93 protein-coding genes and 18 pseudogenes (1 of these 111 only partly in view) are annotated in these 108029 nt (G+C 71.1%); 56 read left to right on the top strand and 55 right to left on the bottom strand.

Going from position 1 to position 108029, the window contains the following annotated elements; all coding sequences use genetic code 11:
• The 3 genes from ABEB13_RS40090 to ABEB13_RS40080 form a co-directional block, all read right to left on the bottom strand.
• Positions 1–190, bottom strand: a 190-nt coding sequence (locus ABEB13_RS40090; protein WP_425559943.1) for a hypothetical protein, incomplete at its 3' end; no start/stop codon positions are given.
• Between the two features lie 635 nt (positions 191–825).
• Positions 826–1407 carry a helicase associated domain-containing protein gene (locus ABEB13_RS40085; protein WP_345703678.1) on the bottom strand — a complete coding sequence of 194 codons (582 nt, stop codon included), beginning with the start codon at positions 1405–1407 and terminating at the stop codon, positions 826–828.
• The gene (locus tag ABEB13_RS40080; protein ID WP_345709480.1) at positions 1341–3161 is read right to left on the bottom strand and encodes a DEAD/DEAH box helicase; all 1821 of its coding nucleotides are present in this window, start codon (positions 3159–3161) and stop codon (positions 1341–1343) included. Before ABEB13_RS40080 ends, ABEB13_RS40085 begins: the two co-directional genes overlap by 67 nt.
• Before the next feature lie 554 nt (positions 3162–3715).
• Between ABEB13_RS40080 and ABEB13_RS40075 the strand changes: the two genes are divergently transcribed.
• The 6 genes and pseudogenes from ABEB13_RS40075 to ABEB13_RS40050 all read left to right on the top strand — a co-directional run.
• Positions 3716–4720 carry a TniQ family protein gene (locus ABEB13_RS40075; protein ID WP_345703680.1) on the top strand — a complete coding sequence of 335 codons (1005 nt, stop codon included), beginning with the start codon at positions 3716–3718 and terminating at the stop codon, positions 4718–4720.
• A 151-nt stretch (positions 4721–4871) separates the two neighbouring features.
• Positions 4872–5540, top strand: coding sequence for a TnsA-like heteromeric transposase endonuclease subunit (locus ABEB13_RS40070; RefSeq protein ID WP_345703681.1), 669 nt, complete (start codon positions 4872–4874; stop codon positions 5538–5540).
• Between the two features lie 77 nt (positions 5541–5617).
• Positions 5618–8002, top strand: a complete 2385-nt coding sequence (locus ABEB13_RS40065) for a Mu transposase C-terminal domain-containing protein (RefSeq protein WP_345703682.1) — start codon at positions 5618–5620, stop codon at positions 8000–8002.
• Positions 8003–8417: 415 nt separating this feature from the next.
• Entirely contained in the window at positions 8418–9170 is a 753-nt protein-coding gene (locus ABEB13_RS40060) for a hypothetical protein (protein ID WP_345703683.1), read from the top strand.
• A 1141-nt stretch (positions 9171–10311) separates the two neighbouring features.
• Entirely contained in the window at positions 10312–11565 is a 1254-nt protein-coding gene (locus ABEB13_RS40055) for a hypothetical protein (protein WP_345709479.1), read from the top strand.
• 336 nt (positions 11566–11901) lie between these two features.
• Positions 11902–12005, top strand: a pseudogene (locus ABEB13_RS40050) (IS5 family transposase); the annotation flags it as partial.
• 38 nt (positions 12006–12043) lie between these two features.
• Here ABEB13_RS40050 and ABEB13_RS40045 read toward each other — a convergent pair.
• Together ABEB13_RS40045 and ABEB13_RS41060 are read right to left on the bottom strand one after the other, a co-directional pair.
• Positions 12044–12688, bottom strand: coding sequence for an SMI1/KNR4 family protein (locus tag ABEB13_RS40045; protein WP_345703685.1), 645 nt, complete (start codon positions 12686–12688; stop codon positions 12044–12046).
• Positions 12646–13332, bottom strand: a complete 687-nt coding sequence (locus ABEB13_RS41060; protein ID WP_425559942.1) for a DNA/RNA non-specific endonuclease — start codon at positions 13330–13332, stop codon at positions 12646–12648. The genes ABEB13_RS40045 and ABEB13_RS41060 overlap by 43 nt, the downstream gene beginning before the upstream one ends.
• On the opposite strand from ABEB13_RS41060, the gene ABEB13_RS40040 reads away from it, so the two are divergent.
• Positions 13304–13621: a hypothetical protein gene (locus ABEB13_RS40040; protein WP_345703686.1), complete on the top strand. Its 318-nt coding sequence runs from the start codon at positions 13304–13306 to the stop codon at positions 13619–13621. The genes ABEB13_RS41060 and ABEB13_RS40040 overlap by 29 nt on opposite strands.
• Positions 13622–14166: 545 nt before the next feature.
• Positions 14167–14667 carry a hypothetical protein gene (locus ABEB13_RS40035; protein ID WP_345703687.1) on the top strand — a complete coding sequence of 167 codons (501 nt, stop codon included), beginning with the start codon at positions 14167–14169 and terminating at the stop codon, positions 14665–14667.
• Here the strand turns inward: ABEB13_RS40035 and ABEB13_RS40030 are convergent.
• A complete protein-coding gene (locus ABEB13_RS40030; RefSeq protein ID WP_345703688.1) occupies positions 14654–15979 on the bottom strand; it encodes a helix-turn-helix transcriptional regulator in 1326 nt (441 codons plus the stop codon). The genes ABEB13_RS40035 and ABEB13_RS40030 overlap by 14 nt on opposite strands.
• A gap of 154 nt (positions 15980–16133) precedes the next feature.
• On the opposite strand from ABEB13_RS40030, the gene ABEB13_RS40025 reads away from it, so the two are divergent.
• From ABEB13_RS40025 to ABEB13_RS40015, 4 genes and pseudogenes are all read left to right on the top strand, one after another.
• Positions 16134–17126 carry a Gfo/Idh/MocA family protein gene (locus ABEB13_RS40025; RefSeq protein ID WP_345703689.1) on the top strand — a complete coding sequence of 331 codons (993 nt, stop codon included), beginning with the start codon at positions 16134–16136 and terminating at the stop codon, positions 17124–17126.
• Positions 17123–17425 (top strand): annotated as a pseudogene (locus tag ABEB13_RS41055) (aminotransferase class I/II-fold pyridoxal phosphate-dependent enzyme); the annotation flags it as partial. The gene ABEB13_RS40025 and the pseudogene ABEB13_RS41055, both read left to right, overlap by 4 nt.
• Before the next feature lie 25 nt (positions 17426–17450).
• Positions 17451–18374: pseudogene (locus ABEB13_RS40020) on the top strand (DegT/DnrJ/EryC1/StrS family aminotransferase); the annotation flags it as partial.
• The gene (locus ABEB13_RS40015; RefSeq protein WP_345703691.1) at positions 18371–18799 is read left to right on the top strand and encodes an NUDIX hydrolase; all 429 of its coding nucleotides are present in this window, start codon (positions 18371–18373) and stop codon (positions 18797–18799) included. The pseudogene ABEB13_RS40020 and the gene ABEB13_RS40015, both read left to right, overlap by 4 nt.
• A 772-nt stretch (positions 18800–19571) precedes the next feature.
• Here the strand turns inward: ABEB13_RS40015 and ABEB13_RS40010 are convergent.
• The 7 genes and pseudogenes from ABEB13_RS40010 to ABEB13_RS39980 all read right to left on the bottom strand — a co-directional run bounded on the left by ABEB13_RS40010 (position 19572) and on the right by ABEB13_RS39980 (position 26629).
• The gene (locus tag ABEB13_RS40010) at positions 19572–20621 is read right to left on the bottom strand and encodes a DUF4238 domain-containing protein (RefSeq protein ID WP_345703692.1); all 1050 of its coding nucleotides are present in this window, start codon (positions 20619–20621) and stop codon (positions 19572–19574) included.
• Between the two features lie 121 nt (positions 20622–20742).
• On the bottom strand, positions 20743–21759 hold the full coding sequence (locus tag ABEB13_RS40005; protein WP_345703693.1) for a DUF4238 domain-containing protein: 1017 nt from the start codon (positions 21757–21759) through the stop codon (positions 20743–20745).
• A 49-nt stretch (positions 21760–21808) separates the two neighbouring features.
• Positions 21809–22747 (bottom strand): hypothetical protein, encoded by a 939-nt coding sequence (locus tag ABEB13_RS40000; RefSeq protein ID WP_345703694.1) that lies wholly within the window; start codon positions 22745–22747, stop codon positions 21809–21811.
• Between the two features lie 122 nt (positions 22748–22869).
• Complete coding sequence (locus ABEB13_RS39995) at positions 22870–23145, bottom strand: hypothetical protein (RefSeq protein WP_345709482.1); 276 nt, start codon at positions 23143–23145, stop codon at positions 22870–22872.
• Positions 23146–23199: 54 nt separating this feature from the next.
• Positions 23200–23493, bottom strand: a pseudogene (locus tag ABEB13_RS39990) (hypothetical protein); the annotation flags it as partial.
• Positions 23494–23620: 127 nt separating this feature from the next.
• Positions 23621–25171: a Mu transposase C-terminal domain-containing protein gene (locus tag ABEB13_RS39985; RefSeq protein ID WP_380232069.1), complete on the bottom strand. Its 1551-nt coding sequence runs from the start codon at positions 25169–25171 to the stop codon at positions 23621–23623.
• Positions 25172–25387: 216 nt separating this feature from the next.
• Entirely contained in the window at positions 25388–26629 is a 1242-nt protein-coding gene (locus tag ABEB13_RS39980) for an AAA family ATPase (protein ID WP_345709478.1), read from the bottom strand.
• A 357-nt stretch (positions 26630–26986) separates the two neighbouring features.
• On the opposite strand from ABEB13_RS39980, the gene ABEB13_RS39975 reads away from it, so the two are divergent.
• Together ABEB13_RS39975 and ABEB13_RS39970 are read left to right on the top strand one after the other, a co-directional pair.
• Positions 26987–27616: a HEAT repeat domain-containing protein gene (locus ABEB13_RS39975; RefSeq protein WP_345703697.1), complete on the top strand. Its 630-nt coding sequence runs from the start codon at positions 26987–26989 to the stop codon at positions 27614–27616.
• A gap of 45 nt (positions 27617–27661) precedes the next feature.
• A complete protein-coding gene (locus ABEB13_RS39970) occupies positions 27662–28390 on the top strand; it encodes a hypothetical protein (protein WP_345703698.1) in 729 nt (242 codons plus the stop codon).
• Positions 28391–28450: 60 nt separating this feature from the next.
• Here ABEB13_RS39970 and ABEB13_RS39965 read toward each other — a convergent pair whose 3' ends face one another.
• The 3 genes from ABEB13_RS39965 to ABEB13_RS39955 form a co-directional block, all read right to left on the bottom strand.
• The gene (locus ABEB13_RS39965) at positions 28451–28759 is read right to left on the bottom strand and encodes a DciA family protein (RefSeq protein ID WP_345703699.1); all 309 of its coding nucleotides are present in this window, start codon (positions 28757–28759) and stop codon (positions 28451–28453) included.
• A gap of 117 nt (positions 28760–28876) precedes the next feature.
• Entirely contained in the window at positions 28877–29173 is a 297-nt protein-coding gene (locus ABEB13_RS39960) for a hypothetical protein (protein ID WP_345703700.1), read from the bottom strand.
• A gap of 818 nt (positions 29174–29991) precedes the next feature.
• Positions 29992–30582: a hypothetical protein gene (locus ABEB13_RS39955; protein WP_345703701.1), complete on the bottom strand. Its 591-nt coding sequence runs from the start codon at positions 30580–30582 to the stop codon at positions 29992–29994.
• Between the two features lie 1230 nt (positions 30583–31812).
• Between ABEB13_RS39955 and ABEB13_RS39950 the strand changes: the two genes are divergently transcribed.
• The 8 genes and pseudogenes from ABEB13_RS39950 (at position 31813) to ABEB13_RS39915 (ending at position 40317) form a co-directional block, all read left to right on the top strand.
• Positions 31813–32997 (top strand): PP2C family protein-serine/threonine phosphatase, encoded by a 1185-nt coding sequence (locus ABEB13_RS39950; RefSeq protein WP_345709483.1) that lies wholly within the window; start codon positions 31813–31815, stop codon positions 32995–32997.
• A 245-nt stretch (positions 32998–33242) separates the two neighbouring features.
• Positions 33243–34852: pseudogene (locus ABEB13_RS39945) on the top strand (PP2C family protein-serine/threonine phosphatase).
• 158 nt (positions 34853–35010) lie between these two features.
• A pseudogene (locus tag ABEB13_RS39940) lies at positions 35011–36019 on the top strand (cobalamin B12-binding domain-containing protein).
• A complete protein-coding gene (locus ABEB13_RS39935; protein ID WP_345703702.1) occupies positions 36016–36426 on the top strand; it encodes an STAS domain-containing protein in 411 nt (136 codons plus the stop codon). Before ABEB13_RS39940 ends, ABEB13_RS39935 begins: the two are co-directional and overlap by 4 nt.
• 49 nt (positions 36427–36475) lie before the next feature.
• Positions 36476–36982 carry a MarR family winged helix-turn-helix transcriptional regulator gene (locus ABEB13_RS39930; RefSeq protein ID WP_345709477.1) on the top strand — a complete coding sequence of 169 codons (507 nt, stop codon included), beginning with the start codon at positions 36476–36478 and terminating at the stop codon, positions 36980–36982.
• A gap of 668 nt (positions 36983–37650) precedes the next feature.
• Positions 37651–37884, top strand: a complete 234-nt coding sequence (locus ABEB13_RS39925; protein WP_345703704.1) for a WhiB family transcriptional regulator — start codon at positions 37651–37653, stop codon at positions 37882–37884.
• 21 nt (positions 37885–37905) lie between these two features.
• On the top strand, positions 37906–38484 hold the full coding sequence (locus tag ABEB13_RS39920; RefSeq protein ID WP_345703705.1) for an NUDIX domain-containing protein: 579 nt from the start codon (positions 37906–37908) through the stop codon (positions 38482–38484).
• Between the two features lie 999 nt (positions 38485–39483).
• On the top strand, positions 39484–40317 hold the full coding sequence (locus ABEB13_RS39915) for an ABC transporter substrate-binding protein (protein WP_345703706.1): 834 nt from the start codon (positions 39484–39486) through the stop codon (positions 40315–40317).
• A 670-nt stretch (positions 40318–40987) separates the two neighbouring features.
• Here the strand turns inward: ABEB13_RS39915 and ABEB13_RS39910 are convergent.
• The 8 genes and pseudogenes from ABEB13_RS39910 to ABEB13_RS39870 all read right to left on the bottom strand — a co-directional run bounded on the left by ABEB13_RS39910 (position 40988) and on the right by ABEB13_RS39870 (position 47978).
• On the bottom strand, positions 40988–41281 hold the full coding sequence (locus ABEB13_RS39910; protein WP_345709484.1) for a hypothetical protein: 294 nt from the start codon (positions 41279–41281) through the stop codon (positions 40988–40990).
• 919 nt (positions 41282–42200) lie between these two features.
• Positions 42201–43538 carry a threonine/serine exporter family protein gene (locus ABEB13_RS39900; RefSeq protein ID WP_345709476.1) on the bottom strand — a complete coding sequence of 446 codons (1338 nt, stop codon included), beginning with the start codon at positions 43536–43538 and terminating at the stop codon, positions 42201–42203.
• 47 nt (positions 43539–43585) lie between these two features.
• Complete coding sequence (locus tag ABEB13_RS39895) at positions 43586–44242, bottom strand: MarC family protein (RefSeq protein WP_345703708.1); 657 nt, start codon at positions 44240–44242, stop codon at positions 43586–43588.
• Between the two features lie 28 nt (positions 44243–44270).
• A pseudogene (locus ABEB13_RS39890) lies at positions 44271–45526 on the bottom strand (arginine deiminase).
• A gap of 57 nt (positions 45527–45583) precedes the next feature.
• Complete coding sequence (locus ABEB13_RS39885; protein WP_345709475.1) at positions 45584–45826, bottom strand: hypothetical protein; 243 nt, start codon at positions 45824–45826, stop codon at positions 45584–45586.
• Positions 45808–46683, bottom strand: coding sequence for a baeRF2 domain-containing protein (locus ABEB13_RS39880; protein WP_345703710.1), 876 nt, complete (start codon positions 46681–46683; stop codon positions 45808–45810). The genes ABEB13_RS39885 and ABEB13_RS39880 overlap by 19 nt, the downstream gene beginning before the upstream one ends.
• 255 nt (positions 46684–46938) lie before the next feature.
• Positions 46939–47343, bottom strand: a complete 405-nt coding sequence (locus ABEB13_RS39875; RefSeq protein ID WP_345709991.1) for a TspO/MBR family protein — start codon at positions 47341–47343, stop codon at positions 46939–46941.
• Between the two features lie 227 nt (positions 47344–47570).
• A complete protein-coding gene (locus tag ABEB13_RS39870; protein ID WP_345703711.1) occupies positions 47571–47978 on the bottom strand; it encodes an ArsR/SmtB family transcription factor in 408 nt (135 codons plus the stop codon).
• A 141-nt stretch (positions 47979–48119) separates the two neighbouring features.
• Between ABEB13_RS39870 and ABEB13_RS39865 the strand changes: the two are divergent.
• From ABEB13_RS39865 to ABEB13_RS41050, 6 genes and pseudogenes are all read left to right on the top strand, one after another.
• Positions 48120–50074: pseudogene (locus tag ABEB13_RS39865) on the top strand (heavy metal translocating P-type ATPase).
• A 183-nt stretch (positions 50075–50257) separates the two neighbouring features.
• Positions 50258–50593 (top strand): hypothetical protein, encoded by a 336-nt coding sequence (locus tag ABEB13_RS39860; protein ID WP_345709474.1) that lies wholly within the window; start codon positions 50258–50260, stop codon positions 50591–50593.
• Complete coding sequence (locus ABEB13_RS39855; protein WP_345709473.1) at positions 50590–51036, top strand: MerR family transcriptional regulator; 447 nt, start codon at positions 50590–50592, stop codon at positions 51034–51036. The genes ABEB13_RS39860 and ABEB13_RS39855 overlap by 4 nt, the downstream gene beginning before the upstream one ends.
• The gene (locus ABEB13_RS39850) at positions 51017–51331 is read left to right on the top strand and encodes a hypothetical protein (protein ID WP_345709472.1); all 315 of its coding nucleotides are present in this window, start codon (positions 51017–51019) and stop codon (positions 51329–51331) included. Before ABEB13_RS39855 ends, ABEB13_RS39850 begins: the two co-directional genes overlap by 20 nt.
• 571 nt (positions 51332–51902) lie before the next feature.
• Positions 51903–52208 carry a hypothetical protein gene (locus tag ABEB13_RS39845; protein WP_345709471.1) on the top strand — a complete coding sequence of 102 codons (306 nt, stop codon included), beginning with the start codon at positions 51903–51905 and terminating at the stop codon, positions 52206–52208.
• Between the two features lie 268 nt (positions 52209–52476).
• A pseudogene (locus ABEB13_RS41050) lies at positions 52477–52613 on the top strand (transposase); the annotation flags it as partial.
• 67 nt (positions 52614–52680) lie between these two features.
• Here ABEB13_RS41050 and ABEB13_RS39840 read toward each other — a convergent pair.
• Genes ABEB13_RS39840 through ABEB13_RS39830 form a run of 3 tightly spaced genes read right to left on the bottom strand, consistent with a single transcriptional unit; the run spans position 52681 to position 54987 of the window.
• Positions 52681–53142, bottom strand: a complete 462-nt coding sequence (locus ABEB13_RS39840; RefSeq protein ID WP_345709470.1) for a hypothetical protein — start codon at positions 53140–53142, stop codon at positions 52681–52683.
• Positions 53143–53146: 4 nt separating this feature from the next.
• Positions 53147–54031: an ABC transporter permease gene (locus ABEB13_RS39835; RefSeq protein WP_345709469.1), complete on the bottom strand. Its 885-nt coding sequence runs from the start codon at positions 54029–54031 to the stop codon at positions 53147–53149.
• Positions 54028–54987, bottom strand: coding sequence for an ABC transporter ATP-binding protein (locus tag ABEB13_RS39830; protein WP_345709468.1), 960 nt, complete (start codon positions 54985–54987; stop codon positions 54028–54030). The genes ABEB13_RS39835 and ABEB13_RS39830 overlap by 4 nt, the downstream gene beginning before the upstream one ends.
• A gap of 168 nt (positions 54988–55155) precedes the next feature.
• On the opposite strand from ABEB13_RS39830, the gene ABEB13_RS39825 reads away from it, so the two are divergent.
• Positions 55156–55833 carry a response regulator transcription factor gene (locus ABEB13_RS39825; RefSeq protein ID WP_345709467.1) on the top strand — a complete coding sequence of 226 codons (678 nt, stop codon included), beginning with the start codon at positions 55156–55158 and terminating at the stop codon, positions 55831–55833.
• Positions 55834–55938: 105 nt separating this feature from the next.
• On the top strand, positions 55939–57330 hold the full coding sequence (locus ABEB13_RS39820) for a sensor histidine kinase (RefSeq protein WP_345709466.1): 1392 nt from the start codon (positions 55939–55941) through the stop codon (positions 57328–57330).
• A gap of 330 nt (positions 57331–57660) precedes the next feature.
• Here ABEB13_RS39820 and ABEB13_RS39815 read toward each other — a convergent pair whose 3' ends face one another.
• From ABEB13_RS39815 to ABEB13_RS39800, 4 genes are all read right to left on the bottom strand, one after another.
• Positions 57661–59829: an MMPL family transporter gene (locus ABEB13_RS39815; RefSeq protein ID WP_345709465.1), complete on the bottom strand. Its 2169-nt coding sequence runs from the start codon at positions 59827–59829 to the stop codon at positions 57661–57663.
• Positions 59830–59934: 105 nt separating this feature from the next.
• A complete protein-coding gene (locus ABEB13_RS39810) occupies positions 59935–60324 on the bottom strand; it encodes a DUF302 domain-containing protein (protein ID WP_345709464.1) in 390 nt (129 codons plus the stop codon).
• A 25-nt stretch (positions 60325–60349) separates the two neighbouring features.
• Entirely contained in the window at positions 60350–60688 is a 339-nt protein-coding gene (locus ABEB13_RS39805; protein ID WP_345709463.1) for a rhodanese-like domain-containing protein, read from the bottom strand.
• Positions 60689–60861: 173 nt separating this feature from the next.
• On the bottom strand, positions 60862–61128 hold the full coding sequence (locus ABEB13_RS39800; protein ID WP_380232340.1) for a metal-sensitive transcriptional regulator: 267 nt from the start codon (positions 61126–61128) through the stop codon (positions 60862–60864).
• 690 nt (positions 61129–61818) lie between these two features.
• On the opposite strand from ABEB13_RS39800, the gene trxA reads away from it, so the two are divergent.
• Complete coding sequence (trxA, locus tag ABEB13_RS39795; protein ID WP_345709990.1) at positions 61819–62181, top strand: thioredoxin; 363 nt, start codon at positions 61819–61821, stop codon at positions 62179–62181.
• A 279-nt stretch (positions 62182–62460) separates the two neighbouring features.
• Here trxA and ABEB13_RS39790 read toward each other — a convergent pair.
• Positions 62461–62623, bottom strand: a pseudogene (locus ABEB13_RS39790) (MBL fold metallo-hydrolase); the annotation flags it as partial.
• 257 nt (positions 62624–62880) lie between these two features.
• Here ABEB13_RS39790 and ABEB13_RS41045 point away from each other — a divergent pair.
• The 4 genes and pseudogenes from ABEB13_RS41045 to ABEB13_RS39775 all read left to right on the top strand — a co-directional run.
• Positions 62881–62994, top strand: a pseudogene (locus ABEB13_RS41045) (hypothetical protein); the annotation flags it as partial.
• Between the two features lie 92 nt (positions 62995–63086).
• Positions 63087–63245, top strand: a complete 159-nt coding sequence (locus ABEB13_RS41040) for a rhodanese-like domain-containing protein (protein ID WP_425559985.1) — start codon at positions 63087–63089, stop codon at positions 63243–63245.
• Positions 63242–64027 (top strand): sulfite exporter TauE/SafE family protein, encoded by a 786-nt coding sequence (locus ABEB13_RS39780; protein ID WP_345709461.1) that lies wholly within the window; start codon positions 63242–63244, stop codon positions 64025–64027. The genes ABEB13_RS41040 and ABEB13_RS39780 overlap by 4 nt, the downstream gene beginning before the upstream one ends.
• Before the next feature lie 77 nt (positions 64028–64104).
• A complete protein-coding gene (locus ABEB13_RS39775; protein WP_345709460.1) occupies positions 64105–64551 on the top strand; it encodes a rhodanese-like domain-containing protein in 447 nt (148 codons plus the stop codon).
• Between the two features lie 433 nt (positions 64552–64984).
• Here ABEB13_RS39775 and ABEB13_RS41035 read toward each other — a convergent pair.
• The 5 genes and pseudogenes from ABEB13_RS41035 to ABEB13_RS39755 form a co-directional block, all read right to left on the bottom strand.
• Positions 64985–65224: pseudogene (locus ABEB13_RS41035) on the bottom strand (IS256 family transposase); the annotation flags it as partial.
• Between the two features lie 161 nt (positions 65225–65385).
• Positions 65386–66078 carry a hemerythrin domain-containing protein gene (locus ABEB13_RS39770; RefSeq protein ID WP_345709459.1) on the bottom strand — a complete coding sequence of 231 codons (693 nt, stop codon included), beginning with the start codon at positions 66076–66078 and terminating at the stop codon, positions 65386–65388.
• A 400-nt stretch (positions 66079–66478) separates the two neighbouring features.
• Entirely contained in the window at positions 66479–66838 is a 360-nt protein-coding gene (locus ABEB13_RS39765; protein WP_345709458.1) for a PRC-barrel domain-containing protein, read from the bottom strand.
• Between the two features lie 203 nt (positions 66839–67041).
• The gene (locus ABEB13_RS39760; RefSeq protein WP_345709989.1) at positions 67042–67125 is read right to left on the bottom strand and encodes a universal stress protein; all 84 of its coding nucleotides are present in this window, start codon (positions 67123–67125) and stop codon (positions 67042–67044) included.
• A gap of 228 nt (positions 67126–67353) precedes the next feature.
• Entirely contained in the window at positions 67354–68589 is a 1236-nt protein-coding gene (locus ABEB13_RS39755) for a DnaJ C-terminal domain-containing protein (protein ID WP_345709457.1), read from the bottom strand.
• Between the two features lie 894 nt (positions 68590–69483).
• On the opposite strand from ABEB13_RS39755, the gene ABEB13_RS39750 reads away from it, so the two are divergent.
• Positions 69484–69867, top strand: a complete 384-nt coding sequence (locus ABEB13_RS39750) for a cupin domain-containing protein (RefSeq protein ID WP_345709456.1) — start codon at positions 69484–69486, stop codon at positions 69865–69867.
• Positions 69868–70475: 608 nt separating this feature from the next.
• Here the strand turns inward: ABEB13_RS39750 and ABEB13_RS39745 are convergent.
• The gene (locus ABEB13_RS39745) at positions 70476–70742 is read right to left on the bottom strand and encodes an STAS domain-containing protein (RefSeq protein ID WP_345709988.1); all 267 of its coding nucleotides are present in this window, start codon (positions 70740–70742) and stop codon (positions 70476–70478) included.
• Between the two features lie 224 nt (positions 70743–70966).
• A complete protein-coding gene (locus tag ABEB13_RS39740) occupies positions 70967–71245 on the bottom strand; it encodes a helix-turn-helix domain-containing protein (protein ID WP_345709987.1) in 279 nt (92 codons plus the stop codon).
• A gap of 969 nt (positions 71246–72214) precedes the next feature.
• On the opposite strand from ABEB13_RS39740, the gene ABEB13_RS39735 reads away from it, so the two are divergent.
• Entirely contained in the window at positions 72215–72454 is a 240-nt protein-coding gene (locus tag ABEB13_RS39735; protein WP_345709455.1) for a hypothetical protein, read from the top strand.
• Positions 72455–73078: 624 nt separating this feature from the next.
• On the opposite strand, the gene ABEB13_RS39730 is transcribed toward ABEB13_RS39735, so the two are convergent.
• The 3 genes from ABEB13_RS39730 to ABEB13_RS39720 form a co-directional block, all read right to left on the bottom strand.
• Positions 73079–73759, bottom strand: coding sequence for a GNAT family N-acetyltransferase (locus ABEB13_RS39730; RefSeq protein ID WP_345709454.1), 681 nt, complete (start codon positions 73757–73759; stop codon positions 73079–73081).
• 444 nt (positions 73760–74203) lie between these two features.
• Positions 74204–75862 (bottom strand): amidohydrolase, encoded by a 1659-nt coding sequence (locus tag ABEB13_RS39725; RefSeq protein ID WP_345709453.1) that lies wholly within the window; start codon positions 75860–75862, stop codon positions 74204–74206.
• 114 nt (positions 75863–75976) lie between these two features.
• A complete protein-coding gene (locus tag ABEB13_RS39720; protein ID WP_345709452.1) occupies positions 75977–77518 on the bottom strand; it encodes an APC family permease in 1542 nt (513 codons plus the stop codon).
• Positions 77519–77762: 244 nt separating this feature from the next.
• Between ABEB13_RS39720 and ABEB13_RS39715 the strand changes: the two genes are divergently transcribed.
• Positions 77763–78509, top strand: coding sequence for a TetR/AcrR family transcriptional regulator (locus tag ABEB13_RS39715; RefSeq protein ID WP_345709451.1), 747 nt, complete (start codon positions 77763–77765; stop codon positions 78507–78509).
• Between the two features lie 174 nt (positions 78510–78683).
• Here ABEB13_RS39715 and ABEB13_RS39710 read toward each other — a convergent pair whose 3' ends face one another.
• Entirely contained in the window at positions 78684–79259 is a 576-nt protein-coding gene (locus ABEB13_RS39710; protein ID WP_345709450.1) for a QsdR family transcriptional regulator, read from the bottom strand.
• Positions 79260–79391: 132 nt separating this feature from the next.
• Here ABEB13_RS39710 and ABEB13_RS39705 point away from each other — a divergent pair, with 132 nt between their 5' ends.
• Complete coding sequence (locus ABEB13_RS39705; RefSeq protein WP_345709449.1) at positions 79392–80765, top strand: hypothetical protein; 1374 nt, start codon at positions 79392–79394, stop codon at positions 80763–80765.
• 224 nt (positions 80766–80989) lie between these two features.
• Positions 80990–82045: an MBL fold metallo-hydrolase gene (locus ABEB13_RS39700; protein ID WP_345709448.1), complete on the top strand. Its 1056-nt coding sequence runs from the start codon at positions 80990–80992 to the stop codon at positions 82043–82045.
• On the opposite strand, the gene ABEB13_RS39695 is transcribed toward ABEB13_RS39700, so the two are convergent.
• The 3 genes and pseudogenes from ABEB13_RS39695 to ABEB13_RS39690 all read right to left on the bottom strand — a co-directional run bounded on the left by ABEB13_RS39695 (position 82026) and on the right by ABEB13_RS39690 (position 83494).
• Complete coding sequence (locus ABEB13_RS39695) at positions 82026–82367, bottom strand: TetR family transcriptional regulator C-terminal domain-containing protein (RefSeq protein ID WP_345709986.1); 342 nt, start codon at positions 82365–82367, stop codon at positions 82026–82028. The genes ABEB13_RS39700 and ABEB13_RS39695 overlap by 20 nt on opposite strands.
• Before the next feature lie 170 nt (positions 82368–82537).
• Positions 82538–82639 (bottom strand): annotated as a pseudogene (locus tag ABEB13_RS41030) (TetR/AcrR family transcriptional regulator); the annotation flags it as partial.
• A 67-nt stretch (positions 82640–82706) separates the two neighbouring features.
• Positions 82707–83494: pseudogene (locus ABEB13_RS39690) on the bottom strand (3-hydroxyacyl-CoA dehydrogenase family protein).
• 215 nt (positions 83495–83709) lie between these two features.
• Between ABEB13_RS39690 and ABEB13_RS39685 the strand changes: the two are divergent.
• The 5 genes and pseudogenes from ABEB13_RS39685 (at position 83710) to ABEB13_RS39660 (ending at position 87945) form a co-directional block, all read left to right on the top strand.
• Positions 83710–84449, top strand: a pseudogene (locus tag ABEB13_RS39685) (acetoacetate decarboxylase).
• An 89-nt stretch (positions 84450–84538) separates the two neighbouring features.
• Positions 84539–84988: pseudogene (locus tag ABEB13_RS39680) on the top strand (DUF1254 domain-containing protein); the annotation flags it as partial.
• Between the two features lie 176 nt (positions 84989–85164).
• On the top strand, positions 85165–85887 hold the full coding sequence (locus tag ABEB13_RS39675) for a DUF1214 domain-containing protein (RefSeq protein ID WP_345709447.1): 723 nt from the start codon (positions 85165–85167) through the stop codon (positions 85885–85887).
• A 78-nt stretch (positions 85888–85965) separates the two neighbouring features.
• Positions 85966–87099, top strand: coding sequence for an NsdA family TPR-like regulatory protein (locus ABEB13_RS39665; RefSeq protein ID WP_486335369.1), 1134 nt, complete (start codon positions 85966–85968; stop codon positions 87097–87099).
• 303 nt (positions 87100–87402) lie between these two features.
• Complete coding sequence (locus ABEB13_RS39660) at positions 87403–87945, top strand: DUF6368 family protein (protein ID WP_345709445.1); 543 nt, start codon at positions 87403–87405, stop codon at positions 87943–87945.
• 18 nt (positions 87946–87963) lie between these two features.
• Here the strand turns inward: ABEB13_RS39660 and ABEB13_RS41025 are convergent.
• Positions 87964–89564: pseudogene (locus tag ABEB13_RS41025) on the bottom strand (ISL3 family transposase).
• Positions 89565–90015: 451 nt separating this feature from the next.
• Here ABEB13_RS41025 and ABEB13_RS39645 point away from each other — a divergent pair.
• Positions 90016–92415, top strand: a complete 2400-nt coding sequence (locus tag ABEB13_RS39645) for an Ig-like domain-containing protein (protein ID WP_345709444.1) — start codon at positions 90016–90018, stop codon at positions 92413–92415.
• Positions 92416–92753: 338 nt separating this feature from the next.
• Positions 92754–92879: a hypothetical protein gene (locus ABEB13_RS39640; RefSeq protein ID WP_345709443.1), complete on the top strand. Its 126-nt coding sequence runs from the start codon at positions 92754–92756 to the stop codon at positions 92877–92879.
• 538 nt (positions 92880–93417) lie between these two features.
• Here ABEB13_RS39640 and ABEB13_RS39635 read toward each other — a convergent pair.
• Both ABEB13_RS39635 and ABEB13_RS39630 read right to left on the bottom strand, forming a co-directional pair.
• Positions 93418–93897: a helix-turn-helix transcriptional regulator gene (locus ABEB13_RS39635; RefSeq protein WP_345709442.1), complete on the bottom strand. Its 480-nt coding sequence runs from the start codon at positions 93895–93897 to the stop codon at positions 93418–93420.
• On the bottom strand, positions 93807–94274 hold the full coding sequence (locus ABEB13_RS39630) for a hypothetical protein (protein ID WP_345709441.1): 468 nt from the start codon (positions 94272–94274) through the stop codon (positions 93807–93809). Before ABEB13_RS39630 ends, ABEB13_RS39635 begins: the two co-directional genes overlap by 91 nt.
• 382 nt (positions 94275–94656) lie before the next feature.
• Between ABEB13_RS39630 and ABEB13_RS39625 the strand changes: the two genes are divergently transcribed.
• The 4 genes from ABEB13_RS39625 to ABEB13_RS39610 all read left to right on the top strand — a co-directional run bounded on the left by ABEB13_RS39625 (position 94657) and on the right by ABEB13_RS39610 (position 98045).
• Positions 94657–95088, top strand: coding sequence for a hypothetical protein (locus ABEB13_RS39625; RefSeq protein WP_345709440.1), 432 nt, complete (start codon positions 94657–94659; stop codon positions 95086–95088).
• Positions 95089–95482: 394 nt separating this feature from the next.
• Complete coding sequence (locus ABEB13_RS39620) at positions 95483–95923, top strand: hypothetical protein (RefSeq protein WP_345708779.1); 441 nt, start codon at positions 95483–95485, stop codon at positions 95921–95923.
• A gap of 772 nt (positions 95924–96695) precedes the next feature.
• On the top strand, positions 96696–97085 hold the full coding sequence (locus ABEB13_RS39615; RefSeq protein ID WP_345709439.1) for a hypothetical protein: 390 nt from the start codon (positions 96696–96698) through the stop codon (positions 97083–97085).
• A 138-nt stretch (positions 97086–97223) separates the two neighbouring features.
• Positions 97224–98045, top strand: coding sequence for a CHAP domain-containing protein (locus tag ABEB13_RS39610; RefSeq protein WP_345708777.1), 822 nt, complete (start codon positions 97224–97226; stop codon positions 98043–98045).
• Positions 98046–99430: 1385 nt separating this feature from the next.
• On the opposite strand, the gene ABEB13_RS39605 is transcribed toward ABEB13_RS39610, so the two are convergent.
• Positions 99431–99559, bottom strand: a complete 129-nt coding sequence (locus tag ABEB13_RS39605; RefSeq protein WP_345709438.1) for a hypothetical protein — start codon at positions 99557–99559, stop codon at positions 99431–99433.
• 287 nt (positions 99560–99846) lie between these two features.
• Positions 99847–100341 carry a hypothetical protein gene (locus tag ABEB13_RS39600; RefSeq protein ID WP_345709437.1) on the bottom strand — a complete coding sequence of 165 codons (495 nt, stop codon included), beginning with the start codon at positions 100339–100341 and terminating at the stop codon, positions 99847–99849.
• Between the two features lie 191 nt (positions 100342–100532).
• Here ABEB13_RS39600 and ftsX point away from each other — a divergent pair, with 191 nt between their 5' ends.
• Complete coding sequence (gene ftsX / locus ABEB13_RS39595) at positions 100533–101441, top strand: permease-like cell division protein FtsX (protein WP_345709436.1); 909 nt, start codon at positions 100533–100535, stop codon at positions 101439–101441.
• Between the two features lie 191 nt (positions 101442–101632).
• Here the strand turns inward: ftsX and ABEB13_RS39590 are convergent, their stop codons facing one another.
• Positions 101633–102145: a hypothetical protein gene (locus tag ABEB13_RS39590; RefSeq protein WP_345709435.1), complete on the bottom strand. Its 513-nt coding sequence runs from the start codon at positions 102143–102145 to the stop codon at positions 101633–101635.
• A 927-nt stretch (positions 102146–103072) separates the two neighbouring features.
• Here ABEB13_RS39590 and ABEB13_RS39585 point away from each other — a divergent pair.
• Positions 103073–103393, top strand: a complete 321-nt coding sequence (locus tag ABEB13_RS39585; RefSeq protein WP_345709434.1) for a DUF3159 domain-containing protein — start codon at positions 103073–103075, stop codon at positions 103391–103393.
• A gap of 5 nt (positions 103394–103398) precedes the next feature.
• The gene (locus ABEB13_RS39580) at positions 103399–103767 is read left to right on the top strand and encodes a VC0807 family protein (protein ID WP_345709433.1); all 369 of its coding nucleotides are present in this window, start codon (positions 103399–103401) and stop codon (positions 103765–103767) included.
• Between the two features lie 191 nt (positions 103768–103958).
• Here the strand turns inward: ABEB13_RS39580 and ABEB13_RS39575 are convergent, their stop codons facing one another.
• Together ABEB13_RS39575 and ABEB13_RS39570 are read right to left on the bottom strand one after the other, a co-directional pair.
• The gene (locus tag ABEB13_RS39575; RefSeq protein ID WP_345709432.1) at positions 103959–104411 is read right to left on the bottom strand and encodes a hypothetical protein; all 453 of its coding nucleotides are present in this window, start codon (positions 104409–104411) and stop codon (positions 103959–103961) included.
• 14 nt (positions 104412–104425) lie between these two features.
• A complete protein-coding gene (locus ABEB13_RS39570) occupies positions 104426–105097 on the bottom strand; it encodes a TetR/AcrR family transcriptional regulator (RefSeq protein ID WP_345709431.1) in 672 nt (223 codons plus the stop codon).
• 106 nt (positions 105098–105203) lie between these two features.
• Between ABEB13_RS39570 and ABEB13_RS39565 the strand changes: the two genes are divergently transcribed.
• Positions 105204–106043, top strand: a complete 840-nt coding sequence (locus ABEB13_RS39565; RefSeq protein WP_345709430.1) for a patatin-like phospholipase family protein — start codon at positions 105204–105206, stop codon at positions 106041–106043.
• Positions 106044–106880: 837 nt separating this feature from the next.
• Here ABEB13_RS39565 and ABEB13_RS39560 read toward each other — a convergent pair.
• A pseudogene (locus ABEB13_RS39560) lies at positions 106881–107163 on the bottom strand (NAD(P)H-dependent oxidoreductase); the annotation flags it as partial.
• Between the two features lie 317 nt (positions 107164–107480).
• Between ABEB13_RS39560 and ABEB13_RS39555 the strand changes: the two are divergent.
• Positions 107481–108029: the 5' portion of a phosphatidylinositol-specific phospholipase C gene (locus ABEB13_RS39555; protein WP_345709429.1), read on the top strand. It continues 327 nt past the right edge of the window; only the first 549 of its 876 coding nucleotides appear in the window; it begins with the start codon at positions 107481–107483; its stop codon lies off the right edge, out of view.

Genomic DNA, 108029 nt, shown 5'->3' with positions numbered 1-108029 from the left:
CGTGGTCGCTCGGTGTGATCCCCAGCTCTTTGGCCAGACTAGGGTTCAGGTCCGACATCACCGGGGCGCCGTCATCGACCGTGATGGCGTCGACCAGTTGGTGGCGCTGCGACGGAGTCAGTGCCATGAACAGTTCGCGGTCTTTCGCCGTGCCGTCCGCGCCGTTCTCGTCCCCGGCGATCTTCTCCATCCGGGCCAGTGCGGCACGAGTGTCGGTCGGCTCCGGAGCGGAGCATGGAGAGAAAGGTGTCGGCGGGAGCGACCTGGGTCGAGACCAGGCGCAGCAGCGGCATCGCTGCGCTCGAGGAGGCTGCGATGGCTTCCAGGGCATCGATCCATGAGGCGACCGAGCGCCAGAGATCCTTTCCGGCTTCGCTCAACGGGCCGGCTGCTTCGCGGTGTTTGGACTGGATCAGTTCCAGCGGGGTGTAGCTGTCAGGGTCCAGGAACTCGATGTCGTCGAGGACTTCCATCCGGACGGCGCAGGACGCGTCTTCCCAGCTACGGCGCGCGAGTTCCAGCAGAGCCAGTTCGCACTGGTAGAGGTATCCGGTCATCTGGCCTGCGGCCGAATGCGAACCAGCTTGCGCCACGTTGCCCACTACTGATCGTGCTTGCCCGAGCGGCGCGCTCCTGTGGTTCCGCTGATCACCTGCGACCGACGGTCCGGGCGGTCTGCCGCTCCCCCGTGGCGACAACATAGCACTGGTTCGGCAGCCTTCACCCAGCTCTGCCGATGAGCTGTCACATGCTCGACTGCGAGGGCAGCCACTTGTCAGGCGGTGGGCCAGGCCCTATCCAAAGACGCGCACAAACATCACACCGTCAGGCGACTTCGGGGAGCTCCGGTTCCAGGAACCGAGGCACAACTGGCAGGCCGAGCGCGTCGAGCGCTGCGGCCTGTTGGGAGGTGAGCTGGGCGGCGTCGTACCGGCGCTGGTCGATCCAAATGTCCAGTCTGACGTGGTCGGTACCGACGACCTCGACATGTCCGTCGGGAACCTGAAGGTGGCCTTCGCGTCGGAGGAACCTGCGCGCGGCGCTCAGTCCGCGCGCGAAGCTCATCGCCGGGCCGGTGGTCTGCCGAAACAGCAGCAGGGCATGGGGGTGAAGGTCCGGGTACTGGCGTGCCAGGAGAGCCAGTTGGGCGAGCTGCCCCGGCTCCAGGATGTGGTTCTGCTCGATCTGGTGGTCCAGCCACGCCCCCAGTGAGAGGTTCGTCTCGGCAGCGACCTGGTACGTGAGCCGCCAGTCGCCGGTGGCGAGGCAGCGCCGCAGCCGGGCGCAGTTGTACTGCCAGTCGATGCTCCAGGCCGGATTCCAGCAAGGGTCGGTGGAGTTCAGCGCCTCGATGCGTTCGGGGGCAGCTCGTCCTCGCGGGTCATGGCTCGCATCTGGTCGAGCCACCGGGCCAGGCCGGCGTCCACGTCGGGGGTACCGGCGTGGACTGCGAGGGTGTGGTGGGCGGTGGCGAAGTCGCGGGCCAGGGCGAGGTTGTGTTCGAAGCTGCCAGGTGGGTGGGGCCAGGAGATGCGCAGCGCGTACAGGGCGAAGGCCTGGTCGGGGTCGAGGGTGCCCTCGGCATAGCGGTTGCGCTGTTCGCCGATCCAGGAGCCGAGGTGGACGCCGGCGGAGTCCCGGTGGTCGGTGGGGACTTCGAGATGGCCGTGCTCCTCGTAGAAGCGCATGGCGGCCTCGTAGCCGCTGTTCCAGCCGTCGCCCTGGAACTGGTGGGCTCGCAGGGAGAGTACGTCGGCGATCTCGTCGGGGCGCTCGGGCTCGGTCAGGACCGGGTCCTCGGAGCGGCGGCCAGAGCCGCGGCGCAGGCGGGTGTAGAACTTGCTGTCAGCGGTGCGCAGCCCGTCCAGGATGGCCCACAGGTCGCGGAAGTCGGAGGACTCCATGGCCTCACGGGTGGTTTGTCCCGGGCGGATGTACACGGGGATGATCAGTGTGGCGATCTTGCCGCTGCCTGGCGGCTGGCGCAGGGCGCGGCCGAGGGTCTGGATGATGTCGACGACGCTGCGTTTGGGGTCGGCGAACAGCACCGCGTCGGCTTCGGGCATGTCGACGCCTTCGCCCAGGCATCTGACGCTGCTGAGAATGTGCGTGTGGGACTGTCCGGGCAGGAGGGCGGTGCGGCTCTGCCAGGAACTTCCCGCGAAACGCCAGAGCTTGGTGTTGCGCTCGGAGCGGGGCTGGCGGCTGTCGACAGCGGCAGCCCACAGTTGCATCGGCTGGCCGCCCTGGGTGAAAGCCGTGGCGGTGCGCGGCAGGGTCCGGGCGAAGGTGCGAGCGGCCGCAATCAGGCGGTGGAACGTCAGGACACGGCTGAGGCGGTAGTCCTGTATGGCGCGCAGCAGTCCCACTTGCATGGCTGCCAGGCGCAGTCCGTCCAGGTGAGGGGTGGTCTCGGCCGTGGTGAGGATGTCGTGCAGGTCCTCCGCGCTGATCACGGGGACGACGACGCGGTAGTCGGCGAGGATGCCCTGGGCGATGGCTTCGGCCAGTTCGAGGCGGAAGACGACGGGTCCGAACAGTGCGGGATTGTCCATCGATGCCAGTGGTTGCTTGTACGCGCCGGGTTTTCTGGACTTCGGGTGGCTCCAGCGGCGTGGCGTCGCCGTCATGTAGAGGCGGCGCTGCGCGGGGATCTGGGCATCATCGTGGATGTCACCCCAGCTCTTGTCGAGACTGCCGGTGGTGTGATGGGCCTCGTCAGCGACGGCGAGGGCCCACTCCGGCAAGCCGTGGCGGCGGTGAGCCTCGACGATCGCAGGCAGGGACTGGTAGGTGGAGAAGACGATGGTCGGGCCGCTGTGGTCGGCGACACGGCGGGCGGGTTCGGCCGGGCTGGTGGTGAACGGGATGCACAGGGCGCCTCGGCCGGACGGGGGCAAGGCGCAGACCGCGATGTGCTTCTCGTCCGGGCGGCCGCGGTCCCACTCGCGTGCTGTCTGCGCCACCAGATCCTGGCTGGGGGCGAGCACGAGGATGTTGCCGTGGGGGGTGTAGGTGTCGGCGCTGGCCCGGGCGATGACGGTCTTGCCGGTGCCGCAGGCCGCGACCACGGTCACTCTTGAGTGGCGCTGGAGGCCTGCGGTGATGGCGCCGACGGCGCGTTGTTGATGCGGACGTAGTCGGATGGGCTTGTGGGGCACGTGGGCGTCCTCGGCGACCGGCAGCTGGATCGGCGGGGCGATCGCCGTGCCTGCATGGCTCGTGCCCCGCTCCGGACACCAATTCGATCGGCTTTCCGGCGTTCCTTGTCAAGCAGGCTTCGAAATTCTCGTCGATTTGACTGCCAGGGTGGCGCCTTCAGGACCCTAAATGTCATTCTGATTCGTTCGGTTCGCCTTGATGCCGCCGTTCCGCGTGAATCGGCTGAGCCGCGGGCGCCGGGGAGCCACCTCGCGGCTCACCGAGCCAGTACCATCAGCCGGGTTTCAGCAGGCAGGACAGGAGCCACCCCGCCAGGCAGCCGAAGGTGACGTGTCCCGGCCCCCGCAGTACGGAGGCCAACCACTTCAGCCGCCTTCTGCGGCGGCCCCTTCGGAGCGAGGAAACGCTCCTCCTATTCGGCCGCCCGGGCGACCCTTCTCATATTCGGCAGATCACTGTCAAGAATTGGTGCGCTTTGCCGGATTCTTTTCCCTGTTCCTGCTCCTCGTGCCGCTCGGCGTGATAGCCATGGCCGCAGAGGCGAGGGAGGGTCATGGATTCGGTAGCGGCTTTGAATCGGGTACGGGCGCGTGAGCTGCCGTTGCACGTCCGGTTCATGGCAGGCGAGTCGACCGGCTCCTACGTGACCCGCCTGGCCGGCCGCAACGGGCTCGAGGTCCAGCAGTTGCTGGACGAGGTCGGGCATGGCAGCACGAGGGCCGTCGCGCCACACCTGACCGAGCTCTACCTCAACCGTCCTGCCGCCGAGCGCCTGGCCGCCCTGGCGGGCCGTCCGCTGGAGGTGATGCGGCGGGCACTCGCGAGCCTGGACGCGGCGTACCTGCTCGACGACGGTGACGGAACTCCCGCCTGGTCGTTCCCGTGGGCGGTGCGGGACGGCTATCTCGTGCGGGCCTGCGCGTTGTGCGCGGCCCGCCGCGGCATCGGTGAGCCGGCCTGGATGATGGTGGCGGACCCCTGGCACCTGTGCGCCCGGCACGCACGGTGGTCGGACAACTCCCGTGATCCGCAGACCCCTTGGATCGACGTGGCCGACTGGCCGCAGATCCTGGCGACGGAACACCAGCGGGTGGCCATGGTGCGGTGCCTGGGCCGCACCGCACGCGCACTGTTCGCCGACGCGCACACGATGAGCAGAGCCGAATCGAGCGCACCGGACAGACTCCAGTCGATGGCCGACCGGCTCGGGGAGGCGCGGACCGCGTCCTTGTTGTCCTACCCGCACACCGTGCGCATCGCCCGCGTCCTGGCGCGGGCCGAGCGCCGCCGACTCGGCCGGGAGCTGACGGCGGACTCCTACGAGGACTGGTTCACGCGCAGCTCACAGGAGTTGGGGCCCAGGCACCGGGGAGTGCTGAGGCGGTGGATGGAGTGCCACAAGCCGGTGCCTGGCCCGGCGCCAAGGCGCGGGGGTGAGTTGGGGCGGGCCGTGCTGGTCACGCCGCACACACGGATCGCGCCGCTGGATTCGGTGCACCAACTCAGCTGCCTGCCCTCCGGCCCGGTGGCCAGCCCGTTCGACCGGCCCTTCCTGTGACGGCCGTGGTCCGCCAGGAGCGGGGGCGGCTCCCATGGGACGAGGCGCCCCTTATTTATCCGCAGAAAGCAGGTCAGGGACGAGTGGATGCGGCACGGGAGAGGTGATCCTTGTGCAGGTGCGGGTGCGTTACCGCGACGGGGACGGGCGGATGCGTGAGAGTGGCCCAGACCAGGTGCGGGCGGTGCCGCTGGAACGGTGCGAGCCATTGCGTGAACCACACGCCTACAACGGCCGACCGTCGATCTTGACCCGGTACTGGTCGGCGACCACAGGCGGCATGGTGGTGTGCGGCAGTGAGCGGCTGATGCACGCGGCCATGCTGCTGGACTACGACGCCGCCATCACCTGCTTCTCGGCCCCCGCGACCGAGATCGCCTGGGAGGACGGCAGCGCCCATGGAACGGTCAGCCCGGCGTTCTTCGCCCGCACCGCTGACGGGCGGCGGCTGGCGATCGTGCACCCGGGCCGCGCGGAGCCGGACGGCGCGCGCGAACGCCAGGCGCTGGAGATGGCGGCGCAGGCCGCCGGGTGGACACTGACGGACCTGGACGTCCCCATCGGGGTGCGGCTGGCATGGCTGAAGGTGGTGGCCAACTTCCGGTTCCCCGAACTGTTCGACACAGCGACCCGTCCGGCCCTGCTGGACACCTTCCGCCAACCCCGCCCGCTGGTCCGCGGAGTAGCCGAAGCCGGCCTGCCCGACACCGCCCTCGCCCACGCCTGGCACCTGCTGTGGCGCGGCGACCTCCTCTTCGACCAGGCACGGCCCCTGATCCCCGTCTCCGCGGCGTGGACCGCCGACACAGCCCACCGGTAGGAGGCGTCGTGACGCTCGATTTGGCAACCGTGGAGGCACGGGCGACGTCCGTCCACGCCACGTGGGACCGACGTCGCGTGGACCTGACGCCGGGAGTGACAGTGCGCTGGCTGGGCGGCCTGTACGAGGTCGCCGCCCTCCAAGGCCCCCGGGTGCACCTGCACGCCTTGGACGAGAACGGCGAGGACGCCGTCGCGCTGGTATCCGCAGTGACCTGCGCCGCCGACTTCGCGCTGGTGGAGGCGCAGGGCCGGGAGCGGCCCGGCCCGCGGATCCCGGACGTGAGCATCGTGGACGTGCTCGACCCCCTGGAGCGCGAGCGAATGCGCACCTGGGAGTGGCACCTGCACGAGGTCGTTCACGGACTGCCGCCTGGCGCGCCCTCGGGCACCCGGCCGCGCCCGCAGTACGACCCGGAAGAGACGTCGCGGTGGAGCCGACTGGACGCCAAGTCCCGCGAACTCAAGGACCTGGGCTGGGCGAAGGTGTCAGTCGCAACACTGCGGCGCCGCGCCCAGGACTACGAGGAGCGGGGCGTCGCCGGGCTCGTGAAGATCGTCGCCGGGTCCCTGTACGGCGACACCGACGAGCGGATCGTCCAGTTGCTGCTGGAGGAACTCCGCGCCGGGACGGAGGAGTCCTCGGGGTGGGCCAACCGGCTGCGGGAGCGGGTCGAAGCCCGGCTGCGCGCTGAGTTTCCGAAGGAGGGCCTGAGCCTGTCGCGGACCGGGTTCTACCGGCTGCTGAAGGACCTGGGCGTGCGGGTGGAGACGCTGCGCGGGCCGGTGCGCCGCCGCGAGGAGCGGGCCAGCTCGCCCGAGCCGCCCTGGTCGCCGACCCGGGCGGCGATGCTGGGCGAGGTGGTGCAGATCGACTCCACCGGGCTGGACATCCTGGCTGTCGGCGACCACGGCTACCCGGTCCAGGTCGAGCTGACCGCAGCGATCGACGTGGCCTCGCGCAGCATCATCGCGGCGATGATCGTGCCCCGTGCTCCGGGCCGCGGTTACAAGGGCAAACGCCTCGGCGGGCGGGCGACCACCTATTTCGATGCGACGCTGATGCTCGCCCAGGCGCTCGCGCCGATGCCCGGACGGCCCGGCTGGTCGCCGTCCGCAGCGGCCGAGAAGGCCCGCCACCTGCCGTACGCGGACCTGGTGGCGTGCGACCCGCGGATGGCCGGCGCCGCGGCGCGTCCGGTGATCCGCCCGAAGATGGTGGTCGTCGACCAGGGCAGCATCTACCAGAGTGAGCACTTCACCGACGTGTGTACCTCGCTGAAGATCTCGGTGCGCTCAGCGCGCGACCGCACCGCCGACGACAAGGCCGTCATCGAGTCGACGTTCAGCGCGATCAAGAAGCTGTTCTGCCAGTACGTCGCCGGGTACACCGCGCGTGACCTGTCCCGGCGCGGGAAGTTCGTGACCGAGGGCGTCATGTGGCGCCTCAACGAGTTGCAGGACCTTCTGAACGAGTGGATCGCGCTGGGCTGGCAGCAGCACCGCCACGAGGGCCTGCGCGACCCGCACCTGCCCGGGGTCGTGCTGACCCCGAACCAGATGTACGCGGCGCTGGTGGCCTGCGAGGGCTACGTGCCGCTGCCCCTGTCGGAGTCGCAGAACCGCAAGCTGCTGCTGTGCGAGTGGCGGCAGGTCACCGACAAAGGTGTGCGGATCGGCAACCGCACCTACGACAGCCGGGCCCTGCAGGAGTACAACAAGGAGCCGTCCGGGGTACGCGGGAAGGGCATGAAGTGGCCCATCCGCCACGACCCCTACAGCCCGCGCTACGTGTGGCTGTTCGACCAGCGCAAGGAGCAGCGCGGCGAAGACCCTTGGGTGGAGGCGGAGTTCGTCCACCAGGACCTCATCGGGGACGACTGGTCGCTGTTCTTGTGGGAGACCGCCGAACGCCTGCGGCTCGAGGCCGGCGGCAGCGAGGAGGACCGGCAGTGGGAGCGCGACATCGCGCTGGAGGTGTCCGAGCTGCGTCGGCGCGCCAGGCAGGGCCCCGCCGACGAGCCGGCCACGCCGACGCGACGCGGCCGCGGGCGTACACGCTGGCGCCGCCCCGCGGCCCCGTACACCGGTCCCGGCCTCGCCGTGCGCGCGCCTGCCGTTGGCCGGTACGCGGGCATCCCGGCGCCCGACCCGGCCCGGGTGCGCCCCGCCAGGTCGCTGAACGTCCCGGCCCACTTGCTGTTCGCCGGCGCGGCCCTGGCCGGCCCCGAACCGTCCCCGACCGCTTCGCCCGCGCCGCCGGGCGCGAACAGCGTTGACAGCCCGCCCTCGGGCACGGACACCGACGCGGCCCTGCCGGGGCCGGCGAAGGCGCCCGATCCGCGGCGGTGGCGTTCGCGCACGCTCTCCGGTCGCGCCACCGACCTGTTCCTGCGCAGCCTCGCCCCGGCCCCCGATGACAGCGACAGCCCGGACCCGTCCGGCGACGAGGAGATCACATGAACGACCATGTCCGCGCCCGCCCGGTGCCCGCGGCCAAGGCCGCCACGCACCCCTTGCACCTGGCCGATCCCGGGCCGCTGGCGACCAAGGAGGGCTTCCTCGCCCGGGCTCGACGCACCGTCACCCCGCCGGGCCTTCAAGACAGCGCGCCCCTGGGCACGAAGGTGCGGCTGACCGACCCGCGCCTGGCCTACCACGGCACTCTGCTGCCCTTGGAGACCGACGACTTCGCCCGAGGAGTGCACCTCGCCCGGACCATGCTGGTGAAGAACCTGTACGACTCCCCGGCCGCAGCCCGAACTTCGCCGTCGACGGACCGCGACTTGCCGGCAAGTCGCTACTCGCCGCCAGGATCGGATTCGCCTTCCAGGGCCTGGTCGACCACCACTTCCCCGCGGACGCAGACCGGCACCCGGTGGTGTACATCCACGTGCCGCACGACCGCAGCGACGCCCTGCACTGGTCCCTGCCGTTCGCGGAGTACTTCGGCCTGGAGCACTCCCGCTCGCCCGAGACGATGAACCACCGCTCCGTCGACATGACCGGTCCCATCACCCGCGTCATGGAACGCGCCGGCACGCGCCTGGTCATCGTCGACGGCATCGAGTACATCAAGGACAACGAGCGGCAGACCGCGTTCGACTACCTGTTTCGACTCCAGGACGCCCTGCCGAGGATCACTTTCCTGTTCTGCGGCATCGGCGCGCAGGGGATCCTGCACCACGCCCTCGGCGACCACCGCAGCAAGGCGCCCGCAGCGGGCGCCGACCGGCCGGCGCCGCTGGGCATCCCGACGCTGTGGGTCAGGCCCGTCCCCTACACCGCCGCCGAACCCGACCAGTGGTGCAACGTGCTCGACGACGCCGAAAAGAACCTGCGCCTGTACAAACACCAGCCCGGCACCCTGGTGCAGCTGGCCGCCTACCTGCACGCACGTACCGACGGCTCCATGCACGCCCTGAACCAACTGCTGTGCCAAGCCGCGCAGACCAGCATCCTCCAGCAGACCGAAGCCATCGACCGCAAACTCCTGGAGACCATCCTCACCGGCTACAACGACCCGACATACGACTGCCTGCCAGCCCTGGCCGAACCGGCCACTGACGAAGCCGACGGCGACCCGCAAGCCCAGGCGAGGCTGGACGACGCGGAACAGTCGGACTCGTAGCACAGCTTTCCAATGCGCTGGGCCGGCTGGACGTGCCTGCCTTCGGCACGCCAGTTCCCCGTAGCTGGCAGGATCAGCTGGTGACCTTCTCCTACCTGTCGCTGCAGTCCTTCGTCCGTCCTCCCAGGCTGCTGGTCCTCGCTCCCGAGGGCGAGGACTGGGTGGCGATGTCAGCGGCCGCGCTGGGCGCGGTCGGGAAGGTCTGGGGAGGCTGTGCGAGCGCCGTCGTCCCGGTCAGCGCCGCGAGCCATGCGGCCCTCGCGCCCTTCCTCGCCCGATACCAGCCCGATCACATCCTGGAATACCAGCTCACGTGGACGACGGCTGACCTGATTCATCCAGGCATCCTGGAGCGGGAGTTGAGGGGACTCGACCTGGATGAGCAGAGCTTTTCCTTCAACAAGGAGCTGCTGGCTGCCGATACCTGGGACGGTCACGCCGATGGAGCGGCCCTGCAGGCGGCCGCAGAGCGACTGCGGGCGGCACACGGCGTCAACAGCTTCGACCGTTCCCAGCCTTGGTTGTTCCACCTTGCTGACGATCCCGGCAAGAGCGGCTTCACCGCCCTCAGGGACGTTACCCCGCAGCCGACCGGCGGCGTGCCGATCGGGCAGATCCGCACGCCTGCTGCCCTGTCCGCCGCAGCACGGCTCGGTGTCCTCCTCGCGGCGGCCGGCGACGAGGCGCAGGCCCCCAAGTCCGAAGCGGACTGGCTCACGCAGGTCGCCAGAACCCCGTGGAACTCCGACGACCCAGCAAGCCCTTTCGATGCAGCCGCCGCGCTGTGCGCCCGAATCCACCGCGGCTACAACGCGGACCGGTCAAGCGATCTCGTCGTGCTCGGCGATCGGCCCGAGGACTTCGCGCTGGCCCAACTCGCCCGCCAGGTTTACGGAGCTACTCGCTGGCTCCCTGGGAGCGCGCTGGCCTGGCATCATCTGCCCCTCTCCCGGCGCCCAGAGCCCATCACCGTGGTCAGCGCCTCCCTGTCGGAAGAGGAAATCCACGCTCATCTGACCGACCGCTGGATCACCCGTGGCATCCGGGTGCACGGCGCCGACACCATGCCGGTCACGATCGTTTCCCCGGACAGCTCCGACCGACCGGCCGCGACCAGGTCGCGCTGCTCAACGCCTGGGACATGCCGCTGTCCCTCCCGGTGGAGGAGACCTCGGACGGATCCCTGGTCTCGGCCGTGCGGATGCCCGTCCAGGTCCCCGCCCCGCTCGACGCGGCACGGCACCGCTGGCAGGTGGGGATGATCTCTACCAGCCACCCTGTCCCGCCCCTTTCCGACTTGTCCGGCCCCAGCTTGGTCGCAGCCGGCGACGAGCGGGAGACATTCGTGCGAGCCGCGGACGGCGGGATCACTTACGCCTCCAACCGGGTCGACTTCGTCCCCGCCGGTGCGTCGCTCGCCGGCTCCCTCGCCGGCCCCAGACTCGTGTGGCCCTCGCTTGAGCGGATTCTGCGCCTCACCGCCGAGCCCGACGAGATCCGCCCCAGCCCCGCCGGGAAACGCGCCCGCGTCGCGAAGCGTCTACTCGGATCCCGAACTGCCGTCGAAGCCCTGGCCGCACCAGCGCCGTGGGCGCTGCTGTCGCACTGGCTACCCGGTCACGACCGCTCGGCCCTTCCGGCAGACAGTGCCTGGGAGCTCAAGTCCGGGGCGTTCCTGACGTGGGAGGCCATCGCCGCCGCCTCCGGCAACTGGGCCCAGGCCGAGCTACGGGCGCAGATCGACGCGTGGAGCACCTGCGGGCTCCTGCGCCGCGGACTGGTGCTCGGCTGCCACGATTGCCCACGGGTCGAGTTCTACCCCATCGCCGAAGTAGCGCAGCAGTACACCTGCCGACGCTGCGGCAGCAGCAACACGCTGGAGCAACCACGGTGGAAGCCGATCCGCAACGAGCCCACCTGGTTCTACGAACTCCACCCGGCGATCACCGAGTTGATCGCCAATGACGGCAACTACGACCTGCTCGCCACCCAGTTCCTCCGCTCGAAGGCATGGGCCGGCGCCTGCCTTGTCACCGAGGAGTTCGAACTGGTCCAAAACGGCAAAGCCGTCGTAGAGTTCGACTTCGCCGCAGCAACCGTCGAGGGACTCTTCCTGGGCGAGTCCAAGAAGAACGACTGCCTCGCCGCAACCGCGAAAGCTACCCTCACCGAGCTCAACAAGCTCCTGAACGGATGCCGCACACTCGGCGCGACGCACCTCGTCCTTGCCACCCCCAAGGACACCTGGAAACAGGCGACCGTCGACGCCATCGACAAGCAACTCCAAGGCGACACAGCGCAGGGCGTCAGCAGCCCACAGGTGCTGCTTCTGACATGCCTGGGGACCAACCCGAAGATCACAACCCTCGACGGTGCCCCGTTCACCATGGACTGAACCAGCCCTCTGCGAGCACCCGAGCCGAGTCAGCCGAACCAGCGGCAGCCCGAGGACAGGCACACCAACAGCCGACACGAGAAGGGGCCAGGTGATCGTCCCACCGAACCAAGATCAACAGCGCTGAGGCGACCCCATCCTCCATACAGCGATTGTCCCGACTCAACTGAACAGCGGTCCCAGATTCTGCAAAGTCACAGGCCACAAGCCATGAAAAGTCAATCACGGCAGCAAAACCGCAGTTCAGGTAGCCAAGCTCTAAAGTCCCAGATTCTGCAAGCCCAATGGTCAACACATGATCAATTGACAAGATCTTTCAAAGCACCCGGGACGGAGCACCCGGCCCGCTCCGAAGCCATGGTCCACGTCGCGATGATCAGCCTCACCTCATGACCCGCCGACTCACCGGCGAAACCACCCCAACGTGGCGCGGAACCTGACCACCAAGGTCAGGGACGAAACGCCCAGTCAGAGAAGTTCAGAATGTATATGACTCGCCGCCTGTCCACGGGTTGACACCGGACGCCCGCAGCCGCAGATCTTCCTTCCAGTTGAAAAATCTCGGCGCGGGGTTATCCCAAATCGGGCCAAGAACCTGTCGAGCCCCGATGAGAGATCCCGAAATTCCACCCACAAGGAAATCCAGCATGCCGCAGGAGTAAAATTCCCATCGCACTGCCGACCGATTAAATACAGCGACAGGCCATGGATCTCCGGCTTCCATCAATATCCAGCAATACATATTTCCATCAAAATCACCTCCCCATTGAATAAGCTCAAGATTGCCACCTCCTCCGGCTCGACTACCAGCCTCTTCCATATAGACGCTGGCAGCCGTGCCAAGTTCGGAGAGGATGCAGGTATACGGACCCCCGAGGTCACCCAGTGAAATCGGGGAAAAGATATCCAGGTAATCCTCTATGCCACCCGCCCCATATGCATTCATGAATTCGATGTAATCGTCTGGCAGGCCAAATCCTAGAGCCCTGCCAACCTCATCCCAGTCAAATCGATCACCCGCGCCCGCCTGCGGGTCCATAATCTCGAGGAGCCGGTCGATATGCACATCTACCCCAGTTTCTAGTTCGTCGGCACGACACTGCCAGTCCGCGAATCCGTCCATAGGCCCATGTTCACGGAACCCACTCGCGGACTATAGATGGTATTAGCGACCGTCTCGCTCAGGGCAAAGTTCGGGATGCCGTTCCGGTCAGTTCCGTAGGCGTACATTTCGATCGCGTATGGAACAGTCCTAGGGCCAGCATAGACCGGGACCACCCTGTAGTGCACGATGCTGCCGGCATCCACAGCCGCTCTCGTCTCGCCCTCGAATTTACGCATGTTGTCCTCCATGCGACCCGGGTCTCCCAATCTCTTGGGAAAATTGGTGGCCCGAGAGCACGGAACCAGATTATCGGTTCGGCCTCCTTCGCCCGAGAGCGTATCAGCGAGAAGATGGCATTTATTGATATCCGCACTCGGAAGAAGGCCCAGGTATCTGGCGAAGTCCTTCGCCCAGTCGGTTCCTGGTGGATTTATATCCTTTTGCGTGCTGGATCCGGGATGGGTTTCTATCCACTCCGTGTCAAGGCAAGCTTCAATACCGGTTGCTCGCCCGCCATTATTTGGGTCAGGGTCGCCATATTCTCGCCATCCAAGGCCGCCCCTGAGACAAGAATCGCCTGGATTTTCGTCCCTTAGAGGGTTCTGCAAGACCGCCGCGAGCGCCTGATCCACGATGCGCACCGCCGCGAACGGCCAGAACATCAATCTCCAGCAACTGACCATCCCCGACACCAAGCCCGGACAGGCGGCCTCCTACCTCGCCGGCCTTGCCGCCCAGCACTGCACTCTCATCATCACCGTCGGCAGCCCCGGATCGGCGATCCCCGCCCTCCTCAAAGCAGATCCTCGTCTCCACTTCACCGCCATCGACTCACCCCTCACCGCGCCCAGCGCCAACCTGACCCTCCTCACCCACGCCGACCTGACCGGACCACTGACCTCACAGATCCGTGGCCTGGCTCCAAGTGAGGCAGCCACCGGCAGTCCGTAAGAAACGCGGAACACCAACCCTTCGGGGAGGGCGGTCTACTGACGCTGAGCCTGCCGACCCGGCTGGCGCCGCCTACGACGACGACACCGGCAACTCCGCCGCGCCCTTCAACTCCAACCCTGGACCAAGCTCACTGCCAGCTACAACGCCGCCACCGACCCAGAGCATCCCCCGGTTCGTCGTCACCGGCCGCACCAGGACCACCGGCGCAGCGGTCGTGCAGTGGACCGGTTCCGTGGACGATGTCGCTGAGCACACCGGTTCCACGGGTGACTGTGGCATGGTGGCAAGATCGTCTCCGCGGTCTCCTGCCACCGCCAGCGCAGGAGCAGCGATCCGGATCTCAGGCGCCGCCTCGTCCACGGGGGCTGGATCCGGTCATGTTCAGGCCGCCGACGATGAGACATGGTGGGACAGCCTGGGACCCACGCGGACAACCACGGACAACCACGGACCTCCGCGGACAGCGATGAGACCTGGCTGAACCCGAGCGCGCCAAAGGCGGCTGTCGTTTCGTCAGGGCGAGGACGCGCCACACTTCCAGCATGCCGAGCTTTCACGCCAGGAAGGCGATCGGTGACGCCCACGAGCGACGCGTCACCGAGGAACTCAACCACCGCGGCTGGGATGTCAGCCCCTGGGGCCAGGGAGTCATGGGTGAGCCCGTCCGCGTGGCCCTCCGCAGCACCGACAGCTTCCTTCGCTGGACCCCCGACCTCATAGCTGCCCGGGACGGGCAGGTCGTCTTGATCGACTGCAAGAGCCGGATGACCAGCCGGACCAGCAGTCGGCACGCCATCGAGAACGCCGCCGTCACCGCCCACCTCCAGCTCGTCGCCTGGACCCGGCTGCCCCTGTACTACGTCTTCGACGACCTCGACATCCTCACCCCCAGCGACGCCCTCGGCACGGGCATAGGCGGGCCTCGGACCACCGCCGGCTCCGGCGCGCCCTACCTCCTCGTCCCCGCCGACCGCGCCCTCGCCTTCGACCACGTCTTCGGCCCGGCCCGCCGCACCGCGCTTGTGTCGGTCAGCTCGCTCTGAGGCGGTCCATGAGGTCGGCGACTCCGTCGACCTGCCGGTAGGGCCTGAACTCCGGGACGAGTTCGCGGGCCAGGGTGATGCACCGCGCGGCGCCGATCCGGGTTGCCAGGTCGAGGGACTGGTTCGTGACCGTGAGGGCCTGTTCGACTTCGCGGGCTCGCAGCAGGCTCCGGGCTTCGTAGGTCAGGAAGATGCCGCGGGTCTTGTCGCGTGATCGGGGCAGCAGGCTCAGGCCTTCGTCGATGCGGGTGTGTGCCTGGTCGGTGCGTCCGAGGTCGAGCATGCATTGGCCCGAGTCGACGGCCAGGTCGGCCGTGCTCATCCATCGGCACCATTCGGGGGCCGGGTCGGGGCTGTCGGTCAGCAGGGCGGTCTCGGCGGCGGCCAGGTCGCGGTGGCAGTCGGAGGATTCTCCGAGTGCGGCGTGGGCGCGGGCCCGGCGGAGGTGGAGCAGGGACCGGGCGGTGGGGTGGCGGGTGTGGATGAGGGCCTGGCTGAGCGGCTCGACCGCGGCGTCGGGTCGGGTGAGCCAGATGGACTGGTAGGCGAAGTCGGAGAGAATGCCGGCGCCGAGATCGCGGTCCCGGGCGGCGTGTGCGTTGGTGAGGGCTGCGTTCCAGAGCTTGCCGGCGGCGTAGTGGTGGCCTTGGTCGAAGCGGTGCCAGCCGCAGGTGCTGGCCAGGGTGGCGGCGAGCAGGTGGAGTCGTCGGCCGAGGGGTTCGGTGTAGCGGCCGTGCTCGAGGAGGTCGGTGACCGTTTCCAGGTGGGCGTCCATCAGCTTGGCGGTGTGCTGGCGCTGTTCGGTCGGAAGGTTGGTCAGCTGGGTGGTGGTGTCCTCCAGCCAGTCGACCAATTCGGCATCGACTCGCGCGCCGTTCCAGGAGGTGGCGGGTGGATCGGGTTCGAGGGTGGCCCATTGGGTTGAGAGGCCGGCCAGTGCGAGGGCGCTGAAGGTCATGAAGGTGCGGCGGCGATGGTCCATTGCGGCCCTCTGTGCGTCTCGAAGTGCGTGAACGGTGAACGCCGGTCCAAGGGGCACCGGCTGTTCCTGGCCGGGCAGCCAGTGAGGCCAGTCGACGGCTTCCAGGTCGCCGAGGGGGACCTCGAAGGCTTCGGCGATGAGGAGCCGTGATTCGGCGCTGGGCGTCTTGCGCCAGGTCTCCCATTTACTGACGGCGGCCTTGTCGGTGCCGGATCGAAGGCCTTCAGGCCGGTTCCGGGCCGCACGGTGGATTCGGGCCGCAAGGTCGCTCTGGGACCAGCCGCGGAGCGCGCGGGCGTACGCAAGCGGGTGCCTGATCTGGTCGTCCACGGGCCGATCCCATCATCGACAGTGGCTGCGAGCCTACTGCGCGCACGGGCGGGACCACCCCGGGACTACAGACAACGCCTGGATGGGGACTACCCGTTGGGCTCTACTCGTCGTGCACCGACAAGTTCACTCACGAAGCGGAAGGAGTCCACGCATGAAACGACGCGCTGCAGTCATCGGCCTCGGCCACCAGGCGCTCGAGGACCATCTGCCCGGCCTGCTCGCCTCCAGCCGGGCCGACCTCGTCGCAATCTGCGACAGCAACCCGAACACGTTGCGGCAGCAGCAGGAGCTGTTGCAGGTCCCCGGGTTCATCCACGCCGGTGAACTGCTGGACACGGCGGCGCCGGACTTCGTGATCGTCGCCGTCCCGCACCATGCCGGCCGGGACGTCGTCCGGGAGTGCGCCGCCCGGGGCGTCCACGTCCTCAAGGAGAAGCCGTTCGCCACGTCCGTGGAGGAGGCCCGGGAGCTGGCCCAGGTCTGCCGGGCCGGCGAGGTGGAGCTGATGGTGACGCTCCAGCGGCGGTTCAACCCGATCTACACCAGCGTCGCCGGCCTACTGGACCAGATCGGCACCCCGTTCCTGATCGACGGCCAGTACACCTTCCACACCGACGACCCCGGCGCCGGATGGCGCGGGGACGTCCGGCAGGCCGGCGGTGGCTGCATCATCGACATGGGCTACCACCTCATTGACCTGCTGCTCTGGTACTTCGGCCTGCCCAGCCGGGTCATCGCCGAATTCTCCACCACCGCGGTACCAGGCGGCGGCTACGACGCCGAGGACACCGCCGTCATCCAGCTCGGCTACGACACCGACCTGTACGGGTCGCTCCTGCTGTCGCGGTGGATGGCGCCGAAGAGCGAGCACCTGCACGTGGTCGGCACCCGCGGCTCGGTACTGCTGTCCAAAGGCCGGGTCCAGCGTCTCGACCTGGACGGCACGGTCGTCGAGGAACTGACCCGCCCGCACGCGCCCGCCTCCGCAGCGACCGCGCAGATCGACCACTTCTGCCGGGTCCTGGACGGCGACAGGCCCAACACATCCGGCCCCGACCAGCACCTCGCGCACGCCGCGTTCATCGCCTCCTGCTACCGCTCCAAGGATGCGGGGCGCTACATCGACCCGAAGGAAATGCTGTGACCAGCACGCTCGCCCTCCTCGGCGGCAAGCCCGCCGTCACCGCCACGGGCCCCCACTTCACCTGGCCACCGATCGACGACACCACCCGCGCCAAGGTCACCGCCCAGCTCGACGAGGCGATCTCCCTACCCGGCCGGTCCGGCATCGTCGCCGAACTGGAGGAAGGCCTGCAGGACTACTTCGGCGTCCGGCACGCGATCACCACCAGCTCCGGCACCGCCGCCCTGCACGCCGCCTACTGGGCTGCCCGGATCAGGCCCGGCGATGAGGTGATCGTGCCGGCCTGGACCTTCCACGCCACCGCCTCCTCTCTTCCATCTCCGCGCCGTCCCGGTGCTGTGCGAAACCGGGCCGGACGGCAACATCGACCCCGCCCGTGTCGAGGAGCTGATCACGCCCCGGACCCGGGCGGTCATGGTCACCCATCTGTGGGGCAAGCCCGCCGACATGGCCGGGCTCGTGGCCGTCGCGAACGCCCACGACCTGGCGGTGCTGGAGGACGGCTCCCACGCCCACGGCGCGAGCATCGCCGGGCAGAAGGTCGGCACGTTCGGCCTCGCCTCGGCGTTCTCCCTCAACGGCCCCAAGCCGCTGTCGGGCGGCGAGGGCGGCTTCGTCCTCACGGACGACGAGGACACCTACCACCGGGTCCTCACCTTCGCGCACTACAACAAGCGTGCCAGGACCGAGATCCCGGAAGACCACCCGCTCGCGCGGTACGCGGTCACCGGGGCCGGCCTCAAACTCCGCATCCACCCGCTCGCCGCCGCCATCGCCCACGACCAGCTCGCCCGCCTCGACGGCTACCTCGCCGGGCGGACGGAGATCGCCCACCACCTCACCGACCGGCTGGCCCAGGTACCCGGCCTGAAGGTCACCACCCCACCCGAAGGAGTGCTCCCGTCCTGGTACGCGTTGACGCTCACCTACACGCCCGACGAGCTCGGCGGCCTCCCGATCGAGCGCTTCCACCAGGCACTCCTCGCCGAGGGCGCCACCGAGTTCGACCGGCCCGGCTCCACCTGCCCCCTCAACCAGCTCCCCCTCTACCAGGACCCCGGCATGCTCTTCCCCGGCCACCCGCACTCCCAGCGCCGCTACCAGCACGGAGACTTCCCCGTCGCCGAACACTCCCACGCGCACACCGTCAAGCTCCCCGTCTGGCATCGTGAGCAGGATCTGGAACTGGCCGCGCAGTACATCGCCGCGGCCATCAAGATCAGCGACCATCACAAGGAGCTGCTGTGACCCTCCCCTCCTCCGCCGACCTCGCGGCCGACGCCGCGGCCACCGGCATCACCGGCTTCGTCGCCGCCGCCGTGATCAGCCACCACGGCCACGTACTGCTCGTACGCCGCAACCCCGACGACTACATGGGAGGCCTGTGGGAGATCCCCTCCGGAACGGTCGAAAACGGCGAGAGCATCCTGGACGCCCTGCACCGGGAAACCCTCGAAGAAACCGGCCTGACCATCGACCAGGTCACCGACTACATCGGCCACTTCGACTACACGAACAGCCGCGGAACCACCACCCGCCAGTTCAATTTCGCCGTCACCGTCGCGACCACCGAACCCGTGGTCCTCACCGAGCACGACGCCCACCAGTGGGCCCTGCCGGGCGACCTGCCCGAAGTCAGCAACGCGGTCCGCGACCTGCTCACCGCCGCCTGACACTCACACCGCCGCACCGGCGCAGCCAAACGGCGCCTTCTCGACGAGCCGGGCGCTTCCGGTCCGACCACGCACCGTGGAGTATTGCCCGATGACGCACCCGGCGGCAGCCGGGCCTGGAACTGTGGCTCAAGCAGGCTCCGGCACGCTTGTGGCGTCTTCTTGCCTGACGGATCAGCAGGGCCGACGCGGTGGGGCCGGGTTCGCCCGGGCCACGCGCGGACCGATCGAGGCGGGGCCCCGCGCAGCCACGTCGTGGCTTTGCGCGGGCCCTCGCAGGCGGAAACCCATTCCGGCAGGTCGCGGTGAGGCGGCGAACATCCGGGCGACTCGAATGCGCCCTGCAAGGCCGGCCCTGTCCCCCGGCCCGGCGCGGGGATGAGAAGATCAACATGGCTCCCGGGCTTCTTGCCATTGCCTGCCCGGGAGCCACTCGCATGTCCGCCCCACGCGCCGTCAGCACCCGGTCCGGACAAGGACGCAGCACCGCCGAGCCGTTGGGCAGTTGGTCCCCGCCGGTGGCCGGGCCAGTCACCGCCACCTGGCTGGTTCGGGCGCGTGCCGGCCAGGCAACGGGGGCGGCCGGTCTCCGCGGCCGGCCGCCCCCGAGGATTCGGCTGCGCGGCCGCGGTCGTCCGGGCGCCGGGGTGCGGCGGGCCGGACTGCGCGGCCGCGGGGCGCAGCCGGATGTCGGCCCCTGTGAGGGGTGGCGGGGCGCTGCCGGGTCCAACGACGGTGCACCGGCCGAGGACACCGGTCCGGGTGCGGCGGTCTACGGCGCGGGGTCGGAGGGCCGGGCCGCCGGGGTGTCCGCTGCGGGGCGCCGCGGGGGCGGCACCGGTGTCCGGCCCGCTCGGCCGCCGGCGGCGAGGTGGGCGAGCACGAAGCGCTCCAGGCCGCTGCCGGGGTGCAGGTAGACGCGGCTACGGGCGGCTTCGATCTGCAGGCCGTTGAGTTCGTTCACCATGGTGGTGGGGATCGGCGCCAGGACGTCGTGCGGTGACCTGCCAACGAGGAGGTGATGGGGGCCGAGCGGCAGGACGATGGCATTCGAGTCGCCCAGGGCCATGCAGTAGGTGAGGGTGCTCCCGTCCCGGCGGACGGTCAGGGCCGGTGTGTCGCCGATGAGGAACTGGCCGCTGGCGGGGATCAGGATCTCCAGGCAGCTCTCGCGGATCGCCGCCCTGGTCTTGTGGAACATCTCCTCGATGCCGATCCGCAGGTTGTACCCGCTCAGCTCGTCGTCGCGGACGGTCCGCATGAGGTCCTCCGCCCACATCGCCAGGGTCTGGGGGTCGGCGACGTGTTCGCCGCTGTGCTTCAGGTAGTCGGCGCGCAGCAGGTCGGCGTGGACGGTGAGCAGCTTGGTGCGCTGACGCTCGTAGAGCGCGGCGAAGATCTGGTCGTGGAGAGCGCGGTAGTGCAGGGAGCGGGCCCAGTGCAGGGCGATGAAGTCCTTCAGTACGAGGACGTACTCCTCGTGCTCGAAGATGTCGCCGCGTTCCACCGCGTCGGCGGCGGCCGGCAGCAGGTTCTCGACCCGGCTCCAGACCTCCTCCAGCGAGGCGGAGGCAAACGGCACGAAGTCCGGCACCGTGCCGCAGGTCTTGATGCTCCTGGTCCTGTGCCGGTTCGTGGGGCGGTCCAGGTCGAACGAGTAGACCTGGTGCCCCGCGCTGCCGGCGTGCGCCGCGAAGCGTTTGAGCAGCACCCGGGAGACGACGTGCTGGTTCACCACCGGCGCACGTCCGTCCGCGCGGAGCGTCTCGATCCGGGTCTGCGTCCGCTCGGCGGCAGACCGCCAGTTGGGCTGCTCGTTCATCCGCCCAGTCTCCCGGACGGGAGCGACAGACCCGCCCGCCGGCGGAAGACCGCCCTGCCCGGCCCGGCCGGGAGCCGGGGCGCAGCAGGCGGGCGGCCGTGGCTGCCCCGGGTGCGGGGGTCTACGGTGTGGTGCCTGCGTCGCGTCGCGGGGGCTCCAGCGGTGTCCGGTCCGCCCGGCCGCCGGCGGCGAGGTGCGCGCGCACGAAGTGCTCCAGGCCGCTGCCGGGGTGCAGGTAGACGCGGCTGTAGGCCGCCTCGACCTGCAGCGTGTTGAGGCAGTCCACCATGTCGGCGGGGATCGCGGCCATGTCGTTGCTCGGTGCCCTGCCGACGAGGAGGTGCTTGCGGCCGAACGGCAGGACGATGGCGGCGGAGTCCTCCAGGGCCGTGACGCAGGAGAGCACGGTTCCCTCCCGGCGGACGGGCAGGGCCGGGATGTCGCCGATGAGGAACTCGCCGCTCTTTGGGGTGACGATCTCCAGGCAGGTCTCCCGGATCGCCGTCCTGAGCTCGCCGAACATCCTCTCGATGCTGACTCTCAGGTCGGCCCCGCTCCGGAGGTTGTCGGTGAACGGCTGCATGAGCCGGGCGCCGATGGCCTCCCGGGCCCCCTTGGCTGCGACGTACAGGCCGGTGTGCTGCCGGTAGGTGGCGCGCAGCCGGTCGGTGGGTATGGCGGCCAGGGCATCCCACGCCCGCTCGTAGGCTGCCGCGGCGGCGCGGTAGTGCATCGCGAGGTAGTGCAGGGAGCGGGCCCGGTGCAGGGCGATGAAGTCCTTCAGCGTGAGGATGTGCTCCTCGTGCTCGAAGATGTCGCCGCGCTCCACCGCGTCGGCGGCGGTCGGCAGCAGGTTCTCGACCCGGCTCCAGACCTCCTCCAATGAGGCGGAGGCAAAGGGCACGAAGTCCGGCACCGTGCCGCACGTCTTGGTCGATCCGGGTCTGTGCCGGTTCGCGGGGTGGTGGAGGTCGAAGGAGATGACCCGGTCGTTTGCCGCGAAGCGCTTGAGCAGGACCCGGGAGACGACGTGCTGATTCACCACCCGCCGTTGTCCCTCCGGCTGCAGCTCCTCGATCTGGGCCAGGATCCGTTCGGCCTCGACGGCACGCTGTCCACGTTGTTCGGGTACGTCCATCCGACTGGTCAGGCACGAACGCGAAGTCCGCAGGTGGTGGCCATGGCGCTCAGGCGGTCCGCGCGAATCCCGGCGAACAGCCGCGCGCCGGGCCCGGCGTCCTCCAGGTGGCGGTAGTGCGCTGCGGCCAACAGGTGGGGGCGCAGCCGGGCCGGGATACGGAAGGTCTCCCGCGTCCCGTGGCGGCTGACGGGTCCCGGGCCGGGCGAGGCTGCCATCGGCAGCGCCAGTGCGTCGCCGCGGGGGTGAGGTCCTGCAGGCGTGCGCCGCGCAGAAGATGTGGCGAGGCGCCGGTGGTCCAGGCCGCGGTGAGTGCCGCGGCGTAGAGCGGGTGGGGGATGTGACGGCGGATCCTCTCCAGGACCACGGCCGGGGGCAGGGCTGCGACGGGCGTGTCCCAGCCCGGGATCAGGATCCGGGCGCGGGGCGGCCTGCCCGGGCAACGGCATGCGCGGACGAAGGGTGTGTGGAATGCCTCGCGAGCGGCGTGGAGGGTGTCGACGACACGGTGGTTAACGCTGTTGAGCAGGCGCTCCAGGTCTCGCCCTAGGGCTGGGGCATGCCAGACGACGGTGAGGGCGGCGCCGGTGGCGGCGTGCAGGTCCAGCAGGTAGTGCAGGCGGAGGCGGGGTAGGTGCGAGCGCAGAACGATCACGTGACGGATGCCCTCGGCCCACATCCATGCACGTACTGCACGCTCTGCCGCTGCCTCCTGCGCCAGACCCTGCGTCCTCAGGTTGACCACCGACCTGCCGAGGGCGGTGAGGTGGTCGTGGAGAAGGACATCGGTTCGAGCCGTGCCCACGGTGGGGTGGATGGTGATGCATCCGGCCCGGGGTCGGGAGGCGGCGAGGGCCGCGGCGGTGAAGCGGGCGTCGTCGCCGCGGTCCAGGACCACCGTCACCGGTGGCAGAGCGCGCCGCTTCGACGCCGGCAGGACCAGGGCAGGGTCCACCAGCAGGTCGATGGGCAGGTCGCGCGCCGTCATCGCGACTGGTCCGGTCGGTGGCAGGCATCGCTCGCACGCAGGCTCGTCCACAGTTTCCGGCGTGCTGACACCCGCGGGGCTTCTTGGGCCGGCGGCGCCGCGCACGGGAGGCGGGTGGTGGCTCACAGCCGACTGAAGGCCCAGCCGAGCACCTCGCTGTCCACCCGCTCCCGGCCGGTGCGCTCCAGGCCGAGGCGCACGTGCGCGGTCAGCTGGGCCCAGGCTCGGAAGTTGCCGTGCGCGGCGTGCTGGTCGGCGGAGGCGATGGCGGCCGGGTCGGCGTCGGCCCACACCGGGTGGAACAGCGGGATGACGGCCTGGACTTCCTCGGGCGTGAGGCGGGTGAAGTGCTGCCAGATGAAGATGCGGGAGGAGAGCATCGGTTCGCGGCGCAGCACCTGGTGGCAGCCCTCGCCGCCGACGAAGATGATGGCGAGCTGGGTGTAGGGGTCGTCCCACAGGTAGCGGAAGTACTCGAAGGTCTCGCCGCTGAGCCACTGGGCCTCGTCGACGACGAGGGTTCGGGGGTGAGGGCGAGGGCTTGGCGCAGCAGGGCGTCGAACTCGCTGGGGCCGCGGGGCGGGGTTCCGGGCAGGTCGAGAGCGGCGAAGAGTTCGTGGCGGGCGGCGCGTGGGGTGGGGCGTACGCGGAAGGTGATGCGGCGGACGTCCTGGGCGGGGTCGAGGTCGCGCAGGCAGGTGTTGACGGCCAGGGTTTTGCCGAAGCCGGCGCCGCCGTGGACGCACATCATTGCGCGGGCGTTGATGGTGTCGGCGAGGTTGTCGCGGGCGGCGAGCAGGGCGCGGGTGGTGACGACCTGGGCGCCGGGCAGGCGCAGGTACTGGTCGCTGGCCTGGGGTGGCAGGAGTCCGGTCACGGGGTCTTCTTTCCGGTCGGGTCGGCGGCGGGGCTGGCGGTGAGTAGGCCGGGCGGGGTGTTCCAGTGCGCGGGTGGGGCGGTGGGTGGGATGAGGTCGGGTCGGGCGAGGGCAGTCAGGTCGGTGTGGGTGGAGGCGGCCAGTTCGCGGCCGGCCTCGGCGGCGGTCAGCGGGTCGATCGGTCGGGGCGCCGAGGGCTCGGTGGTGGCGCCATGACGCTCGTTGCGGGCGCGCTGGGCGTTCTCGAGGTCCTTAGCAAGGCGGCGGGTACGGGCGGCGCGGGCGCGGCGCACTGCCGCGATCTGCTCGCGGGTGGCTTCGTCGGCGAGGTGGGCGGTGGTCAGGTGGCGGCCGGTAGTGGGGTCGAAGAGTTCGATCTCGTGCCGGTGGTGGGGCATGTACCGCACGCTCACCCTGGTTCCGGCGCGGCCGGTCATCCACGGGGAGACGTAGAAGCGGCCCTTGAACTTCACCCCGCGGGTGGTGACCAGGCGGGACCCGGCCCGATCGTCCTCGAGGGTAAAGGACCACAGATCGGCTGGCGGGATGTCCCGTATCGGTGTGGGGTCCTCCTGCCACGCCTCAAGCGGGGTCCTGCCGCGCAGCGGGGCCGGGCGGTGTTCGGTGTTCCACCAGGTCACCCAGGTGAGCAGGCCCGCGGTGAACTCCTCGAACGACAGCAGAGCGCTTCGGTCGACCGGCTGCGGTCGGCGTCCCGGGCGGGGCTGGTGGGCGTAGCCGGGCAGCGCGGCCAGGTGCATCCGTTCCACCGAGCGGTTCAGCCCCTCCACCGTGCCCTTCAGGTGGGGCGTGTAGGCGGGCAGGGGCTCGACGGTGACGGCCAGGGCGCCGAACGCCGCCGTCACCGTACGGGAGAGGAAGTCCTTGCCTCGGTCGATCCGCACCTTCTCCGGCAGGCCACCCACCGGCCCGTAAGGGCTGGTGCGCAGCACCGCCGAACGCAGGGCCACGAGGACCGACTCACGGGAGGGATAGCCCGGGGTGACCGCCACGCCCGCGATCGCGTCCGTCGCGCAGTCGACGAACCAGGTGATCCATGGCCTGCGCTCCTGTCCGTCCACGAGCACGAGAACGGGGGCCTGCACGTGGTCCGCTTCCCACACCTGATTGCGGTGCCCGCGAGGCCGGGTCAGGAACACATCGTGCTTGCGGGCCGCGCGCTCCCCCGCCGTCAGCCCCGCCCGCTCCCCCGCGCTCAGGTCCCGCTGGATCGCCCGGTGCAGGGTCGGCAGCGACGGGGGTGCGGCGGGAGGCTGCTGTCGGGCGGCCCTGGCGGCGAGCTCGCGGTGCACCGCGGCGACATTGCCTTTCCAGAGGGCCAGCAGGTGGCGGACCTCTGGCGTGATGGTGAACCGGGTGCTGCTCTGGGCACGGGAGCCGGGTTCACGGGCCGCGGCCGGATCCCGTCCGGCGGCGGCCAGCCACCGCCACACCGTGCGCTCCGTCACCTCCAGGCACTGCGCGACCGTCCGAACCTGCCCCGTCGTCAGGGCGCCCTCCTCCCGCAGCGCCAGCAGGCGGCGCAGTGCCGGCCCGCGCAACGCGGCCAGAGATGCCTCTGGCAGGACGGCATCGGCCGGCCAGTCGGCGGCGACGGTGTCCTCGGGTACAGGTACGGGCTCTGGTGGATCGATCATGTTCTCCTGCCTTCCTCGGGCCGTTGGCACCACCGCGCGGTGGCCATCCGGCGTTCCGGTGCCGGCCAGCTGTCGCTGCCGGTTTCGTCACGGGGGCGGCGGCCGTCACACCGGTCCGGTGAGGCGGGCGCAGACTCTCTCCAGGAGCGGGCGGTCGACCACCGCGCGGGCCTGGCCGTAGACCTCCGCAGTCAGATGCGAGGTGACCTTCGCCCAGGTCCGGAAATTGCCGTGCCCGACGTGCTCCTCCACCCACGCCATGTCCACGGGTGCCACCTGTCCCCACAGCGGGTGGAACGCCTCCATCACCGGCCTGACCGCGGCCTGGCCCAGGCGCGGCACCAGCTCCCAGGTCAGCACCCGTGATGCCAGCGCCGGCACCCTGCGCAGGGCGCGCTCGGCCCCCGCGCCAGCGAGGAGCAGCGCGACGTCCGTGTCCGGGTGGTCCCACAACTGCCGCAGGAACTCCAGCGCCGGAACAGGCAGACGCTGCGCCTCGTCCAGGACCAGGACCCTGGGCTGGCGCAGCGCGTCCAGGAGCATCAGGTCCGCCGCGCCGGTGGCGTGCGGCAGCCGTTTCAGCTCCAGGGCGTCGGCCAGCACCCGGCGCAGTTCCGGCACCGATGGGTGCACCCCGACATGGACCCGGCGGACCCGGACCGGTTCCGGCAGCTGGGACAGGGCGTACTGCAGGGCCACCGTCTTGCCGTGGCCGGCATCCCCGTACAGGCACGCCACCGCACCCACCGCCGTAGCGTGCGCGACGCACTGCACCACCGAGGCGACCGAGGGGGTGGCAACGACCCGCGCGCCGGGCACCAGAACCGGCACCTTGGCCAGGCGGGTCTGCTCGCGCAGGAACACCCGACCGCCCAGACCCGCGCCGCTGACCGTGCCCAGGCCCAACTCGCTCAGCGGATCCGGGCGCAGCGGCTCGGCAAGACTCGGTTCCCGCTCGACGACCAGCAACCGCCCCGCCAGGCGGTCACGGCGCACCACCCGGTGCAACGTTCCCAAAGTCGGCACGGCGGTGCTCGAGCCGGCGGCGGCAGCGAGCATACGGCGCCGCAGTTCCGCGACGTTCCCGCCCACTTCCGCCAGCAGTGCCCATGTCTCGTCCGGCATTGCGTAGCCCTGGCGCGCAGGCTTCCTGACGACCTCACCAGTTGCCTTCGCTTCCGCCAGCCACCGCCACACCGTGCGCACCGACACACCCACCGTGTCAGCCACCGCCCGCACATGCAACGACGTCAACTCCCCGGCCACCTGCCGCTCCACCAGACGCCGTACCACCAACGCACGCGGCAGCACCCGCCCCGAACGTCCACCGGCGCCGTCATCTCCCATACCGGGGATCAAACCCGCACACCACCAGCACCGGCATCAGATCTGTCGAACCCATGACAGCACTACCGGCGGTGCGATAAAGCCCCACGACAGCAAACCCAACCGCCAACCTCTCGCCACGTGACAGTCAGCCCGCCAGCCGCTCACCCACACCAAAGACACCTTGACCAGCAGAAGCCTGGCCCTCATGCCCTACAGCACAACCGACTCTCATCACCACTGACACCACGCTGAGAAATCGCATGCCACTCGATCCTGATCAGTGGCAGGGGCTTCCGGCGCCGTGGAGCCGCGAACTGCCGTGTCAGCGCGGGGGCCTACCGTTGCCGGCATGGAACCGACCGGACGGGATTCGAGATGGCACTGACCTTGGACGAAGCCGTGGCGCAGCTCGGCCACCGGCTTTCCCCCAAGCGGCGTTCAGCTGCTGCACGCCTGCGCCGGCTTGCCGATCCCGCTGCGGGTCCGTCGCTGCTGGACGCCCTCCAGCGGGAGGTCCGCGACACCCGTACATGGGAAACCCAATACCAGATGGTCATGGCCCTCGGGGCATGTGGCCACCGGCCTGCCCTCGGTCTGATCCGGGAACTCGCCCAGCGCCCCTTCGAGGCGACCATGGTGTACGTCGCGCTCGGCGATGCCATCATCCGGCTGAGCACTCCACAGGACACGGCCCATCCCCTGCGATGGTGCCTGGAGGCCGGTACCCCGATGCTTGCCGACGGTGCCCTGCGCGCCGTCGCCATGCAGCGACTCCCCCTGGACACGGCCACGATCGACTACGTCCTCGACTTCCTCGACCCTCTGGCCCCCCACGACGGCGCCCGGTTCCGGGCCGCTGCCGCCGCAGCGGGATGGACCGGTTCCCGGGTCGGGGAGTTCCTCCAGGGATGCGCCGCCGGCCCCGGGCCGACGTGGCCGGCGCAGCCGCCTCGTCCCTGCAGGGCAAGTACCAGACCTACTCCGTCTTGTAGAGACCCGCCCTGAAGGAAATTCAGCGGTCGAGATCGCTTGTCGAACGGTCAGGATCACATGTCGCAGGACAAGGACCAGGCGCTGCGCCGCGAACGCGAGCTCGCCGAGCAGGAAGCCGAACGGCAGTACCAGGCCGCGCAGGCCGCCGAACTCGCCGTCGCCAGGAGCTGGTGGACCCGCCTCACCCCGGCCCAGCGGGAGGGACTGGCCGCCGCGGTGAACCGGCAGGCCTGGAAGGAGATGACCGCCCGGGCCGGGACCGCACTCGGCGAGATCGCGCCGCAGTTCGCCTACGGCTGGCCCGCCCGGACCGCCGGCAGCCGGCGCGGCATCTACGGCATCGTCCGGCCCTGCCCCGCGCTCGTCGCCCACTGCCCCAGCTGCTCACCATGCGGGTCTTCGCACGAAACGCCCGGGAAGCGCGCGAGCTGGCCGCGGCCAGCCTCGACCCCGCACGCATCACCCACGTCGACCTCGCCGACCACGAGCAGGACACCCTCTGCTGACCCGTCCGCACCGGCCCGCAGCGGCCGGGCGGGCCTCGCCCCCAAAGCCGGACGCCGCGCCGCACCCGAGGACGGTCGGATGGTGGGCTACTCGTGGGCCGTGGTCAACGGCAACCGCGAAGGTCGCTCGCACGACAGCCGGGGAAAGAGCGCCGACGACGACCGGAGCGGGATCCGGGCCGTGGTCGAGGCGATCGTCCGGGCCTTCGACGAACGAGGGGATGCGCCGGCCGGCGGCGGCCGTCCGTCACCCGACTCGGGCCGGGGGCGGCGCGGGTGACCGCGTTCTGAATGCCGGGTGGGCCGGGACGGCTCGCCGTCCCGGCCCACCCTGGGTGTCTCACCGCGCCCGGCACCGGTGGTATTGCGCCCCGGTGCCCGGCGGCACGCCGGGCACCGGGGCCTGCTGCCAGGGGTCGGCGGCCAGCGCCGCGACCACAGCTCCGGACGGCAGCCTGCGGCCGGCCACGGCCAGCAACTGCGGTGCCAGGACAGCGGCCTGCAGTCGCCAGGCCGCGGAGCGGCAGGCGACCTGCAGCACGTCGTGCTCATCGATGCCGAACGGCCGGACATTGCGCGCCACCTCCACCCCCACGGCGCCTGTCCACCACGACAGGTCACCGAAGCACCCGGGTCGCTTCAGGGACATCGCAGGTCCTCTCTCACCGGGCGCCCATCGTGGCGCCTGTGGCCGGACAACGCCGCACTCCCGGTCGGCGTCGCGGGCGCCGGTATCGCGGCGAGCCGATGCCCGGCCGGACGGGATTCAGCGCAGAACGGCAGTGCGGGAAGCCAGGGCCGCCCGCAGCCGACCGCGCAACCGCGGCAACGGATCCCGCGATCCCAGGAGGGCGAGGAACTCCGCGGTGTCCCAAGTGGTGAGCGACCCCGTCCGAGCCTGGTACCAGCCAAGACGCTCAATGCGGTAGACGTCGTCGTAGTCCAGGAGCAGGTAGCCGGCGAGCTGGTGGATGTCCCTCCCCGGAAGCTTGTCCGGGGAGGTCGTCGCCTTGACGTCGACGAGAGTGCGGTAGGCGATCCAATCGGCGTCCGCGCCTCCCACATCGGCGCTGCCGCGAAAGTCGGAGCGAGGACGACCTGGTCGGGTGCAGTCGCCGCGCGCAGCGCCTCCAGGCCCCGTGGCAGGCCCGTTCCACCATCGCAGCGATGTCCCGCACCTCATGGTCGGGCACGGCCCGCATCAAGGTCTCCAGGGTGAGAGAACCGTCGGCCTCGGCCAGCGGCATGGCGGGCCAGACCCTTCCGGTGCGGAAGACCTCCTCGAACAGTGCCGCGGCCCAGGCGAGGCGCGCGAGGCGATCCTCCGTCTCGGACGCCCGGGCGACGGGCAGTACGCGGCCGTCGAGCCGCTCGCGAGCAATGAGGTCGTCGATCGTGTCGAGCAGTTCAGCGCCGACCAGCCTCAAGACGGGGGCGTATTCGGCCGAGATCGCAATCCCCGCCTCCACCGAGCGGCCGCGCGGCTGAACCGAGCGCAGCGACCAGCGCAGGCGACGGTCGATCGCCGCGCCGATGGTGCCCCACCGCGGCGCGCTCCCGACTGGCGGCGCGGGCCGCTGGGCCGGAAGACGGGGGGACAGAGCCGCCCGGTAAGAGGCCCGCAGCGCGCGGAGGGCAGGGAACTCGTCGTCGAAGAAGGCCCGCAGGGCGGAGCTCTTGTCGTCGAGAAGGCCGGTCGGGTTCACGGTGGTTCCTCGTTCGAACGGCGGTCGGTGACGGATCCGGTTCTCGGTTCACAACAACAGGGTGTGTATCAACCCGGCAGAGGGGTTTCAGGGCGCGGGCCGGGGCCCGGCCCGCGAGGGAACGTCGGCGCCGCCACAGCGGACGCCGCCCCGAGGCGCTGCAGGCCGGCCGCTGTCACCCTCCGAACTCCTCGGCCTCCCCGACGGCCGGCCCCTGTGCGTCGAGCTTGAGCAGGCGCGAGGCGATAGCCCCCTCGTAGCGGCCGAACTCCTCGGCGAGTTCGGCCAATGACACCCCGTTGGCGCAGCGGTCGAGGAGGTCCGCGTCCTCCTCCGCCGTCCAGCGCTTGTAGGCGTTGGGGTGTTCGCGGCGCTTCTCCTCCACCGTGTAGGCCTTGGGAGGCTCGGGCAGGGCGGGGCGGGGAGCCGGTACCAGGTCGTCGGGGCGGGCGGCCAGGCGAAGGGAGTGAAGCTTCCAGCGGACCGAGTTCTCGGAGCGTCCGAGGTGCTGCGCAATGTCGGCCGGATCGCTGCCCTCACCGTGGAGGGCAGCCAGGCGGTCCTCCTCCTCGCCACTCCACAGTTCCCCGGTGCGAGGAGGCCGGTGGGGTGTCCGCGGACCCGTTGCGGTCACCCTGTCGCCTGTGCCGCCCGGACCTGCGGCAGCTGTCAGCAGGCGAGCGATCAGCGGGAGGTCAGCGGTGACGACGTCGCCCCGCAGTTCCGCAACGACCTCCCCGTCCGTGTCGCAGCCGATGATGCTCACCCGTCCTCGCCCCGGAGATTCCGAGTCGTACGAGAGCTCGTAACGGCGAGCTCCGTCAGTGGTCTGGGCGGTGATGGTCCGCCGCGTCGTCTCCGCGACGATCCACTGCGCCATCGGCCGGGGAGGCTCCCCCAGCAGCGGACCGGCAGCCACCCCGCCCGGTCCTGCGCCAGCATTCGAAGGCATTGTTCCTGCGAGTCCTTTCCAATCGGTGCAGAGGGACTGGCCCGCCGAAGCGACGCGTGCCCCGCGGGTCACGTCAAGCTGCCCCCGCACACACAGCAGAGATGATTGGCCATCAAAAAACTTGTACAGAAGGACTGTTAGCCATGAGGCGGCTTCCTTCTGGGTTCGAACCGTAGCAGCGGGCGCGAGACAACAGGGCGGGAACCAAACCAACCCGGAAACACACGCTCGCCACTGTCACAAGCACGCGCTAGCCTCGAGCCGCCGGCTCCCTTGTCCATGGCATCCGGCCGCGAAATAACTGCCCGGGACAGGCGGGTACCTGGCCAGTACCGAACCGCACGCCCGCAAGCCGGCATGCCCCGGCTCGTCCGGGGTGCACGGAGTGACGGCCGCATCCGGGCCGGCCCCGCCGGCGGCGTGGAGCGCGGGAACGGCCGGCCACCGAAACCGATCGGCCCGGCTCACACCGGCCGGCCCTGAGCCGGAAAAAATCGCTCCCGGACAGCGCGCGGCTCGCCGGGCACGGCGTGGAGTGGCGTGCGTGGTGCCGTGGGATTCCCGGGACGCCCACGCGGATCCCGGGCATCGACGAGGTCGGCGGTTCCGGGCCGGTCGGGCCGCCCTCGTGGACGAAGGCCCGACCGGGACAGCAACCCTCCGGACTCGATGGCGGGGCCGGACGTTCCCGCCGGACTCACCGAAACGAGCCGACCGCGGGCCCCGACCCCCCGGCCCCCCGCCCCCGGCCCCCGGCCCCGCTGCAGAGCCCGGAGTTCACAGTCTCCCGGCCCTGCGCGGCGTCCGTTCCGGCAGCGACGGCTCCGTCCGCGCCCGCTGCTCATCGGTCGGCGTTGCGCATCGGCCAACGATCGGATGATTCGCGGGAAGTGGCCCGGCGCACGTGGGTCGGCCGGGCGCGGGGCCTCGCGCATGTGACACTCCCGGATGGGATTTCGTGCCGTTCGGCCGGTCGGCCGGTCGGCTGGTCGATGTCGCAGTCGTTTTGATGGAGATTCGCGGAAGAAGGCGGTTGTGGTGTCCATGGACAGACCTCGTTCGGTCGAGCGGTCTCTGCGCGAGGCCGCGCCCCACGAGATTTTCGACGTGGTCCGCTCCGCGATCGTGCGCCGCCATCGTGCCTCGGCGGTGGACCTGCTGCTGGTCGACTACGCCATGACGAGGTTGCAGCCCGTCGGGGTGCTGCCGCACACCCGTCCGCCGGTATCGGTGAACGACAGTGCTCCGGGCCGTGCGTTCGGCGCCCAGGAACCGCATTGCGTGCATGACCGATCGGCGTCCGAGGTGACGGTGTACCTGCCGGTCAGTGTCCGGGGCGACCGGCTGGGTGTCCTCGGCGTCACCCTGCCGGGGGACGGCGAGCCGGCCGCCGCCGTGCTGGCGGACCTGCAGGAGTGCGCCGACGCGCTGGCGCACGAGGTGGTGGTCGCGGAGCGGGACACGGATCTCTTCCTGCAGGCGCGTCGGGCGGAGCGGCTGACACTGGCCGCCGAGATGCAGTGGCAGTTGCTGCCCGGGCGCTCCTGTTCCCGGCCGGAGTACAGCCTGGGCGCCCAGTTGGAGCCCGCCTACGCGATCTTCGGTGACTGCTTCGACTGGTCGGCGTCGGCCGACGACCTGTATGTGACCGTGAGCAACGGCATGGGCGAGGGCATCGACGCCGCGTTGCTGACGAACCTCGCCATCAACGCCCTGCGCAATGCCCGCCGCGCCGGCCTGAGCCTGAGCGATCAGGCCTATCTCGCCGATCAGGCCGTGTACGGACAGCACGGGGGAAGCCAGTACGTGTCGGCACTGTTGTTCCGTTTCCATCTTCCGACCGGACAGGTGGAGATTGTCGATGCCGGCTCCCCGAAGGTCTGGCGTGTGCGCAGCGGGGTGATCGAGCCGATCGAGCTGGAGGCGCAGATGCCCCTGGGCATGTACGAGGACACTTCCTACCTGCCGCAGCACTTGCGGGTCGAACCCGGAGACCGCCTGCTCTTCATCAGCGACGGCGTCTTCGACGCGCTGTCGCCGGGCGGTGAGAAGTACAGCCTCCGCGCGCTGGCCGCCTCGATCAGCGGCACCCGTCTCCTGCCCGCCTCGCAGGTGCCGAGAGTGATGCTGCAGGAGCTGACGGGCCACCGCGGGTCCGGCCCGGCGGCGGACGACTCCCTGGTGATGTGCCTGGACTGGCACGGCCCCACCGCCGACCGCGACCGCTGACCTCGAAATCACCCGGGGGTGTGGTCCTCATGTGGAGAAACGGCAGCTCCTTTGCGAGAAGCCCGCACGGGGCAGGGAGCAGGTTGCCAATCAGGGGCAGCACCGGAGATGGTTGCCTCCAGGCAAACATCTAGGTGATGAGGTGAGGGATTCGCCCAGCGAATCCTCGATATTTGGTTTCCACTCAAGCGCGCACTCCTTCGGACGCGGGACCGGACCTCGACTGGGTGGGGGCCCCGTACCCGGTGCTGGTCGCCGATGCCCGGGGCGCTGTGGTGCACTGCAATGACGCCGCAGGTCTTCTCCTGCCCGCCGCGGCGCCCGGGGCACCTCTGGCGGACGTGGCCCCGGCCTGGCTCTGTGCCGCGCACGCCGCGCTGGGCTCCCCCGGTCCGCACGCCGCGCCGGGCTCCCCCGGTCCGCACGCGGCCCCGGACACCGAAGAGCCGCCGCGCGGAGGCATCGGCGGACGGCGTTTCCGGGCGCACCCCAGTGTGCGGGGCGACGGCCGGGTGGCGTGGTGGCTGGTGGACGACACCGACCACCAGCTCGTGCGGGAGGCTCTGCGCATGGAGCAGGAGCGGGCCGCGTTCCTCGCGAAGGCGTCCAGTGTCCTGCTCTCCTCCCTCAACCTGGGACGCTGCATGGACGTGGCCGCGCAGATGGCCGCCGAAAGCCTCGCGGACGCCGCGCTGGCCGTCGCGGCGGTTCCCGGGCGCCGGATGCCGGTGGTGACCTGCCTGCGCGGCGGCACTCCCACCCAGTCCACCGTGACGGTGGACCCCGACGACGTACCGGGTCTGGGCGAGGCGCTGCGCGGATTCCCGCCGGTGCCCTCGCGGTGGATCGACCCGTCCACGGCTCCCGAGTGGATGCTGCCCCAGGGGCTGGGGCCGGTCGGCTCGATCGTGATCACCCCGCTGCCCGGGCACGGTGTGCCGGCCGGAGCGCTCATCCTGCTGCGCAAGGCGGAAACCGCAACCTTCAGCGACGAGGAGGAGGTCTTCTGCCGGCTGTTCGCCGCCCGTGCCGGGGCCGCGATGTCGGCCGCCCGCCTGTACGCGGAGCAGAGCGCGATCACCGACGTGCTGATGCGTGAGCTCATGCCGCCGGTCCTGCACCAGATCTCCGGGGTGGACTTCGCCGGCCGCTACCGGCCGTCCGCGGACCACGAACGCATCGGGGGCGACTTCTACGACGTGCACCCCGCGGCCGTCGAGGGCGAGGCCTCCCTGGTCTCCCTCGGGGACGTGTGCGGCAAGGGCCTGGAAGCCGCCGTACTGACGGGCAAGATCCGTAACACCCTGCACGCCCTGCTGCCCCTGTCCGGCGACCACCAGCGGATGCTCAACCTGCTGAACACGGCGCTGCTCAGCTCCCACCACACCCGCTTCGCCACCATGGTCCTGGCCTCCGCCGTACGACGCGGGAACATGGTGGACCTCACTCTCACCAGCGGCGGCCACCCCAGCCCGCTGATCATCCGCGCGAACGGCACCGTCGAGGAAGCCGACACCCACGGCACCCTGATCGGAGCCATCCCGAACATCTCCGCCACCACCGCCGCCGTCTCCCTGGCGCCCGGCGAGTCGTGCGTCCTCTACACCGACGGCATCACCGAAGCCAAGGGCGGGCCGCTGGGCGGCGATCTGTTCGGTGAGGAACGCCTCAAGCGCGCCCTGTCCGGATGCGCGGGCATGCCCGCCGAGGGGATCGCGGAACACGTACAGATGCTGGCCGCCCAATGGCTCGGCAACCGTCCCCACGACGACATGGCCGTCGTCGTGATCTCCGCCCCCGCACCCACCACCTCAGCGCGGTGAACGGACACACCCGAGGCAGGTTCACCGCATGAGCACGTCCTCCCCGCCCCGTCCTCCCCACGCCGGCCACGCGAAAGAGCCCGCCGAGCAGGTGCGGCACCCCGGCCACGCGAAAGAGCCCGCCGAGCAGGTGCGGCACCCCGGCCACGCGAAAGAGCCCGCCGAGCAGGTGTGGCACGCCGTCTCGGCCATGGACGAGTACGCGGCCACCGAACTCGTACTGCGCATGCTGGACGAGGGAACCGCCCCGGAGGACGTCCTGCTCGATGTGATCGCCGTGGTGCAGAGCCGCGTCGGTGAGGAATGGGCGGCCGACCGGATCAGCGTCGCCCAGGAACACGCGGCGACCGCCATCAACGACCGTGCCGTCACCGCGGTGAGCATGCACCCCACCGCCCGCACCACCGCCACCCGGGGCCGGATCACGGTGGCCTGCGTGGACGGCGAATGGCACGCCCTGCCGGCCCGCCTGCTCGCAGAGGTCCTGAAACTGCGGGGCTGGCACGTCGACTACCTGGGCGCCCAGGTACCCACCCCGCATCTCATCGCCCACCTCCACCACACCCGAGCGGACGCGGTCGCGCTCTCCGGCTCCATCGCCACCAGGCTGCCGACCGCGCACGCGGCGATCACCGCCTGCCAGGCCGTCGGGGTCCCCGTCATCGTCGGCGGTGCCGCCTTCGGCCCCCGGGGCCGGTACGCGCGACTGCTGGGCGCCGACGCCTGGGCACCGGAGGCCCGCGCCGCCGCCGACCACCTCGCCAGAAGTCCGCTGCCGCGACCGCAACCCGACCACCAGCAATTCGACGACCTGCCGCACCTGGCCGACCAGGAATACACCACGGTCGCCCGTCACAGCGCCACCCTCGTGGGGACCGTCCTCACCGCGTTGCAGGACACCGTCCCCGCCCTGCGCGCCCACAACGACGCCCAGCGTGAACGCACCGCAGAAGACCTCGCGCACATCGTGGAGTTCCTCGCCACCGCCCTCTACCTCGACGACGACGAACTCTTCACCCGGTTCATCACCTGGACCGCGCAGATCCTCGCGGCACGAGGCGTACCCCCACAGCCTGCCCCCCGCCCTGGATCTCCTCGCCCGTGAACTCCACGACTTCCCCCGGGCCACCCGCATCCTCAAGGCCGCCACGCACACCCTCACCACCGCCCACCCCACCGCCGCCGGGAACACCGCATGACCACACACCCCCGCCACCTGCAGCTGACCACGGTCGACACCCAGGACAGCATCCGCATGGAGCTCCACGGCGACCTCGACCACACCAGCGCCGACCTCCTCCTCGACGAGGTCACCGCGCAACTCGCGCGGCGGACCGCCCTGACCGACCTGCATCTGCACTGCGCGGACCTCGGCACGGTCGACCCCATGGGCCTGTCGGCCCTGCTGATGATCGGCCGCCGCACCACCGCGGCAGGCGTACGTCTGCACCTGGACGACAGACCTGCCAAGCTGGACCGGCTCCTGGACCTCACCGGAACCCGCGAACACCTCACTCATCCCCACCCCATCGGTGCCGCAAAAACCCCGGCGACCCAGGACAGCGCCCTACCGGCCCGCCCCACCGGACCGGACGGAACCACCTGAACCACTGCCGGCCCTCCACCTGGCACAAGCACCCACCGACGGGGAAACCGTGACCGCACCAGACGCCACCCCCCACACCACCTGGCACGAAGCAACCCGGTCCGCCAGCACCATCACCGAACTCCTCGACGTCATGTGGGAGCACGCCAGACACTCCACCACCGGCACCACCGCCCCCAGCTCCACCTCCCAGCTGCGCCTGATGTACGTCGTCGACCGCGAAAACGGCATACGGATGCGCACCGTATGCCAACGCCTCGCCTCCGCTCCCCCGACGGTGACCCGCATGTGCGACCGGCTGCAGGCCATCGGCTTCCTCCAACGACTGCCCTGCCCCGACGACGGCCGCGAGATCACCCTGCAACTCACCCGCGCCGGCAAAGAACACCTGCAACGCATCCGCGAACAACGCGACACCATGCTCCACCAGGCCATCAACAGCATGCCCCCCACCGAACGCCGTGCCCTGGCCACCGGACTCACAGCCCTCCGGACACACCTGGACACCACCCCCGGCGAGAGACACCAAACACCCCACAACCACTCCGCAGCCTGACCGACACCACCGCGACACCCCCACGGACGACAACCAGCCGACCACCCGGCCCGTACCACCCCCAACAGCCACCCATGCCGTTCAACAGCCACCCGACATGACCACCACCCACCAACACCGGACAACACAGCCCGACCAACCACGCCGACCAGACCAGCCCGACCAACCACGCCGACCAGACCAGCAGAACACCACCCACACCCACACACCCAGAACCCCCCGGCTGCGCTCCACGATCAGCGCAGCCGAGCCGCGAGGGCTTCCTGGGACGGCTCGAGACCGGCGATCATCCCGAACGAGCCCGCGCCCGGCGGCCCGGGGCGACGCGTCGAGGCGGCCGTGGCGGCCGGACACCCCCTGCACACCGCTGTCGTCGGAGGCCCCCACTACCGGACTTCCCGATCCTCGCCGCGCCCGCCACGAGGACGACGGCCTGCCCCCTGCGCAGGCCCTCCAGCAACGTACGCAAGGCGCTCCCATGCCCGACGAACACGAAGCGGGCCGCGTTCGGACGCGTGGGGCAGCGGCGGGCGACCGGATGGCACAGACGATGCGCGAATGATGCAAGTGGAATCGGCCGTGACCGGCCAGTGATGCTTCCACCATTCCCATGAACGCTCCGCTCCCGGCCCCGCCCGTGGGCGGCACGCAGCGGAAGGCATCGATCCATGTGCGGCGACCCGAACCGGACCGGCAACCACCCCGTGCCGCACTCTCCCGGGAACAGCAACCCTCTCCCGCACTGGCGGCAGGCGGCCGCCTGCGTCTCCGAGGATCCGGAACTGTTCTTCCCCATCAGCAATGAGAGACCCGGGATCACACAGACCCGGCGCGCCAAAGCCGTCTGCGCCCACTGCCCGGTCATAGCGACATGCGCGGAAACAGCGATGACCACGGGCTAGGCCCACGGGGTGTGGGGCGGCATGGACGAACGGGAGAGGCGGCGGCAGCGGGCCGGGGAGGACGGCGGCCGGGAAACCGGCGGCCGCGGCACCCTGTCGCCCACCGTTGTCCGGGCCGCGCGGCAGGACGTGGCCGCGGCTGCAGTCCGGCTCCCCGGCGCCGCCGGATGGCTGGACGGAGCCGGGACCGCCGAGCACAGCGGTCCGTTGGTGGCCGAGGTCTGGGTCTTCGATGTCCGGGGCCGCAGGATCCTGCTGGAGGAACACCCGTGGCGTGGGCTTGTGCCGCCGGGCGGGAAGGTCGATGCCGGCGAGACGCCGCGCCGGGCGGCGGCCAGGGAGCTTCTCGAGGAGACGGGTCTGTCCGCCGTGCTGCTGAACAGGCCGGCGATGGCTTTCGTGCGGCGCTTCCGTGCGGACTCGGCGGCGACCACGCTCGGCCTGTCGTACGCGGCGGTCGTCGACCCGCGGCAGCCCCTGCGGTGCGAGCCCGGTCAGCCCGCCGCCTGGTTCGCTCTCGACAGCGCCTGGGCGTCCGCCTTTCCGGAGGACCGGGACCGCATGCGCCGCTTCTTCGGCTCCCTGGCGACGGCCCGGTGACGCGCCGCCGGATCGCTCTGACAGCGGGTCCTCCGTGGTGGCCGGGTCGCTGGATCGCTCATGGGGAGCGGTGGGTGGGGGTGAGTTCCTGATGGCTTGTGGGATGTGATGGAGCCGTCCGGCCGGCTGCTCGGGTGCGGCCGCACGGTGGTGGGACGGCGAACCTGGACGACGAGGCGGTGTTCGCCGCGGTCGTCCATGTGCTGACGACCGGTTGCGCGTGGTGTCGGCTGCCACCGTGCTTCGGCTGTCGAGGTCGACGGCTCTGCCACCGGAAGCAACTCATCTGTGCGGTCCGTTCACATGGTGCCGCGAAGCAGCACTCCCCCAGGGGCACGCCCGGCACGTTCCAGGACAGCTCGTCGGACCCCTGCCCCTGAGCCGACAAGGACGCGCCGGCCACCCGGCCTCGAGGAGCGGCTTGCACCGCCCCCTTCGCCAACCCGCCCACCCACTCCCCCGCCTACTGACGCATCGCGGTGCCGGCCCGAGATCGGAGAGGATCTCGAAGCCCGACCGACAGCCCCCGGCCTGCGCCCCTGCCGAGGATCGCCGCTTCGGCTACTCGATGGCCTTGACGTGACCGATCGCCAGAACCGGCACGCTGCGCGCAGGAGCGCACCTAGCCGCCCTTGGCGAGAGTGGGGCGCCGCAGCGGATCGTGTTCATCCCTGCGTTGAACGCTTCCCGGGACATGGGCGGCACGGGCATCGCCTCCGCAGGGCCCCTCCGTACCGACGCCGACCGCACGTTGCCGGAATGTAATCTTCAATACATTCACGTCCGACTTGGACTGCCTGTAATTTCTGTTCACGCCGGCTCGTCGCGCTCGCCGCTCACCTCCTGCAGCTCTGGAAGGCCCCCATGCCCGCGAACCGCTCGACCATGACCAGAATCGCCGTGATCACGGCCACCGCAGCCCTCTGCAGCCCGCTCCTCAGCGCATGCGAAAGCACTGCGAGAACCGGCTCGGACCCAGCTCCCGCATCATCTGCCCCCGTGTCCGTCCAGGGCATCGCGATCAGCGCCTCGCCCGAGCTCGCCGCCAAGCTGCCGGCCGACATCAGGAAGGCGGCCGTCATCCGGGTGGCCTCGGACATCCCCTACCCGCCGTTCGAGATGTACGAGAGCGAGGGCAGCAAGAAGATCGTCGGCATCGACGTCGATCTCGGCGCCGCCGTCGGAGCCCGCCTCGGCATCAGGTTCGACTTCCAGGCCCAGAAGTTCGACGGGATCCTCCCGGCGATCCAGGCCGGGAAATTCGACGCTGTCATGTCGGCCATGACCGACAAGAAGGAACGCGAGAAGGCCGTGGACTTCGTCGACTACATCAACGCCGGCCCTGGATGGCTCGTCAAGAAGGGCAACCCGGACGGGATCAAGGTCGTCACCGACGTGTGCGGCAAGGCCGTCTCGGTGCAGACCGGCACCAACCACCAGAAGATCCTCGACCAGCGCCAGGAGCTCTGCAAGTCCCAGGGCAAGCCTCCGATCACCGTGATGGCCTTCCCGAAGGACTCCGAGGCGCAGCTCGCCCTGCGCAGCGGGAAGGTGGTGGCGGACTTCCTCGACGAGGTGACGGCGGTCTACGTTTCCGAGACCGCGGAGGGAGGCACCGTCTTCGACGCCGTGACCGGCCGGGAGGCGGTCGGCGAGACCAGCGCCTCCCCCATCGGAATCGGCGTCTCGAAGAGTGCCTCCGGCCTCAAGGAGGCCGTCCAGGGCGCCTTGCAGTCCCTGATGGACGACGGCACATACGGCAAGATCTTGGCCGCCCGGCATCTGCCCGGCATCGCGATCGCGCAGGCGACGATCAACGGCGCCCTGGACTGATCCAACGCACGGGTCGAAGCGTGAGCCGGCACGCATCCGGAGAGCTGTCGGGTGCTGAGCCGAGATACACGCCCTGCTCGCGCGCCACCGCTTCTCGGTCCCCGACCGGCCCGGGATCCGGCTGCGGACCCCGGCGGACCCGATCGCCTGCGCGCAGCCGAAGGCCTCGTCCTGCGGCTGCGCGCCACCGAGGTCCCGGTCCGTGGCCCGGCCGCCCACCGTGGCGGGTGACGGGCGTTCGTGTCCGGTATGAACAAGCAGAACGCCCATGGGGGACGAGGAAGGCCGGACCCTGCGGACCGGGGCGCAGCACGATGCCCCGGCGCCGAGGGCAGCGACGCCCTCTTCCGCCAGTTCTCCGGCATCCAAGTCCTCCTTGATGAGGGCTGCTTTGCTCTTCATCGGGATCACCCGGGCCAGGCCGTCACGCCACCGCGAAAGGCGAACAAGCTCCCCGCCGAGCAACACCGCACCCCCACCGCGGACACCCACACCGAGAGCCGCGCCCTCTCCCATCGGCTCACCGGCACCGACTTCTTCACCCTCTCCTGCGAGGCCCTGAGGGCGAAGCGGGTGCGGCATGACCGCTCGGCCGACGGGGGCTCTCCTCTCGGCACCGGAAGGCCCCCGTCTTCAGCTCGGCCGGACGGAACGCGTGCAATCCGACGCGCTAGGACGACGTCCGGAACGGCTTGGGTGCGCTTGCCGAGCCGGGAATCTGATCCGACGGGCTCGAAGAGTTGGGCGAACGTTCCTCGTAGGTGGCAAGGGCCAGGCCCAGCGCGAAGAAGGTCGGCGCCCACTCGCCGATGAAGATGCCCCAACGGTCGGCGCGCTCGAGCCCAGCCTGTTCGGCCTTCAGCGAAGTCATCCAACTGAGCAGCGAAAGGCCGATCGACCCAAAAGCAGCCGCGTACGCGTGCTCGCTGGCCACTCCGGCGTCGTGCAGCTTGCGGACGATCATCATGATTGCAACTCCTCGTGGAGGGGACTGTGCTCCCACTCTTTGCGCGTCCGGCGGGTGGCGCCGGTTGCACTGCTTACGCAGCGAAGAGGCAGGTGCCCACAGTTGCGCCGGCCCACAAACGAACCATGGCGCGAGAACGCCGCACCACAACCGGGGTAGCCCTGGGCCGGAAACTCGCGCGGACACCCGTGAGCGCGCCGCCGCCCAGGCAGCTGCTCGGCGAAGTCGCCGACGCGCCAACTGCCGGAGCTCACTGGAGGCGACCGCGGGGGCAACGGCACACATCGACACCACCGAGGTGGCCGTCGTGAAGGACTCTCGGGCCAGTTCGCCGGCCCGGCGGGTCGCCGGCCGGGCTTCTCGGCCAGACCGCCCGGCTGGAGGTCCGTCCCCATCCATCCGGGACGGGTCGCGTCGATCAGCACGACGCGTTGACCGCCGACCTCCTGCGGGACCTGCGCACCGCGCGGCCCCACCCAGTGGTCTCCCTGACGATGCCCACCAACCGACGCGAACCGGACCACGCCCGGGACGCAGTGCGGCTACGCAACCTTCTCGCCGAAGCCGAGCGTCGGATCGAACCCTCAGCGTGACGGCAGAGTGTGCCCGTCCATTGATGGGCAACCGGGCAGGCATGAGCAGGCGGGGAGCGGGCACAGCGCCGGCGCGTTCGTGCGTCGCGGCCGCCGTCGCAGCCGTGCACGGAGCCGCACCGGGTCAGCTGTCACGCCCGGCTCAGCCCGCTCGAAGGCCGTGGAGGACCAGGGAAGGCACCGTGGCAACGCCCGCGCGCTGCTGATCAGTCGTTCCAGGCCTCGGGGTTCGGGAGGGCGGCAGCGTGGTCGTGGAGATGCGCGGCGCTTTCAGGTCTCCTGGAGCAGATCAGCGGAGCCAACTGGCCTGCCACGCCTGCCCGTCAGTATCCGCGGGTGCGTTCGGCGGCGAGGCGGTGCAGGGAGGGGACGCGGCGTAGTTGACGGGTGATTTCACCGCCGATGCTGACGCCGATGGCCAGCGCCAGGGCGATGGCTGCGGCACGGCTGAGGTCGCCGAGGCCGTCGGCGGGGCGTCCTTGGATGAAGGCGAGGACGCCGGTGTACGTGAGGGAGCCGGGCAGGAGGGGGCCGAGGGCCGCACTGATGTGCGGCAGGGGTTGCAGTTTCTGCTGGCGGGAGACGGTGTGGGCGAAGAGGGCGGCGGTGGCTGCGGCGATGCCGGTCGCGGCGATCGGGCTCATGTCCACTTGGCGGGTGAGGACGCCGAACACGGTCCAGGCGACGGCACCGTTGAGTGTGACGAACAGCAGCGTGTGGCGGGGGGTCTGCAGGAGAACGGCGAGGGAGATGGTGAGACCCGCGGCGGCGAGCAGCTGCAGCGCGGGCGCGGAGCTGCGTACCAGGGGGTCTTCGGGGCGCAGGTGTGCGCCGAGGAGTTGGCCGATGGGCAGGACGGCGAGGACACCGAGGATGACGCCGGTGATGAGGTAGAGGAGTTCGACCAGGCGGGCGGCCGCGGTGAGATAGAAGCCGGTGAGGCCGTCCTGGACGGCAGCAACCAGGGCGCGGCCGGGCAGGAGGGCGAAGAGGCCGCCGGTGATGACCTGGGATCCGCGCAGGCCGGCGCCGGCCAGGGCGAGGACGACACCGACGACGGAGGCGGGGGCGGCCGCGACGGCGTACTGGTAGAACTCCGGCACGCCGCGGTCGTAGAACATGCCGGCGAGGCGGTCGCCGATGAAGGAGGCGACGAAGGCAGCCGAGAAGGTGAGCGCGGCCTTGGTGTCGGCGCTGCCGCCGACCAGGACGGTGGCGCTGGCCGCGAGCGAACCCGCGACCAGGGAGATCAGCCAGCCGGGGTACGGAGGGCTGCGGCGGCGGATCGCGGCCAGCCGCCGGCGGGCCTGCTCCAGGCCGAGGCGGCCTTCGGCAACCTGCGTCACGAATGTGTAGGTCGCCGACAGTCGCGTGTAGTTGGGAGCGCGCCGCCACACGGTGCGGTCCAGGATCATCGCGCCGTGGTCCGCCGAAGGGCGGTGGCTGATGGAGATCATGGTGAACGTGACCTGCGGCTCGCCGTCCAGGCCGTAGGTGCGGGCGACTGTGCGCATCGCGGCCTCGACGTCCTCGGTGCCCTGGCCGTCGGCGAGCAGCAGCTCGCCCGCGTCCAGGGCCAGGCCCAGGACGCGGGCTGACCGCCGCTGCCGGTCCGGCTCGGTCGCGTGCCGACCGGCGGCATGGGACCGGTTGCGAAGCATGTGCAGGCGGCGGTGCCTGCCGGGGTGGAGGGTTGTTGAGGGCACGGTCACAGGGAGTTCAGGACGTCGTCGACCAGGCGGGTGCCGCCGCTGGCGATCAGGGTGACCGCGATGGCGGTGAGCAGGATCCCGGCGACCCGGTCCAGGATGGCCGCGGTGCTCGGGGAGACGCGGCGCACGAGGTGGCCGGAGAGGTAGAGGGTGATGCCGGTGACCGCGGCGTAGGCCAGGCCCGCGACGGTCATGGCGATGCCGGCCTTCCAGCCGGACACATCCGCGCGGTAGGCGACGAAGAAGCCGAAGGTGGTGCCGCCGAAGGTGAGCGGGAACGTGAGCGGGGTGAACACGATGGACCGCCACGGCGCTTTCGGGCCTCTGGCCGCCGCCGTGTCGTCGGGGGCCCGCGGGGAGGATCCGGAGCCGGTCATCATCGGCACGGCGGCCAGGATCAGCGCGATGCCACCCGTGGCCGAGAGCGCGGCGGTGCTGATTCCGAGCAGTTCCAGCAGTGGCTCCCCCACCCACAGCGCCAGCAGCATGAGGATGGTGACGTTGCGGAACAGGCCGAACGACAGTTGGCGCTGTTCCTTCGGGGTGTAGCCCTCCATGTAGGGCAGGTAGGAGGAGAGGGCGGCGATCGGGCTGTAGAGCGCGAACAGGGCCAGGAACAGCAGTAGGGCGTGGCCCCAGTGGAACTCCGACACGGGTGCCTCCCGGGTGTGAGGGTGCGCGTCAGTAGTCGACGGGGTCGCGGGTGAGGGGGCAGGTCATGCAGTGTCCGCCGCCGCGGCCGCGCCCGAGCTCGGCGCCGACGATGGTGATCACCTCGACGCCGGCCTTGCGCAGCAGGGTGTTGGTCTGGGTGTTGCGGTCGTAGGTGAAGACGACGCCGGGTTCGACGGCGACGGCGTTGTTGCCGCTGTCCCACTGCTGGCGCTCGGAGGCATAGACGTCGCCGCCGGTCTCGATCACGCGCAGACCGCCGCTGATGCCCAGGGCCTCGGCGACGATGTCGGTGAACGCCCGGTCGCCCTCGTCGGTCACCTCCACGCCTGGTGCCTTATCCACGGGGCGCAGCGAGAAGGTGTGCACCGCGTTCATGATGGCCGGGTGCTGGGTGACGATGTCGCGGTCGGCGAAGGTGAACACCGTGTCGAGGTGCATGGCGGCGCGCAGCCGGGGCATTCCGGCCACCACCACCTGCCGGGCGGCGCCCCGGGCGAAGAGTGCGGCGGCGACCTGGGTGATCGCCTGCCGGGAGGTGCGCTCGCTCATGCCCATCAGGACGACGCCGTTTCCGACCGGCATGATGTCGCCGCCCTCGAAGGTGGCCTGGCCCCACTCCCGCTCGGGGTCGCCCCACCAGACGGTGGAGGTGCGGTAGTCGGGGTGGAAGGAGTAGACCGCCTTCATCAGCAGGGTCTCGTCGTGGCGGGCCGGCCAGTAGAGCGGGTTGAGGGTGAGTCCGCCGTAGAGCCAGCAGGTGGTGTCGCGGGTGTAGAGGGTGTTCGGCAGCGGCGGCATCAGGTACTCGCGGGTGCCGGTCGCCTCCTGGCGAGGGCCAGGTGGCCGGTGCGGAAGTCCTCGGGCAGGTCCGTGGTGGCCAGGCCGCCGATCAGGTACTCCGCGAGTTCGCGCGGGGCCAGCGTCTCCAGGTACGCCCGGGTGCCGTCGATCAGACCGAGGCCGACCTCGTTGGCGGTGATCTTCCGGTCGAGCAGCCAGCCGCGGGCCTCGGGGAGGGCGACGGTCTGCGCGAGGAGGTCGTGCAGTTCGACCACCTCGACGCCGCGGGTGCGGAGCTTGTTGACGAAGTCGGCGTGGTCGCGCTGGGCGTTCTCCACCCACATCACGTCGTCGAACAGCAGGTCGTCGGAGTTGGTCGGGGTGAGCCGGCGATGGGCCAGGCCCGGCGCGCACACCAGGACCTTGCGCAGCCGGCCGACCTCCGAGTGGACACCGAACGGCACTGTTGTCGCATCAGTCATGATCATCCTCAGTCTCCAAGACGGTGTGCCGGCTGACTCGGGGAGCGGGTTCTGCGCTCATGCCGGGGCGAAACGCAGAACGGCCGCGCAGCCGTCGTCGGCCATGCCCTCGGGAATCTCCGAGAAGGAGGCGCCGCCCATCGTCGCGGCCCGCAGCAGTAGGGGTGCGGCCAGGGCCTGGACGGCGGCCGCAGCATTGTCGAGGGCCTCGGGTGCGCTGTCGACCAGCAGGGGGTTGGCGCCGGCCGACCACTTGAGCGGGTCGGCGGTGCGGTCCTCACTCAGCAGCAGCGTGGCCACCCGCCCTTCGGCCAGGGCCGTGCTGACGGCCGGCATGCCGTGCACCGCCATGCCCTGGGCCCGGGCGCTCTCGAACTCGGCCGCCGCGGCGGCGTGGCTGCGCTCGGACGCCGCTCGGAGTGCCTTGTCGACCGCCTCGCGCAGGACGGCGAGGGCGTCCTCTCCCCGCGGCCGCCCGGCACCTCGACCACCTCGGCGTGGCCCCGCCAGCCGGCGAGTTCCTCGCGCAGGATCGCGGTCGCCTTCGGGTCACCGCCCACGAAGACCAAGGCGGCACCGACCGCCTCGCACGCCTCGGCGATCTCGGTGGCGACACCGGCGGCGTTCCTGGTCCACACGTTGACGGTCCGGCGGTGGTAGGAGGCCATGTTCGCGCCGCCGGCCCGCACCCGGGTGATGTGCAGCGTGCTGCCACTGAAGGTGCGGCTGGTGGCCGGATCGAGGGCGCCTGCCGGGAAGGCGTCGACGTCCGCGCCCTCCCGATCGAGGGCAACCATCACGTAGGGAAGCTGGTGATCGAGGTCGAACGCTGTTTCCAGCGGATCGGCGACCGGACCCACGACAGCCCGGTCGCGGGCCGGCGGACGCGCGAGTGTGAACGCACCGAGCATCCGGCCGTCGGCAGCGAACAGAGACTCGCCCTGCGGACCCACCAAGTGCGGCGATCCCCCGACCGCACCGTCCAGCACCAGCAGGGTGGGCTCGTCCGCGCCCTGCTGCTCCAGATCCCGGCGCAGGGCACGCCAACCGGTCGCCACCCGGTGATCCGCGTCCTGGTCCTCCCGACTGGTGTCCAGATGCACCGACACAACGAGATCGGACGCGGTGTAGAGCGGACGGAAGAGGTCGAGATCCACGAGACCCTCCGGAGTCACAACGGCTGAGCAAGGCCGTCTCCACACGGAGCACTTGCCGCCTTATCGGACGATTTGCCCTTATTGTTGGCGGGCAGAATGGGGACCACCCCTCGCAGCGTTGCTGCACCGATGGGGCCGTGCGGGCGCAGCAGCCGACCGCGGCAATCCTGCTCGTACCGGCCGTCCGGGTGACCGGGCACGGCAGTGAGCGATCTGGCCGCACCACGTGGGCTCCACGGCGCACCGGAGGTGCGATCAGCCCAAGTTGCGGCGGGCGATGTCGGCATTGAGTGCGGTGGCGAAGGCGCACCAGGCGGCGTAGGGAGTCAGAGCGGCGGCGGTGGGGTTGGTACGGGCGGCGCGCCGGACAAGGTCGGCGTTGCTGAGGTCGAGCAGGGCACTGCCCGCCAGAGCGGCCGCCGGGCTGCGGCACTGGAAGCACAGCCAGTTCCAGGCAGCGTTGAGCGAGAGGTCGACACCGAGGGAGACCGCCAGAGCGCGCCGATCGCGGCCGGACGCGGCGGTCAGGGCCCGGCCCGCGGCCCAGGCGATGGAGGCGTACAGCAGAGTCCGCACGACGCCGAACGCCCAGGAGGGCGGCTGCCAGGGCGGCTTGGCAAGCGAACGGAGCTCGACGCCGTCGAGACCAAGTACGCCCAGCGCGGCAAGACGGTGGAGATCACGGGGCTCAACGACCCCAGCGCCGGCCTCCACGGCAGGCTCAGCGGCGACCTCGCCGGCAGCCACTGATCCTTGCCCCGCTCCGCAACGGTGGCCGCCCCGGCGTGACGGGGTGGCCACCGCCGTCTCGCGTCAACGTCGAGGACCCGGACCTCCGGCGCTCACGGCGACCACTGGTGGGACGACCGACGGCCCCGGGTGGCCGGTCAGGGCGCCGGCTGAGCCGCCAGGTCGTCCGCGAGGTCGGCGCCCTCGGCGCCGGCGGCGTCGCTGAGTCCGAGCCGCAGGTGCTCGGTGTGGTAGACGGCCTGGTCGAGGAGTTCGGCGACGTGGTTGTCGTACAGCGCGTAGACCACCGAGCGGCCCTGGCGGGTGCCGACGACCAGGCCGAGGTTGCGCAGGAGCCGCAGCTGGTGGGAGCAGGCGGACTGTTCCATGCCGACGGCGTAGGCGAGTTCGGTGGCTGCGCAGGGCCCTTCGCGCAGGCGGGCGAGGATCAGCAGCCGGGACGGCGTCGCGAGAGCCTGCAGGGTGGTCGCCACGCGGGCGGCATTGTCCGCGTCGAGGCGGATGCGCGGGGCGGTGTTCTTCTCGGAGGCGGCTCCATGACCCATGGGCCAATACTACAGATGACGCATGAAGGACTGTTCATACGTTCCTGTATGTTGGACGGAGTCGTCCGTTCTGCCCTGACCTGAGCGAAGGGTCCGCTTGCCATGCCTTCCTCCGCCCTGATCGAGCGGCCCGCGCCCGAGATGGCCGCCGCGTCCGCCGGCGCCGCCCCGCGGCGGCGCACGCGGATCGTGGCGCTGCCCGAGGCCCGCTGGGCGGCGGCCTCGACGGCGCTGTTCCTGATCGCGCTGCCGCTCCAGCTGACCGGCGCCCCGGCCTGGGTCTGGGGGCCGCTGTACGCCCTCGCGTACGCCACGGGTGGCTGGGAGCCTGCCTGGGCCGGGCTGCAGTCGCTGCGGGAGAAGACGCTGGACGTCGACCTGCTGATGATCGTCGCCGCCTTGGGCGCCGCCGCGGTCGGGCAGGTGATGGACGGCGCCCTGCTGATCGTCATCTTCGCCACCTCAGGCGCCCTGGAGGCGATCGCCACCGCCCGCACCGCGGACTCGGTGCACGGCCTGCTCGACCTCGCCCCCGCCACCGCCACCCGGTTGCTCGACGACGGCGCCGAGGAGACCGTGCCGACCGAGGCCCTCGAGGTTGGCGACACCGTACTGGTCCGCCCGGGCGAGCGGATCGGCGCCGACGGCCGTGTCCTGGACGGCGCGAGCGACGTCGGCCAGGCCACGATCACCGGCGAGCCCCTGCCCGTCGCCAAGGTCAGCGGGGACGAGGTGTTCGCCGGCACCCTGAACGGCACCGGCGCGCTGCGGATCAAGGTCGAGCGCGACGCCTCCGACTCGGTGATCGCCCGGATCGTGAAGATGGTCGAGGAAGCCTCCGGGACCAAGGCGCCGACCCAGCTGTTCATCGAGAAGGTCGAGCAGCGCTACTCGATCGGCATGGTCATCGCCACCCTCGCCGTCTTCGCGGTCCCGTTGGCGTTCGGCGCCGCGTTCACCGGATCGCTGCTGCGGGCGATGACCTTCATGATCGTCGCCTCCCCGTGCGCCGTGGTGCTCGCCACCATGCCGCCCCTGCTGTCCGCGATGGCCAACGCCGGACGCCACGGCGTCCTGGTGAAGTCCGCCGTCGTCATGGAGCAGCTCGGCCAGATCGACGCCGTCGCGCTCGACAAGACCGGCACCCTCACGGAGGGCACCCCCGCGTCACCGACATCCGCCCCCTCGCGGGCTCCGGCCTGACCGCGGAGGAGCTGCTGGCGCTGGCCGCGGCTGCAGAGCACCCCAGCGAGCATCCGCTCGCCCGCGCCGTTGTTGACGCCGCCCGCGCCGGCGGCCTGGCTCTCGCTGCGGCCGAGGACTTCGCCTCCGCGCCCGGCATCGGGGTGAGCGCCACCGTGAACGGCCGGGCCGTCGCGGTCGGCGCCCCCGCTCGGCTGCTGAACGACGCCGACGACGCGCTCTCCGTACGCGCCGCCGCTGTGACCGGCGAGTTGGAGGACGGCGGGCGTACCGCCGTCCTGGTCGAGGCCGACGGCGTGCCGGTCGGCGTGCTCGGCATCGCCGACCGCCTGCGTCCGGACGCCGCCGCCACCGTCACCGCGTTGACCGCCCTGACCGGTGCCGGGCCGATGCTGGTCACCGGTGACAACCCGCGCGCCGCCGCCCGCCTGGCCGCCGAGGTCGCAATCACCGACGTCCGCGCCGGACTGCTGCCCGAGGACAAGGTCACCGCCGTCAAGGAACAGGAACAGGCCGGGCGAAAGGTGTTGGTGATCGGCGACGGCGTCAACGACGCCCCCGCCCTGGCCGCCGCCCACACCGGCATCGCCATGGGCCGAGCCGGCTCCGACCTCGCGTTGGAGACCGCCGACGCCGTGATCGTGCGCGACGAACTCGCCACCGTCCCCGCCGTCGTCTCCCTCTCCCGCCGTGCCCGCTCCCTGGTGGTGCAGAACCTGGTGATCGCCTCGGTGTTCATCGCCGCCCTGGTGGTCTGGGACCTGGTCGCCACCCTGCCGCTGCCGCTCGGCGTCCTCGGTCACGAGGGCTCCACCGTCATCGTCGGCCTCAACGGCCTGCGCCTGCTGCGTGAGGCCGCCTGGACCCGGGCCCGCACCGAGGGCCACAAGTGAGCCGGCGCACTCGCGAGCCGGCCGCCGCCGCCTCCACCGCGGCGGCGGCGGCCCGCTGCACCGTCACCGTCTGCCGGGGCCGCTGCTGCGGTACCCCCAAGGTCCACTTGCATCCGGTACCCAGGTACAGGTCTACCGTCGAAGACGTCCCCGACCGGGGACCAGGCGACGGGAGTGACCGGAATGAACGGTTTGGACTGGGTGCCCACCTCGTGCACGCTGCCCATCGAGGAACGGCCACTGCGGGTGGCGGAGTGGGACGCGCTGTTCACCGAACGGCTGGAGCGGATCTCGCGGCCCGAGCCACTTCGGGTGCACCTGGAGCTGCGCGGCGGTGACGGCGTCGAGGAGCGGGTGCACGACCTGGCCGAGCGGGAGGGCGGCTGCTGCTCGTTCTTCACCTTCGCCGTCACCGCCGACCCGAACGCGGTGACGCTCGACATCACCGTGGACACGGTGCACACGGCTGTACTGGACGCGCTTCAGCGCCGGGTCACTGCGGCCGGGAGCACGCAGTGAGCGAGCACCTGCGCACCTCGCAGGTCGCCGAGGCCGCCGGGGTGAACACCCAGACCCTGCGCTACTACGAACGCCGCGGCCTGCTCCCGGAACCCGACCGCAGCCCGGGCGGCCACCGCCTCTACGACGACCAGGCCGTCACCGTGCTGCGCGTCATCAAGGCCGCCCAGCGCCTCGGCTTCACCCTGGACGAAGTTGCCGAACTGCTGGAGAGCGGCCGCCACCGCCACGGCCGCACCGTCCCCGGCCTCCAGGAACGCGCCCGGGCCAAACTCGCCGAGGTCGAGCAGAGGATCGCCGACCTGACCACCATCCGCGAAACCCTGACCACCGCCTTGGACGCCGGCTGCGACGACCTCACCCGGTGCGCCGGCAGCCCGTGCTGCCCCATCCCCTTCACCGACCTCGCCGAGGAGACCCGCCATGCCGGCCCCTGCTGCTGACCGGCCAACCACCCGCACCCCCAAGGTTCTGGGCGCCCTCGCCGCCCTGGCCTGCGTGGCATGCTGCGCGCTGCCCGCCCTGATCGCCGCTGGAGTCGTCGGGGCCGGAGCCGGGGTGGTGGTCGGCCGGCTGCCCGCCCTCGCCGCCGCCCTGGCGGTGCTCGCGGCCGGCACCCGGTGGATGACCCGCCGCCGGGCCGCCCACGGCTGCGGCTCTTCGGCCTGCGGAGGCGGCGGGTGCCGCTGCCCGGGCAGCCCGGACTCGCTGGAGATCACCCCGTCGGCCCACCGGTAGGGTCCGCGTTCAGGACCGCCGTCCGCTCCACCGCCCTGTTCGCTGCCGCCGCACTGTTCGAGATCGGCGGGCCCTGGCTGGTGTGACAGGGCGTTCGCGAGTACAGGGGCTGGGTCAGGATCGGCGTCCGTTGCGATCATGGACCGGGACATCGTGAGGACGCTGTGCCTGCACAGCCCGACTGCCGGGTCGGGGACGGGTCAGCTTGCGGGCATGGGGCGGTCGGGCACGAGCCGGAGCAGTTCTGTGGCGGCCCAGTGCGGGCCGCGGGCCCGGACTTCGTCGCGCAGGGCGTCGCTTTGCGTGCGGCTCCCGGCCAGCAGCGCCCGGACGGCGGCACCGGCGGACGGCGCGTCGAGGATGTTGGGATCGAGGCTGCGGCCGACACCGGCGCGCTCGGCATCGTGGGCGATGGCGAACTGGTCGCTGGAGAAGGGCAGGAGGAGCGCGGGTACACCGGCGGGACGACGTCCGTAACGTGGATCCGGTCGGCCGGAGCGCTGCCGGGCACCGGCTCCTGGCTGAGGTCGGTGACCCGCTCCCCCGCCGCCACGATCACGGATGCGTCGGTGTGCTGGAGGATCCCCTCGACGGCGACCCGCAGGACATCGTGTCGGGCCGACAGGAAGGTGCCGAGCGCGACCAGGACGAGCGGCCGACCACCGGCGGTCAGCCGGTCGACGACGGCCCGCCAGGCCGGATCGAGGTCGGCGGCATCCGGCGCGGTCTCCTGCTCCACCTCGCCCTGGGGACGCGGATCCCCGCACCGCTCGGCAGCGCCCGCACCTGGCTGGAGACCACCAACGCCGCCGTGACCTCCCTCGTCCTCGCCCTGATCGGCGCCCTCCTGCTCGCCGACGGCGCCATCGCGCTCTGAACCCCCTCCGAGCGGTGACCCCCGCGCCTTTCCAGGACGGCTGAGCTTTCGACAGACCCCTCGACTTGCATGCGGTCGCGCACATGCCCGTCCTGAACGCGACTCCGCGGAGGTGTCTGAAAGATCGTGAAAGTCCGTGATGTGACGGTCTGGCCGGAGGCTCGGCCTCGGGCCTCGGGCCTCGGGCCAGGCGGAACGGACGAGTCATGACGGAGAAAGCGGTGCCGGCTACTGCTGCAGCGGCCGGGGAGGTGTCGGTCGGCGAGAGCGTCGAGCGGTTGCGCTGGAAGCCGAGATGGCGGAGCACTTCGGCTGCGAGAAACACGACCCGGTAGATCACGGCTCGGGCAATTCCGCAACGGGACCTCGCCCAGGACCGTGCTCACCGACGTCGGCGCGGTCACCGGCCCTCGCCGCTGCGCCCGGTACGGCGGGTGCCGCACCGGGCGCAGGCATGCATTTGTGCCGGATGTCAGTTGTTCGGGTCGAAGGCGCCGTCGAATTCGAACACCGGGTTGGGGACGTCGCGTCCGGTCCGGTCGGTGATGGTGGCCAGGCCTACGAGCTTGGACGGGCCTCCGGCGACGTAGGTGGAGTTCGCCTTGACCTGCAGTTCGAACTTGCCGGTCTGGACCTGGTGGTGCTCGTCGTGGAAGGTCACCATGCAGATCCAGTCGGCGCCCGGGCCGACGTCCGCGACCTTCGGGCCGCCGCGGTCGCAGGTTGCGGATGCGGCGATGCCGCCGTCGGTGATGCCGGGGACGCCCAGGATGGCGGCCTGCTGGACGTAGAGGTTCGCGAACGTCGCGGCGAGTGAGTGCTCGACGCGGAACCTGGTGACGTCCTGGGTGCTGCTGAGGGCGGCGGTCGCGGCGACGGCGGCCGCCGCGGCGGCGAGGGTCGCGCCGCGGATGATCAGGCGGGTGCGGTTCATGGGGTCAGCCTCCGGTGATGTCGCGGCGCTGCAGCGAGAAGTAGGCGACGGTCAGGCAGATGACGGTCCATCCGGCGCTGACGGCCAGGCCGAAGGTGAGCGGCCCGTAGAAGTGCTGCTGGGTGAGCAGCCCGTACCAGGACTCCAGCGGTGTGCTCAGCAGGAAGCGGCGCAGCAGGTCGATTCCGCCGATGCTTCCGAGCAGCGTCATGATCAACCCGAGAACGACGGGGGCGGCGACGCCGGCCGCTGGGTTGCGGGTCTTGACCGACACCAGGATGGCCAGTGCGGTGAAGCCGACCATGGCGGGCAGGACGCTCGCCCAGCTGGCGAGGACCAGCATGAGGGCGTCGCCGGATCCGATGAGCTGCCCGGTGAGTCCCGTCAGCGGCTGGGTCCCGATGAGCAGCATGCTGGTGCCGACGGTGCTGACGGCGAGAACGGCTGTCGCGAGGACGGTGAACAGCGTGGCGGTCGCGGTCTTGGCCCGGAAGACCTGGCCGCGGCTGACCGAGCGGGTCAGGATGGTCTTCCAGGTGCCGTGCTGGTCCTCGTTGGCGAAGATGTCGCCGGCGACGACGGAGGCCAGCAGCGGGAAGATCCACTGGGCGGCGAAGGCGAGGATGAACAGCGGCATCGCGAAGCCACTGGTGTGGATCTGCCTGCCGTAGATGGTGTCGCTGGGTGTCTGCTGCTGGCCGTTGAAGACCAGCACGATGGCGATCGGCGCGAGGGCGCAGCCCAGCAGGGTGTAACGGCTGCGAGCCTGGGCCGCGAGTTTCGCCATTTCCCAGCGCAAGGCGGTTCCGGTGCCCGGACGTCGGGTCTGCGCGGGTGACGCTGCGCCGGACGGGTGGGTGGCGGCGGGGATGGTGGCGGGGACGGTCACTGGTGCGCTCCGCTGGTGGCTGGGGTGTCGAGCTCGCGGATGGGGGTGGGCGGTGCCGACTCGGTGAGCATGAAGAACAGCGCTTCCAGGGGCGCTTCGTCCAGGCTCAGGCCGCGCAGGGCGATGCCGGCGCCGACCAGTGCGGCCACCAGGGCGTCGATGCGCTCCTGGGAGCCGCGCACGGCCAGCGCGTCCTCGACGCGGGCGACTTCGAGACCCTGGGCCCGGGCGAGGAGCTCTGCGGCGGCGTTGTCGGTGGTGGTGATCCGGTGCGCCTGGGCGGGCGCCTGTTCACGCAGCGCGGCGATGGGGCCGTGGTACACGACCGACCCGGTGCGCATGATGGTGACGTCGTCGCAGATCTGCTCGACCTCGCCCATGTCGTGGCTGCTGAGGAGGACGGTCAGACCGCTGTCCGCCAGCCGCTTGACCAAGGCGCGCATGTCGCGGATGCCCGCCGGGTCCAGGCCGTTGGCGGGCTCGTCCAGGACGAGGAGCCTGGGGTCGCGCAGCAGGGACGCGGCGACGCCGAGGCGCTGGCGCATGCCGAACGAGTAGCCGCCGACCTTGTCGCCGTGCCGGTCGGCGAGGTCGACGATGTCCAGGACCTCGTCGATGCGGTCGGTGCCTGCGCCGTCGAGGCCCGCGAGGAGCTGCAGGTTCCTGCGGCCGGTCAGCCCGGGGTAGAACTTGGGGCTCTCGATGAACCCGGCGACCCCGTCCAGCACGCCGACGCCGTCGCGCTGCCAGGACCGGCCGAAGACCTCCAAGGTGCCGCTGTCGGGTCGGACGAGTCCGAACAGCATGCGCAGGAACGTGGTCTTGCCCGCGCCGTTGGGGCCCAGGACACCGTAGACCTCGCCTTGGGCGACCTGGACGGTGATGGAATCGACGGCCGTCAGCGGACCGTAGGTTTTGGTGAGGTCGACGGCATGGACCGCCAGTGGTTCGCTCATGGGCCCGGACGCTAGAGATCCCACATGAAGCTGCGATGAAGCCCGCCGGCACCCTGGCAGCCGCGTATCCGGGCCGGAGCAGTGGCCCGGGAGGGGCGCAATCGGGTGATTGAATGACCTGCGCCCGGTCGGTCGACCGCGCCGGAGCTTCGCGGAGGGGAGCGGTCCTTGCGGGTTCTCGTGGTCGAGGACGAGCGTCGCCTGGCCGGGCTGCTGGCCCGGGGTCTGAGTGAGGCCGGGCACGACGTCGACGTGCGGCACAGCGGTCCCGAGGGACTGCGGGCGGCCCTGGGCGGCGGCTACGACTGCGTGGTGCTCGACCGGCTGCTGCCCGGCCTGGACGGCGTCGCCGTCTGCACGGAACTGCGCGGCCGGGGCAGCACCGTCCCCGTGCTGATGCTGACGGCGCTGGGGGACGTACGCGACCGGGTCGCCGGCCTGGATGCCGGCGCGGACGACTACCTGCCCAAGCCCTTCTCCTTCGACGAGCTGCTGGCGCGGCTGCGAGCGCTGAACCGGCGCACGGCGGACACCGGTGCCGGCGAGCTGCGTGCCGGGGACCTGCTCGTGGACCGGGGGCGGCGGCGGGCGTTCCGCGGCGGAGTCGAGATTGAGCTGTCCGCCCGGGAGTTCGACATCCTGGCCCTGATGCTCAGCCGGGCCGGCCACTGCGTCACCCGCTATCACATCCTCGACGAGGTCTGGGACGGGGAGACCGATCTGCGCTCCAACGTCATCGACGTCCACATCGCGGGCCTGCGAGCCAAGGTCGACAAGCCGTTCGGGCGGCGCGCGATCGAGACCCTGCGCGGCGCCGGCTACCGCCTGGACCCCAACGGTGGCTGACGCGCTCCCCCGTTCCGCAGGCGGCGTCGGTCCCCGCACGACCGGCCCGGCTCCTCCCGCCGGCTCCGCGCCACCTGGCGGCGACTGCCGCTGCGGGTCCGACTGGTGGCCGGATTCGAGGCCGCGATCGTCCTGGTGCTGACCGCGGCCGGGGCATTCGTCTACCTGCGGGTGCAGTACGCCCTGGACCTGCGCCTCAACGAGGACCTCGTCGCGCAGTCCGCACAGGTCACCGCCGACGTCCGCGCGCCGCACCAGACCGGCCTGCCCGCGCTCGTGTTCCCGGGCACGGTCTACCAGGTCATCGGCCCGGGCAGCCACGTCCTCGAGCGCAGCGCGGGCAGCGCCGACGGATCCTTGCTGCACCCCGCCGAGCTCGCCTCCGCCCTGCGCCGGCCACTGCGTGTGGACCGCGGGGCCCTGCTGCCCATCAGCACCGGGCGACTGCGCCTGTACGCGGTGCCGATCGCCCCCGGCTCGGGTGAGCCGGCCGCGGCGCCTGCGGTCGTCGTCGTCGCGGTCCGTCTGGACCAGCGCGACGAAGCCCTGCGCGAACTGATCGGCCAGCTCGCGCTGGCCAATCTGGCCGCACTGATCGTCGCCTCGTTGGTCGGCTACCGGCTCGCATCGGCGGCGCTGAGGCCGGTGGAGCGCTACCGGGCCGAAGCCGCCCGGATCGCCGAGGGCGCCACCGGGGTCCGCCTGGCGGTGCCCGAGGCACCGCACGACGAGGTGACCCGCCTCGGCCACACGCTCAACGACATGCTCGCCGCACTGGAATCCGCCCTCGAACGCGAGCGCAGGTTCGTCCAGGACGCCAGCCACGAGCTGAGCACCCCGCTCACCCTGCTCTCCGCCGAGCTGGAACTGGCCATGCGCCGCCCCCGCACACCAGCTCAACTGCAGGCGACGATCCGGGCCGCAGCCGCCGACACGGCCGACCTCATCGCGCTGACCGACACCCTTCTCAGGGTCGGCGTGCAGCCCTCGGGGCCCCCCACCGCAGCGGTGGTCGACCTCGGCGACCTCCTGACCGGGATCACCGACCGCTACCGCGCCACCACCACGGCCGTTGCACTGGGCGTCGGCCCGGACACGGAGGTGACCGTCGCCGGAGACCCCGCCCGGCTGACACAGGTGTTCACCAACCTCCTGGACAACGCTGTGCGGCACGGCGCCACACCCGTCACCGTGAACGTGCATGCCACCGAGCGCGTGGCCGTCGTCAGCGTGCACGACAGCGGCCCCGGCATGGACCCGACCTTCCTGCCACACGCCACCGAGCGCTTCAGCCGCGCCGACACTGCCCGCACGACCCCCGGCAGCGGACTGGGCCTCTCCCTGGTCGAAACCATCGTCCGCACCCACCACGGGGAACTGCGGATCTGCTCCAACGGCGCGCACCAGCGCATCAACGCGTGGACCGCCGTCGAGTGCGCCCACCCGGCCAGCGGAACCACGGTCACCGTCCTGCTCCCGCAGAGCCCCTCAGGTTGAGCCCGCGCTGTCGGTGATCAACCCGGTCGCGGCCAGGCGGCATCCACGTCGACCGGATGCCTGCCGGAGGTGGCCGGGTCGACCGTCCCGGCCGTGACCGGAACGCGGCCGAGGGCGGAGGCGTTCCGGACGGACTGCTGGGCCGCCGCCGAGCAGGCGACGGGTGCCCGATGGTCCGTGCAGTACCGCGGCAACGCTCTGCGTGGAGCTCCACGGTCGCACTCACGCCTGCCGGCCGACCATCGATGGCCCGAACGGTCCCACCTGACAGCGGGGACCGCCGGCGGCGGGGTCGCTGTTCCGCAGCCCCGCCACCGGCCGTCGGGAGACTCAGCCGTGCGAGAAGGAGATCCTCGGCAGGATCCGGTCCAGCCACGCCGGCGTGTGCCAGGCGGCGCGGCCGGTCAGGCGAAGGACGACCGGGAGCAGGACGAGACGGACGAGGGCGGCGTCGAGGAGGACGGCGACGCCCAGGACGATGCCCATCTCCTTGGGCGGGAGCGGCCCGGAGACAGCGAAGGTGAAGAACACCGCGACCATGACGCCGGCGGCCGCGAAGATCACCCGGCCGGAGTGGGCGAGGGAGCCGACCATCGCCTCCTTCGGGTCGCCGCTGCGCTCATAGTGCTCCTTGGCGGAGGCGAGCAGAAAGACCGTGTAGTCCATGGCGATCGCGAAGATCATCGCGAAGAAGAACACCGGTGCCCAGCCGTCCAGGAACCCCTGGGGCTTGAAGCCGAGCAGGCCGGAGCCGTGGCCGTCCTGGAAGACGAGCCGGGCGACGCCGAACGCGGCGCCGGTGGAGAGCAGGCTGGCGGCGGTGCCCAGGGCGGAGATCAGCGGGGCCCGCAGGGCGACGAGCAGCAGCAGGAAGCCCAGGCCCATGACGACGCCGATGACCAGTGGGGTCTTCTGGGTGAGCAGGTGCTGGAGGTCGAGGTTCTCGACCGCCGCGCCGCCCACCAGGGTGTCGTGCGGAAGTTCGGCCCGCAGGGTGTGCACGGTGGAGGAGAGCTGCGGGTTGGAGGGGTCGACGGAGGGCACCGCCTGGATCATCGACCAGCCGGATCCGTCTGCGGAGGGCTGAGCGGGCATGACGCCGGCAATGCCCGGTGTGGCGGCAATCTGTGCGCCGACCGAGGCGGCTTGCCCGTTGGGGGTGATGATCTGCAGAGTGCCGGGGGCTCCGGCGCCGAAAGCCCGCTGGACGGCGGTGTAGCCGGCACGGGCGCTGTCGTGGGCGGGGACGACGGTGATCGACGGCATCGCGGTCCGCAGGCCGATGACCGGCGCGGCCAGGGCCAGCAGGACGGCCAGTGCCACGGCGCCGTACCGGAAGGGGTGCTTCCACAGGCGCTCGCCCCAGGCGGCGAAGCGTGAGGAGCGGTGTGCACCGGACTTCACCCAGGGCAGGGCCAGGGCGTCGACGCGGTGGCCGAGCCTGCCGAGAACGGCGGGCAGCAGGGTGAGGGTGGCGGCGAGGACGAACAGGACGGCGAGCATGATGCCGCCGGCCATCGACCGGAACGCCGGGGAGGGCACGAGCATGACGGCGGAGAGGCTGACCAGGACGGTCGCGCCGGACAGCAGGACGGCCTTGCCCGCGGTGTCCATGGTCTCCGCGACCGCCTCCGCGCTGCTGAGCGACCTGCCCATCCGTGCGCTGCGGAAGCGGACGACCAGGAAGAGGGCGTAGTCGATGCCGAGCGCGAGGGCGAACATCATGGCGAAGTTCATTGCCCAGATGGAGACCGGGAAGAGATGGCTGATCAGGACGAGGGAGCCGGCGGAGGCGGCGAGGCCCGCCATGGTGAGCAGCAGGGGAAGGCCTGCGGCGACCAGGGAGCCGAAGGCGAGGACCAGGATGGCGAGGGTGACCGGCCAGGACATGATCTCGGACTTCATCATGGCGTCGTGGTTGGCCTTGTTGAAGTCGCTCCACAGGACGGACGCGCCGGTGGCGTGGACGCTGATCCCGTCCTTCGAGAGTGCATTCAACGGACCTTTGAGGTCGTCGGCGGCGCGGACCATGTCGTCGGGGTTGGCCTTGGCGCCGGCGAGCAGGATGGCGGTGCGGCCGTCCTTGCTGATGGTGGCGCCGGGCTGGGGCGGGACGACGGTGGAGATCCGGGGGTCGGCGGCGGCCGTGGCTCCGGCCTTGGCGATGACCTGTTGGACGGCGGGGTCGGTGACCGGGCGGTCGGCGGCGACGACGATCTGCAGGGCGGAGGACGCGTTGCCCGCGAAGTGCTGCTCCGCCAGTTGCCGGGCCGTCACCGACTGCGAGCCGTCGGCCTGCCATCCGGCGCCGGACAGGGCGCCGGTGACCTGGGGCGCGAAGGCGCCGAGGCCGATCACGACGAGCAGCCATCCCACGAGTACGGCCTTGAAGTGCCCGGCCGACCAGGCGCCGAGGCGGCCCAGGAGGCCGGCGCGGGCCGGAGGACCGGGCGGCTCCGGGGTGGGGGGCTTCGCGAGGGAGGTGTCCGGGTGGTTCACGGGGGTGCTCCGTTCCGAGGGCGGCCCGACGGGCTCGCTATACGGGTGGGGGTATATGGAGGTCCGATAAAAGGGCCCGCTTGGGGCGGGCCCGGAACGTGACGGTCAGCTGGAGAGGGTTTCCAGCGCGGCGCGCAACCGGCCGGCGGCCTCGTCGGCCACGGCTTCGAGTGCCGGCTGCCCGGTGACCCGGACCATGAGCTGCGGGTCCATGACCTCGACGACGGTGCGCCCGTCGGCCGCGCGGACGACCACGTTGCACGGCAGCAGCAGTCCGATGCGCCGGTCGGCCTGGAGGGCGCGGTGGGCCAGCGCCGGGTTGCAGGCGCCGAGGATGACGTACTCCTCCATCTCCTCGCCGAGCTTGGCCCGCAGGGTGGCCTGGACGTCGATCTCGGTGAGAATGCCGAAGCCCTGCTCGGCGAGCGCGGCCCGCACCCGCTCGGCGGCCTCGGCGAAGGGAAGGTCGAGGGTGAGGGGAATGCCGTAGTCCATGCTGTGCTCCGTTCGTGATGTGGGATCAGGCGGTTCCGGCGGCGAGATCTCGACCCGACAGCGACCACGCGATGGTTCCGCCCCGGACGGAGGCGGCCTCGAAGCCGGCGCGGGTCAGCAGTTCGGCTCCGATCCGGCTCCGGTTGCCGGATGCGCAGATCACCATGACGGCGGGGCCGAAGGGCAGGGCAGCCAGGTTTCCCGCAAGCATCCCCAGCGGAACCCAGCGGGCACCGGGCACGTGTCCCGCGGCGAACTCGAAGGCCTCACGCACGTCGAGCACCAACGCCCCCTCCCTCCGTGCGGCGGCGAACGCCTCGATGTCGACTTCCCGAACCATGATCCACCTCACCTGATACCCCACAGGGTATATGTCAGAGTACGTCGACGCCCCGAAGGATGAGCTGCATTCCGCCGTGGGGGCGCGTCGCACGGCCTCGCGCTCCGGCGGATGGCCGGAGCAGCCGCACCGGCCCGAAGGCGTCCGGGAGGTCGGAGGAGCGCCCCATCCGACACGGCCACCGAGCAGGCAAGTCGTCAAGCCAGGGCGAGGAAGAGCCTTTCGAGTTCGGCCTCGCTCATCGGCGGCGCGCCGGCGTCGGCGACGGCCATGCACTGGCGCATGCCACTGGCCACGATCTTGAACCCGGCCCGGTCGAGCGCACGGGAGACGGCGGCGAGTTGCGTCACGATGTCCTTGCACTCGCGTCCGGCCTCGATCATCGCAATGACGCCGGCGAGCTGACCCTGCGCCCGGCGAAGGCGGTTGAGGACCGCGCCGACCGAGTCGTCGTCGACCTGCACGTGCGCACCTCCAGAGTGTCGTTCTGCCACCAGTTTACCCCGTGGGGTATACATCGGGCGGAGGTGGGATCAAGGGCTCGGGCCGGGCCGGTCGGCTCCGGCAGCCGCTCGGCACCGATCTCCACCGGACCTGAACCCGACCGCCGCCGGCCGCTGCGCGGTCCGTCGACAGGAGCAGCCCGCGACCTCGCCCGCCCAGGACACCCCACCCGCCGACTCAGACGCGGCACTCCACCCCGTTCGGATCCGGATCGAGCACCTGACCGCAGACCGCTACTGGATCGCCGGCTCGTGGTGGACCAGCCGGTCGAGGACGGCGGCCAGGACGCCGACCCCACCCCGACCGACCTCTTCGCCGCGTCACTGGCCTCTGCGTGGCCTTCTACGCCGGCCGCCATCTGGCCCGGCACGGCGTCGATCCGAAAGGGCTGCGGGTGGACGCCGGCTTCACGATGGCGACGGACCGCCCCGCCCGGGTCGCCCAGGTGCCTGGTGGCGAAGGTGCCGGAGGGCCTGGACGCCGCCCGGCAGGACGCACTGCTCGCCGTCGCCTCGCACTGCGCCGTCCACAACACGCTCCGCCAGACCCCCACCGTTCGCGTCGAAGCGGCCCGCCCCGGCGAGACGGAATGGCCGACCGCACTCCACTGTTCAAATACCCATGGGGGTATTAACGAGAGGAGAGCGGCCATGGCCACGGTCGAGCTGACCGACAAGAACTTCGACGAGATCGCCGGCGGCAAGGGCATTGTGCTCGTGGACTTCTGGGCCGCCTGGTGCGGTCCGTGCCGGATGTTCGCACCCGTCTTCGAACGGGTCTCGCAGAAGCACCCGGACATCGTGTTCGGCAAGGTCGACACCCAGGCCCAGCAACAGCTCGCGGCCGCATTCCAGATCTCCTCCATCCCGACCCTGATGGCGGTGCGCGACGGCGTCGTCCTCTACGCCCAGCCCGGCGCGTTGCCGGAGGCCGCACTGGAGGACGTGATCCGCCAGATCCGCGCCGTCGACATGGACGACGTTCGTCAGCGAATCGCGGCATCCGCCGTGTAGTTGACGAGCCCGCCGAGCGACCCGGTACGACCGGGCGGGCCGTGGGAGAGGCCCCGCCGGGCGCCGACGGGCTCCGCAACGAATCAGCGACCCTGCGCCCCTCTCATGCCGCCGGGGGACACGCTGCCCACAACCCGGCGTTCCGGGCTTGCGTGTCCGGGACGCGATCGGTCCTACGTGCTCGCGCACTCGGAAGCAGGCTGCGGCCGGAGTCGAGAGGCTCCGACAACAGTCTGCTCCAGCGCAGGTCGACCACGACGTTCGGCGGGCGTCACGGATGTTGATCACGGCCTCGACCGTGAAGCCGCGCGCCTCCGCGCCCGCGACGTACTCATCGACGTCACGGGCGCGGGTCCACCACAACCGCACGGCCGGTGGCCTCGTCGGCGATGAGGTACGAGGCCTGGGAGAGGCAGGCGAGGTAGTAGTGGGCGAGGAACACGTGGATCGCCTGTTCCGGTGACACGGCCCCCAGGGCAGGGGACGACGACCGCCTCCGCCCGCAGCGCCCGATGGATACGGGGTGGGGCATACCTTGCTCTCAATAATACCCCCGTGGGTATTATTGAGAGAAGGGCGGCACTTACGCACCGCCGCACAACCAGCTCCGCACCGCGCGGTCAGATCGCGATCGGCACCGACATACCAGCCGGATCACCGCTGCCACCAACTCGCAACGCAACCATCGGAGGCCCCGCCATGTTCGCGTCCCGCCACCCGGGCATCCCCCAGGAGACCACCCCGACCGAGGCGTACCGCAACGCCCTCAACGGCCGGGCACTGCTGCTGGACGTCCGCGAGGAGGACGAGTTCGCCGCCGGCCACGCACCCGGCGCCGTCCCACTCCCCTCGGTGCGCTCGCCGCGGGCGGAGGACTCCCGCCTGCGGCGGCCGGGCGGGAGGTACTGGCGATCTGCCGCTCGGGCAACCGCTCCCGGCAGGCCGCCGCCCTGCTCACGGCCCGCGGCGTCGACGCCGTCAATGTGGCGGGCGGGATGAGGGCCTGGGCCGAGGCCGGCCTGCCTGTCACGACCACGGGCGGCCAGAACGGCCGAGTCATATGACCGCGCTCGTCCTCGCCCTCCTCGCCGGCGCCGTCGTCGGACTGGCACTCGGCGGCCTCGGCGGAGGCGGCAGCATGCTCGCCGTCCCCGCCCTGATCTACCTGCTCGGCTTCACCCCCGCCCACGCCGGCACCGCCAGCCTGATCATCGTCGCCGTCACCTCGCTCACCGGACTCCTCGCCCACGCCAGGACCGGGCGCGTCCGATGGCGCACCGGCACCCTCTTCGCCGCCGCCGGACTACCGCTGGCCGCTGCCACAGGCGCGCTCTCCGCCCACCTGCCCGCGGCCCTGCTCACCCTCGCGTTCGCGGCGCTGGCGGCGTTCGCCGCCTGGCGCATGCTCGCCTCCGCGCGCAAGCCCAAGGACGCGGCACGACGCCGCCCCGACGCCGCGCCAGCCGACCGGCCCGCCGACAGCGGCTCCGGACGGTCGGCCGCCGCCGGCGCCGGCCTCGGCGCGGTCACCGGTCTCCTGGGCGTCGGTGGCGGCTTCCTCGCCGTCCCCGCCCTTGTCTCCGTCCTTGCCTTCACCATGGCGGAGGCCGTCGGCACCAGCCTGCTGGTCATCTCCGCCAACTCACTCGCCGCCCTGGTGCCCCGGCTCGGCGCAACCGGCTCCCTCGACTGGGCCGTCATCGCACCGTTCACCGCCGCCGCCGTACTCGGTGCCTGGGACGGCAAGCGCCTGGCCGACCGCTTCAGCGGACGCACCCTGCAGATCGCGTTCGCCGCCGCCCTGATGGCCGTTGCCGCGCTGATGCTCGTCGACGCCCTGACCTGACCGGCCGCCCCTCCCCTTCTCCGGTCGCGGCCCGCAACGGCGTCCGGCACTTGCCGCGGTGGAAGTGACAACCCCCGATGGCAACGCCTCTGACCGTCGAGCAGCTCCGCCCCGCAGCCGCCACGCAGGCCGAACTCACCGTCGTCTGCGCCTCCGGAACCCGCTCCCGGAGCGCCTGCGAGAAGCTCGCCGCCGCCGGTGTCACGGCCCGCCCCCTGGTCGGCGGCACCTCCGCCTGGGCCCAGGACGGCCGCCCCCTCAACCGCCCCGAAGGCGCCCGCGCGGTCTGGGCCATGGACCGCCAGGTCCGCCCCGCGGCCGGCTCGCTCGTCGTCGCCGGCGTCGGCGCCGACCTCGCCCTGCCGGGGGCGCGCTGGCCCTCCGCCGCCGTCGGTGCCGGCCTTGCGTGCGCCGCGATCGGCAACACCTGCGCCATGGGCGCCATGCTCGGCAAGCTCCCCCACAACCGTCCTCACGCCGGCCTGCGCGGCCCCAACACCGTCCTCGCCGGGCTGCCCCGGTGAGCACCCGGTCCCGGACTGCGGCGGGGCGCGCGACCCTCATGCGAAGGGCGGCCGAGACCTGCCACGAGGTTCCGGCAGGCAGGCCGCCCACGGCGCGGTGGGAACTCCGCCCCGCTCGGCGCGGTCCGTACAGCCACGGCTTCCGTGACAGCCCCGACCCCGCCGGTCATCCACCGGGAGTGCTTGAGGGGCGGCTTCTGTGGAACTGCCGCGCGGAGCAGAGCGGCCCCTCCCTCACGTCCCTCGCCCGCCGCCCGGGGTCGGCCCGATCCCGAGATCGGCGGCCGGATCCAGAGGGCAGTCGGTCGCGGCGCGGGCGGTGGCGGCGAGCGGGGTGCGCGGTCCCGCCGTCCTCCGGGATCGGCATCGGCGACCGCGCGGAGTCCAGCACGTCCGAGACCCAGGCCTGCGACCGTTCGATAGCGCACCGCGTTCGTGAGTGACCCGAGCCCCGCCCTGCCGGGCCGTGATTCCCGCAGCCGAGGCGCTCCGCCATCCCCGCTTCCATGGCCCGCTCCAGCACGGCCCGGGTGATCTCCGTCAGCAGGCCGCCCACGCCCAGCAGGGCCGCGCCAGAGGCGTCCGCACTGTCCGTCAACCGCTCGGCGCCCTCGCCGACCGGCGCCTCCCCGGCCGCGTCCGCCGCAGCAGCCGGCACCGTCTTCTCCGTCATGAGCCGTCCGTTCCGCCCGGCCAGAGGCCCGAGCCCGAGGCCGACCCCCGGCCGGAATGTCGCATCACGGACTCACACGATCTTTCAGACACGTCCTCGATTTCCCACCCGTGCTGTGCGGAGGGCCTGGAACTCCGCCCTCCCACACGTGGGATCGGGCGTTACGCCTGGGGGACCACCGCATCGCTCCGGCGGACGCGGACGACGGTGCGCTTGTAGAGGCGGGCACCGAGGGTGTGCCACAGAAGGCGGGCGGGGGCGGGCATCTGCGAGAGGAACAGCTGGCGTTCCTGCGCGGTCGCGTCCTCGAGGATCGCGCCCAGGAAGATCAGAAGCTTGGACTTGGGTACGCTGCGGCGTCCGCGTTCGCCAACCTCGGCCCATTCGCGGGGCGAGATGTGGTCGGCCATCAAGGGCAGGAGGTGTTCTTCTTCGTCGTCCATGTGGGTGGTGGCGTGCCGGTCGAGGGCACGCAGGGCTTCGGCGAGGCGCAGAGCCGTGCCGCTGTCAGTCCGGCTGCGCCACCGGCGCGACAGCTCGTTGGCCGCGGCGAGCGCGCCGGCGATGGCCCCGTGCTGGTCGGCCATCCGTGCCACGACGTTGTCATCGGGGGCGGCGCGCTCACGCAGCTTGGGCCACAGCAGGTCGTCCTCGCCCTCGTGGTGTTCGCCCAGGGCACCGAGGACCAGGTCGAGGTGATCGGCGAGCACGTCGGTGCGCCGCCGGTCGCCGGGGACAGCGGCCTCGATCAGGGTGGCCAACAGCGAGATCTCGCGGCGGAAGACGCGGTGCAGGACGACCATCTCCTGCGGGTCCAGACGCGCGTCGGCGGTGGCCGGGGCGGCAGCGGGCATCGGGGTCCACTTCTCTGAGGGAACGGTGATCATTCCGGGACCCGCAGCCTAGTGACGACGGCCCTGCCGCCGACAGTCACCCTCCGCTGTGGCCCGCACCGAGAACCCGCACCCTCGCTCGCCGAACTCCTACCGGCTCACGGCCGGCAGGTGGACCCATCGGCCGCGGCCGTGGTGTCGCCCACGACGAGCTCCCGCTCCGACAGGACTGCCCTGTGGACCGCGACGGCCGCTCCGACGAGCAACAGACACGGCAGCGCGACCAGCGGGGAGCCGGTGAAGATCGACGCCGGTTCCGCGAACGTCCCGAACCGCCCCGCCCCGGCAGGCCGCCGCTGTGCAGGGTGCCGCAACCCGATGCGGACAACGACCCTCCCGGCGGCGCGGGCGCCCGGGGAGGTCAGACGGGGCCGCCGTAGTAGGTGCCGTAGTAGGCGGCGTAGGCCTCCCGGTAGTCGTCGGCGAGCGCGTGCCGCTCGGGGTCGTACTCCGGGCTGTTCCTGATCTCGTCCTTGGTGCGGTCGACGTAGACCGTCTTCTCCTCCTGTTCGACGCGCGCGACGGTCCCGGCGGGCAGGAGGACGTGCTTGCCGAAGATCCACGGTCCGGTGTCGATCACCAGGTGCCGGGAGCCGCTCTCCTCGGACAGCTCGTCCACCGTGCCGATCGGGCCGTCCGTGGCCTCCACGTGGAATCCGGCCAGATCATTGCCGGCGATGTGGCCGGCCGCGTCGCGGAATTCCCAGATCACGTCGCTCATGACGCCCTCCTTGGTGTTGTGGGCCGCGCAACCGTTGCCCGCGCGGCGAGTCCGTCGCCCGATCGGCTGCCCAGGTTGCGGACGGTCACACGGCCGGATCAGGGCGATCCCGGTTGTCCGCCGCCCGGGCGGGGTGGGCGTCGCCCTGGATCGGGCGGGGGCGCGCCGTCGCGCCCCCGCCCGGTGCAGGCGTGAGCCAGGTCTCACCCGCCGACCAGGCGGGCCTGCCGGAGAGCCCAGCGCAGGGCCTGCTCGGAGAGTGGTGAGCCGTCCACGCCGACAACGATCCGCGGCGCCCCGCCAGTTCCGTCGTCCCCTGTGTCCTCCGTGTCCGCCTCGGTACGTTGGCCGGGTGCCCGGCCCCGGCCGCGCCGCTCTGTGCCTCGCCCGCCTGCAGGCCCGATCGGAGCCTCACGGGCCCTCCCCGGGCCGACCGGCCCGCGCGTACCACCCGTGGGGCCGTCGGGTGGAGGTGCCGGGGGTGGCTGATTGCACGCGTGGGCGCGCGGGACGGGTCACAGGGTGCTCTTCCGCGTACGCCGCCACCACCGGGTCCACCAGCGCTGTCGCTGCCCGAGCCGTCCCGTGCGTTCCGCAGCCCTGCCGGTCTGCGGGGGCTCGCCCCGGGTGGCGGGCAGAGGCTCGGCGTGGAGGGCGGCGAGGCTGCGGTAGAGCGCCTGCTCCTCGTCGGAGGGGTGCTCCGGGACGCGGACGGTGATCGACACCCGGAGGCTGCCACGGCCCCGCCCACCGATGCGGGGCAGGCCCCGGCCCGGCAGGTCGAGTACCGTCCCGGGCTGGACACCTGGAGGGACGGTGAGCGGAACGGGACCGTCCGGCGCGGGAACGCTCAGCGTCGTACCCAGAACGGCCTGATGCACCGGGATCTCCAGCCCGTGCCACAGGTCGGCACCCTGGCGGGTGAAACGCGGATCGGTGGCCGTCCGCACGGTGACGTACGCATCGCCGGACGTTCCGTGCGCGTCGGGCGACGGTGTACCCCTGCCGGGCAGCCGGAAGACCGTTCCCTCCAAGGTCCCGGCCGGGATCCGGAAGCTGACCGGTTCGTTCACGACCGCCCGGCCGGAACCGGCACAGGTGCCGCAGGGATCCCGGAGCACGGCGCCCCGTCCACCGCACGTCCGGCAGGTCGTCACTTTCTGCAGGACAGTGTTGCCGAGGCGGCGCTCGGTGACCTGCTGCCCGCTGCCGCGGCAGTGGGGGCACTGCTGCGGCGCACCGCGGGCGGCACCCGTCCCACCGCACCCCGGGCAGACGGCGGGCCGGCGGACGGTCACCGTCTCGGTGGACCCGCTGATCACGGCCGACAGGGGTACGGTCAGGTCGAGTTCGATGTCCGCGCCCCGCACCGGGCCCCGCCCGACATCGGACGGCGCCCCGAACGGATCGTCGAAGCTGCCGCCGAGGAATCCGCCGCCACGTCCGAAGACCCTGCCCCCGGCGCCTGCGAACACGTCGCCGAGGTCGAGCCCCGCCAGCAGGTCCTCGACGGACACGGCCGCCGGCCGGGCCGCGCCCCGCTCGTCGTACTCGGCCCGCCGCTGCGGGTCCGACAGCACACCGTAGGCCTCGGCGACCTCCTTGAACCGGTCCTGCGCGTCGGGGTCCGTGCTGAGGTCCGGGTGGTACCGGCGGGCGAGCTCGCGGAAAGCCTGTTTCAGCGTCTTCGGGTCGGCATCGCGGGACACGCCCAGGATGTCGTAGAAGTCCCTGCCACCGGTTGTCGCCATGGCTCCAGCGTGGCTCCCCCGCTATCGGGCCGTGAGGGCCGACCGGCCCACCCGATCCCGACCAGCGGACCTCCTTGGCGGGGCACCACCCCTGGGCCCCGCCACCCGCGCTGTGCCGGTCGGGATTTCCCTTCCGCCGGCGGAGCCGATGCGGCGGAATCCGGACCTGGTGGGGGCGTCCCGGCACGAGATCAGCCGAACGGATTCGTCACCCCACCGGCCGAGGTCGAGACACGAGGGGCGATCCCGTCGGATTCGGCCGGGTGTGCGTCCGGGCACCGGCACCGCCGGCGTTGCCCTCACTCACCAGTACACCCAGCGGCGGTGACGGCGGTGGACATCCCCCGCAGATCCTGCACCGCCTGCACAAGCATTCGTCTCTCGCGGCAAGTGCCGGTGGACGCGCCAGGAGGCGACCGCTCCGTATGCAGGGAAGTCGGCGAGCGCGCGCGGACGTGGCCGGAGTTCAGGCCGATCAGCGGCTCGCGCCGCAGTGAGTCGGGGGCGACGGGCGTGAAGATCTGTTGGCCGGTCGTATCCAGCCGGGTCAGCAGTCGGCGCACCTAGCGGGCGACCAGGTCGGCGCCGGTTCGCTGATGCTTCGCGAACCCCGGCAAGCCGGACGAAGGGGTGTCCTTCGTCCACGGAAGCGATCTGAAGTACCGCAGGCCGGACGGCCGGCCACCTGGATTCCGGGTGGCCATCGGCTTTGGGATCGCCACGGTGGTGGTGCGGCCGCGGAGCCCCGGTCACTCTCGGAGCGCAGCCTCAACGCCTGTCAGCGAGTCCTCGAAGGCCAGGCGGGCCGTTGTCCCCGGATGCACCCCGCTGCGCGAAGTGGTCGACTTGAAACAACGGCAAGTCGCGGCGTCATGACGGAGAGGAGCCGCAGCGATGCCAAAGGTTTCCAAACTGTCCGCGGCGAAGGTCCAGGTGTTCGGACCGGTGACCGATCGCCGCGAGGAGCTGGACGGGTACACCGTCGAATTCGTGTCCTTCGCAGCCGACGCCGACCTTGACGGTCCGCTGCAGGCCCTGCCCGGCGGGGCATGCCAGTGTCCGCACTGGGGCTACGTCATCGCCGGACGTGTGCGCTTCACCTACGCGAACCGGGAGGAGGTGTACGAGGCCGGTGACGCGTTCTACCAGCCGCCGGGGCACAGGCCGTACGCGGACGCCGGCACCGAGCTGCTGCAGTTCAGCCCGACCGAGGAACTCGCCAGGACCGAGCGGGCAATCGAGGAGTGGATGAGCCGTCAGCAGGGCGGTACGCCGTAGGCCCCGCCGTCCATCGGAGGCCTGCGTATTGGTGCGACGCGCCTGACCCCCACGGCGACACCGCGGAGAAGCCCTGGCAACGCATCCGGGACCGGACCCCTGGCCCCCACCCGCCGCTTCCGGTGACCCTCGGCCGTCGCACCGCGCCAACCCGCGCCAACCCGCGCCGGCCACCGAGGCCCACCGCCTGCACCGGGCACACCCCGCCGACCGCCCCGGCGCAGCAAACCCGCGGCAGACCGGGCCCGCTCCGGCACCCCGCAGGCAGGCCGAAACGACCACCCCGGGCCGGCCGCACAGCGGCGTGACGCGGCGCGGGGCGGCAGGACCGGACAGAAGGCGCGGCACGACGCGGACAGGACGCACACCCATGGTGGAAGCACCGCGCAATGATCCGACGTGGTGAATCCCGGCGCGGCGGCAGCGCCCGCCCCCGCGACCGGCCTCAGACGGAGAAGTCGGCCCACTCCAGTCCGGTAGGCGGGCACGGCCGGCCAATGTCCTGGCAGCAGTGCCGCTCGACGGGCGAACACCAGAGGCATCGGGACGCCCCTCGCCGCACCACCCTCCGTGCGGCACGGGCGTCGGGAACGGGCAGCCTCCGAAGTTCACCGCAGCAGCAGCCGATCCCCTCCGGTGCGCCGGAACAGCCCGGCCACCTGCGCAGTCGGGGACACCAGGCGCAGCACGGCGCCCGCGTCGCGGGCACGCAGGTGGGTGCGGATGAGCGTGTTGAGGCCGCCCGAGTCGCAGAAGTGCACACCCGAGACGTCCAGCACCAGCTCGCCCGCAGCTGCCGCGGCATCCAGTGCGTCGGTGACGGCCGCGTCCAGCAGCGGCCCCGTGTACTGGTCCAGTTCACCTGTTGCTTCCAGGACCGGGGCGCCCGCCCCGGCCGCAGCCGGACATGCAACGAAGGCGGATCGACCTGCAGGGCCTCGGTCATCGGTTCATCCCCGGCGCCACGGTCGTGGCGGGCCGTCGGTGCAGCCGTGGATCGGGTGCACCCGCCGGCCCGCATGCGCGGCGGGTGCCTCACAGTAGCGGCACATCGCGCCCCTTGCGGCCACGGTGCGCAGCGGCAGCCCTTGCCGGGGCGTCAGGTGTCCGCGGCGGGCGGTCCGTCGGCGGAGTCGCGGAGTTCCTGGTTGAGGCGCAGAGCCTCTTCCAGTTGGTCCTCGAGGATGACGATGCGGCAGGCCGCTTCGATGGGGGTGCCCTGGTCGACGAGATCGCGGGCGCGCATCGCGATCCGCAGCTGGTAGCGGGAGAAACGGCGGTGCCCGCCCTCGGAGCGCAGAGGGGTAATGAGTCCCTGTTCGCCGATGGCGCGCAGGAAGCCGGCGGTGGTGCCGGTCATCTCTGCGGCTCGGCCCATGGTGTAGGCGGGATAGTCGTCGTCGTCGAACGAGTCCGAACCGGAGCGTGGGCTGGTGTCGGAGCCGCTGCTCGGTCGGGAACCGGAGCCTGATTCTGGGGTGTGGGGTCGGACGGTGGTCGTGGTCACTGCACCTCTTTCACATGCGATTCGGACTGTTCGTGCAGGTCGGGGGAACGCGGCGAGGGGCCCCGGCGCCATTGCGGCTCCGGGGCCCCGAAGGGATACATCACCATCTACCGGCCCTGGGCCGGGTTCCTTAGGTCCGCACCGTCCCGGGGGATGGGGCGTGCGGGGATCGCGTATGCGTGACCGGAAACCACCGTCCTTCGTGATCGGGGGTCTGCGGTGTCCGCCCGGACAAAGAATCCTCACGGGCCGGGCGATCCTGATGGCGCTCTGTCCCTCCGTTCCTCCTGTGGCTCTCTCCGACCTGGTACTGCCAACTTCTTGCACTGCCCCGGCGGCCGGGAAGACCGCCCGGTCCGACAGCCGGCCCCTCCCCCGTCACCTGCCCGGATTCCGGAACCAAACCGGCCGAACCTCCCAGCACGCGCGCCCGCAGCCCGGCGCCTTCACTGGGATACCGCAACCTGCCACTGCTGGTACTGCACCTTCGCCCGCCGAACTGCAACTGCGGGTCCTACTCGGTGGCAGCCCCTGATACCTGCGGGCCACCGGGCCCGGCCGCCGATCCCGTCGCCGTACTGCACCATCCCTGGCTTCAGAACCCCGCAACCGTGCCGACCTGCGAACCTCTCGCACAACTCCCGGCAGTTCGTGTCTGCCGGGCACCTCTCGACTGCTGGCTACGAGAGAAACCATAGCCACACCGGCGGGCAATGTCTACTCCGGCCGGAACAGATTTTCCCGCGCCCGGAGGGGCGGTAGTCTTCGCCCGCGCAAGAACGGCGAGAAGGAGCCCGACGCGGCCGGGAGGCCGGCAGGCCGCACCCGAGGAGGCAGGCAGTGGAAGAACGGACAGCCCTCACACCCGTGCGCACCCCGGCCCCGCACCCTCCACGGACCCGGGCCTCACTGCTGACCGCCCTCACCGAAGCCGTCCGCGACCGCAACGAACACGTCCTGCGCCGCCTCCTCGCCCGCTTCGCCGAACAGGCCACCCTCACCGACCTGCCCGCCCTGCGCCGCGCCCTCGACCCCCGCCACCGGCACGACGACCACGACCAGCCACCGGCACCCGGGTGACGATCACCGCGAGCGCCACGGACGACCCGGCGCGGTCAGCCGCGGCCACCCCACCGAAGCCCGGCCCCACAACCCCAGCCGACCACCGCACACCACCCGGCCGACGACACCGCGGCAGTGGCCGCAGCAGAAGTACGGCCGGAGCATCGGATCTCGGCGGCTCGACCAGATCCACGGCGGAGCCGACCTGGCCCGGCGTGGCGTGGCGTGGATCGGCGACGCCACCGGTGCCGCGGTCGCCGTCCTCCTCCCCGAGCGCACGACCGCCGGCCAGGGCGCCCCGGCGCGGCCGCCCTCCCGGCCACCTCCCGCACACGCCACACCGGCCGCCCCCTCACAGCAGCTCGTCCGACGGCTGCACCCACCACTGGACGTCGCCCTCCACCTCGGCGACGGGTCACCGCGCCTCGCCCACCCCCGAGCCCGCCCGGGGGAACATCAGGGCCGCCGGACTGCTGCAGCGGTCACGTAATTCCCCACGATCTGCATGATCAGCGTCACGTCATTCCCCCACCCTCGTGGTCACGTTTCCCCATGGGGACGGGGTTCGCGAGTCGCGGCACGGGGTCCTGCCGGGTGCGGATCACCGGCGGTGTGGCAGCGGTGGTCCGCACCCGGCTCGGGCTACGAAGCCGACCCGTGGCGATCCGTGCAGCCGCCGTCCGGCAGTCCGAACATCGGCAAGCAGGGCGCCAGCCCACTGATCGAGACGGGGACGTGTTGGTGCGTCTCCCAGCGGACCCGCGTCAGCCTCAGCCGCCTCGTCGTCGTAGGCTGGCCACGGACCACGTGACGGTCGATGCCGTCGAGTTCGTATCCGTGCTTTTGGGACACGGCGAGCGAGGAAGCGTTGTCCTCGAAAGCGCCCGACATCGCTTCCAGCGCCTTGAGCCCTTCGAAGGCCAAGTGCAGAACGGCGGCGCGCATCTCGGTGCCGATCCCTTGTCGTTGATACCGCGCGCCGAGCCAGGAACCGGTGCTGACCTGCCGCAGTACGGCGAAGTCGCGGGCGGCGATGGTCTGCAGACCGACGACCTGGCCGCTTTCGAATACGGCGAGGGTCAGCGCCCAGTTGTCCGGTGCCCAGTTCCCCCGGCGCAACCAGTGGTGCTGCACCACCGAGCGTGCCCGTTCCGCGGCAGGAAGGTCGGTCCACGGCACGAGGAAGGGCATGCGGTCCGGCTCGTGGATGCCTTCTGCCGCCAGGTCGGCCAGTTCGGCCAGTTCGTTGTCGCCGGGCAGTCGCAGTTCCAGGCGGGGAGTGTTCAGACGCAGTCCCAGCAGAGGCCAGTGATCAATCAGCATGCGCCATTGTCGAAGACAATGGCAGCTCCGGCCATCTGATTTCCGGACTGCCGGCGGACACGGCAGACTCCCCGGTGACGGACAGCTGATCTCCCCGCAGACCCACCCAGCCGGGACCGAGCACCGCGACTTCGCCGAACTGCAGCAGGCCTGCGAGGACTTCATGGCGGAGGTGAACAGCCGGATCCACCGCGAGACCCGCCGGATCCCGGCCTCCGGGTCGGCGCGAGAACAGGCCCGGGCAGCGGTCACAGAGGCGAGGTCCGGCCGCCGTGAGGGGATACGGCGGCCGGACCGGTGTGCAGGCAACCCCGCACCCTTCGACCGTACGACCCGGCGGGGCGTCGAGCTCGGCAGGCCCCCGCCCGTCGGCCCTGGCGTCGCCTGCGGCCAGGGTCGGGGCCTGGCCATACCGAACCCACGGGCCTTCCGGGGTCACCTCACTCAGGCCTGCTGGGCCCAGACTCGTTCGCCGCGGACGAAGGTGGCAAGGACGCGGGTGCGGTGGATCTGCGCTGCTGGGTACGCGAACGGGTTGCGGTCGAGCACGACCAGGTCGGCGCTGGCCCCGCGGCGGATGGTTCCGGTGTCGTCGTGGTGGTTCACCCACGCCGAACCTGCGGTGTATGCGGTGAGGGCCTGAGTGAGCGAGAGCTGTTCCACGGGGAGGAATGGCTCATCGTTTCCGTCCGGCTGCACGCGGTTGACCGCAACGTGGAGTCCTGCGATCGGGTCGGGGCTGCTGACCGGCCAGTCGCTGCCGGCGGCCAGTGTCGTGCCGCTCTGCACAAGGGAGGCAAAGGGGTACTGCCACGTGGTGCGCCGGGCGCCGAGTAGCGGGATGGCGAGGCCGTCCATTTGCGGCTCGTGCGAAGCCCACAGCGGCTGGATGTTGGCGGTGGCGCCGATCCGGGCGAAGCGGGCGACATCGTCGGGGTGCACGACCTGAAGGTGTGCCAGGTGGTGTCGGTTGGTCGACGGCCCGTTGGCGGCGTGCGCTGCTTCTATCGCGTCCAGAGCCTCCCGTACCGCTCGGTCACCGAGCGCGTGGAAGTGCACCTGGAAGCCGTGCCGGTCGAGCTCGGTGACGATGCCGGGCAGCAGCTTCGGGTCGACGAAACTCAGGCCGCTTTCTCCTGTGGAGCAGCCGCAGGCATCGAGATAGGGCTGGGTCAGTGCGGCCGTGCGGTTCTCGATGATGCCGTCCTGCATGATCTTGACGGATCCGGCGGTGAACCGTCCGACCCGGCCGGCCTCGCGGCGGATGAGGAGCTCGTCGAGCTGCTCGAGGCCGCGTTCCCGGTCCCACCACAGGGCGCCGCGGACCCGCGCCGTCAGCGCGCCGGACCGAGCGGCGCGGACGTACACGGGGAGGTTGTCCGCCAGCCCCATGCCCGTTCCGACGATGGCGTCCTGCCAGCCGGTGATCCCGAGGGAGTGAAGGTACTGCTGGGCGCGGAGCAGGGCGGTGTCGAGGTCTGCCTGGGAGGGCTCCGGGATGTGCCTGGCGACCAGGAGGACGGCTCCTTCCTGGAGCATGCCCGTCGGGTGGCCGTCGGCGTCGCGCTCGATGCGGCCGTCGACCGGATCGGGGCTGGACGCTGTGATGCCGGCCAGTTCCAGGGCGCGGGTGTTGGTCCAGGCGCCGTGGTGGTCGCGGTTGTACAACAGGGCGGGCCGGTCGGGGACGACGGAGTCGAGCAGCCGGCGGGTTGGCAGGCCGCCCTCGAAGGTCTCCAGCGACCAGCCGGCTCCCGTGATCCACTCCGTGTGCGGGTTGGCGGAGGCGTAGGCGGCGATGCGTGCCAGCAGTGCGTCCTGGTCGACGACGCCCGTGAGGTCGCACTGGCCCAGTTCCAGGCCTCCGGCCACGGCGTGGATGTGGGCGTCCTGGAATCCCGGGACGAGCAGCTTTCCGGCGAGGTCGATCTCCTGGGTTCCCGCGCCGGCCATGGCCCGGGCCTCGTCGTCGAAGGCCACGATCCGGCCGTCCAGCACGGCGACTGTGTCGTGGGCGAAGGTCGGCGTCCCGGGGCTGTGCGGGCCGGGAGGAGTGAACACGGGACCGTTGCTGAAGAGGAGGTCGGCGACGGGGGACGTCATGGTGGTCCTTTGCTGTGCGTGTGCGGTCTGGGAGACCCGGTCGTGGAGGGTGCGGCTGATCGGTGCGGGCCGGCAAGCCGGGGCGGTGGGCCACCGCCCCGGCTCCTCCTGTGGCTACGCCCCCGGTTCCGCAACTGCCTCGGCGGCTGGGCTTCCGGACGGTTGCGGGGCAAGCGGCTCGGGCTGGAAATAGGCCGACCTGCGGCCCCACTTCGCCCAGGCCGAGAAGGCGACACCGGCCAGCACGATCGCGACCGGGACCGCGGCCAGGAAGCGGCCGTTGGCCGCGTTCCAGGCGAACGACGAGGCCGAGGTCCAGTCCGTGTAGGCGAGGAAGCCGCCCAGCGCGAACAGCACCGCCGCGCTCAAGGCCGGGAGGACGACGGACCGCAGGGCGGCGAGCACGCCGGCCCGCAGCCGGTCGCGGAAGTGCAGGGCACAGGCGAGCCCTGCCAGCCCGTAGTAGAGCGACACCAGCATGCCGACGGCGGTGGCCGCCGCAGCGATGAACTGGTTGAGCGTTCCCACGCCGATGGCGAGCACGGCCAGCAGGGCCGCGATGGAGCAGAGCAGCAGCGTGCCAACGGCCGGGGTGGCGTACCTGGGGTGCAGCCTCGTCCACACCGGACCGAGAGCCCCCTCCCGTCCCATGGCCAGGGTCTGCCGGGCGATGGGCAGGACGCCTGCTTGCAGGGATGCGATCGACGAGAAGAGCAGCGCCAGTAGCGGCAGAGCGGCGATCGGCTGCTTTGCCAGCGCTGTGCCCAGGTAGGGGAGCAGGCTGGAGGCGTTCTGGGTCATCTGCGGGACGCTGAACAGCCGCTCGAAGCCGAGGGCCGCGAGCAGGAACATCCCCAGCATGAGCCAGAGCGAACCGAAGCCGGCCCGCGCCGCGTCGCGCGGGTTCCTGGTCTCCTCGGTCACGGTGTAGACACTGTCCCAGCCCCAGAAGATGTAGACGCTGACGACCAGTCCGGTGACCAGCAACTTGAGCGACGGCACCGAAGCCGGGTTGAACCAGCTCAGGCTGAACGGGTGCGTGCCGACGATCACCGCATAGCCGCAGAATCCGATCAGGACCGCGTACTCGAAGAGGATCAGCCAGGTCTGGAACCGTGCCGCAACGTTGGCGCCGCGGATCGCGCCCCAGGTGAGCAGCGCCAGGACGATCAGGCCGAGGACGGTCGTCAGCGCGATCGATCCCGGGTCGAGGGCGAGGCCGATCACGGAGTGCAGATGCATCTCGCCCGCGAAGGTCAGCACCATGGCGCCGCACACCTGGCTGCCGTAGGCAAGGTAGATCGTGGTGCCGACGACGGTGACCCAGGCGCTCTGGAAACCCAGCCAGGAGCCGGCCTTGGCGCCGAAAGCTCGCCGGACCCACACAAAACCCGTACCCAGGTTCCGCTGGACGCTGTTCAGCTGCGCATAGGCACTGGCGATACCCAGAATCGGCAGGAACGCCAGGATCACCATGGCGGGGACGGCGCCGCCGACGACTGCGGCGATCACCCCCATCCCGATGCCGATGCTCAGCGTCGGCGCGGTACTGGACATGGCGATGACGGCGCCCTGGAGCGGGCCGACCACCTGGCGCAGCTGTACGTCCGGCTGCTGCGCTGCTTGCGGCGGCGTGGTGGGACTCGATGCTTGCATGCGCTTCCTCCGACACAGGCGGCGCCGTGGGGAAGACCGTGAAGACGGATTCGGGCCGCGTTGGAGGACGATGAAACCGCCCCGGGCGCCTTGCGTCAACACCGATCACGCAGTGGCTGTCGGCGCACCGACGTCCGCTGCCCGCTGGGGAGTGCGGCTCGAAGCCGAGCCGGGCGAGGTCGTAGGGTGCGGGCAGGGCTCCCCGTACGCGGGGAGGCCGCGAAAAGGAAGGCGGGGACGGCCTGTGGGCACCCAACGGAGGATCGTCCGGGAGCGCGTTCGCCAGACCGCCACCCGGTCGGGGCTGGTGCTCTCCCGCGAGGTCATCACCGACGCCGCACTGCGGCTCATCGCCGAGCACGGCAGCGACGCGCTCTCCGTGCGGCGCCTCGGAGCAGCCCTGGAGGCCAGCCCCACGGCGATCTACCGCCACTTCACCGACATGGACGACCTTGTCCTGGAGGTCGCCGACCGGCTCATCGGCGTCAGCCTGGAAGGCTTCGAACGCGGACCGGACTGGCGCGAGGACTTGCGCGAACTGGCGCACCGCGTCCACCGCGTCTACCTTGAGCAGCCCCGCGTCGCCGCGCTCGTCGCGGCGCGCACGACGGGGCGCGTCAACGAGTCGCGGATCATCGAAGTGCTGCTCGCCGTCATCGGCTCCGCAGGCTTCGACGACGCCGAGACGGTGTCCGTGTACCGTGCCTACGCCGACCTGGTTCTGGCCTTCTCCGGGATCGACGCCGCCTTCAGCGCCCTGCCCCAACCGATCGGGGACGCGGATCGCGCCCGATGGGAGGCCGACCACGCCCTCGTATCCCCCACCACCCACCCCACCCTCACCCGCCTCGCGTCGCTCCTCGCCGAGCAGGCCGGGACATCGGCATTCGAAACCGCCCTGGAGCTCTTCCTGGACGGGGTCGAGGGTCACTTGGAGCGCAAGCGCCGCAGCGCACGCGGACGACCGACGGATCCACGGTCCGCCGACTGACGCGTCACCCCGGCCGCCGGGTCACGAGGCGCCGGGACGACGCCGGCTGCCCGCGGTGCGGAACCGCCGGCGGGCCGCCGGGCGACCAGGCCCCAGAGCTGCCCCACGGGCATGCGCTCCGGCTCAAGCCCCGACTCCCCGCCGATGGCCCGGGCCCTTGAAACTCACCCCGTGTCAGGACCGGTCGAGCAGGTGGTCGATCAAGGTGATGGCCCTGTCGATGGCCGGCGCTTCGCCGATGACGATGGGTGTCCACTGCAGCGCGGTGCCCAGTTGCACCATGATGTCCACGGTCCGTGCGTCGACGCCGGCCACCTTGTGCTCGGCCAGGCTGGCACGGATCCCCTGGTTCAGTGCCGTGTTGACCCGGCCGCCCTCGGCCATCAGGACGCGCAGGGCGACGGTGGGTTCCTGCCCGGCGAACATGCGCAGCGGTTCGTACGCGGCGGTGACTTCCATGAACCGGCGGATGTCCGCGAGGACCGGGGCAGTTCCCTCGCCCTGCGTGGCTTGCAGGATGTGTGCCCAGGTCTCGGCGCTGAGGTCGGCCAGGATCCGTGCGAGGAGGGTCTCGCGGTCGCCGACCCACCGGTAGAGCGTGCTGCGTCCCACGTCCAGGGCGGAAGCGAGGGTCCGCATGTCCAGGCGGTCGCCGTGCAGGAACACGCGCCGCGCGTACTGCACGGCGAGCTCGCGGTTCGGCCGCCGCACCTGGGGCAGCAGGTTGTTCGGCTCGGAAGCGGGGGTCACCGCGCCATCCTAGGGCGACACAGGTTCAACACATGACCGATATGGGACACCATTGACGTGTGTCTCATTTGCTTCTAGCGTCTGGCGCACCCCACCGCGCCCGCTGGGGCCATCGATTCAAGGAGAACCCGCGTGCACCTGCTTCCTCGCCGACGCGGCCTGGTCGCCACCACCGTGGCGAGCGCACTCGTCGCCGGCGCCGCATTCGCCGCCGGCACTGCCCATGCCGCCGGCACGGCAGAGCCCCATGACCGTGACCCGGGCGGCCAGGCCGCGGCGTGTCTGTGGTCCGGGCCCGCGGGCGTGGTGAGCGACCCCAGCCAGAATTACGCCTTCCCGGACTCAGGCGCCCGGTACTGGTCGGCGCAGCTGACCCTGCCCGCCGGATCATCGCTGACGTTCGACGGCGAGTACGCCCACGCCCGCTACCAGTCGCTGAACAGCTACAACCTGGCCACGCACGCGCCCGTCGACGCGCTGAACGACGCCGCCACCCGCCCCGATCCCGGCTCCGCCGACCCCTACCTGCCCGGCGCCCGACGAGCCGGCAACAGCCACCGGTCCTACCGGCTCACCCTCCGGCCCACCCCACCGCCCACGGACCCGGCCCAGCGCGCGGTGAACACCCTGTACGCCGGTGTCCCCGGCCAGCAGGGCATCGCGCTGATCTACCGCGTCTACGTGCCCGACCGCGGCCGGGACGCCACCGGCGGCGTCGGCCTGCCCCGCCCCACCCTGCACCTGGCCGACGGTGCCACCGTCTCCGGGCCCGCCGTGTGCACGGCTGTCCACGCCGCCACCGGCCAACTGCCGCTCACCGCACTCCCGTCGGCGACCTACAACGCCCTGCGCGACCAACCCGGCAGGCCCACCGGGTTCCCGGCCGACCCGCAGCCGGCGTGGCACGCCTACTACAACCCCGCGTTCAGCCTGGCCTGCGTCTACCAGGGCGCGTGCGGCGGCACCCCGGCCCGCACCGGAGGGCAGTACTCCAACATCGACAACCAGTACGTCTCCGCCTACGTCAGCCGCGCCTTCGGGAACGTGCTGGTACTGCGCGGCAAGCTGCCCACCACCCCGGCCACCTACGACCGCGCACCGCGCATGCAGGCAGGCACGGACATGCGCTACTGGTCGCTGTGCTCCAACGAGAGCTACGCCACCACCCGCGCGGTGGCATGCGTCGACGACGAGCAGGTCGTCACGGATCGGGACGGCCGGTACACGATCGTGCTGAGCCTGCCGCAGGACCGTCCCGCCAACGCCACCGCAGCCAACGGCGTGACCTGGCTGAGCCTGTCCCCCAATGGCGATGGGGCCGGACATCCGGACGACACGATGCTGATCCTGCGCAACATGCTGCCGTCCCCGGGCTTCGATCACGCCGTGCAGGACACCCGAATCCCGGACGACGAGCGGACCGTCATGGGCGCGTTCCTGCCTTCCGGCACCTACACCACCACCGCCGGCTTCGAAGCCCTCGGCAACCACCCCGCCCGTCCCTGAACACCCCGCCGCGCCGTTGCAGCCGCTGCCGGTGCCGCGCGGGGTGCGCCGGCAGCGGCTGCAACGGCCAGGCCGTCGACTGTGGCCGGCCCCGTTCCCTGTCCGGCCATCTGTCCCACTCCGTTCGGATGCGCTGAACGGGTCGGACACCGACTGCGGGGGCAGGGTAGGACACCCGGCCCGGTGACAGCTCCGGCGCCCCACCGCGATGAAGGAGCACCGCGATGTCCGCACCGCAGACGGGGATCAGTACCCACCAGCAGCACTACCTGCCCGTGTCCGACCCCTCTCCTCCCACAGGCGCGCAGATCAAGGTGACCTTCTACGGCATCTCCACCCTGCTGTTCGACGACGGTCGCACGCAGATTCTGATCGACGCCTTCCTCACCCGGCCCACCAGGCAGACCCTGCTCACCTCACTGGCGACCGGCGAGAAGTCGATCGCGAGCGACCCTGGAGTGGTCGAGGCATGGCTGGCGCGCCCGGAGGTCCGTTCGGTCGCCGCGGTGTTCGTTGCCCACAGCCACCACGACCACGCGCTCGACGTCGCGGAGATCGCCCGGCGTACGGGCGCGCAGGTGCACGGCTCGCCGTCCACGCTGAACATCGCCCGCGGTGGAGGCGTTCCCGAGGCACAGCTGCACCGCTACCGGCTGTGGGAGCCGGTGACGGTCGGAGAGTTCACGGTGACGGTGCTGCCGGGACGGCACCCGCAGAACCCGCCGCCGCTCACGGACGACCGCGATCTGACCATCGACGCCCCGCTGGCGCAGCCTGCCGCCTTCGCCGACTTCGTCGAGGGCGGCAGCTTCGCGTTCCTGATCGAGCACCACGGCCGGAGGATCCTGGTCCAGGTGCCCAGCTACGTCGTCGGTGTGCTCGACGACGTACGCGCGGACGTGATGTTCCTGTCCGTCATCCCGATCGGCCACGTGGACCGCCGCCACACCGACACCTTCTACGACCAGACGATCGGCAACGTCCGCCCCCGGCTGGTCGTCCCCGTGCACTGGGACGACTTCATGGAACCGGCCGCCCCCGGCCTCGTCCCGCTCGGCGACGAGATCCCGGCCAAGTTCGACGACCTCCTGGAGCGGCTCGAGCGCGACAACATCGCCTTCGGAATCATGCAGGGCATGCAGACCGTGACCCTGTTCCAGGACGACACCCTCGTGCGGGGTGACCGAACGGGCCCCTCCCGAGGCACAGCCGCGGCCAGGCTGCCCAGCGGCGGGCGGCCGCCGATCCACGCGCCGACCGTCAGGGTGTCGGGTCGCTGAGCGCACGGAGCACCGGCGGCAGGACGCGTCTGGCCAGTCCGCCGGTGGCGGCGTCGGCCTGAGGGTGCGTGACGGCGTGGGCGTTGAGGCCCTCGGACACCGCCATCACCAGCCGGGCCAGGTCGGCCACGGGCAGCGCCGGCCGGCGGCCGTCGCGGGCGAGCAGGTCGAGCAGCACCTCGGCCAGACCCTCCACCAGCCGCTCCTCGCGAACTGCGAGGTCGTCGGCCACCTCGGGGTGGCGGGCCGCGTGGAGGGTGAACTCCATCGACACAACGAACCACTGCCGCTCGCGGCTGCTGCTGCCCGCGAGGTGCTCCAGCAGGCGCTCCAGCGGGTCCGTACATCCGTCCAGCCGTGCCGTCGCGTCACGCAGTTCGCCCAGCAGCCGGTCGGTGTGCGCGTCGTACAGGGCCAGGAACAGGTGCTCCTTGTCCGGATAGTTGGAGTAGAACGCCCCCGGGTCAACCCCGACCGCTGCACGATGTCACTGATCGAGGTGGCATGGAAGCCGCGTTCCAGGAACAGCTCCTGGGCGCTCCCGGTCAGCGCCGCGACGGTCGCCGGACGACGCTTGGTCGGGGACTTGGGCACGTCCTTCACCCCTCTGGGCAGCGGAAATGTGACGAGGGCAGGCTACGCGAACACGCCGCCGGCGGGCTCAGGCGGAGGCGCGGTAGTCGTCGTAGAACCCGGCGCCACTCTTGACGCCCAACCGGCCCGCGTCCACGTAGCGCTCCAACAGCCGCCGCGGCCCCTCGGGAAGTCCCGTGCGCTCGGCGGCGTAGTGGTTCTCGATGTCGAGGACCACATCCAGACCGACCTGGTCCATCATCCGGAAGGGGCCCCCGGCGGACCCGTGTTCACCCGCCACATCCCGTCCACGTCCTGCGGCGTCGACACGCCCTCGGCGACCACCGCCAATGCCTCCCGCTTGACCGCCGCCCAGATCCGGTTGAAAACGAACCCCGTACTCTCCGCTCGCGCCTCGAAGGGGAACAACCCGAACCGCGGCAGCTTCGCCAGCAGCAGGTCGAGCACCGCCCGATCGGTGGCACCGCTCGACATCAGATCAACGGCGCTCTGCGCGGGCGGCATGTAGAAGTGCATGTTCACCAGCCTCTGCGGCCGGGCCACGGCGTCGGCGAACCGCGCCGCTGGATACGACGAGGAGTTGCTCGCCAAGATCGCGTCGGCGTCGGCCAGCCGGTCCAGATCCGCGAACACCTGCCGCTTGAGGTCCAGGCGCTCGGGCACCGCCTCCACCACCAGCCAGGCGCCGGCCACGGCCGCCGCAATGTCCGTTGTCGAGGACGCCTCGCCCGGCGCTCCGCCGTCGATGCACTCGACGATCTTCGGCAGCTCGGCGCGGACGTACGCGCAGGCGTCGGCCCCCGCACCGGCGGACGGGTCGTAGATGCGGACCTGTCCGCCACGGGTGGCGAACATCAGCCCGATCCGCCGGCCCAGGGTTCCGGCGCCGACGACGGCGACCGGGCGGGCGTCGATGCGCGTGGGGAGAACGAAGTCCATGTCTTTACTCCTTCGGTCCGCGGCCCGGACCCGGTTTGTTTCTCACGGCCAATCGAATACATCATGTATCCGATACGCCGTGTATGCAAAGGCGGGCCGCCGACCGGCTCGCCACCTCGAAGGAGATCCCGTTGCACCCCGCTGACGTCCGCCGCCACGCCACCACCCCGCTGACCGCACCCTCTACCCTCTGCGCGCCAACCGCTTCACCGACCGCGCGTACCTCAACATCGTCTACCGCACCGACCCGCGGGCCCTGCGCGCGGTCGTCCCCGAACCGCTGCAGATCGACGAGCCGCTGGTGCGGTTCGAGGTGATGAAGATGGGCGACGTCGACGGCTTCGGCCCCTACACCGAGTGCGGGCAGACCATCCCCGTCACCCACGACGGCGAGCACGGCGAGTACCTGCACGCCATGTACCTGGACCACTTCGGCGCGACCGCCGCCGGCCGGGAACTGAGTGCCTATCCCAAGCTCCTCGGCAGCCCCACGCTGACGGCGGAGAACGGCGCCCTGGTCGGCACCCTCGACTGGGGCAGCCAGCGAGTCGCCACCGCGACGATGGCGTACAAATGGCGGGCCCTCGACCCCGACGAGGCCCGCGCCCAGATCGCCGTCCCCACCTACGCCGTCAAGATCATCCCCGGCTACCGGGGCGACCTGCGGGTCTGCGACCTCGCCCGAACCGAGATCACCGACCTCACCGTCAAGGAAGCCTGGACCGGGCCGGCCCGCCTCCAACTCTTCGCGCACGTCATGGCCCCACTGGCCGACCTGCCCGTCATCGAGGTCATCTCCGCCAGCCACATCGTCGCCGACCTCACCCTCGCCCCCATGCAGCCCGTCCACGACTACCTGGCCACCGGCTGACCGCTGCCGTCACCCGCGCGCCGCGACAGCCGGGCGGCGCGCGGCCCGGCCCCCTGACGTGACACCCGAGGGCACGGGAGGCGTATCGCATGGCAACCACGCGGCTGCACGACGCCGCCAACGACGCGTACATCTACGGGTACCCCCTCCTCATCGCAGCCACGACCTGCCAGGTGATGACCGCCCCCGGCCCCGGCCGGGCCCCGTTCAACCACTTGCGCTTCCTGCGGAAACCACCTGACGCCACATTCACCGAGGTGGTCTCACCGAACACCGACACGCTCTACGCCACTGCCTGGCTCGACCTGGACGCCGAGCCGATGGTGCTGACCCTGCCGGACTTCGGCGACCGCTTCTGGATGACACCGATCCTGGACGCCTGGTCGAACGTCATCGCGTCGCCCGGCACGCGCACCTACGGCCCCAAAGCCGGACCGTTCCTCATCGCCGGCCCGCGATGGCAAGGCGAACCGCCGGGCGGCCTCACACTGCTGCGCTCACCCACCCGCCTGAACATGCTCATCGGGCGCTACGCCCTCCACGGCCCCGACGACCTGCCTGCCATCCGCGACCTCCAGGACCGCACTCACCTCACCCCGCTGTCCGCATGGCCCCGCTCCAGCGCGGGCCAGCACGCCACGCCCGGTCACGACGACGCAGTCCCAGGAACGGCCGACCCAGACATCCCACCGGTCCAACAGAACAGGTCCACCGCATGGACGGCCAATCCTTCTTCACCCGGATGCTGCAACTCATGGCGGACAATCCGCCCGGCGCCGCCGACGAGCCACTGCTCCAGCGCATCGCCACCCTCGGCCTGCACCCGGGACACAAGACCGCTCAGCTACCGAAAGACATTCAGGCACAGCTCGACCGGGCCGCTGCAGACGGACCGCGCACAGTCGCCGCCTACCGATCCCGCACCGCCAGCACCAGTCGCAACGGCTGGACCGTCAACCGGGGCCTCGGCTCGTACGGCACCGACTACCCGCTGCGCGCCAGCGTCGCCCAGATCGGCTTCGGCGCCAACCTCGACGCAGACGCCCTCTACCCCCACACCACCACCGACGCCGACGGCCAGCCGCTGCACGGCGCCCACCACTACCGCCTGCACTTCCCAGCCGACAGCCTGCCCCCGGTCGACGGCTTCTGGTCGCTCACGATGATGAACGACCGCCAGTTCTTCGCCGACAACCCCCTCGACCGCTACGCCCTCGGCGACCGCAGCAACCTCCGGTACAACCCCGACGGCTCCCTCGACCTCCACCTGCAGCACGACCACCCCGGCCCCGATCGCGAAGCCAACTGGCTCCCGGCGCCCGACGGGCCGTTCAACGTCATCCTCCGCCTGTACTGGCCCCGGTCGGCAGCCCTCAACGGAACATGGAGACCACGACCGATCGACCGAGTCACCCCGCCCGCTGGCACTACCGGTTAGAGACCCCGGATGCCACGGCTTCCAGAACATGGGCGCAGCGTGGGTTCCCGTCCGCAACGACATCGATGACGAGACGCTGTGCCGTGGCGACGGACGGGCCGTGCAGGTCGTCGAGAGCTGGGAAAGGCTCGTGCGCGAGGTGTGTCTCGCCCTGGGAGGCGAGCCCGGGGTGAAGGTCGTCCCGGTCCAGCGCGCACGGCGGGGCGAGGAGGTCGGGGCACGCCGTGCCGCGCTCGCCGAGCAGCTGTGCGAGGACGGCCGCCTGCGTGCCGAGATCCGGATCGAGGACAGGACGAGCGCCACACCCTGGACGCCGCCCTGGCATGCCACTCCACCCCGACCGAGCTCGACTTCTGGGAAGAAGTCGCCGACACCTACGCCGTCGGCTACGGCGGCCAGGCCCCCACCGCCCGCCTCGCCGAACTCGCCGACGACGTCATCGCACTGCGCACCCTCCTCGCCCGGCCACAGACCACGACGGACCGCACCCGCCTGTGCCGGACCGTCGGACAGCTCTCCGGCATGGCCGCGATCGTCCTCCACGACCTCGGCGAGACCAGGGAGGCCCGCGGCTGGTTCCACTCCGCCCGGATGGCGGCCGGCGAGTCCGGCGCCCGGCAGCTCGTCGCCTGGCTCTACGCCCGGGAGGCGATGACACCGCTGACCTACGGGGTCCCCCGCGACGCCGTCCGCCTCGCCGACCGGGCCCTGCTCGCCGCCGGCGACTCCCCCTCGGCCGCGGCCGCCCTCGCCGCCGCGGTCTCCGCCCGGGCCCACGCCGTCACCGGCAACCGGGAAGCCGCCCGGGCAGCCCTGGCCCGGACCCAGGAGATCGCGGACCGGCTGGACTCCGCCTCCACCGCCGACACCTGGCTGGGCCTGCCCGAACAGAAACTCCACCTCTCGCACGCCCACACCCGCCTCGGCGCCACCGCGCAGGCCCGAGCCGCCCAGGACCGCGCCCTGCAGCTGTCCGGGCCCAACAGCTACCAGGCACGCGCACTGATGCGCATGGACGCAGCCCTGTGCGACCACCACGCCGGTGACAAAGCCCAGGGCTGCCGCCGCGCCGTCGACGCACCCATCGAGCTCCCCACCGACCAGCGCACCGGTCTCGTACGCTCACGAGCAGCCGACCTCCTGCGCCACATCCCCGCCAGCCGCACCGGCGAAAGAACCGTCACCGACCTCCGCGACCTCCTCCGCACCTGAGCCGCAGCCCGTCCGACGCCACGTGCCGCATCCATACCGGCCCAGGGCCGTCCGGATGCCCGGCCCCGGGGGCCCCGGGCCTGCGTAGCCTGATGACAGGAGCATCTGCCGCGCCTAGAGTCACCAACCGACCGGGGAGGACTCCGTGAGCAGGCACATCGACACCAACTGGGGCGGCTGACACCGTCACCTCCGCGCGGGCCCGGCTTCGTCCACGAGTTTGGGCTCTGGCACGAGTTGTGTGACACAGTCACGTTGCTTAATGCGCTGGGGGTATGCCGCTCGGCTGGTTAGGCTCCGGCTATGGGTGGTCCAGTGTTGGTGATTGAGTTGGCCGAGGCGGTTCCGGCTGCAGTTGTAGAGCGACTCCGGGGCGTCCTGGTGGGATCGTCAGCCTTCTTCGAGGAGAAGCGCCCTGGCGGCTACGACCTCAACGTGATGGCCGACCGACTCGGTGCCACGGACCCAGGTGAAGTCGACGGTCGCCGGCCATTTCTGGTTTATGTCATGGGTCCCGGAATCGGGGACGAGGAGACCTTCGAGGCCGAGCACGCGGACGGCCCCGATCTGGAACCCCTCATCGGCTTCAGCCCGACACACGCGGTGGACGTCATCGCCGGGTGCAACGGACCGATCGATCACCTCGTCACGGCCCTGCTGACGGCTGCCATCATGGACGTAGTCGGCGGTGTTGCCAACGCTGAGCTACTGGATGACCAGGTTGCAGTCGTGGACGGACTTCCGGGCGTGCTCGCGATGACGGACGGCCCGTTGCCGACCGTGTTCGGCACGGCCGAATTCTTGCGCGCCTGGGCTGCTCAACCGGGCTTCAGGCTTCTCAAATAGTCGGCGGTGAGAACGTGTTCAGCCCGCGAGAAGGACACGCTTCCGCAGGAGGTCGAATCCCGCTCGTCCGTACATCTGCCGCTTGAGCATCTTGATGCGGTTCACATGGCCTTCGACCGCTCCCGAACTCCAGGGCAGGGTCAGGCCGGCGATCACGGCGTCCAGGTCGCGTTCGAGTCCGGCGGCAAGAGCATGGAGACCGGGGAGATCGTCGCGGCGAACCGCTTCGAGCCACTGTGGTCGCCGCTCGCCCTCACGCCCGGTGAGCATCTGGGCGAAGGACCTGACGTGATTGGTGAGGGCGTCGAGTTCGGGGCACTGGGCCGGGACGGCCTTGAGCTGGAGATGGTCGGCTTCGGCGAGGTTGTCGGGGTGTCGCAGGATCCATCCGGCGACGGTTCGCGGTGATGGCGGCCGCGGCTGGACGGGCTGGGCCGAGGTCCGCTTGGGGCAGATGTAGGCCCGCACGGTCTGGTAGCTGCCGCGGCCCGTGCCGTGATCTCCTCCCAGAGTGTCCAGGCGTTGGTGCAGCCGTCGGACCATCGTTCGTCGAGGTAGGGCTTGAACTCGTCGAGCTTGCTCGGCCTGCCTTGCCACTGGCCCTGGAACAGCTCTTCCGGGGTCTTGGCGTCTGCGTACCGTTTGACGGTCTGATAGGTCATTCCGAGCTGGCGGGCGATGGCTCGTCGGCTGTGGCCGGCGGCAAGGTAGGCGTGGACGGTGGCGTGCGTGGTTCGGGTCCGGTCGGCGAAGCGGTGGCTGGTCGGCCAGTGCGGCTTGGGATTCTGGTCGGTGTTGGAAGTCTCCTGCTCGGGCTGCGATCCGGCCGCGGGACGGACAGTCCGCAGGCAGGCGCGGTGGCGGGTGACGCATCGCTCGGCGGCCTCGCTGACGTTGTGCCAGAGATGCCATCGATCTGCGACTTGGACAGCCTGCGGGGCGCCGGTCCGGGCGCCTTCGGCGAAGAACGGGGCGCGGTCGCGGCAGACGACCTCGATGCCGGAATGCTTTGCGAGCCAGGCGGCGACCGTTGCCGCCTCTCGGTCCGGCAGCATGTCTACGGGCCGCCGCGCCTCGATGTCGATCAGGACGGTGCCGTAGACGCGGCCTTTGCGCATCGCGTACTCGTCGACACCCACCACCCGCGGAGACGGGGGCTGTGGTTCGGGCAGTGCGTGGATCAGTCGCAACACGGCACTGCGACTGATCGAGACCCCGAGGACATCAGCCAGCCTGGCGCCAGCACGGCCAGCCAGCGCCAGCCCGATCCCCGCCAGCGCAATCCGCAACCGCTCGGTCCACCGACTGTACCGGCGGGTAAGGCCCGGCACCTGCTCGGCAAAAGTCCGCCGTTCGCACGACGTGCCGGCGCAGACGAAACGCCGGACGTGCAGCCGCAACAACATTCGCCGGCCTGCGCTCGGCATGTCCGTGGGAGAGCGCAGGTAGGAGGCGTGCACTCTCCTCGACCGGACTCCACAGCCCGGGCACGATGCACCGACCGCCGTGGACCTCACCCCGACCCGGATCGCCTCACTGTGCACATCGACCGACAGCACCTTCAGGTCCGCGACTGCCGGAAACAGCAACGCCTCTAACCGGACCAACGCATCGTTCACGGGCCAGAAGTGTCAGCGACAGCACGACGGCGCCTGACGATTTTCAGGCAACCTCACGAGGACAGCTAACAAGATCAATACTCACTCAGCGTGAGCCACCACACAACTCGTGACAGAGCCCGAGTTTCGACAGCACCGCCTGCCGGCCGGGCCCGGCCTGGTGACGTCCTGGGCGACGCGGGTCGGGTTCGCGCTCCGGTCTTGCGTGCATGCCGGGTGGGCGGAGGACCATTCGGCGGTGTGTCAGATCAGTTGTCGAGCGGAGGCTGGGCTGTCTGATCCAGGGTGGCGGAAGACGGTCCCCTGCCGGGGGATTCCCCTTTCCGCTTTCTGGGAGTAGATCGTGACTTTCTTACTGTCGGTTGCAGGTGGTCGGCCAGGCTCGGATGTGAGCGGGTACCGTGCCGGTTCGGCAGGCCGCCGTGGACGTGCGCTGGCCGTCGCGGCCGGCGTGTTCTGCACCGCCGCCATCGCCCCGGTGGCGCTGTCCGGGGCCGCCCATGCCCAGGGCACCTGCACGACCTCCGGTAACACCACCACCTGTACGTTCGCCTTCACCGGCGCCGAGCAGACGTTCACCGTCCCCAACGGCGTCACGCAAGCCGACGTCACGGCCATCGGCGGCCACGGCGGCCTGGAGGGGCTCGGTGGCGTGAGCGGCGGCCGTGGCGCTCAGGTGTCGGGCACCCTCACGGGGCTGTCCAGCGGACAGACGCTCTACGTCGAAGTCGGCGGCACCGCCACCAACAACGGATCCTGTTACCCCTCCTCGCTGTGCACCGGCGGCTTCAACGGCGGCGGCAACACCCACTTCGGCGGGGGCGGAGGCGGAGCCTCCGACATCCGCACCCAGTCCCGCACCGTCCCCCTCACCACCACCGATTCCCGTCTCATCGTCGCCGCGGGCGGCGGTGGAGCCGGTGAAGCCGCTCAAAACCCCTGCCCGGGAAGCCCGGGTGGGGATGCCGGTCAGCCGGGCGCGGACGGGGCCTGCGGCGGAGGAACCGGCGGCGGGACGGGCACGGCCACCCAGGGCGGGGCCGGCGGCGCCGGGGGCGGCGGGACACCATCCGGTACGCCCGGCACGCTCGGCACCGGCGGCAACGGCGGCCTGGACACGGGCGGCGGAGGCGGCGGAGGCTTCTACGGCGGAGGCGGCGGAGGCAACATCAACCCTCTGGTCACCCCGGCCGGGAGTGGAGGCGGTGGGGGCGGCGGCTCGTCCCTCGTCCCCGCCGGCGGCACCGGCCCCACGGTGACCAGCGCCGCCGCGAGCGTCACCATCAGCTACACCACCCAGCCCACCGTGACGACCACGCTCACGACCTCCCCGAACCCGTCGCTGTTCGGGCACCCGGTCACGCTCACCGACACCGTCTGCCCCAACGGCGGCTCCACCACGATCCCGACGGGCACCGTCACCTTCACCGACGCCGGCGCCACCCTCGGCACCGCCCCGCTGTCCCCCGGCGGAGGCGACCACTGCGCCCAGGCCCTGCTGACCTGGTCGAACCTGCTGCCCGGCAACCACACCCTGACCGCCCAGTACAGCGGCGACGCCATCTACCCGGCCCCCGCGCCGGAGAGCGCCACCCAGACGGTCAACTGCACCCGGACCGTCACCGGCTCCGTGGCCAGCGTCGTCGCCACCGGCGAGAGCACCTGCGTCCTCAACGCCACCGTCCACGGCAACGTCGCTGCCGCCGCCGGCAGCGCCCTGTTCATCGGCAACTCCACCGTCCAAGGCGACATCACCTCCTTCAGCGGCACCCTGGTCGGCGTGTGCGGCGCCACCGTCAGCGGCTCCGTCGCCGTCTACGGCGCCGGCAAGTTCGTCGTCATCGGCGATCCCGGCGACGACCACTGCGCCGCCAACCAGATCAACCAGATGGTGGCGCTCAGCAACAACACCGGCGGCCTGGAACTCGTCGGCAACCACATCGGCCGAAGCGTGGCGGTCGCCAACAACACCGGCACCGGGCCCTTCCCCGAGGACAACCGCCCCGAGATCGAAGGCAACACCATCGGCGGCTCCCTGGCCTGCTCGGGCAACACCCCACCCCCACCAACGACGGCCACCCCAACACCGTCACCGGCGCCCGCACGGGCCAGTGCAGCACCCTGTAACCCACCCGGCCGCGCATCTCGCCCCCGGGTGAACCCCCGTAGTGCCCGCGTCCGCTGCCGCACTCCATGCAGCGGACGCGGGCTCCACGTCGCTCGGAGCCGCTGCAGGTGCAGGTTCTCGGGCCGTTGCGGATCACGGATATCGGCCAGGCGCCGATCGCGCCGCCATCGCCACCGGCCTGGGCGTCGAGCCGGCCGCGGAGGTGCTGTACCGGGCATGGATGCGCATCGAGCACCGCGCCGGCAACCCGGCCGGGGTACGCAACGTCGCCGACCAGGCGAGGCAGATGGCCCGCGAGATGCGGTTCGACGGCCTCCAGGACGCGACCGCGCGACCGATCCAACGCCGCACCACCGGCGGCGCCGTCCGGGGCCTGTAGAACCGCGTCCCATCGGCGCGCCGACCGGACAGCGCCACCGTCCGCCCGGCCCGCCTCCCGTTTCCCCGACACCCGATCCAGGAGCCCCATGCCCCCTGCCCCGCCGACACCGCGCTCGCCGCCGCTGCCGGACTCGCCGCCGGCGCACTCCTGGTCCGGCCCGCGGGCTTCGCCTGCAGCGTCCCCACCGGCTCCCGCACCGCCTGCCCCGACAGCGGCCACCACCTCCTACGCGGCCGCGCCGCCGTCGACCTGGTGCTCCGCCACTGCGGGAAGCGTGGCGCGGCTCGGCCCACCGGTTCCGATCCCCGAGGCGCTCATCGTCCTCGCAGCCGCCGCCGTGACGGCCGGCGGCGCGACCGGATGGCTCCTCGCCGCCCAACTGTGGCTCGCCGGACACGGCACCGCGCTGCTCCTGACCGACCTCACAGTGAGGCGGCTCCCCGACCGCCGGCGCGGCCGCGGCCGGTGTCGCGGTCCTGCTGGTCGCGGCTGCCGCAACGGGCGGCCAGTAGGCGGCCCTGGGGCGGGCGGCCACCGCAACCGCAGTCGTGGCGATGGTGTTCCTGGTCCTCGTACTGACCGGCGGGATGGGCCTGGGCGACGCGAAGCTCGCCCCACCCTGGCCGGCCTGCCGGCCTGGCACAGCTGGACAGCCGTCTACTCGGGAATCTGCGCAGGAATGCTCCTCGGCGCCGCACACGCCATCCTGCTGATCGCCAGCGGGCGCGCTGACCGCAAGGCCGAACTCGCCCTCGGCCCGTCACTCCTGGTCGGCGCGATCGCTGTGTCGGTACTCCTCCGCTGAAGAGCCTTCACGGCTTCAGCGGGGTCAGCAGCCGGAACGTGGCGCGGTCCTGTTCACGCGGCACCCGAGCGACCGCCGCCGGGGCCGGCGACAGCGAGGAGAAACACGAAAGGCCCACAGTCGCCGTCGGAACCGGCCGCGACGATCACCGGCACAACCTGCCACCACGAACTGCCATCTCGCATCACGGCACAGACATGGACGCGATCCCGGACACTCCCGCCAGGGATCGGCCCCGAGACCTCACGACCGCGGAGCAGCCCGTGGCTGCCGCGCTGCCCATCCCGCTCGGGCATCTGTGCACCGAGCCCGCAAACGGCGACCGCGGCACCGACGGCGTCCTGTCACCGGCCAACACCGGCCGGCGGTTCGGCGACGAGGAGTCCGGCTTTGGGCCGGACACGACCGGTGGGCGATCCCCAAGGAGGCCGGGACACAACCGGAACCCACCGGAGCATCGGGAAAGAGATCCACTACGCGAGACGGCCGCGGCACGCCCTGGATGTGCCCCCACAGCATCGGCACGGCTGCTGCAGGGTCACAGCCAGTCCTTCCGCACGGCCTGGGCCCCTGCCTGGAAGCGGCTGTCGGCGCCCAGACGATTCATCAGGTCCTGCATCATCCGACGCACCGTCCGCAAGGACAGGCCCAGCTTGCGGCCGGCGGACTCGTCCGTGTGACCCTCGCCCAGCAGCTGTAACAGCGCACGCTCCGACCCGGTCAGGTCCCGATCGTCACGGACCGCTGGCAGCCCGAAGTCCGCACCGCTGCGCCACAGTTCGTCGAACAGCGCACACAACGGCTGGATCAGGGCCGCACCGTGCAGCTCCAACGCGCCACGACGACCGTCGCTCGGGTCGGTCGGCACCAGGGCGACGCTGCGATCGACGATCACCAGCCGCATCGGCAGCAGCGGCACGGTGCGGGTCAGACCACCCAGATCCGCCAACCACCGGGCATAGCGCAGGGTGTCGGGGTCGTTGCGGAAGCTGTCCTGGAAGATGCTGCGGATGACCACTCCGCGTTCCAGCGCGAGCTGGTTGGGGTGTTTGCCGGCCTGGATGGAATCGGGGCGGACCGCTCCCCGCGCATCAGGGACAGGCACTCCTCGGTCGCGGTCGCCGCGAGTTCCTCCAGGCGGTCACGGACGGCCTCGAGGGAGTCCAGCCGTACGACCATCTCGTCGTCGGGCCGCCGGTCGATGAACTCCGCGGACAGGGCCGCGATCGCGGACCGGGCGCTCTCCAACTGCTGCTGACGGAACAGGAGTTGGTTCTGGTTGCGGGCGAGGAGCCTGGTCAGTCCGACCTCCGGGCTGACGGCCCGCAACCCGCGGGAGTCGCCCGCGGGCCGCAGCAGCGTCAGTTCCAGCAGCTCGTCGAGCGCCTCCCGCACCTGTGCCTCCGGCAGGTGCAGGTCGGCGGCGATCCGCTCGACCCCCAGTCCGGCTCCGCCAACAGGATCCTGTAGACGCTCTCCGTCAGTTCGTTCAGTCCGAGTGCGTGCAACACCGCGCCGACCCCCATGTCGATGATCGTCATCATCGGTGCGCGGCGGCCGCGGACGCAATGCCTTCCGGAGACGAAATGATCTGGCACCAAGATGCCGAGCGAGTTGATGCCACCTCTGTAGCCGTGACATCGCCCTGCGTGGACGGCAAGCTCTTCCTCGTCAGCGGAAAACGCCACACCAACCGGGGCGAATTCCGCGAACCACCCAACGGCACAGCATGGTTACCAAACAGGGGAGAACAGTCGTGGCCCGCAGGATACGCATCATGTGCACCGGCCTGATCGTCGCATTCACCGTCGGCCTGGGCGCCGCCGCCGCAAGCGGCATCGTCACCGACCACCCGGCCGTCCAGCACGCCACCACCGTGGCGGGCTTCGACTGGGACGCCGCTCCCGCCGCACCCCCGCACAGAGTTGACCCGGACCCCGTGCAGCTGGTCGCCGTCACCCTCATCCGTCCCGACCCGGCGCCATTGCAGCTGACGGCCGAAGCGGTCACCGATCTGATCTGGGTCCACAGCCGACCCGAAGACCGAGTGGAACACATCCGCTCCCGCATCGACCTCAATCGCTATTGCATCGCCGCCGCGATCATCGCCGACACACCCGACGCGGCAACCGCGAACCTGCGCCACGCCTGCGAACGCGCCCTGCACCACGCGCCCGCCCTCCAAGGCTGGAGCCTCGCCCTCACGTAGGACCCCCACGAAAGCGGGGCCACAACCCTCCGAACACCCAACCACCCGGCCACCCGGGTGCGGTCCCGTGCGGGAACCGGGAACCGCCCGCCACCCGCTGGCATTCACCCGAACACCCGCCGACTGCACAGCACATGACGGCCACTCGGGTGACGTCGCACCCGGCCACGACAACCCCTGCGCCCGCGCACCCAGAGACCACCGGCCGGGCCGTACCGGCGGGGCCGACCGGCATCACACGGCCCTCCCCGAACCGCAGCGCCCCGCCAATCCGCCACCGGGCAACGGCAGTACGGCCTGCCCGCGGAAGAAGCCTGCTCAACCCCCTGGCGACGACCGGGGGCAACCCCTCCCCTCTCCACCCCTCCCTTGTCCTGAAAGAAGGCCGTTCGCCATGCCCAGCTTCACCAAGATCGCTGCCGCCGCCGCCCTCGCCGTCCCGATGCTCCTCGCCATTCCCGGAACCGCCAGCGCCACCACCCCGTCCGGCTGCTCCAGCGTCACGCAGATCGGCAGCACCGCCTACCTCAACGTCGGCGGACAGACCATGGCATCCGTCAAGCAGTACAAGGGCTGCGGAAAGAACTACTCCTACCTGTACGTCTGGGAGGGCTACCGCACCTCCCACAGCAGCTGGGACGTCTGCGCGGCCATCGTCACCAACAACGGACACGACGTCCAGGACCCCCGCTGCGACCACAACCCCGTCGAAATCTGGTCCGCCGGCGCCGCCACCCTCACCCAGTGCACCCAGGCCCTCGGCTGGACCGGCTACGGCCCCATCCCCTACGTCAACGAGGGCGACATCGCCGTCAAGACCGACGTCCGCTGCTGACCACACAACCCACCACACCAGCCACCCCGGCACCAGATACCGGACGAGCTGCTCCTGCCCGTCGGGCGGATCCCCCGAAACCCGTCAAGCCCACCCAGCAGCACTGATCGCAAGCCGTCACCACCCCTCCCCACAGCACCTACGCCGGCGAGGGCCGCACGGACCCAGCGGCGCCGCTCACCGCTGCCCCCGTCACCATCCCCACCCGACCGGTGCCCGCCACCGGCACGCGGTCGGGGCCGATCATCCACCGCACCGGAAGGAACCACCCCATGACAACCGCCACCAAGACCCGCAACACCGCCACCCGACTCCTCACCGCCATCGCCCTCCTGAGCGGCCTCGTACTCAGCGCCGCACAGGCCCACGCCGCGACCCCACCACCACCCACCCAGGCCCCCGCGGCCACCACCACCACGCTCCCCGTCGTGGACATGGAAGCCACCGTCCTCGCCGCCCAGATCGACCCCCGACGCGCCGACAACACACTCACCCCGGGCGCCAAGGACTCCGTCCTCGCCGTCGAACGGGCCCTGCAGGCCCGCGGCCTCCTCGACGCCAAATGGGTCGACGGCTACTTCGGCACCACCACCATCACCGCCTACGCCGCCTACCAGCGCTCCCTCGGCTACACCGGCCTCGCCGCCAACGGACTCCCCGGCGCCACCTCCTCACCACACTCGGCCAGGGCCGATACACCATCACCCACCAGATCGGCCCCGGCGCCAAGCTCCAACGCGACGGCTACACCATCGACACCCGCACCCAGAACATGCTCACCGAAGCCGAACGCCTCGCCGGCCTCCACCTCACCCTCTCCCAGGGCTCCTACAACCCCGGCGGCGACCCCACCTCCGCCGGCACCCACGACGGCGGCGGCGTCGTCGACATCAACATCGACACCATGTCCACCGCCACCCGCACCACCGTCGCCAAGGCACTGCGACAGGTCGGATTCGCCGCCTGGATCCGCAACCCCACCCAGGGCGACTGGCCCTGGCACATCCACGCCGCCGCGATCAACGACACCGACCTCTCCACCCAGGCCCAGAACCAGACCGGCGACTACTACCTCGGCCTCAACGGCCTCGCCAACCACGCCCCCGACGACGGCCCCCGCATCCCCATCCAGACCTGGGAGGAATACCAGCGCACCCACTGACCGCGCACACGGCAACTCCCGAGCACGACCCGAGCACGACCAGAGCACGACCGAAGCACGACCGAAGCACGACCCGAGTACGTCCCAAATACGCCGTCCAGAGCATCCGTTGATGACACGTCACGAAATGAGACAACCATGAAGAACATACGCACCATGCTCACCGTCGCCGGCACCGCACTCGCCATGGCCGTCCCCCTCATCGGCGCCACCACCGCCCCCGCCTTCGCCGCCTCCCGCGACGGAGTCTGCGACTCCGGCGAGTTCTGCTACTACTACAACAGCGACGAAGCCGGCTCCGTCTCCGACTTCACCGGCTCCATCAGCGACCTCGGCGACACCCAGCCCACCTGCTACGAATTCAAGAGCGCCGGCTCCGGCCAGGGCATCTGCACCAAGAACAACGCCGCATCCGTATGGAACCGCACCAGCCACACCGTCCGCGTCTACTTCAACAGCAACTACGGCGGCGCCAGCCAGGACTTCGCCCCCGGCGCCAAGGGCAACCTCAACACCACCCTCAAGAACAACGAAGCCTCCCACCAGTTCCTCACCAGCGGCGGCAGCGGCAACCAGACCCCCACCAACGACTTCGACCACGGCACCCGCGGCTTCGCCGCCGACAACTGCACCGCCTTCGCCGCCTACCGCATCGCCAGCCGCCTCGGCGTCCCCAACTTCAGCAACTCCTACGGCGGCACCACCTGGGGCAACGCCGGCACCTGGGACGACGCCGCCCGCCGCGTCGGCGTCACCGTCAACACCACCCCCACCGTCGGCGCCATCGCCGTCAACGACGTCCACAAGGTCGGCCACGTCGCCTACGTCAACGCCGTCTACTCCGACGGCTCCTTCGACGTCGAGGAATACAACTGGAACAACCCCCTCGCCTACGGCACCCGCAGCCACGTCCACGTCAGCAGCGCCCAGTCCGACTTCCAGTGGATGCTCCACTTCTAACAACCACCACCACACCCGAACCAACGGCCAGCGTCGGCCAGGGCGAACGAGCAGGCGAACGTGGGGGTGCGAAGGCCACAACGATCCAACCGCCCCCACCAACGCCACACAACAGTCATACACATCGAAGCCCCGCCGGGCAGAAGACCCCTCAAGGGCCCCCGACCGGCGGGGCTCCGACATGCCGTCAGTCGGGAGGGCTTGCGGCCTCCGGCCAACCACGAAACCGAGTGCGACGAGGCGGAGCACGACCCGGCAAACGAGCACAAACCCGCCGACGCACCCACAGGCCCCAGACGAACACGTCTTCGCCCAGCCGAAATCCCGGCGACCCCCACGGCGGGCCCGATACCCGACCAACAGCATGAGCCGAACCATCACCGCCGTCCACACCCCACCAGACACGGGAGAAGCCACGATCAAGGAGGCTCAGTGCCAGCCGGTGATGTTCTGGCCCCCGGGACCGGGACCCCCGTCGGACAGGAAGCCGATCAGACCGCAGATCACCACGATCACCACGAGTAGAGCCAGCCAGAACGTGTCCTCGAATCCGGGACGGTAGAGGCGTGGCGGGCACCCGCGTCGGTCACGCTCCCTCTCGTCGCCGCGACCCTCGGCTTTTCCGTCCCCATCGGGCATCGTGCTCCCCTTCCCGGCCCGCAGGCCAATGCCGTGCGGAAACTTCACTTGTAGGGCGGCATGTTGTAGGCCGGGCTGCCGGGACTCCAGTCCAGGTGGGACACCAGCACAGCCACGAGGAGCACCACCACGATCAGGACGAGCACCCCCACCCAAAAACGGTCCGCGGGTCCGGGACGGTGCAGCTCCGATGAACTGTCCAACCCGTCACCACCACCCTCACCGGCACGGTCCTCGGCATCACTGCCCTCATCGGGTGCCACGGCCCCTCCCTCCCCCACAGCCATGGCACCGCCTCGCACAGCCCACGTCAAGACCGCCCGCAACGTCCGGCGACCTCGGAACCGACGCGCCGGAGGACGGCCGTGGTCAGCTACCGCGCTCGGTGAACCGCCCGGTTGATCCAGCCGTTCCGACCGAGTCGCCGACACCGGCGACGGCACCACCGGCTGTCCGCCCGGCCAGGCACGGAGCGGGCGCCTCCCCCACGACCCGGACACGGTCCGCCGGGACTCGGTGAGGTCCGGCCGGCCCCATAGCGGCCACCGTGCTACGCGGGGCCTCACGCCGCGGGCGGGCCGGTGCTCGCGGGACATCAGGCCCGATCCTGGCAGACCATGATGAACACCAATCAGCCGGCCGGCTCGACCACCACCACCCCGGCCAGAACGGGCCCGAAGCTGACCTGCGAACACCCCCGAGCATCCGGAAAACCCCCGTCCACACAGGTGTGGCCAGGATGAGACCTACCGGCCGGCGACCGGCGTAAGCGTTGCTGGGGTGCGCATCACCGTCAGCAGCAGCCCGAAGGCGTCCACGATGGCGTTCCGCCTGCGGCCGTTGACGTTCTTCCCGCCGTCGCCGACCACACCCACCGCCCAGAGCCCCCGCCGCGACCGATGCCCTCACCCCGCCTCCCACGCCGACGCCGACACCGCCCCGGCCACCCCGAGCAGCACCCACCACGATGCGGGCCCGTGGCCCGTGGCACCCAGGCCCACAAACCGCGCCAGCTCGACAGCACCCGGACCCGACGCCCGGCAGCCCCGGCTCTACCCCGCTTCCCGCACCGCCTCCTCCATGCGGTCGATGTAGCCCCGGACCAGACTCGCCGGCACCGGGTTGTCCCAGTGCTCCCGCTGCACCACGAGATGCAGCCCATTCAGGAGACGAAGGGCCTCGTGCCGGTACCCGTCCACCCTGCCGAGCGACCTGGCGGCCTGCACCTGCCATAGGTGTCCAAAGCCCCGTCCTCCGCCAGCCGAACGAGCAGCACGGCACCCGTATCCCGGCCGCCGTCGACCTCGCACACGGCCTTGGCGGCCAGGCCACGCGGATGGCCGCCGGCGGTGCTGTCCTCGGCGAGGCCGATCAGGACGGCGACACCAGCCTCCCGATAGCCGTCCGAGGCAGCGAGCATTCCGGCCGCTCCGATTCGCTCCCAGGCCTTCAGCGTGCCGTCGTGAGCGAGTTCGATCAGGAGTACAGCACCGAAGGCCTGGCAGCCGTCGGCATCGATCTTTCTGCCGGCCGCCTCCCGGCGCACTGTGTCATCGGGGCTCAACGGGTCGATCGGCGCGACACAGACCGCAGGGCCGTTGAGATCGCCCAGCACTCCGGCCTGGTCATGCCCGGTGGAGATGGGTATGTTGATCACCGGTGGCATGCTCGCAGGACCGAATGCCGCCCGGAAGCAAGGAAGTTGCGGGCCTATGGATGACCTCCACAGCCAGGCAGCCGATGCTCAGAGCCACCCCGCTGATCTGACTGATCCCCGGTCAACTCGAGTCGGCCGAGGCACTCAGTCCGTCGCATCACCCGCAATGTGCCAGTCGGAGTTGGAGACGTATGCGCGCCCAGACCGTCCTGTCGGAGATCGCTGTCGGCCTGCGCCGCAATCTGACGATGACGATCGCCGTCGTCGCCAGCGTGGCAGTCGCCCTCACCCTGGCCGGCGCCAGCTTCGTCGTCCGCGCCCAGGTCGAGTCGATGAAGGGGTACTGGTACGACAAGGCCGAGGTGAACGTCTACTTCTGCACCAAGGCCGACGCCCTCACCACACCGCGCTGTATGAACGGCGCCGCCACCGACCAGCAGATCGCCGATGTCAAGGACGCACTCGACAAGATGCCGATGGTGCAGTCCTCAACCTTCGTCAGCGCCGCGCAGGGCTACCAGCTCTGGAGAAAGATGAACCCGGACAGCCCGCTTCCGGCCGTCGTCGGCCCGGACGCGATACAGCCGTCGTGGCAGGTGAAGCTGAAGGACCCGACCAAGTACGACATCATCAGATCCGCATTCACGGGAATGCCCGGAGTCCACTCGGTCAACGACCAGCGGTCGGTCATGGACAACGTGTTCCTGCTGCTCAACGCACTGCAGACGGCGGCGCTCCTGCTGACGGGGCTGATGCTCGCCATCGCGCTCCTGCTGATCGTCAACGCCGTCCGTGTCTCCGCCCACAGCCGCCGACGCGAGACCGGCATCATGCGGCTCGTCGGCGCGTCCAACCTCTCCGTCCAGCTGCCTTTCATCGCTGAAGCCGTGGTCGCCGCACTGCTCGGCGCAACACTGGCATCCGTATTTCTGCTCGCCGGCCACTACGCCGTCATCCACGTCATCGGCGGCCGCATCACGTTCTTCCACTTCGTCGGCATCTCCGCCGTGCTGACGGTGATTCCGCTGCTCATCGTGGCCGGAGCCGCAATGGCGGCAGGTGCGGCTCTCATCACGCTGCGCAAGTACCTGAGGGTCTAGGTCCTTTCCTTTAGATCAGTGGGCGCACCAGATGAAGATGCTGGCGACGTGGAGCCCGGCCTGGAAGACGGTGGCGGTCTTCTCGTATCGGGTGGCTATGCACCGGCCGCCGCCCCGGGCACAACGCAGAGTCAGGGGACGGCGGACCGGGACAGTGGGTCGCAGCAGCAGGCGGGCGGTGAACGACGTGCCTACACCTTGGTGCCGAGTTCGCCGATTCGGGCCTGGAGCAGATCCTCCTCGTCCTGGGCGGCGGTGAGTTCGTTGGTGAGCTTTTCCAGCCGCGCGGTGTCGTGGTTCTTCGTCCCAGTGATGCAGTCCTTCGCCGCGGCCTCGTAGCTGTCGAGGTACTTCGACCAGTGGTCCTGGGCGGCCTTGTCGGGGATGGGGCCGTACTGCCGGGCGGCCTGGATGTGTCCAGGGATGACCGTGCACGCGGTGTACATCGCGTTGAGGTCCGGGGCGCGGCCCTGGGCGCGCGCGTCGGCCCGAAGCGTGTTGAGGTTCTGCTTCCCGCCCTTGTTCCACCAGTTCAGGAAGGCGCTGCTGCTGCTCGAGGTGCTGGAGCAGGCAGTGGCGGCGAGCAGGAGGAACGCGGCCGTGGTCGCGGCGCCTGCACGGCGTAGCCGGGCGCTGGTTCTCGTGGCGGGTCGGTGGGCGGCGGCGGTCCTGGCGGGGGCCGGCGAAGTGGTCGGTGAGGGCATGTGGGTGTCCTTCGCTCACGGAGATCAGCGAGGGACACGGTGCCAGCGCTGTGGCGGCGGCGTGGACGTGTTGCCGGACTGTGACCGCTCGAGCACGGGTCCGGCCCCGCGGAGTGGGCTCCACGGGCAGGCCCGTGCCGTTGAATTTCTGCAGGTCAGGCGGAGACGCGCCAGTTGCTGCGTGAGGCGGCGCAGGATCGTGTCCGCGTTCGCGGTCAGCGCGACGGCGAGATCCGGAATGTCCACGCCTTCGTTGATGGCGAGGATGAAGGCGGGCTCGACGCCGTCGGCGCGCTGCAGGACCAGGGTGGAGGGCGGGCTGACGACGCGGGGGCCGACTCCCCCGCTGGGCGCCGCATGGTGGGCCGGGACGGCCTTTCACCCGATCGGCAGCGGATGGGGCGGCTCCTGGGAACGTCGACCGCGCCGGGTGCCGGCAACCGTACCCGGCCCTGTGGCCAGGGCGAGTGCGGCGCCTGTTCTTCAGCGGACACCCCGCGCCAGGCTATCGGCGTGTGGTCCGGTGGCTGGGGTTCCAGTGGCGTTGGGGAGTGGCGGTCATCTGTGCCTACGCCGGACCTGAGCCGGCCACGGACAGCTGAGGAACGGCCTCGAGTCGCTGGACCAACCACATAGGGGCACGCCCAGTGCAGCACCGCGTGCAACCGCGGCGTTTGTGGCTGAGCACCGCCGTTGGCGAGTTGAGTGTTGGGCCGGCGGGGTCTTGCCAGAGGCCCGCGTCGCCCGCGCCGTCCTCGAGCGGCCAGGCTGCGGTCCGTGGTTTAGCCGTTGGCCGGCGCGGAATCAGCCTGAAGTCTGCGATCGACACAGCCGTCGTCGTGCGGATGGCGCAGCCATCTCGCCCGGAAACAAACGACTGTGCCTGTGGGATCAGCCCCGTGGCCCTTCTCGCGACCGGAGGACGTCATGACCCCGCGCCGTGTCTCGGCGGTGACGGCCTCCGAGGCGCCGCCGCGGCCCAGCGGGCGACGTCTGCTGCTCCGTGTCGTCCGGGACATCGTGGTCCCGATCGCGTTGTACTACGGCCTGCGTTCCGCCGGCGTCGGCGTCTTCGTCGCGCTGCTGGCCGGTGCCTTCCTGCCGGCGCTCACCACGGCGGTGCAGTGGCGGCGCACCCGCAGCCTGGAGGGCATGGCGGGATTCGTCGCCGGGACCATGCTGCTCGGCGTCGCAGCCGCGCTGGTCGGCGGCAGCCCCGGTTCCTGCTGGCCAAGGACGGCTGGCTGACCGGCGTGGCCGGGCTCTGGTTCCTGATCTCGATCAGGGCCAGGCGCCCGCTGCTCTTCCACGGCGGCCGCCCCCTGCTGGAGGGGCGGTTCCGATCCGACGGCACCTCGTGGGACGTGCTGTGGGAACGCGAGCCGGCCTTCCGGCGGATCTGGCGGGTCTCGACCGCGATCTGGGCAGTGGCGATGCTGATCGACGCCGCCGTGCGGATCGTGATGGCCTACACCCTGCCGATGGACCTGGTCCCCGGCCTGGGCGCACTGCTCTGGCCCGTCACACTGGTGCTGCTGCAACTGGTCAACGGCGTCTACTACGAGGTGGCCGGACTCTGGCGGCTGACCGCCGGCACGACCACGCCCTCGACGGATGACTGAGCGCCCGCCTGCCACCTCCGGCCGCGCCGGACAACCCATCCCGGCGCCGACACTGCCTGACAGAAACCGAACACCAGCCCCTGTGACGGCCCAAGGCACGGGCACAGCCCCGTCCCGGAGCGGCGGGGCAGCCGGGGCCGCCGGGGCCGCCGGGGCCGCCGGGCAGAAGGATGGGCACCGAGCGGTTCGGGTCAGGGGTGCAGGAGTGCCTGCCGGACGGTGCGAGCGGCCAGTGATGCGGTGGCGTGCCACAGCGGCCGGCCGGTTGCCTCTTCGACGAGGCCACCGTCACCGCAGACCGCGATCCACTGATCGCTGCCGCCGCCGGCAGCATGTCGAGCGCCCAGGGCCTGCAAGGTCGGCGGGGCCTCGCAGCAGCGGTGGCGGGCGGCGAACGCTCCTCGCGCCGGAGTCTGTCCCGTGCAGGCGCCCGCTTCGCGCTCGGGTACCTCGTCGAACGCTGCGCGAGCCACGCGGTTGAACCACGGCACCTGATCCGCCGGTGTGACTGCCACCTCGGCCTTGGCCGCGGGGTCGGCGCGACGGGAGCCCGGCAGCAGGTCGGCGCGTCGGGCCGGTGAGTGCCGCCGGTTGCGGACGGTGTCGTGCCGGCTTCCCCGCTCCGAGGTGTCGTAGCGGGTCATCCGGTCGCGGCCGATCAATGGGCGGTGCGGTGCGGGCCGAGGCGGTGGAGGACGGCGCCGAGCTGCTCGGGGCGCAGTGCGGGGGCGGGCAGGGAGGAGTGGCCGGGCGAGGCGCGGAAGCTGTCGAGAAGGAGGGCCAGAGGACGGCGCCAGGCGTCGGGATCGGCGGCCTCGGTGAGGGCGGGGACGGTGCGGCCGAGGGCGGCGAGCGCGAGCAGGACATCCTCGGGCGCGAGGTCCGGGCGGATGCTGCCCCGGTCTCGGCCGCGGGCCAAGAGGATGTCGACGGTCTGCCGATTGTGCTCGTGCACGGCCTGCAGGGCCCGGCTGTCCGGCAGCTGTGCGGTCATGAGGTCGTTGCTGCCGCGGTCGGCGGCGAGGCCGGTGAAGACGTGCTCCAGGTACTGGGTGAGCGCCTCCCACGGGTCCTCGACGGAGCGGGCGTGCTCACCGGCGGCCGAGGTGGCGGCGAGCAGGTCGCCGAAGACCGCGTCGACCAGCGCCGCCCGGCTCGGGAAGTGGCGGTACAGGGTGGCGTTGCCGACGCCCGCACGGCGGGCGATCACGTCGAGCGGGGCGTCGATGCCCTGTTCGGCGAAGGCCTGGCGGGCCGCGTCGACCAGGAGGTCCCGGTTGCGCCGGGCGTCGCGCCGCTTGGATGGTGCCGTGCCGCTCGCGGCGTCCATGCTCACCTCCGGAAAACGGGGAGTGCTCCCCGGTGCAGGTGCTATCGTCCCACAGGGAAATGGGGAGCTGTCCCCGTTTCAGCTTACTTGCGGAGAAGGGAGTGCCGTGAACGATGCCGCACTGGTGCTCGGCGGCGGCGGACCCGTCGGCGGCGCCTGGATGGTCGGCGTGCTCGCCGGCCTCGTCGAGGCAGGTGTCGACCCGGCCGCCGCCGACACCCTCATCGGGACCTCCGCAGGAGCGATCCACGGCACCCGGCTCGCCTTCGGCGAGAGCCCCCGAGATCTGTACGAGCGCCAACTCGCGGACCTCGACCGGATCGAGATGCGCGTCACCCTCGCTCAGACCGCCCGCTTCCTGTGGGCGGCTCTTCCTGCCCGGGACCCGGAACGCTCGATCCGGCGGCTCGGGCGCGCCGCCCTCACCGCGCACCCCGCCCCCGACCGCGGTCTGCACGACATCGTGCGGACCATGCTGGGCGACCTCACCGCCTGGCCGGATCGCCCCCTGCGGATCACCGCCGTCGATGCCGCCACCGGACGGATCGAGGCGTTCGACGCCGGGTCCGGGCTCGCCCTCGTCGACGCGGTCGCCGCCAGCTGCGCCGTACCGCTGCTCTGGCAGCCCGTCACCGCCCTCGGACGGCAGTGGATCGACGGCGGCTCCCGCTCCACCGGCAACCTCCAACTGGCCACCGGCCAACGGCAGGTCCTCGCGGTCACGCCGATTCCCACCGCCGTGGGCCCGCACCCGGATGCCCAGCGGCAGGCAGCCGAACTCCGTGCGGCCGGCACCCGTACCACCCTGGTCGTCCCGGACGGCGAAGCCCGCCGCGCGATGGGCCGCGACCTCACCGCCAACGCCCGTCGTCCGGCCGCCGCCCGAGCTGGCCACCGCCAGGGCATCGCCGCCGCGGCGGCCCTCATCCGCACCTGGCCCAGGTGATTCCGCCCCACTACCGCGCCGAAACCACCCTGTCCCGCACCTCGGATCCGGTGTGGTGCCGGCGCAGCGGGACATCGGCTCGATCGTGCGGCGCATCGTGGTCGGCCCGCCGGTGACGGGCGCATTGTGCGTGTCGGGTGCAGCAGGCACTGGCCGTGATCGACGCAGCCGCCCGCCCGAGACAGCGCCGTCCGCCTCGCCGGCCCGGCCTGCGGCGCGGCTGCGTCACAGGACCGGCGCGGGCGCGATGCGGCTGGACCACCGGAACGACGCTGATCGTCTGCCGGGTGACGTAAGGTCGAGCGCTCCCATCGTCCGCACGCGGAGAGCGGACACCCGGGAGGCCGGATCTTGCCGGCGGAATGCGGACGGTGGCGACACTGGGCCGTACCACCAACGTCGCCACGGGAGCTCGGAACTTCCAGACCCGTCCGCGCATCGTGCGAGGCGGACGGGTGCCACCCGATCCGGGGGACCGCCACAGATCTGAGCAAGGTGCTCGACGCTCCGCCCCCGCCCGCGGACACCGGCGGATCGTCACGGCCGCGGGAGCTCGAGTGGCAAGGAGGATCCGTCGACGCAGCAGGGCAAAGCTCGCGCGCCCGTGGCCCTGCCTCGTGAGGTACGTGATCCGGTTGACGTGTCCCTTGACGGGACCGCTGTTCCAGCGCGGGGTGAGGCCGGCGGTCACGGCGTCGAGGTCCTGGCGCCGGCTTTCGGCGCCGGTGCGGGCGGGACGTGTGGAGCGGGGTGGCCGGGGCCGAGAGCGGATGGTTGGCTGCCACTGCCATCGGTCTGCTCTCGGGCCGCCGGCCCCGCCTGGTCCGGAGCCGGTGGTCAGCCGCGCACGTGCAGCCCGAAGCCCGTGCGGCCTGCGGGCCAGTCCCTCCTTCAGGTGCAGCGAGGGGATCTCGTAGTCACCGAAGTTCTGCGGGCGGAACGCGATCGGCTCGGTCGATTCCAGTATGAGCAAGCGCTGCTCCCAGGCCTTGGCGACGCCCAGGTAGTCCTCGTCGCTCATCCGGTCGGTGCCGTACAGCACGAACGGCGGCAGTACGTCGATACCCGGGTAGTAGAGGATGCCGTGGTGGATCGGGAACAGCAGATCGTCGACGGGGCCGACGACCTCGCCGTCCGGATGGCAGCCCGTCACGTCCCCGGCCCGTGGGCAGATCAGTCACCAGCATCTCCACCACGGCCAATCCTCCCGGCCCGGGCTCCCGGCTGAGGACCCGGACGCGGGCAGGATGCGCCGGGAAGTCCCCGACCCGTGCTCCGGCATGGACCGTGATCACGCCGGTCCTGGGTGAGGTGCGCCGGGCGGATCCCCGTGCCTCCACCCACAGCGGCGCCGACGCGGGTATGGCCCGGAGGCGGGCGGCCGCCAATAATGGACGTGTCCATGACCTGTCGGTCCGTCAGCAGGAGGTCGATCCCTTGTCCCTGACCAACGCTCCGATCACCAGACGCACCTTCGCCCGCTCCGCGCTCGCCGCCGCCCTGGCCGGCACGGGGCTCGGCCTCGGAGCGCCACGGGCCTCCGCCACCGCCCGGGCCGCGGCCGTGCCCGGCGGCGCCGACTGGCTCGGTGCCCTCGGCCCCGACGCCACGCTGTCCCGGCTCACCCTCCCCGGCACCCACGACACCTGCGCCCTGTACGGCGGTGCCCTGGTGCAGACCCAGTCGCTGGGCATCCCGGACCAACTGGCGGCCGGAGTGAGGTTCCTGGACATCCGGTGCCGGGCCGTCGACGGGGTGTTCGCGATCCACCACTCGCAGTTCTTCCAGAACATCTTCTTCGGAGACGTCCTCAACCAGGTCGGCGCCTTCCTCGCCGCCCACCCGGGCGAGACCGTGGTGATGCGGGTCAAGCAGGAGTACTCCAGCGTCCCCGACGCCGACTTCGGAGCGATCTTCGCCGACTACCAGCGCCGCTGGCCGGGCCTGATGTGGAGCGAGGACCGCATACCGCGGCTCGGCGACGTC

Source organism: Kitasatospora paranensis, from assembly GCF_039544005.1.
In the GTDB taxonomy this organism is placed as follows: domain Bacteria; phylum Actinomycetota; class Actinomycetes; order Streptomycetales; family Streptomycetaceae; genus Kitasatospora; species Kitasatospora paranensis.
Note: the sequence above shows the minus strand (reverse complement) of the source record. Positions and strands in the feature narration are given on the sequence as shown.

Bases quoted from the DNA above. Each gene is read 5' to 3' on its own strand.
- ABEB13_RS39810 (WP_345709464.1), bottom strand. From the start codon at position 60,324: ATGGACTACGGCATTCCCCTCACCCTCGACCTTCCCTTCGCCGAGGCC.
- ABEB13_RS39870 (WP_345703711.1), bottom strand. From the start codon at position 47,978: ATGGGTCATGGAGCCGCCTCCGAGAAGAACACCGCCCCGCGCATCCGC.
- ABEB13_RS40075 (WP_345703680.1), top strand. From the start codon at position 3,716: ATGGATTCGGTAGCGGCTTTGAATCGGGTACGGGCGCGTGAGCTGCCG.
- ABEB13_RS39755 (WP_345709457.1), bottom strand. From the start codon at position 68,589: ATGGCGACAACCGGTGGCAGGGACTTCTACGACATCCTGGGCGTGTCC.
- ABEB13_RS39965 (WP_345703699.1), bottom strand. From the start codon at position 28,759: ATGTCCCTGAAGCGACCCGGGTGCTTCGGTGACCTGTCGTGGTGGACA.
- ABEB13_RS39840 (WP_345709470.1), bottom strand. From the start codon at position 53,142: ATGAACCGCACCCGCCTGATCATCCGCGGCGCGACCCTCGCCGCCGCG.
- ABEB13_RS40055 (WP_345709479.1), top strand. From the start codon at position 10,312: ATGCCGCTGTCCCTCCCGGTGGAGGAGACCTCGGACGGATCCCTGGTC.
- ABEB13_RS39860 (WP_345709474.1), top strand. From the start codon at position 50,258: ATGAACGGTTTGGACTGGGTGCCCACCTCGTGCACGCTGCCCATCGAG.
- ABEB13_RS39585 (WP_345709434.1), top strand. From the start codon at position 103,073: ATGACCCCGCGCCGTGTCTCGGCGGTGACGGCCTCCGAGGCGCCGCCG.
- ABEB13_RS40070 (WP_345703681.1), top strand. From the start codon at position 4,872: ATGCGTGAGAGTGGCCCAGACCAGGTGCGGGCGGTGCCGCTGGAACGG.
- ABEB13_RS39780 (WP_345709461.1), top strand. From the start codon at position 63,242: ATGACCGCGCTCGTCCTCGCCCTCCTCGCCGGCGCCGTCGTCGGACTG.
- ABEB13_RS39950 (WP_345709483.1), top strand. From the start codon at position 31,813: ATGGACAGACCTCGTTCGGTCGAGCGGTCTCTGCGCGAGGCCGCGCCC.
- ftsX (WP_345709436.1), top strand. From the start codon at position 100,533: ATGCGCGCCCAGACCGTCCTGTCGGAGATCGCTGTCGGCCTGCGCCGC.
- ABEB13_RS39980 (WP_345709478.1), bottom strand. From the start codon at position 26,629: ATGGGAGATGACGGCGCCGGTGGACGTTCGGGGCGGGTGCTGCCGCGT.
- ABEB13_RS40045 (WP_345703685.1), bottom strand. From the start codon at position 12,688: ATGGACGGATTCGCGGACTGGCAGTGTCGTGCCGACGAACTAGAAACT.
- ABEB13_RS39850 (WP_345709472.1), top strand. From the start codon at position 51,017: ATGCCGGCCCCTGCTGCTGACCGGCCAACCACCCGCACCCCCAAGGTT.
- ABEB13_RS40040 (WP_345703686.1), top strand. From the start codon at position 13,304: ATGCGCACCGCCGCGAACGGCCAGAACATCAATCTCCAGCAACTGACC.
- ABEB13_RS39910 (WP_345709484.1), bottom strand. From the start codon at position 41,281: ATGATCGTCCGCAAGCTGCACGACGCCGGAGTGGCCAGCGAGCACGCG.
- ABEB13_RS39925 (WP_345703704.1), top strand. From the start codon at position 37,651: ATGTGCGGCGACCCGAACCGGACCGGCAACCACCCCGTGCCGCACTCT.
- ABEB13_RS39900 (WP_345709476.1), bottom strand. From the start codon at position 43,538: ATGCTTCGCAACCGGTCCCATGCCGCCGGTCGGCACGCGACCGAGCCG.
- ABEB13_RS39720 (WP_345709452.1), bottom strand. From the start codon at position 77,518: ATGCAAGCATCGAGTCCCACCACGCCGCCGCAAGCAGCGCAGCAGCCG.
- ABEB13_RS39730 (WP_345709454.1), bottom strand. From the start codon at position 73,759: ATGCTGATTGATCACTGGCCTCTGCTGGGACTGCGTCTGAACACTCCC.
- ABEB13_RS39740 (WP_345709987.1), bottom strand. From the start codon at position 71,245: ATGGGCCGAGCCGCAGAGATGACCGGCACCACCGCCGGCTTCCTGCGC.
- ABEB13_RS39675 (WP_345709447.1), top strand. From the start codon at position 85,165: ATGGACGGCCAATCCTTCTTCACCCGGATGCTGCAACTCATGGCGGAC.
- ABEB13_RS39640 (WP_345709443.1), top strand. From the start codon at position 92,754: ATGCTCCTCGGCGCCGCACACGCCATCCTGCTGATCGCCAGCGGGCGC.
- ABEB13_RS39765 (WP_345709458.1), bottom strand. From the start codon at position 66,838: ATGAGCGACGTGATCTGGGAATTCCGCGACGCGGCCGGCCACATCGCC.
- ABEB13_RS39620 (WP_345708779.1), top strand. From the start codon at position 95,483: ATGCCCAGCTTCACCAAGATCGCTGCCGCCGCCGCCCTCGCCGTCCCG.
- ABEB13_RS40000 (WP_345703694.1), bottom strand. From the start codon at position 22,747: ATGACGGCGCGCGACCTGCCCATCGACCTGCTGGTGGACCCTGCCCTG.
- ABEB13_RS39615 (WP_345709439.1), top strand. From the start codon at position 96,696: ATGCTCACCGAAGCCGAACGCCTCGCCGGCCTCCACCTCACCCTCTCC.
- ABEB13_RS39975 (WP_345703697.1), top strand. From the start codon at position 26,987: ATGGCACTGACCTTGGACGAAGCCGTGGCGCAGCTCGGCCACCGGCTT.
- ABEB13_RS40005 (WP_345703693.1), bottom strand. From the start codon at position 21,759: ATGGACGTACCCGAACAACGTGGACAGCGTGCCGTCGAGGCCGAACGG.
- ABEB13_RS39920 (WP_345703705.1), top strand. From the start codon at position 37,906: ATGGACGAACGGGAGAGGCGGCGGCAGCGGGCCGGGGAGGACGGCGGC.
- ABEB13_RS39830 (WP_345709468.1), bottom strand. From the start codon at position 54,987: ATGAGCGAACCACTGGCGGTCCATGCCGTCGACCTCACCAAAACCTAC.
- ABEB13_RS40035 (WP_345703687.1), top strand. From the start codon at position 14,167: ATGCCGAGCTTTCACGCCAGGAAGGCGATCGGTGACGCCCACGAGCGA.
- ABEB13_RS39570 (WP_345709431.1), bottom strand. From the start codon at position 105,097: ATGGACGCCGCGAGCGGCACGGCACCATCCAAGCGGCGCGACGCCCGG.
- ABEB13_RS39590 (WP_345709435.1), bottom strand. From the start codon at position 102,145: ATGCCCTCACCGACCACTTCGCCGGCCCCCGCCAGGACCGCCGCCGCC.
- ABEB13_RS39575 (WP_345709432.1), bottom strand. From the start codon at position 104,411: ATGACCCGCTACGACACCTCGGAGCGGGGAAGCCGGCACGACACCGTC.
- ABEB13_RS39660 (WP_345709445.1), top strand. From the start codon at position 87,403: ATGGGTGGTCCAGTGTTGGTGATTGAGTTGGCCGAGGCGGTTCCGGCT.
- ABEB13_RS41060 (WP_425559942.1), bottom strand. From the start codon at position 13,332: ATGTTCTGGCCGTTCGCGGCGGTGCGCATCGTGGATCAGGCGCTCGCG.
- ABEB13_RS39700 (WP_345709448.1), top strand. From the start codon at position 80,990: ATGTCCGCACCGCAGACGGGGATCAGTACCCACCAGCAGCACTACCTG.
- ABEB13_RS39750 (WP_345709456.1), top strand. From the start codon at position 69,484: ATGCCAAAGGTTTCCAAACTGTCCGCGGCGAAGGTCCAGGTGTTCGGA.
- ABEB13_RS39775 (WP_345709460.1), top strand. From the start codon at position 64,105: ATGGCAACGCCTCTGACCGTCGAGCAGCTCCGCCCCGCAGCCGCCACG.
- ABEB13_RS39625 (WP_345709440.1), top strand. From the start codon at position 94,657: ATGTGCACCGGCCTGATCGTCGCATTCACCGTCGGCCTGGGCGCCGCC.
- trxA (WP_345709990.1), top strand. From the start codon at position 61,819: ATGGCCACGGTCGAGCTGACCGACAAGAACTTCGACGAGATCGCCGGC.
- ABEB13_RS39725 (WP_345709453.1), bottom strand. From the start codon at position 75,862: ATGACGTCCCCCGTCGCCGACCTCCTCTTCAGCAACGGTCCCGTGTTC.
- ABEB13_RS40025 (WP_345703689.1), top strand. From the start codon at position 16,134: ATGAAACGACGCGCTGCAGTCATCGGCCTCGGCCACCAGGCGCTCGAG.
- ABEB13_RS39935 (WP_345703702.1), top strand. From the start codon at position 36,016: ATGACCACACACCCCCGCCACCTGCAGCTGACCACGGTCGACACCCAG.
- ABEB13_RS39770 (WP_345709459.1), bottom strand. From the start codon at position 66,078: ATGCCCGCTGCCGCCCCGGCCACCGCCGACGCGCGTCTGGACCCGCAG.
- ABEB13_RS39610 (WP_345708777.1), top strand. From the start codon at position 97,224: ATGAAGAACATACGCACCATGCTCACCGTCGCCGGCACCGCACTCGCC.
- ABEB13_RS40010 (WP_345703692.1), bottom strand. From the start codon at position 20,621: ATGAACGAGCAGCCCAACTGGCGGTCTGCCGCCGAGCGGACGCAGACC.
- ABEB13_RS39970 (WP_345703698.1), top strand. From the start codon at position 27,662: ATGTCGCAGGACAAGGACCAGGCGCTGCGCCGCGAACGCGAGCTCGCC.